The 115,343-nt window shown below is 69.7% G+C and carries 89 protein-coding genes and 1 pseudogene (1 of these 90 only partly in view); 58 read left to right on the top strand and 32 right to left on the bottom strand.

Going from position 1 to position 115,343, the window contains the following annotated elements; translation table 11 throughout:
* The 5 genes from AC07NS_RS13815 to AC07NS_RS13795 form a co-directional block, all read left to right on the top strand.
* Positions 1-940, top strand: the 3' portion of a protein-coding gene (locus tag AC07NS_RS13815) for a glycoside hydrolase family 27 protein (RefSeq protein ID WP_494604074.1). It extends 251 nt beyond the left edge of the window; only the last 940 of its 1,191 coding nucleotides appear in the window; its start codon lies off the left edge, out of view; its stop codon occupies positions 938-940.
* Positions 941-1,057: 117 nt separating this feature from the next.
* Positions 1,058-1,981, top strand: coding sequence for an ROK family protein (locus tag AC07NS_RS13810; RefSeq protein WP_494604073.1), 924 nt, complete (start codon positions 1,058-1,060; stop codon positions 1,979-1,981).
* Positions 1,982-2,006: 25 nt separating this feature from the next.
* Positions 2,007-3,488: a carboxylesterase/lipase family protein gene (locus tag AC07NS_RS13805; protein WP_494604071.1), complete on the top strand. Its 1,482-nt coding sequence runs from the start codon at positions 2,007-2,009 to the stop codon at positions 3,486-3,488.
* A gap of 51 nt (positions 3,489-3,539) precedes the next feature.
* Positions 3,540-6,962, top strand: coding sequence for a glycosyl hydrolase 2 galactose-binding domain-containing protein (locus AC07NS_RS13800; protein ID WP_494604069.1), 3,423 nt, complete (start codon positions 3,540-3,542; stop codon positions 6,960-6,962).
* A complete protein-coding gene (locus tag AC07NS_RS13795) occupies positions 6,959-7,669 on the top strand; it encodes an SGNH/GDSL hydrolase family protein (RefSeq protein ID WP_494604067.1) in 711 nt (236 codons plus the stop codon). Before AC07NS_RS13800 ends, AC07NS_RS13795 begins: the two co-directional genes overlap by 4 nt.
* 16 nt (positions 7,670-7,685) lie before the next feature.
* Here the strand turns inward: AC07NS_RS13795 and AC07NS_RS13790 are convergent.
* The 3 genes and pseudogenes from AC07NS_RS13790 to AC07NS_RS13780 all read right to left on the bottom strand — a co-directional run.
* A pseudogene (locus AC07NS_RS13790) lies at positions 7,686-7,802 on the bottom strand (hypothetical protein); the annotation flags it as partial.
* Positions 7,803-7,829: 27 nt separating this feature from the next.
* The gene (locus AC07NS_RS13785) at positions 7,830-8,138 is read right to left on the bottom strand and encodes a DUF1244 domain-containing protein (RefSeq protein WP_494604065.1); all 309 of its coding nucleotides are present in this window, start codon (positions 8,136-8,138) and stop codon (positions 7,830-7,832) included.
* 8 nt (positions 8,139-8,146) lie between these two features.
* Positions 8,147-9,358, bottom strand: coding sequence for an ROK family transcriptional regulator (locus tag AC07NS_RS13780; RefSeq protein ID WP_494604063.1), 1,212 nt, complete (start codon positions 9,356-9,358; stop codon positions 8,147-8,149).
* 248 nt (positions 9,359-9,606) lie between these two features.
* On the opposite strand from AC07NS_RS13780, the gene AC07NS_RS13775 reads away from it, so the two are divergent.
* Complete coding sequence (locus AC07NS_RS13775) at positions 9,607-10,524, top strand: cellulase family glycosylhydrolase (protein WP_494604061.1); 918 nt, start codon at positions 9,607-9,609, stop codon at positions 10,522-10,524.
* A 207-nt stretch (positions 10,525-10,731) separates the two neighbouring features.
* On the opposite strand, the gene AC07NS_RS13770 is transcribed toward AC07NS_RS13775, so the two are convergent.
* Positions 10,732-11,751, bottom strand: coding sequence for a cupin-like domain-containing protein (locus AC07NS_RS13770; RefSeq protein WP_494604059.1), 1,020 nt, complete (start codon positions 11,749-11,751; stop codon positions 10,732-10,734).
* Positions 11,752-12,091: 340 nt separating this feature from the next.
* Between AC07NS_RS13770 and AC07NS_RS13765 the strand changes: the two genes are divergently transcribed.
* The 4 genes from AC07NS_RS13765 (at position 12,092) to AC07NS_RS13750 (ending at position 17,932) form a co-directional block, all read left to right on the top strand.
* Positions 12,092-13,150, top strand: a complete 1,059-nt coding sequence (locus AC07NS_RS13765) for a tryptophan halogenase family protein (protein WP_494604057.1) — start codon at positions 12,092-12,094, stop codon at positions 13,148-13,150.
* On the top strand, positions 13,147-14,655 hold the full coding sequence (locus tag AC07NS_RS13760) for a tryptophan 7-halogenase (RefSeq protein ID WP_494604055.1): 1,509 nt from the start codon (positions 13,147-13,149) through the stop codon (positions 14,653-14,655). The genes AC07NS_RS13765 and AC07NS_RS13760 overlap by 4 nt, the downstream gene beginning before the upstream one ends.
* Positions 14,652-16,181 (top strand): tryptophan halogenase family protein, encoded by a 1,530-nt coding sequence (locus tag AC07NS_RS13755; protein WP_494604053.1) that lies wholly within the window; start codon positions 14,652-14,654, stop codon positions 16,179-16,181. The genes AC07NS_RS13760 and AC07NS_RS13755 overlap by 4 nt, the downstream gene beginning before the upstream one ends.
* 101 nt (positions 16,182-16,282) lie before the next feature.
* Positions 16,283-17,932: a GH35 family beta-galactosidase gene (locus AC07NS_RS13750; protein ID WP_494604051.1), complete on the top strand. Its 1,650-nt coding sequence runs from the start codon at positions 16,283-16,285 to the stop codon at positions 17,930-17,932.
* A 173-nt stretch (positions 17,933-18,105) separates the two neighbouring features.
* On the opposite strand, the gene AC07NS_RS13745 is transcribed toward AC07NS_RS13750, so the two are convergent.
* From AC07NS_RS13745 to AC07NS_RS13735, 3 genes are read right to left on the bottom strand one after another with little or no spacing between them, the layout of a single operon-like run.
* The gene (locus tag AC07NS_RS13745; RefSeq protein ID WP_494604050.1) at positions 18,106-21,159 is read right to left on the bottom strand and encodes a TonB-dependent receptor; all 3,054 of its coding nucleotides are present in this window, start codon (positions 21,157-21,159) and stop codon (positions 18,106-18,108) included.
* The gene (locus AC07NS_RS13740; RefSeq protein ID WP_494604048.1) at positions 21,156-22,103 is read right to left on the bottom strand and encodes a FecR family protein; all 948 of its coding nucleotides are present in this window, start codon (positions 22,101-22,103) and stop codon (positions 21,156-21,158) included. The genes AC07NS_RS13745 and AC07NS_RS13740 overlap by 4 nt, the downstream gene beginning before the upstream one ends.
* Entirely contained in the window at positions 22,081-22,689 is a 609-nt protein-coding gene (locus AC07NS_RS13735; protein WP_494604047.1) for an RNA polymerase sigma factor, read from the bottom strand. The genes AC07NS_RS13740 and AC07NS_RS13735 overlap by 23 nt, the downstream gene beginning before the upstream one ends.
* A 298-nt stretch (positions 22,690-22,987) precedes the next feature.
* Here AC07NS_RS13735 and AC07NS_RS13730 point away from each other — a divergent pair, with 298 nt between their 5' ends.
* The 8 genes from AC07NS_RS13730 (at position 22,988) to AC07NS_RS13695 (ending at position 37,982) form a co-directional block, all read left to right on the top strand.
* The gene (locus AC07NS_RS13730; protein WP_494604045.1) at positions 22,988-23,332 is read left to right on the top strand and encodes an HU family DNA-binding protein; all 345 of its coding nucleotides are present in this window, start codon (positions 22,988-22,990) and stop codon (positions 23,330-23,332) included.
* Entirely contained in the window at positions 23,332-25,980 is a 2,649-nt protein-coding gene (locus tag AC07NS_RS13725) for a glycoside hydrolase family 3 protein (RefSeq protein WP_494604043.1), read from the top strand. Before AC07NS_RS13730 ends, AC07NS_RS13725 begins: the two co-directional genes overlap by 1 nt.
* Positions 25,977-29,114 carry a sugar-binding domain-containing protein gene (locus AC07NS_RS13720; RefSeq protein ID WP_494604041.1) on the top strand — a complete coding sequence of 1,046 codons (3,138 nt, stop codon included), beginning with the start codon at positions 25,977-25,979 and terminating at the stop codon, positions 29,112-29,114. The genes AC07NS_RS13725 and AC07NS_RS13720 overlap by 4 nt, the downstream gene beginning before the upstream one ends.
* A 199-nt stretch (positions 29,115-29,313) precedes the next feature.
* Positions 29,314-32,757, top strand: coding sequence for a TonB-dependent receptor domain-containing protein (locus AC07NS_RS13715; RefSeq protein WP_494604039.1), 3,444 nt, complete (start codon positions 29,314-29,316; stop codon positions 32,755-32,757).
* A gap of 308 nt (positions 32,758-33,065) precedes the next feature.
* Positions 33,066-34,298: a pectate lyase family protein gene (locus AC07NS_RS13710; protein ID WP_494604037.1), complete on the top strand. Its 1,233-nt coding sequence runs from the start codon at positions 33,066-33,068 to the stop codon at positions 34,296-34,298.
* 223 nt (positions 34,299-34,521) lie between these two features.
* Complete coding sequence (locus AC07NS_RS13705) at positions 34,522-36,816, top strand: acyl-CoA dehydrogenase (protein WP_494604036.1); 2,295 nt, start codon at positions 34,522-34,524, stop codon at positions 36,814-36,816.
* Between the two features lie 99 nt (positions 36,817-36,915).
* Complete coding sequence (locus tag AC07NS_RS13700) at positions 36,916-37,278, top strand: response regulator transcription factor (RefSeq protein ID WP_494604034.1); 363 nt, start codon at positions 36,916-36,918, stop codon at positions 37,276-37,278.
* A 56-nt stretch (positions 37,279-37,334) separates the two neighbouring features.
* Positions 37,335-37,982, top strand: coding sequence for a response regulator transcription factor (locus AC07NS_RS13695; RefSeq protein WP_494604032.1), 648 nt, complete (start codon positions 37,335-37,337; stop codon positions 37,980-37,982).
* Positions 37,983-38,022: 40 nt separating this feature from the next.
* Here AC07NS_RS13695 and AC07NS_RS13690 read toward each other — a convergent pair whose 3' ends face one another.
* On the bottom strand, positions 38,023-38,175 hold the full coding sequence (locus AC07NS_RS13690) for a hypothetical protein (protein WP_494604030.1): 153 nt from the start codon (positions 38,173-38,175) through the stop codon (positions 38,023-38,025).
* A 399-nt stretch (positions 38,176-38,574) separates the two neighbouring features.
* Positions 38,575-40,119: a sensor histidine kinase gene (locus tag AC07NS_RS13685; protein ID WP_494604028.1), complete on the bottom strand. Its 1,545-nt coding sequence runs from the start codon at positions 40,117-40,119 to the stop codon at positions 38,575-38,577.
* A gap of 161 nt (positions 40,120-40,280) precedes the next feature.
* Here AC07NS_RS13685 and AC07NS_RS13680 point away from each other — a divergent pair, with 161 nt between their 5' ends.
* The 6 genes from AC07NS_RS13680 to AC07NS_RS13655 all read left to right on the top strand — a co-directional run bounded on the left by AC07NS_RS13680 (position 40,281) and on the right by AC07NS_RS13655 (position 46,407).
* Positions 40,281-40,862, top strand: coding sequence for a helix-turn-helix transcriptional regulator (locus AC07NS_RS13680; protein WP_494604027.1), 582 nt, complete (start codon positions 40,281-40,283; stop codon positions 40,860-40,862).
* 219 nt (positions 40,863-41,081) lie between these two features.
* The gene (locus AC07NS_RS13675; RefSeq protein WP_494604025.1) at positions 41,082-41,603 is read left to right on the top strand and encodes a Dps family protein; all 522 of its coding nucleotides are present in this window, start codon (positions 41,082-41,084) and stop codon (positions 41,601-41,603) included.
* Positions 41,604-41,893: 290 nt separating this feature from the next.
* Positions 41,894-42,715 carry an alpha/beta fold hydrolase gene (locus tag AC07NS_RS13670; protein ID WP_494604023.1) on the top strand — a complete coding sequence of 274 codons (822 nt, stop codon included), beginning with the start codon at positions 41,894-41,896 and terminating at the stop codon, positions 42,713-42,715.
* Positions 42,716-42,772: 57 nt separating this feature from the next.
* Positions 42,773-42,919: a hypothetical protein gene (locus AC07NS_RS13665; RefSeq protein WP_494604022.1), complete on the top strand. Its 147-nt coding sequence runs from the start codon at positions 42,773-42,775 to the stop codon at positions 42,917-42,919.
* A 23-nt stretch (positions 42,920-42,942) separates the two neighbouring features.
* Positions 42,943-44,598: an FAD-dependent oxidoreductase gene (locus tag AC07NS_RS13660; RefSeq protein ID WP_494604020.1), complete on the top strand. Its 1,656-nt coding sequence runs from the start codon at positions 42,943-42,945 to the stop codon at positions 44,596-44,598.
* A 321-nt stretch (positions 44,599-44,919) separates the two neighbouring features.
* Positions 44,920-46,407 (top strand): serine hydrolase domain-containing protein, encoded by a 1,488-nt coding sequence (locus tag AC07NS_RS13655; RefSeq protein ID WP_494604018.1) that lies wholly within the window; start codon positions 44,920-44,922, stop codon positions 46,405-46,407.
* 215 nt (positions 46,408-46,622) lie between these two features.
* Here AC07NS_RS13655 and AC07NS_RS13650 read toward each other — a convergent pair whose 3' ends face one another.
* From AC07NS_RS13650 to AC07NS_RS13635, 4 genes are all read right to left on the bottom strand, one after another.
* Complete coding sequence (locus tag AC07NS_RS13650) at positions 46,623-46,931, bottom strand: UBP-type zinc finger domain-containing protein (RefSeq protein ID WP_494604016.1); 309 nt, start codon at positions 46,929-46,931, stop codon at positions 46,623-46,625.
* A gap of 136 nt (positions 46,932-47,067) precedes the next feature.
* Positions 47,068-49,509, bottom strand: a complete 2,442-nt coding sequence (locus tag AC07NS_RS13645; protein WP_494604013.1) for a TonB-dependent receptor plug domain-containing protein — start codon at positions 49,507-49,509, stop codon at positions 47,068-47,070.
* Between the two features lie 100 nt (positions 49,510-49,609).
* The gene (locus AC07NS_RS13640; RefSeq protein ID WP_494604011.1) at positions 49,610-50,086 is read right to left on the bottom strand and encodes a RidA family protein; all 477 of its coding nucleotides are present in this window, start codon (positions 50,084-50,086) and stop codon (positions 49,610-49,612) included.
* A complete protein-coding gene (locus tag AC07NS_RS13635; protein ID WP_494604010.1) occupies positions 50,083-51,669 on the bottom strand; it encodes a flavin monoamine oxidase family protein in 1,587 nt (528 codons plus the stop codon). The genes AC07NS_RS13640 and AC07NS_RS13635 overlap by 4 nt, the downstream gene beginning before the upstream one ends.
* A 487-nt stretch (positions 51,670-52,156) precedes the next feature.
* Here AC07NS_RS13635 and AC07NS_RS13630 point away from each other — a divergent pair, with 487 nt between their 5' ends.
* Positions 52,157-53,473, top strand: coding sequence for an O-acetylhomoserine aminocarboxypropyltransferase/cysteine synthase family protein (locus tag AC07NS_RS13630; RefSeq protein ID WP_494604008.1), 1,317 nt, complete (start codon positions 52,157-52,159; stop codon positions 53,471-53,473).
* Between the two features lie 82 nt (positions 53,474-53,555).
* Here the strand turns inward: AC07NS_RS13630 and AC07NS_RS13625 are convergent, their stop codons facing one another.
* From AC07NS_RS13625 to AC07NS_RS13570, 12 genes are all read right to left on the bottom strand, one after another.
* The gene (locus AC07NS_RS13625) at positions 53,556-54,071 is read right to left on the bottom strand and encodes a flavin reductase family protein (RefSeq protein ID WP_494604006.1); all 516 of its coding nucleotides are present in this window, start codon (positions 54,069-54,071) and stop codon (positions 53,556-53,558) included.
* Complete coding sequence (locus AC07NS_RS13620; RefSeq protein WP_494604004.1) at positions 54,071-55,165, bottom strand: LLM class flavin-dependent oxidoreductase; 1,095 nt, start codon at positions 55,163-55,165, stop codon at positions 54,071-54,073. The genes AC07NS_RS13625 and AC07NS_RS13620 overlap by 1 nt, the downstream gene beginning before the upstream one ends.
* A gap of 33 nt (positions 55,166-55,198) precedes the next feature.
* Entirely contained in the window at positions 55,199-55,846 is a 648-nt protein-coding gene (locus AC07NS_RS13615; RefSeq protein WP_494604002.1) for a glutathione S-transferase family protein, read from the bottom strand.
* Positions 55,847-55,857: 11 nt separating this feature from the next.
* The gene (locus AC07NS_RS13610) at positions 55,858-57,438 is read right to left on the bottom strand and encodes a rhodanese-like domain-containing protein (protein ID WP_494604000.1); all 1,581 of its coding nucleotides are present in this window, start codon (positions 57,436-57,438) and stop codon (positions 55,858-55,860) included.
* Positions 57,435-58,049, bottom strand: coding sequence for a cysteine dioxygenase family protein (locus AC07NS_RS13605; protein ID WP_494603998.1), 615 nt, complete (start codon positions 58,047-58,049; stop codon positions 57,435-57,437). Before AC07NS_RS13605 ends, AC07NS_RS13610 begins: the two co-directional genes overlap by 4 nt.
* 4 nt (positions 58,050-58,053) lie before the next feature.
* Positions 58,054-60,240 (bottom strand): TonB-dependent receptor, encoded by a 2,187-nt coding sequence (locus AC07NS_RS13600; RefSeq protein ID WP_494603996.1) that lies wholly within the window; start codon positions 60,238-60,240, stop codon positions 58,054-58,056.
* A gap of 133 nt (positions 60,241-60,373) precedes the next feature.
* Positions 60,374-61,387 (bottom strand): ABC transporter substrate-binding protein, encoded by a 1,014-nt coding sequence (locus AC07NS_RS13595; RefSeq protein WP_494603994.1) that lies wholly within the window; start codon positions 61,385-61,387, stop codon positions 60,374-60,376.
* The gene (locus tag AC07NS_RS13590) at positions 61,387-62,229 is read right to left on the bottom strand and encodes a class II aldolase/adducin family protein (protein WP_494603992.1); all 843 of its coding nucleotides are present in this window, start codon (positions 62,227-62,229) and stop codon (positions 61,387-61,389) included. The genes AC07NS_RS13595 and AC07NS_RS13590 overlap by 1 nt, the downstream gene beginning before the upstream one ends.
* 18 nt (positions 62,230-62,247) lie before the next feature.
* Complete coding sequence (locus tag AC07NS_RS13585; protein ID WP_494603990.1) at positions 62,248-63,198, bottom strand: D-isomer specific 2-hydroxyacid dehydrogenase family protein; 951 nt, start codon at positions 63,196-63,198, stop codon at positions 62,248-62,250.
* Entirely contained in the window at positions 63,195-64,370 is a 1,176-nt protein-coding gene (locus tag AC07NS_RS13580; protein ID WP_494603988.1) for an acyl-CoA dehydrogenase family protein, read from the bottom strand. The genes AC07NS_RS13585 and AC07NS_RS13580 overlap by 4 nt, the downstream gene beginning before the upstream one ends.
* Positions 64,367-65,212, bottom strand: coding sequence for an ABC transporter ATP-binding protein (locus AC07NS_RS13575; protein ID WP_494603986.1), 846 nt, complete (start codon positions 65,210-65,212; stop codon positions 64,367-64,369). Before AC07NS_RS13575 ends, AC07NS_RS13580 begins: the two co-directional genes overlap by 4 nt.
* Positions 65,209-65,892, bottom strand: a complete 684-nt coding sequence (locus AC07NS_RS13570) for an ABC transporter permease (protein ID WP_494603984.1) — start codon at positions 65,890-65,892, stop codon at positions 65,209-65,211. The genes AC07NS_RS13575 and AC07NS_RS13570 overlap by 4 nt, the downstream gene beginning before the upstream one ends.
* A 278-nt stretch (positions 65,893-66,170) precedes the next feature.
* Here AC07NS_RS13570 and AC07NS_RS13565 point away from each other — a divergent pair, with 278 nt between their 5' ends.
* Entirely contained in the window at positions 66,171-67,007 is an 837-nt protein-coding gene (locus AC07NS_RS13565; RefSeq protein WP_494603982.1) for a LysR substrate-binding domain-containing protein, read from the top strand.
* A 120-nt stretch (positions 67,008-67,127) separates the two neighbouring features.
* On the top strand, positions 67,128-67,439 hold the full coding sequence (locus AC07NS_RS13560) for a hypothetical protein (RefSeq protein WP_487291392.1): 312 nt from the start codon (positions 67,128-67,130) through the stop codon (positions 67,437-67,439).
* A 271-nt stretch (positions 67,440-67,710) separates the two neighbouring features.
* On the opposite strand, the gene AC07NS_RS13555 is transcribed toward AC07NS_RS13560, so the two are convergent.
* On the bottom strand, positions 67,711-69,075 hold the full coding sequence (locus tag AC07NS_RS13555) for an FAD/NAD(P)-binding protein (RefSeq protein ID WP_494603980.1): 1,365 nt from the start codon (positions 69,073-69,075) through the stop codon (positions 67,711-67,713).
* Between the two features lie 408 nt (positions 69,076-69,483).
* Between AC07NS_RS13555 and AC07NS_RS13550 the strand changes: the two genes are divergently transcribed.
* From AC07NS_RS13550 to AC07NS_RS13520, 7 genes are all read left to right on the top strand, one after another.
* Positions 69,484-72,108: a TonB-dependent receptor plug domain-containing protein gene (locus AC07NS_RS13550; RefSeq protein ID WP_494603978.1), complete on the top strand. Its 2,625-nt coding sequence runs from the start codon at positions 69,484-69,486 to the stop codon at positions 72,106-72,108.
* Positions 72,109-72,120: 12 nt separating this feature from the next.
* Positions 72,121-73,074, top strand: coding sequence for an ABC transporter substrate-binding protein (locus AC07NS_RS13545; RefSeq protein ID WP_494603977.1), 954 nt, complete (start codon positions 72,121-72,123; stop codon positions 73,072-73,074).
* Positions 73,071-74,666, top strand: a complete 1,596-nt coding sequence (locus AC07NS_RS13540) for an FAD-binding protein (protein WP_494603975.1) — start codon at positions 73,071-73,073, stop codon at positions 74,664-74,666. The genes AC07NS_RS13545 and AC07NS_RS13540 overlap by 4 nt, the downstream gene beginning before the upstream one ends.
* Entirely contained in the window at positions 74,663-75,070 is a 408-nt protein-coding gene (locus AC07NS_RS13535; RefSeq protein ID WP_494603973.1) for a 4Fe-4S dicluster domain-containing protein, read from the top strand. The genes AC07NS_RS13540 and AC07NS_RS13535 overlap by 4 nt, the downstream gene beginning before the upstream one ends.
* Entirely contained in the window at positions 75,067-75,744 is a 678-nt protein-coding gene (locus AC07NS_RS13530) for a peroxiredoxin-like family protein (RefSeq protein ID WP_494603971.1), read from the top strand. Before AC07NS_RS13535 ends, AC07NS_RS13530 begins: the two co-directional genes overlap by 4 nt.
* Positions 75,745-76,811: 1,067 nt before the next feature.
* Complete coding sequence (locus AC07NS_RS13525; RefSeq protein WP_494603969.1) at positions 76,812-77,708, top strand: TauD/TfdA dioxygenase family protein; 897 nt, start codon at positions 76,812-76,814, stop codon at positions 77,706-77,708.
* A gap of 86 nt (positions 77,709-77,794) precedes the next feature.
* Entirely contained in the window at positions 77,795-79,129 is a 1,335-nt protein-coding gene (locus AC07NS_RS13520) for an LLM class flavin-dependent oxidoreductase (RefSeq protein ID WP_494603967.1), read from the top strand.
* A gap of 60 nt (positions 79,130-79,189) precedes the next feature.
* On the opposite strand, the gene AC07NS_RS13515 is transcribed toward AC07NS_RS13520, so the two are convergent.
* The 4 genes from AC07NS_RS13515 to AC07NS_RS13500 form a co-directional block, all read right to left on the bottom strand.
* Entirely contained in the window at positions 79,190-84,139 is a 4,950-nt protein-coding gene (locus tag AC07NS_RS13515; RefSeq protein WP_494603966.1) for a beta strand repeat-containing protein, read from the bottom strand.
* Between the two features lie 30 nt (positions 84,140-84,169).
* The gene (locus AC07NS_RS13510) at positions 84,170-85,885 is read right to left on the bottom strand and encodes a ShlB/FhaC/HecB family hemolysin secretion/activation protein (RefSeq protein ID WP_494603964.1); all 1,716 of its coding nucleotides are present in this window, start codon (positions 85,883-85,885) and stop codon (positions 84,170-84,172) included.
* 141 nt (positions 85,886-86,026) lie between these two features.
* Positions 86,027-88,246 (bottom strand): TonB-dependent receptor, encoded by a 2,220-nt coding sequence (locus AC07NS_RS13505; protein ID WP_494603962.1) that lies wholly within the window; start codon positions 88,244-88,246, stop codon positions 86,027-86,029.
* A gap of 217 nt (positions 88,247-88,463) precedes the next feature.
* Positions 88,464-89,999, bottom strand: a complete 1,536-nt coding sequence (locus tag AC07NS_RS13500; RefSeq protein ID WP_494603960.1) for a hypothetical protein — start codon at positions 89,997-89,999, stop codon at positions 88,464-88,466.
* A 239-nt stretch (positions 90,000-90,238) separates the two neighbouring features.
* Between AC07NS_RS13500 and AC07NS_RS13495 the strand changes: the two genes are divergently transcribed.
* The 15 genes from AC07NS_RS13495 to AC07NS_RS13425 all read left to right on the top strand — a co-directional run bounded on the left by AC07NS_RS13495 (position 90,239) and on the right by AC07NS_RS13425 (position 105,756).
* Complete coding sequence (locus tag AC07NS_RS13495; RefSeq protein WP_158285873.1) at positions 90,239-90,397, top strand: hypothetical protein; 159 nt, start codon at positions 90,239-90,241, stop codon at positions 90,395-90,397.
* On the top strand, positions 90,397-91,353 hold the full coding sequence (locus AC07NS_RS13490; RefSeq protein ID WP_110119399.1) for a LysR family transcriptional regulator: 957 nt from the start codon (positions 90,397-90,399) through the stop codon (positions 91,351-91,353). Before AC07NS_RS13495 ends, AC07NS_RS13490 begins: the two co-directional genes overlap by 1 nt.
* A gap of 107 nt (positions 91,354-91,460) precedes the next feature.
* Positions 91,461-92,477 carry an SMP-30/gluconolactonase/LRE family protein gene (locus AC07NS_RS13485; protein ID WP_494603958.1) on the top strand — a complete coding sequence of 339 codons (1,017 nt, stop codon included), beginning with the start codon at positions 91,461-91,463 and terminating at the stop codon, positions 92,475-92,477.
* A 7-nt stretch (positions 92,478-92,484) separates the two neighbouring features.
* Positions 92,485-93,423, top strand: a complete 939-nt coding sequence (locus AC07NS_RS13480) for an NAD-dependent epimerase/dehydratase family protein (protein ID WP_494603956.1) — start codon at positions 92,485-92,487, stop codon at positions 93,421-93,423.
* Positions 93,420-93,758: a putative quinol monooxygenase gene (locus AC07NS_RS13475; RefSeq protein ID WP_494603954.1), complete on the top strand. Its 339-nt coding sequence runs from the start codon at positions 93,420-93,422 to the stop codon at positions 93,756-93,758. Before AC07NS_RS13480 ends, AC07NS_RS13475 begins: the two co-directional genes overlap by 4 nt.
* Before the next feature lie 113 nt (positions 93,759-93,871).
* Positions 93,872-95,197 (top strand): histidinol dehydrogenase, encoded by a 1,326-nt coding sequence (hisD, locus tag AC07NS_RS13470; protein WP_494603952.1) that lies wholly within the window; start codon positions 93,872-93,874, stop codon positions 95,195-95,197.
* Positions 95,198-95,202: 5 nt separating this feature from the next.
* Positions 95,203-95,967 (top strand): SDR family NAD(P)-dependent oxidoreductase, encoded by a 765-nt coding sequence (locus AC07NS_RS13465; protein ID WP_494603950.1) that lies wholly within the window; start codon positions 95,203-95,205, stop codon positions 95,965-95,967.
* A gap of 16 nt (positions 95,968-95,983) precedes the next feature.
* A complete protein-coding gene (locus tag AC07NS_RS13460; RefSeq protein WP_494603948.1) occupies positions 95,984-96,967 on the top strand; it encodes a fumarylacetoacetate hydrolase family protein in 984 nt (327 codons plus the stop codon).
* Between the two features lie 41 nt (positions 96,968-97,008).
* On the top strand, positions 97,009-98,124 hold the full coding sequence (locus tag AC07NS_RS13455; protein WP_494603946.1) for an FAD-dependent oxidoreductase: 1,116 nt from the start codon (positions 97,009-97,011) through the stop codon (positions 98,122-98,124).
* 224 nt (positions 98,125-98,348) lie between these two features.
* On the top strand, positions 98,349-99,419 hold the full coding sequence (locus AC07NS_RS13450; RefSeq protein WP_494603944.1) for a VOC family protein: 1,071 nt from the start codon (positions 98,349-98,351) through the stop codon (positions 99,417-99,419).
* A gap of 97 nt (positions 99,420-99,516) precedes the next feature.
* Positions 99,517-100,761: an MFS transporter gene (locus AC07NS_RS13445; RefSeq protein WP_494603943.1), complete on the top strand. Its 1,245-nt coding sequence runs from the start codon at positions 99,517-99,519 to the stop codon at positions 100,759-100,761.
* The gene (locus tag AC07NS_RS13440) at positions 100,761-101,195 is read left to right on the top strand and encodes a VOC family protein (RefSeq protein WP_494594307.1); all 435 of its coding nucleotides are present in this window, start codon (positions 100,761-100,763) and stop codon (positions 101,193-101,195) included. Before AC07NS_RS13445 ends, AC07NS_RS13440 begins: the two co-directional genes overlap by 1 nt.
* A 5-nt stretch (positions 101,196-101,200) precedes the next feature.
* A complete protein-coding gene (locus tag AC07NS_RS13435; protein ID WP_494603941.1) occupies positions 101,201-101,977 on the top strand; it encodes an SDR family NAD(P)-dependent oxidoreductase in 777 nt (258 codons plus the stop codon).
* 173 nt (positions 101,978-102,150) lie between these two features.
* On the top strand, positions 102,151-104,436 hold the full coding sequence (locus AC07NS_RS13430; RefSeq protein WP_494603939.1) for a TonB-dependent receptor: 2,286 nt from the start codon (positions 102,151-102,153) through the stop codon (positions 104,434-104,436).
* 165 nt (positions 104,437-104,601) lie between these two features.
* Entirely contained in the window at positions 104,602-105,756 is a 1,155-nt protein-coding gene (locus AC07NS_RS13425; protein ID WP_494603937.1) for an alpha/beta hydrolase family protein, read from the top strand.
* A 176-nt stretch (positions 105,757-105,932) separates the two neighbouring features.
* Here AC07NS_RS13425 and AC07NS_RS13420 read toward each other — a convergent pair whose 3' ends face one another.
* The gene (locus AC07NS_RS13420; protein ID WP_494603936.1) at positions 105,933-106,439 is read right to left on the bottom strand and encodes a winged helix-turn-helix transcriptional regulator; all 507 of its coding nucleotides are present in this window, start codon (positions 106,437-106,439) and stop codon (positions 105,933-105,935) included.
* Between the two features lie 117 nt (positions 106,440-106,556).
* Here AC07NS_RS13420 and AC07NS_RS13415 point away from each other — a divergent pair, with 117 nt between their 5' ends.
* The 4 genes from AC07NS_RS13415 to AC07NS_RS13400 all read left to right on the top strand — a co-directional run bounded on the left by AC07NS_RS13415 (position 106,557) and on the right by AC07NS_RS13400 (position 111,506).
* Complete coding sequence (locus tag AC07NS_RS13415; RefSeq protein WP_494603934.1) at positions 106,557-107,363, top strand: SDR family NAD(P)-dependent oxidoreductase; 807 nt, start codon at positions 106,557-106,559, stop codon at positions 107,361-107,363.
* A gap of 11 nt (positions 107,364-107,374) precedes the next feature.
* Positions 107,375-108,961: a phytoene desaturase family protein gene (locus AC07NS_RS13410; RefSeq protein ID WP_494603932.1), complete on the top strand. Its 1,587-nt coding sequence runs from the start codon at positions 107,375-107,377 to the stop codon at positions 108,959-108,961.
* A 5-nt stretch (positions 108,962-108,966) separates the two neighbouring features.
* On the top strand, positions 108,967-109,182 hold the full coding sequence (locus tag AC07NS_RS13405) for a hypothetical protein (protein ID WP_494603930.1): 216 nt from the start codon (positions 108,967-108,969) through the stop codon (positions 109,180-109,182).
* A gap of 182 nt (positions 109,183-109,364) precedes the next feature.
* The gene (locus tag AC07NS_RS13400; RefSeq protein WP_494603929.1) at positions 109,365-111,506 is read left to right on the top strand and encodes a TonB-dependent receptor; all 2,142 of its coding nucleotides are present in this window, start codon (positions 109,365-109,367) and stop codon (positions 111,504-111,506) included.
* A gap of 42 nt (positions 111,507-111,548) precedes the next feature.
* Here AC07NS_RS13400 and AC07NS_RS13395 read toward each other — a convergent pair whose 3' ends face one another.
* Positions 111,549-112,157 carry an NAD(P)-dependent oxidoreductase gene (locus AC07NS_RS13395; protein WP_494603927.1) on the bottom strand — a complete coding sequence of 203 codons (609 nt, stop codon included), beginning with the start codon at positions 112,155-112,157 and terminating at the stop codon, positions 111,549-111,551.
* Between the two features lie 172 nt (positions 112,158-112,329).
* Between AC07NS_RS13395 and AC07NS_RS13390 the strand changes: the two genes are divergently transcribed.
* The 5 genes from AC07NS_RS13390 to AC07NS_RS13370 are packed head-to-tail and all read left to right on the top strand — an operon-like array spanning position 112,330 to position 115,184.
* Positions 112,330-112,653 (top strand): 2Fe-2S iron-sulfur cluster-binding protein, encoded by a 324-nt coding sequence (locus AC07NS_RS13390; protein WP_494603925.1) that lies wholly within the window; start codon positions 112,330-112,332, stop codon positions 112,651-112,653.
* Positions 112,650-113,204, top strand: a complete 555-nt coding sequence (locus AC07NS_RS13385) for a cupin domain-containing protein (RefSeq protein WP_494603923.1) — start codon at positions 112,650-112,652, stop codon at positions 113,202-113,204. Before AC07NS_RS13390 ends, AC07NS_RS13385 begins: the two co-directional genes overlap by 4 nt.
* Complete coding sequence (locus AC07NS_RS13380; protein ID WP_494603921.1) at positions 113,201-114,001, top strand: SDR family NAD(P)-dependent oxidoreductase; 801 nt, start codon at positions 113,201-113,203, stop codon at positions 113,999-114,001. The genes AC07NS_RS13385 and AC07NS_RS13380 overlap by 4 nt, the downstream gene beginning before the upstream one ends.
* A 38-nt stretch (positions 114,002-114,039) precedes the next feature.
* On the top strand, positions 114,040-114,591 hold the full coding sequence (locus tag AC07NS_RS13375) for a PepSY domain-containing protein (RefSeq protein WP_494603919.1): 552 nt from the start codon (positions 114,040-114,042) through the stop codon (positions 114,589-114,591).
* A 5-nt stretch (positions 114,592-114,596) separates the two neighbouring features.
* Entirely contained in the window at positions 114,597-115,184 is a 588-nt protein-coding gene (locus tag AC07NS_RS13370; RefSeq protein ID WP_494604232.1) for a PepSY domain-containing protein, read from the top strand.
* Positions 115,185-115,343 lie beyond the last annotated feature (159 nt).

Raw genomic sequence — 115,343 nt, 5'->3', positions numbered from 1 at the left:
CGGCGAGCGCGACGCGCGCGGCGACATCCAGCCCGACCCCAAGCGCTTCCCGAGCGGCATGAAGGCCCTGGGCGACTACATCCACTCAAAGGGCCTGAAGTTCGGCATCTATTCCGACGCCGGCCTGAAGACCTGCGCCGGCCGTCCCGGCAGCCGCGGCTACGAATACCAGGACGCCCGCCAGTACGCCGCCTGGGGCGTCGACTACCTGAAGTACGACTGGTGCATGGCCGGCACGCAGGACGCGCCGTCGTCCTACTACATCATGTCGGCCGCGCTGCAGGCCACGGGCCGCGACATCGTCTTCTCGATCTGCGAGTGGGGCGGCTCCAAGCCGTGGCTGTGGGGCGCCCAGGTTGGCAATCTCTGGCGCACCACCGGCGACATCTACGACGCCTGGGAGGGCGTGAAGGGCTACAGCCTGGGGATGCTCAACATTCTCGACAAGCAGGCCGAGCTTCACCCCTACGCCAAGCCGGGCCACTGGAACGACCCCGACATGCTCGAGGTCGGCAACGGCGGCATGAGCACCGAGGAATACCGCGCCCACTTCAGCCTGTGGGCCATGCTGGCCGCGCCGCTGATCGCCGGCAACGACATCGGCCACATGGACGCCGACACCAAGGCCATCCTGACCAACAAGGAGGTCATCGCCGTCGACCAGGATCCGCTCGGCGCCCAGGCGCGGCGGGTTTCCAAACAGGGCGACCTGGAGGTCTGGGCGCGGCCGCTGAAGGGCGGCGGCCGGGCGGTGGTGCTGCTCAATCGCGGCGCGGCGCCGGCGGAGGTTCGCGTGGACTGGCCGATGCTCGACTATCCTGCTACTCTGTCTGGCAGAGTTCGTGATCTTTGGACGGCCAAGGACCTTGGCCCACGCAAGGGCGGCTACGCGGCGCAGGTCGCGCCGCACGGCGTGGTCATGGTCACGGTCTCGCCGTGACCTTATGAATAAATAAAAAGTGTTTTTTAATTATGGCGCGCCCAGCGGACGCAGGGTAAGCCATCGGCGGAATATGTGACGGCGCACAGTCGCCGAGCGTGCGACAGGGAGTGTTGGGTGATCCAGATCGGGATCGATTTCGGCGGAACCAAGATCGAGGCGGCCGCCCTGTCGTCTGACGGTCGCGTGCTTTCGACCCTCCGCACCCCCACGCCCGGCGACTACGACAGCGCTCTGGCCGCCGTGCGCGACCTGGTGGCCCGCACCGAGCAGGCGGCCGGCGGTCGCGGCACGATCGGGGTCGGCGCTCCGGGCTCGGTGTCGCCGCGCACCGGCCTCGTGCGCAACGCCAACACCACCTACCTGAACGGCCGCCGGTTCCGCGAGGATCTGGAGGCCGCGCTCGATCGTCAGGTGCGCTTGGCCAACGACGCCAACTGCCTGGCCCTGTCCGAGGCGACCGACGGCGCGGCCGCCGGGGCGCGGGTGACCTTCGCGGTGATCATCGGTACCGGATGCGGCGGCGGCGTCGTGGTCGACGGCAAGCTGGTCGAGGGCGGCAACGGCGTCGGCGGCGAGTGGGGCCACGTTCCGCTCCCCTGGCCCAAGGCCGAGGAAAACCCCGGTCCGCAATGCTGGTGCGGCCGCAACGGCTGCCTGGAGACCTGGATCTCGGGCACCGGCTTCCGCCGCGACTTCCGAGAGCACGGCGGCGCCGATCTCAGCGGCGCGGCCATCGTCGAGGCCGCCGCCGGCGGCGACCCGGTCGCCCAGGCCGCCCTCGACCGCTATCTCGACCGCCTGGCCCGGGGCCTGGCGGTGATCGCGGACATCGTCGATCCGGACGTCTTCGTGCTGGGCGGCGGCATGTCCAATGTCGACGTGCTGTACGAGCGCCTGCCGGGCCTGGTGGGGCCGCATGTCTTCACCGACCGCTGGGAGAGCCGCATCGTCAAGGCGCGCTGGGGCGACTCCTCGGGCGTGCGCGGCGCGGCCCGGCTGTGGAACCAGGCCGACTGGTCCAGCGATGTCGCCGCCTGACGGCGCCAGGAGGAGGGATCGCCCGATGCGGACGCCCCGCCTCCTTCTCGCGGCGCTGCTGACAGCGCTGGCAACTCAAGCGGCCGCCGAACCGGCGCGGGTCTCGACCAAGGCCGGCGTCCTGGTCGGCGAGCAGCGGGCTGACGGAAGCACGGCCTTTCTCGGCGTGCCCTTCGCCCGCCCGCCGGTCGGCGATCTGCGCTGGAAGGCGCCGAGCCCGCTCCCGGCCTGGGCCGGCGAGCGCCCGGCCCTGAGGTCCGGCCCCGCCTGCCTCCAGACCTCGCGCGGCTGGAACGCCGCCGACGCCGCGCGGTCCAGCGAGGACTGCCTCTATCTCGACATTCGGGTTCCAAAGCACGCAGCCGGGGCGAAGCTGCCGGTCATGGTCTGGGTGCACGGCGGGGCCAACCACGCCGGCTCCGGCGCGGGCACGGTGGAGTCCAGCCTGGTGGACCAGGGCGTCATCCTGGTCAGCGTGCAGTACCGCCTGGGCGTGTTCGGCTTCCTGTCGCATCCGGGCCTGACCCGCGAGCAGGGCGGAACCTCGGGCAACTACGCCCTGATGGACCTGATCGCGGCCCTACGCTGGGTTCACGACAACGCCGCCGCCTTCGACGGCGACCCCGACAACGTCACCCTGTTCGGCCACTCGGCCGGCGGCCAGGACGTGGGTCTCGTTATGCTGTCGTCTCAGGCGCGGGGCCTGTTCGCGCGGGGAATCCTGCAGAGCGGCCTGCCGGGCTTCGGCTTTGCGCCGCGCAGCCTGAAGCAGAACGAGGCGATCGGCCTGCAGTTGGCCAAGGGCGTCGGCGCGCGGTCGCTGGCCGATCTGCGCAAGGTCGCGGGTCCAGAACTCCTCAAGGCCGCCGAAGGGCTGAAGGCGCCGATCGACGACCAGGGCTTCATCTGGACCCAGGCGGTTGTCGATGGCGTCGTGCTGCCCAAGGCGCCCGAGGCGTTGCTGGCCGACCCGGCCGTCAAGCCGATGATCATCGGCTCCAGCGCCCGCGAGATCGCCCTGTTCGGTGGCGACCCGAAACAGGCGCGGGCCTGGATCGGCGCGACCTTCGGCGCGCGGGCCCCGCAGGTGCTGGCGCTCTACGGCCTTGACCGAGATCCGCCGCCCGCCGCCGATCCGCTGCGTGGCGACGCCGTGCTGCAGCTGGCCACAGACCGCATGTTCCGCTGCCCCGCCGCCTCGGTCGCCGCCCTGCGCCTGAAGGCCGGCGGCGAGGTCTGGCGCTATGAGCTAGCCGTTCCGCCGCCTGGCCAGGCGGTCGTCGGCCATGGCTCGGAGCTGACCAACGTCTTCGACCGTCCCGCTGAGGGCCGCCCCCCGATGCAGGCCTATTGGGCCGCTTTCGCCCGGACGGGAGATCCCAACGCCGCCGGCCTGCCACCCTGGCCGGCCGAGGACGGCGCGGCCCGCCGCCTCGTCTTCGCCCCCGACGGGCCAAGGGCGGAGGAGGGCGACGAGCCGGCCTGCCGGTTCCTGACCCGGCCCTAGAACACCCAGCAACAAGCGGCGTCCAAGCCGCGCGCGGAGGAGGAAACGGAAATGACGACCCGCTCGAAGTCCGTCTTGAAGCATGGCCTGCTCACCGGCTGCGCCTTGGCTCTGCTGGCCTCCGCCGCACTGGCCCAATCCTGGGGACCCTACAACGCCGAGTTCCCGGCCGGTGGCGACGGCCTGTCTCGCCCGCTGGCGGGCGCCAGCGAAGGCCAGATCCTGCCAGCCGGCGCGCCGTGGTCGCTGTCGGCCTGGGTCAAGGTTGCCGAACCGTCGACGGCTCCGGCCCTGGCGGCGGGGATCGGCGATCCGGCCAGCGGCCGCTTCCTCGCGGTCGGACCCGACGGCTTCGCCGCTGTCGCCGCTGGAACCCAGACCCGGGGCGGCGAGGCGCCCAGGCCCGGAGACTGGCGCTTCGTCGCCGCCGTCTCGGACGGCGCCAAGGTCACCCTCTATGTCGACGGCAAGCCGGCTGGGCAAGGGGCCGCGCCCGCCGCCGCGACGCCCGCGCTCGTCGCCCTCGGTCCGCGCAAGGCCGCCGGCTTCGCGCCCTTCGCCGGCCAGGTGGCGGGTTTCCGCGCCGAGGCTCGCGCCCTGTCGGCCGATGAGGTGAAGGCGCTGGCCGCCGCCAAGCCCGATCCGCTCATCGTGTTCGAGACCGGCAGCCCGACCTGGCCCGTCCAGGTGCGCCAGATGTACGGCCAGATCAGCCCGCAGGAGGCCTGGACCCGTCCCCAGGGCAAGGGCGCGATCTCGGCCCCCGTCGCCAAGCCCGCCTATGCCGGCCCGGCCCTGGTCGATGCCGGCCCCGGCGCCTGGACCCTCAAGCGCTGGAGCCTGGTCGAGGCTCCGAAGGTAGAGGCGGACGGCGAGGCGATCACCTCGCCAGGTTTCGACGCCAAGGCCTGGTACGCCGCCACCGTGCCCGGCACCGTCCTGACTACCCTGGTGGATCGCGGCGTCTATCCCGACCCCGACTACGGCCTCAACAACACCGCCATCCCGGAAAGCCTGAACAAGCAGGCCTACTGGTACCGCACCACCTTCGACGCCCCCGCCGCCGTGGCCGGCAAGCGCCCGCGCCTGACCTTCAAGGGGGTGAACTACGCCGCCGAGGTGTGGTTGAACGGCGAAAAGCTGGGCGACATGAATGGCGCCTTCGCGCGCGGCCGCTTCGACATTGCCGGCAAGCTGAAGCCGACCGGAAACGTGCTGGCCGTGAAGGTCTCGCCGCCGACCCATCCAGGCCTGGCGCACGAGGAGTCGCTCACCGCCGGCGTCGGCGAGAACGGCGGCATGATGGCCCTGGACGGCCCGACCTTCGTCGCCAGCGAGGGCTGGGACTGGATCCCCAGCGTCCGCGACCGCAACACCGGCCTGTGGCAGGACGTGGTGCTGGAAGCCTCCGGTGACGCGCGCCTGGGCGACCCGCAGGTGGTGACCACGCTGCCGAAGGCGGACAACAGCCTGGCCGAGATCGAGATCGTCGCCCCGGTCGAGAACCTGTCCGACCATCCTGTACAGGCCACGGTGACGGCTGCCTTCGACGGCGTTCGGGTCAGCAAGACGGTGACCGTCGCGCACGGCGCTGGCCAGGTTCGACTGACGCCCGCCGAATTCCCGCAACTCGCCGTCCCGAACCCCAGGCTCTGGTGGCCCAACGGCTACGGCGACCAGACCCTGCATGAGCTGGTCCTGACCGCAGCCGTCGACGGCCAGCCCTCGGACGAGAAGCGTCTGCGCTTCGGCATTCGCCAGATCACCTACGAACTGTCGCTGATGAACCCGTCCGGCCACCTGCGCCGCGTCGAGGTGGACTTCAGCAAGGCCCGGCAACTCGGTCAGGACGTCACCGACGGCTCCCACGAGGGCATCCGCAAGGTGGTCGACGGCTGGGCGACCTCGTTGACCGCCCAGGGCGACGCCTCGGAAGCCGTCAAGGACGTGCCCGAGACGGGCCTCGCCCCGTACCTGGTGCTGAAGGTCAATGGCGTGAAGATCGCCGCGCGCGGCGGAAACTGGGGCACGGACGACTGGCGCAAGCGCATCGAGCGCGAGCGCCTCGAACCCTATTTCCGCCTGCACAAGGAGGCCGGCCTCAACACCATCCGCAATTGGGTGGGCCAGAACACCGAGGAGCCGTTCTACGACCTGGCCGACGAGTACGGCCTGCTGGTGCTGAACGACTTCTGGGCCTCGACCCAGGACTACCAGCTGGAGCCGCAGGACGTGCCGCTGTTCCTGAAGAACGCCGCCGACGTCATCGCGCGCTATCGCAATCACCCCTCGATCGCCTTGTGGTTCGGCCGCAACGAGGGCGTGCCGCAGCCGATCCTCAACGAGGGGCTGGAGGCCCTGGTCCACGACCTGGACGGCACCCGCTGGTACACCGGCAGCTCCAACCGCGTGAACCTGCAGAACAGCGGGCCCTATAACTACCGCGAGCCCGAGACCTATTTCAGCGACCACGCCAAGGGCTTCTCGGTCGAGGTCGGCACGCCGTCGTTCCCGACCCTGGAAGCCTTCCAGGCCGCCGTGCCCGCGCCCGACCGCTGGCCGATCAGCGATACCTGGGCCTATCACGACTGGCATCCCACCGGTAACGGCGCGACCAAGACCTTCACCGACGCCATCGCCAGAAAGCTCGGCGCGCCGACCAGCCTCGAGGACTTCGAGCGCAAGGCCCAGCTGATGAACTACGAGACCCACCGGGCGATGTTCGAGGGCATGAACCAGGAGCTCTGGACCAAGTCCTCGGGCCGTCTCCTCTGGATGACCCAGCCGGCCTGGCCCTCGACCATGTGGCAGATCCTCAGCCACGACTACGACACCCACGGCGCCTTCTACGGGACCAAGACGGCCTCGGAGCGCGTCCACGCCCAGATGAGCCTGGCCGATCACGCGCTGGCGGTGGTCAACAACACGACCGCGCCGGTGGTGGGGGCGAGCTTGCGGACCCGGGTGCTCGACCTGTCGGGCAAGGTGTTGTCCGACCGGACCGACGCTGTCGACGCCGCCGCCAACGCCGTGACGCCCGGCCGGACGCTCGACCTTGGCCTCAAGGCGGGGGAGGCGGCCGTGGTGCGCCTCGACCTGACCGCCGCCGACGGCGCCGTGCTGTCGCGCAACCTCTATTGGATCGGCCAGGACGACGCCGGCGAGCGGCGACTGTCAGAGATGCCGGCCCAACCGGTGAGTTTGGCGGCCAAGGCCGGCAAGGCCGCGAACGGGGAGGGCGTCGTGACCGTCGCCCTGGCCAACACCGGCGCGACCCCGGCCCTGAACGCCAAGCTGACCCTGGTCGACGCCAAGGGCGAGCGCATCCTGCCGGCCTATTATTCCGACAACTACGTCTCGCTGCTGCCGGGCGAGAGCCGCACCGTCGAGATCCGCTTCCCGGCGGGCGCCAAGGGGATGAAGGTCGCCCTGCGCGGCTGGAACGTGAAGCCCCGCGTGGAGACCGTCCGATGAACCGCCGCCTGCTGCTCGCCGCCGGTCTCGCCTTGCCGGGGATGGCCCTGGCCCAGACCCCGCCGAGCGAGGAGGAGGTCCGCCTCCACACCGACTGGCCGTGGCTGGCTCGCTATCGCGACGCCAATGCGACCGACGCGGCCCTGCCGGCGGAACGCCGTCGCTGCGTGTTCATCGGCGACTCCATCACCCAGGGCTGGAAGGACGCGCGGCCCAGCTTCTTCGAGACCAACGGCTTCATCGGGCGGGGCATCGGCGGGCAGACGACGCCGCAGATGTTGCTGCGCTTCACGCCTGACGTCGTCGCCCTCAAGCCGGCTGCTGTGCACATCCTGGCGGGCACCAACGACATCGCCGGCAACACCGGTCCGTTCGACCCGGTCGCGACCCGCAACAACCTGTCGGCCATGGTCGCCCTGGCCAAGGCGGCGGGGATCCGGGTGATCCTCGGCTCGATCACCCCGGCGGCGACCTATCCCTGGAAGCCGGCCCTGCATCCCGACGTCGAGATCCCGCGCCTCAACGCCTGGATCCGGGGCTTCGCCGCCGAGCAGGGGGGCGTGTTCGCCGACTACACGGCGGTGATGGACGACGGCCGGGCGGGCATGAAGCCGGGCCTGGCCTACGACCAGGTGCATCCGACCCAGGACGGCTACGCGGTGATGGAGCCCGTCGCCCTGGCGGCGGTGAAGGCGGCGCTGGGTTAGCATCCAATTTAGCTCGTCATCCCGGGCGGAGGTCCGCGAAGCGGGCCGCAGACCCGGGCCCCAGGGGCGACCGCAGTGCGCCGGCCCCTGGGTCCCGGCTTTCCGCTACGCTGCGGCCGGGATGACGATAAAAGGTGTGCGGGAGGGTAGGGGGGCGCCCCTAGTCCTCGCCCCGCAGCTTCTTGTTCAGCGCCACGCTGGCCTCCATGCGGGCCAGCTGCTCGGGGCTGGCTGGCGCCTGGTGCTTCGCTTTCCACTCGGCCTGCGGCATGCCGTAGATCGCCTCGCGGGCCTGGTCCTTGTCGAGCGCGCCTTCCGAGGCCTCGTGCACCCAGTCGGCAAGGCAGTTGCGGCAGAAGCCGGCCAAGCCCATCAGGTCGACGTTCTGGGCGTCGGTGCGCAGGCGCAGGTGCTCGACCAGCCGGCGGAAGGCGGCGGCGGCCAGGCGGTCGTCGATCTCTACGGACATCGGTGCTCTCAGGTCTTCTGCAGCGCCGCGCGCGAGGGCAGCAGGCGCTCGATGATCGGCAGGATGGCCGCGCCCATGGCCGGGGCGTCGGCCGCCAGGGCGGCGCGCTGCACCGGGGCCAGCGACGGCACGCCGGGCACGGCGGCCAGCTTGGCGTTCAGGGCCTGCGCCAGGCGGTCGACCAGGGTCTCGGGCAGGCGGCCGCCCATGTAGACGGCCTGCGGGTTGATCAGGCAGCTGACGGCGACCATTGGACCAGTCAGCAGGTCGGCGGCGAGATCGATCCAGGCCTCGACCAGCGCCTGGCCCTCGGCCGGCAGGGTCTCCAGCTCGCCCGGCGCGGTGATGACGACGCCGTTGTTCTCCAGGAACTGGGCCAGGGCCGACAGCGACACCGCCTCCTGCAAGGTGGCCACGTCGATGCGCGGCGAGGTCACCGGCAGGAAGCCCAGCTCGCCGCTGCGCCCTTGCGCGCCCCGGAAATACTCGCCCTCGACCACCAGGCCGCCGCCCAGGCCCGAGGTGACCAGCACGTAGAAGAAGCTGGGCGCGTTCATGCCGTGGCCGAAATGCAGCTCGCCCAGGGCCGCGGCGGCCGCGTCGTTCTCGACGGTCACCGGCAGGTCGTGGCGGCGCGACAGCAGTTCGCGCACGTCGGTGCTGTTCCAGGCCCCGTACTCGGCGGGGCGGTGGGGCAGGTCCACGCGGGCCATGTCGTCGGGCATGGCCACGCCCACGCCGATGATCCGTTCGGCCTGCACGCCCTCGGTCTTGAGGAAGGCGTTCCAGTTGGTCTCGAAGAACTCGACCACGGCGTCCGGCCCGGCGAAGGCCACTTCCCAGGTCGAGCGCGCCCGCACCTGGCCGGCGAAGTCCAGCAGCAGGATGGTGACGTGGTCACGGTCGATGTTGAGGCCGATCGAGAAGCAGCCGTCCGGATTGACCGCCAGGGTCATGGCCGGCTGGCCCCGGCCGCCGTGCAGCTTGCCGGCCTCCAGGATCAGCCCGTCGTCGAGCAGGCGCTTGGTGATGTTGGTGATGGCCGGCACCGTCAGTCCGGTCAGGGCGGCGATCTCGGGCTTGGTCTTGGCGCCGCCGATGCGGATCGACTGCAGGGTGACGCGCTGATTGTAGTCGCCCGCGCGCTCCAGATTCGTGCCCGACAGGCTGGGGCCTGCTTGCGAGGTCTTGCGGGCGGGGCTTTTGGGCGACTGGCTCATCTGCGGTCTGGCTTAGCACCTGCGGGACGAATAACGAAACCGACTTGGTCGAGAAGGCGACACCCAGGGCGACGACATCGGTCGGCGGCAATAAGCAAAGTCTCTTTCTTTTATCCCTTGCGCCGACGATGCGCCATCGTCACGGTCCGGCCCGATCAAACGGGGGAGACGATCGGGTGAGGGCGAGGATCGCGCGATGGGCGGGCGCCGGGGCGGCGCTGGCCGTGATCTCAGCGGCGGGCCCAGCCTTGGCCGGCTTTTCCGTGCGCGACGGCAAGCTGGTCGACGCCTGCGGCGACGTCTTCACAGCGCGCGGCGTCAATCTTCCCCACGCCTGGCGGCCCAAGGCCACGGGCAAGGCCATCGGCGAGTCGGCGGCCCTGGGCTCCAACACGGTGCGGGTGGTTCTGAGCGACGGGACGCGCTGGCGGCGCACCTCGCCGGGGGCCGTCCGCCGGATCATCGCCAAGGCCCGCCGCGCCGGCCAGGTCGTCATTCTCGAAGTCCACGACACCACCGGCTACGGCCTGGAGCCCAAGGCTGCCCACATCGGCTCGGCCGTGGCCTATTGGATCAGCCTGCTCCCCGTGCTGCGCGGCCAGGAGGACTACGTCCTGGTCAATATCGGCAACGAGCCTACGGCCGGAACCACCACGGGGGGCCAGTGGCTTGAGGCCCACCGTACGGCGGTGATCGCCCTGCGCGCGGCGGGCCTGCGCCATATCCTGGTGATCGACGCCCACGACTATGGCCAGGACCGCTCGGGGACCATGCGCGACAAGGCCGCCGAGCTCTTCGCCGCCGATCCGCTGAAGGCCCTCGTCTTCGACGTCCACATGTACGAGGCCTACGGGACGGGCGAGGCCGTGCAGCGCTACCTCCAGGCCTTCGCCGACGCCCGCCTGCCGCTGATCGTCGGCGAGTTCGGCCCCGACCACCGGGGCGAGCCGGTCGACGAGGAGGCCATCTTCCGCCTGTCGAACGCCATGGGCGTCGGCTATCTGGCCTGGTCGTGGTCGGGCAACGCCCCCGAGGTCGCCGACCTCGACCTCGTCGAGCGCTTCGACGGCCGCCGGCTGACCCCCTGGGGCCAGCGCTTCTTCCACGGCCCGGGCGGGGTGGGCGAGACGGCGCGGAAGTCGCGGGTGTTCGCGGGCTGCCGCTAGGGGCAGGGTTTCAAATCTGAAAATCATCGTCATCCCGGCCGAAGGACCGCGTAGCGGGCCGCAGAGCCGGGACCCAGGGGACTGGGTCCCGCGCCTGGGGTCGCCCTCCGGCGGTGGCCGTCGCACTGCGGCCGCCCCTGGGTCCCGGCTCTCCGCTTCGCTGCGGCCGGGATGACGACCTGAGGAATTGCAGGGGGAGCTTGGACCCTAACTCTTCTTGGCCGCCGCTGACTCCGCCAGCACGCGCGACAGGATGGTCAGCAGTTCGCGGCCGGCGATCTCGTCCAGGTCGCCCAGTATGCCGCGGGCTTCGACCGGCAGGTGGTCGGCCGCGTCGCCGTCGGTGCGGAAGACGTAGTGGTCGAACATCGCCTTCCAGGCCTGGCGGTGGGCCGGCGGCAGGCCACGCAGGGTCAGCATGGCGTGCATGAAGGCGTCGCGCGGCGCGCCCCGGCCCTGGTTGTGGGCGGGCCACCAGTAGTTCACCAGCATGTTGACCGGATCGAGCGAGCGCACGTGGTGCCACCACAGGTACGGCACGTAGATCGCGTCGCCGGCTTCCAGCTCGACGGTCTGGGCCGCCTCCAGGGCCTTGGCGAAGCGCGGGAAGCGCTCCAGGTCCGGGTTCTCGAACTCCACCAGGCTGATGGTCGCCCCGGCGGGGGTGCGTTCGAACGGGCCGATATAGAGGTTTTCGACCTGATCGGGCGGGAACAGGGTGAAGCGGCGGCGACCGGCGACGACGCAGGCGATGTTCTCGTACGGGTCGTTGTGGGCCGCGACGATGACGCGGTTGCCGATCCACACCCGCGGCTCGACCTCGGGGCCGAGCAAGGGCAGGGGATTGGCCTGCGCGAAGCCGGGCAGGGCGTTCCAGGTGGGCACCGACTGGGCTGCGAGGGCGTCCTGCTCGCCGCTGGCGGCGTACTGGGCCAGGAACGAGAAGGTCTTGCCCAGCCGCGCCCGGCCGCTGCGGAAGTTCATGTCGAACAGGGTGTCGCCGTAGAACAGCCGGCCGCCCGCCTCGGCGGGGGCGAAGACCGTGCCGACCGTCTGGCCGGCGTCGAAGCCCGAGAGATAGTCGAACAGGGCGACATGGCCCTGGCGTCCGGCCTCGACCACCGGCCAGTGCGCCGCCAGGCCCCGGATGACCACCGGCTCGGCGGCGGCCGTCAGGGCCGCGAGCGCCTCCGGAGAGGCCGCGTTCGATTCGCGGATCTGTTTCACTGGCGAAGCCTCCCCCTCGAAGGTCGTCACCCTTCGGCGGGGCGTACGGAAGGCGGAATGTGTCTGTCAGGCAACAGCGGTTGGCAAGGCTCGCCGATTAAACAAAATAATTTTATAAAATGCTGGCGCGGGGACAATTGCTGCGGTTATGAAACGATAAGCGCCCGCGTCGAGACGGGCGCGACGGGAGGAAGCGCGACGCCGAGCTCGCTTGGCCAAGGCTTCCCACACATCGGCGGCGAACGCCGTCATTGCCAGGACGCAAGCCCTGGAAACTTGAGGGGACGCGCCCACGGCGCGACCTGGGAGGGGACGAGCTATGAGAACTACGCGAATCCGCATGGCCGGATGGATGGGCGGCGCTTCGGTCGCGGTGCTGCTGAGCGCGGCCCCGGCCCTGGCGCAGGAGACGGTGTCGACCGCTCCGGCCGCATCCCAGGCCTCGTCTTCCGACACCGTCGAAGACAACGCTGTCGAAACCGTGATCGTCACCGGCCAGCGCGCGGCGCTGAAGTCGGCCCAGCAGATCAAGCGCGACGCCGACACCATCGTCGAGAACAGTCCGTTCGAGGACTGGACCCACTGGCTGCCCTGCGACCGCGCTTGGGCCGTGCCCTGCGCCCGCGCCGGCCGCTTCACGCCCTTCACCCGCTCGACCGCCCGCGAGGCCGGCTGGCAGTGGCGCATTCCGCTGCAGCACCGCACCGGCAACGGCTACGTCTATTCCAGCGCCCATATCAGCGACGACGAGGCCGCCGCCGTGCTGCTGGCCAATCTCGACGGCGAGGCGCTGGACGATCCGCGCCAGGTGAAGTTCAAGGCCGGCCGCCGCACCGCCTCCTGGACCCGCAACGTCATGGCCGCCGGCCTGTCGAGCGGTTTCCTCGAACCCCTGGAATCCACCAGCATCTACCTGATCCAGATCGCGGTCATGAACCTGCTCAAGCTCTTCCCCGGCAAGCGGGTCGAGCCGGCCCTGGTCGAGGACTTCAACCGCCGGGTCGACATGGAATACGACCGCGTGCGCGATTTCCTGATCCTGCACTACCACGCCAACACCCGCACCGACGGGACGCTGTGGAAGCAGTGCCGCGAGATGCCGATCCCCGACAGCCTGCACGAGAAGCTGGAGCTGTTCCGTCATCGCGGCCACGCGCCCAACTATCGCGACGGTCTGTTCGCCATGCCCAGCTGGATCTCGGTGCTGCTGGGGCAGGGGGTGACGCCGCAGGGCTATGATCCCATGGCCGACAACGCGCCCCTGGCCCAGACCCTGGCCGAGATGGAGCGCCAGCGCGCGGCCATCGCCCGCCGGGTTCCGGCCATGCCCAGCCACGCCGAGTTCATCGACCGCCATTGCGCCATCCCGGCCCGCGCCGCCGCGGAGGCCATGGCGTGAGCGGGCCGGTGAAGACCGCCGTCGTCGTCGGCCGGGGCACGACCCCGTGGCTGACCGCCCTGGCCCTGCGCCGCGCCTTCGGGGCCGGCGGGCTTTCCGTCCGCGTCGTCGAGACCGGGCCGCCGACGCCCGGCCTGTCGCACGCCGGCGTGCCGGCCCTGGGCAATCTGCACCAGTTGCTGGGCCTGCCGGAGGGCGAGGTCGCGCGGCGCTGCGGCGCGGTTCCGTCGCTCGGCCAGAGGTTCTCGGGCTTTTCCGGCGACGGGACGAGCTTCCTGCATCCCTACGACACCCACGGCCAGTCGATCGACTATGTCGACTTCACCCATCACTGGGTGCTGGCCCGCCGGCGCGGCCTGAAGACGGCGCTGGAGGACTTTTCGCTCGGCGCGGCCGCCGCCAAGCAGGGGCGCATCGTCGAGGGCGACGATCCCGGCCGGCTGTCCGTCCCGGGCGTCGGCCTGCACGTCGACGCCACGGGCTATGCGGCGCTGCTGCGCCAGCACGCCCTGGCGGCCGGCGTCGCCGTCGACCAAGGCGCGGTGACGAAGATCGACCGCACGGACGACCTGATCGCCGCCGTGGTTCTGGAGGACGGGACGCGGGTCGCCGGGGACCTGTTCATCGACGCCGGCGATGGCGCCCTGATCGGCCAGATGCCGGGCGCGGGGTTCGAGTCCTGGAGGGACTGGCTGCCCTTCGACCGTGTCCTGCCGCTGGCCGGTCGCCGTCTCAGCCCGGCGCCGGCCTTCGCCCATATCGAGGCCGTCGACGGCGGCTGGATCGGGTTCTATCCGCTGCTGGACCGCACGGCGGGCCTGGCGGTCTACGACTCCCGCACCACCGACGCGGCGGCCATGCTGCGGCAAGCCGAGGCCGTTTCGGCCCTGGGCTGGCGGGCCGGCGAGTCTCTGGTCTTGTCGCCCGGCGTCCAGACCCGTCCGTGGATCGGCAACTGCGTGGCCGTGGGCGAGGCGGCGGTCGCCCTCGATCCGTCCGACGCCGGACCGCTCTACAGCCTGCAGGCGGCGATCTCGCATCTGGTGACGCTGTTTCCGGTCGACGCCGCCGGCGGGCCGGAGGCGGGCGCCTACAACGCCGCCGTGCGCGCCCACGCCGCCAGCCTGCGCGACTTCCAGGCCATGCACTACCGCCTGGCCAAGCGCCCCGGCGCGCCGTGGGAGGCTGCCCGCGCGGTCGAACCGCCCGCCGACCTGGCCGCCAAGCTGCGCCTGTTCTCCGCCCGCGGCGTCGTGCCGACCCGCGAGGACGAGGCCTACCAGGCCGCCAACTGGGCCGCCTGCATGATCGGCCACGGCCTGATCCCGCAGGCTCACGACCCGCTGGCCGAAGGCGTCGCCGAGGCCGAGCAGATCCAGGTCTTCCAGACCATCCTGCGCCGCATCGCGCTCGAGGTGGGCCAGATGCGCCCGCTGGAGGCCAGGCTCGCCGCGCTCGCGCCGCGTCCGGCTCCGGCCGCCCCCGCGCCCCTGAGGTTCACGTGACTCAAGCTGTCCGCAACATCGTGGTCGTCGGCGGCGGCACCGCCGGCTGGATGACGGCCGCCGCCCTGTCCCAAGTCGTCGGCACGCAGCGCTATTCGATCACCCTGGTGGAGTCCGAGCAGATCGGCACCGTCGGGGTGGGCGAGGCGACCATCCCGATGATCCTGCTGTTCAACAAGGTGTTGGGTCTCGACGAGGACGTCTTCATCCGCGAGACCAACGCCACCTTCAAGCTGGGCATCGAGTTCGTCGACTGGCGCAAGCGCGGCCACAGCTACTTCCACCCGTTCGGCCTCTACGGCGCCGACATGGACGGCGTCGGCTTCCAGCACTTCTGGCTGCGCTGGATGCGCGAGAGCGGCCAGACCGACCACAGCCTGTTCAACGCCGAGTCCCTGGCCGCCAAGGCCGGCCGCTTCCTGCGCGCCCCGCCCCAAAGTCTCGCGACCCTGCCCAAGATCAACTACGCCTTCCAGTTCGACGCGGCGCTCTACGCGGCTTTCCTGCGCCGCTACGCCGAGGCCCGGGGCGTGGTCCGCGTCGAGGGCAAGATCTCCGGCGTCGAGCGTGATGGGCAGAGCGGCCACGTCTCGCGCCTGGTGCTCGACGACGGCCGTACGATTGAGGGCGACTTCTTCGTCGACTGCTCGGGCTTCCGGGGCCTGCTGATCGAGGAGACCCTCGGCGCCGGCTACGACGACTGGAGCCAGTGGCTGCCCTGCAACCGCGCCGCCGCCATGCCCTGCGTCCGGGCCGGCGAACTGACGCCCTACACCCGCGCCACCGCCCGCGAGGCCGGCTGGCAGTGGCGGATCCCGTTGCAGCACCGCACCGGCAACGGCTATGTGTTCAGCGACGCCTTCATCGCCGAGGACGAGGCCGTGCGCCTGCTGGGCGAGCGCCTGGACGGCGCGGCGCTTGCGGATGCGAAGGTCCTGAAGTTCACCGCCGGCCGCCGCCGCAAGAGCTGGATCGGCAACGTCCTGGCCATCGGCCTGTCGAGCGGCTTCCTGGAGCCGCTGGAGTCGACCAGCATCCACCTGGTCCAGGCCGCGATCGCCAAGCTGCTGGCCCTGTTCCCCAAGACCGGCTTCGACCCTTGGGTGGTCGACAAGTTCAATCGCGAGATGTCGCTGGAATACGAGCAGGTCCGCGACTTCATCATCGCCCACTACAAGGTCACCGAGCGCGACGACACCGAGTTCTGGCGCTGGTGCCAGGCCATGGTGCCGCCCGACAGCCTGACCCAGCGGCTGGAGGTGTTCCGCAGCCGCGGCGAGGTGCTGGTCGGCCAGCAGGAGCTGTTCAAGGAGACCAACTGGTTCGCCATCCTGGCGGGGCAGGGGCTGATCCCGCAGGACTACCACGCCGTCGCCGACACCATCTCGTCGGACGAGCTGCGCCGGCGCGTGGGCATGATCCGCTCGGCAATCAATGAGCGCGTGGCCGGCATGCCGCCGCACGACCTTTATCTCGACAAGGCCGGCCTGCTGGGCGCGGCGGCGCGCGCCATGGTTCCTGCCTAACTGGTCGGACCATTCTTGCGATTGGTATGACTTCTCGTTGACAAGCCGGCCTCCATCGTCCGAATGCTAGCGGTAACAAAGAACGTTGGCGGGAGGCGTGGGTGAGGGGCTTGAAGACGTGGTTCGGGGCGGGCGCGGCCGTGGTTTCGCTGCTGACGGCGCAAATCGCCTCCGCCGAGATCCCCCGCCTGGAAAAGCACGGAACCAGCGCCCGCCTGGTCGTCGATGGCCAGCCGATGCTCGTGCTGGGCGGCGAGCTCGGCAACTCCAGCGCCTCCAGCCGCGCCTATATGGCCCGCCACTGGCCGCGGCTGAAGGCCATGAACCTCAACACCGTGCTCGCCCCCGTCTCGTGGGAGCTGATCGAGCCGAAGGAGGGCGCCTACGACTTCTCCAGCGTCGACGACCTGATCGCCGACGCTCGGGCCCAGGACATGAAACTGGTCTTCCTGTGGTTCGGGGCCTGGAAGAACAGCATGTCGACCTACGTCCCGGCCTGGGTGAAGCGCGACCAGGCCCGCTTCCCGCGCGTGCTGGCCCAGGACGGTTCGAGCGTCGAGATCCTGTCGGCTTTTTCGGATGAGACCCGCAAGGCCGACGCCCGGGCCTATGGGGCGTTGCTGGCCCACATCAAGGCGGTCGACGCCGATCGCGACACCGTGCTGATGGTCCAGGTCGAGAACGAGATCGGCATGCTGCCCTCGGCTCGCGAGCACGGCCCGGCCGCCGACAAGGCGTATGCGGCCGAGGTCCCGGCCGCCCTGATCCAGCGCCTGAAGACCGGCGGCGAGGCCGTGGAGCCGGAACTGCGCGACCTCTGGAAACGCAACGGGAGCAAGGACAAGGGCTCCTGGGCCGCTGTCTTCGGCGCCGACGAGGCCGGGCAGGAGGTGTTCACCGCCTGGTCCTACGCCCGCTACACCGAGGCCGTCACCGCCGCCGGCAAGGCCGCGTATCCGCTGCCGATGTACGTCAACGCCGCCCTGAACCGCACCGGCAAGAAGCCCGGCGAATATCCCAGCGGCGGGCCGCTGCCGCACCTGCTCGACATCTGGAAGGCCGGCGCGCCGAGCCTGGATCTGCTGTCGCCCGACATCTACTTCCCGAACTTCAGCGACCTGGCCGCCCGCTTCGTGCGGCCCGACAACGCGCTGTTCATCCCCGAGGCCAACAACGCCAGCGCCCCGGAAACCCCGGCCAACGCCTTCTACGCCTTCGGAAACCTCGACGCCCTGGGCTTCTCGCCCTTCGCTATCGAGAGCGTCAGCCCCGACGAGCAGAAGGCCATCGCCGACGCCTACGCCGTCCTGCGCCAGCTGACGCCGACCCTGCTGGCCGCCCAGGGCAAGGGAACGATGGCCGGCTTCAAGCCGCGCGTGCTGGAGGACGGGACGGTGCAGGACGCCCCCGTCAGCAAGGTGATGGGCGACTACCGCTTCGAGGTCGGCTTCATCGACCCTTGGACGTCCAAGGCCGCTCAGCAGCCCGCGACCCACGGCGGCCTGATCATCCAGGTCGGCCCCGAGGACTACTTGATCGCCGGCCGGGGGATCGTCGTCACTTTCGCCGGGGCGGGAAAGGGGCCGCCGCTGGCAGGGATCGACCGCGCCGAGGAGGGGGTGTTCGACGACCAGGGCCGCTGGATCCCCGGCCGCCTGCTCAACGGCGACCAGACCCACCAGGGCCGCCACATCCGCCTGTCGCCCGATCAGTTCCAGATTCAGCGGGTGCGGTTCTACCGGTATCGGTAGTTCTCAGCTCGTCATCCCGGGCGGAGGCGCGCAGCGCCGCAGACCCGGGACCCAGGGGACCGGGCGCGGCGACTGGGTTCGCCGCCCTTCGCTGAGGCAGGCGTCCTGCGGCGACCCCTGGGTCCCGGCTCTACGCTTCGCTTCGGCCGGGATGACGAGCTAAAGAGGAGCTCTCACATCCGCCAGCGCAACCCCACCCGCAGCTCTCGCCCCGTGTCGTGGCGGTAGGTCGGGATCAGCGTGCGGTCGCTGAACTGCCGCTGCGGCGCGCCGGCCAGGTTCGAGGCTTCGGCCGTCAGGGTCAGGCTCGGCGACAGCTCCAGCCGCGCTGCGGCGTCCAGCGTGGTCAGCGGATCCACCCCGTCCACGTCGCCGCCGTTGGGGGCGGGGATGGTGGCGATGTAGCGGCCGCGATGGCTGACGGCGACCCGCGCCTCAAGGCCCTGCCGCTGGTAGGCCAGCGCCAGGTTGGCCGCCAGTCGTGGCGCGCCCAGGGCGTCCTGCATGTCCACCCACGCCCCCGTCTGGTCGAGCAGCCGCACCACCGTGCGGGTGTATGCGCCCGCGCCCTGCACCGTCCAATGCTCGCCCAAGGCGGCGCGGAACGAGGCCTCGGCCCCGGTCAGGTGGCCTGGCCCGGTGTTGATCGGCCGTGAGAACTGCCAGATCGGCAAGGTCGGCGAGCAGTCCAGCGCCGCGCCGCAGGCCGCCGCCGCCACGCTGTCGGGCAAGCCGAACGGATTGGCGGCGAATGGCGCGGGGCGGGTCGTCGTCGACTGCACCGTCGTGGCGATGTTCTTCCGATAAACCGCCGCCGTGACTTGCAGGCCGGGCCTGGGCCGCCAGTTCACCGACAGGTCGAAGGCGTCGGCCCGCGTCGGACGCAGGTGCGGATTGCCCGACGAGGCCGACTTGGCCCCGGTGGTCGACAGCCCCACGCCCGGCCGCAGGCTGATCAGGTCGGGCCGCACCATGACCCGCGCCGCGCCGAACCGGACCACGACATCGGGAACGGCGCTCCAGGCCAGGTTCATCGACGGCAGGGCCGACCAGTAGGCGTTCGACGCCGTCGTCCAGCGCAGGCCGGCGTCGGGGGCGACATCCAGTCCGCCGGCTTCGATACCCGTGCGCACCGCCCGCACCCCGGCCTCGCCCCAGACCCGGCGGTTCGTGTCGCGCGGCACGGCCAGTTGCAGGTAGAGCGCGTCGGCTCGCTCGGTCACCGCGTAGTTCAGCGCCGCCACCGGGCCGGGGCCGGTCTCGTAGCAGGCCGCGTCGGGGCAGGCCGCCGCCAGAGCCCGCGCCACGTCGAAGGCCAGCCACTGGCCCGGCGCGCCGGCCACGCCGAAGTCGACGCCCTGGCCGACCAGCCGCGCGTAGTCGGCCACCGACAAGCCCGAAAGACCGCCGGGCAGCACGCTGTTGACGTTGCCGATCCCGCCGTCCGAGCGCATCCGCGCCGCCCCGACACTGCGATAGGTCTTGGCCAGCACGCCCACGCGCCAGTCGATCGGGCCGGTGCGGTCCTCCAGGTCCATCGCCAGCGACCGGTAGCTGTTGTCCACCCAGTTGGGATCCGACCGGAATTCGCTGGCGGTCCAGGCGCCGGGATTGGTCAGGGCCGCGTCGCCGAAGCTCAGGGCCGGCCGGTCGCCGTCGGAGAAGTCGTAGGAAAAGCCGTCGACGTCGAACTGCTCCAGATAGAGCGTCTGCTGCACCGGATTGCTGAAGTCCGAGCGGCTGAAGCCCAGCAGCACCCGACCCTCGACGCCCTCCCGAAACCGATGGCTGGCCGCCAGGGTGGTCTGGCGGAAGACGGTGCTCAACTCGTCGCGCCGGGCCTCGGAGCGCACGTCCACTCCGTCGAAGCGGCCGGCGATCAGCACCGGCTTGCGGCCGCCATACATGACGATGTCGCCGCTCGTCACCGTCACGGCGTTGAGCCCGCAGCGCGGATCGGCCGGGACGCCGCAGACGCCCGGCGTGCGGAAGGTGAAGCTCTCCAACAGGTTCTCGCGCCGGTTCGAGCGCAGTTCGGCGTAGATCACGTCCAGCGCCACGCGCGTCGCCTCGCTGGGCCGCCACTCCAGCGAGCCTGTCAGGCCCAGGCGCTGCTGGTCGATCTCGACCAGTTCCAGGCGCGGGATGCGGGCGTGCAGGGCGGCGTTGACGCTGGCCAGGTCCAGCGGGGCCAGGGCGGAGCCGAAGCCAGGCGCGACGGCGTTTCCGGTCTCCCACTGGCCGGCGCTGGCCCCGGCCTCCAGCGTCGAGCGGCCCGAATAGGCGGCCGAGACCAGCACGCCCAGCCTGCCGGCCGCGTCGTGTCCCGACAGCACCGCCGACACCCGGGGGCGGACGCGGTCCGATAGGGTCTGGTAGCCGGCCTCGGCCGCCAGCATCGCATGCCGGCGGGGCAGCTCCAGAGGCGAGCGGGTGCGCATGTCGACCGTCGCCCCCAGAGAGCCCTCGTCGAGGTCGGCCGAGGCGGTCTTCTGCAGGCGGACCTGCTTGAAGAGGTCGGCGGCGAACACGTTGTAGTCGAAGGCCCGGCCGCGATTGGTGCCGCCGATGGCGTTGCTGGCTCCGAAAGTCGCCAGGGTCTCCATGCCGTTGACGCGCACGCGGGTGAAGCGGCCGCCGACTCCGCGCACGGCGATCTGGCGAGCCTCGCCGGCCTCCGGCCCGGCCGCCACGCCGGGGATCTGCCGCAGGGCGTCGGCCAGGCCCAGGGCGCCTGCGCCCCGAAGTTGCTCCTCCAGCAGTACGTCCACCTGGCCCGGCGCGTCGCGGGCCGCGTCCTGCGTCGGCTCGGCCAGGGGCCGGGCCACCACGCTGATCGCCGAGACGGTGATCAGCTCTTCCATCTCGGCCACGGGAGCCGGCGGGCGGCTGAACGACGGCGCCGTGACCACCACCTCGCTGCGCCGCCTCAGCGACACGACCCCGCCCGTCGAGATCGTGAAGTCGAGGTCCGAACCCGCCAGCAGGGTCCGCATCGCCTGGTCCAGCGACATCGAGCCGGAAAGGCTGGGCGCGCGCCGTCCGGCCGTGAGGGCGGCAGGGGCGGCGATCGGTGCGCCGGTCTTGGCCGACACCGCCAGCAGCGCCGTCGCCAGCGGCTGGGCCGGCTGGTCGAAGGGGAACCGCCGGTCGGCTGGCGCTGAATGGGCCGACGAGGCTGTCAGCCAAGCCACCGCCAGCGCGCCGATCGCGGGCGCGATCCTCATTTTGCCGCGTCGATCGTACGGCTTCCGTCGGCCGCGACCCGCACGCCGACCGGCAGGATCTCCGGCAGGCTGGCGATGAAGCGGTCGGCCTGGTCGAACTGGAAGCTGGCGGTGATCCGCAAGCGCGCGGCGCGCGGCGTCGCCCGCACCTTTTGGCCTCGGGCGGCGAGGTCGGCGACCACGTCGCCCAACGGCGCGTCGGCATAGGCCAGGCGTCCGGTCCGCCAGGCCGCCGCCTCGGCGGGCGCGGCCAGCTTGCCGGTCTGGGCGCGGCCGCCGTCGATCTGCACGTAGTCGCCGGCGCTTAGCCGCGCGACCTGACGGCGCTCGCGGCCCTGGTAGACGGCCACTCGGCCTTCCTCGACCGCCACCCGCACCTGGCCGCCGGCCCCGGCCCGGGTGTCGAACCGGGTGCCCAGCACCTCGACCTCGGCGCCGCCGACCGCCACCTGGAAGCGCCGCCCGTCTGCCTTGCGCACCGCGAAGAAGGCCTCGCCGCGCTCCAGCACATAGCCGCGATCGTTCCAGCGTGAGGCCTGGGCCAGGCGCGCGCCCGGCGCCAGCACCGCGGTGCTGCCGTCCTTCAACGCCACCTGCCGAGCGGTGGTCCCGGCCTCGAACGGCGCGGGCGGCGGCGCCAGCACGACGGCGGCGGCCAGGCAGGCGGCCAGGCAGGCGGCCAGGAGCGCGCCGGCGGCCATCCAGCCGACCGGAGCGCGACGAGGGGAAGAGCGCCCAGTCGGTCGTTTCAGGGCCTCCACCTGGCCCAGCGCCAGCAGCAGCGCCTCGGCCTCCTCGTAGGCGCGGACATGCGAGGGATCGACGTCCAGCCAGGCGCGCAGCTGCGCCGACCGCTCCGGTGGGAACGGCTCGCCCAGCATCGCCAGGGCCCAGGCCCGGGCCTCCCGCCCGATCGGCGAGTCAGGATCGACGGCTGCGTTCACGGGACAGGCCTCTATAGTCGATGACGCCGCGCGCCAGGGCGCGCTGGCAGACGGCGGCGGCTTCGTCGATGGTCTTGCGCACCAGGGCTTCAGACACCCCCTCGCGCCGGCCGATCTCGGCGAAGCTCAGCCCCTCGATGCGATTGGCGGCCAGGTAGCGGCGATGGCGCTCGGGCAGGCCGGCCACCACCTTTTCCAGCAGTTTCAGGTCGTCGCGCGCGATCAGGGTCCGTTCGACGTCGGGCGCGGCGTCCGGCTCCAAGGCCGGGCCGGAGACGTCCAGCAGCCGCGCCGTCCGCTGGCGGCTGCGCCGGCCGTCCAGCGCAAGGTTGATGGCGACGCGGAACACGAAGGCGCGGGGGCTTTCCAGGGTCTTGTCCGACGGCCGCTCGCCCAGTTTCAGGAAGGCCTGCTGGGCCACGTCCTCGGGATCGGGCGGGCCGCCGCCGAAGCGCGCGCGCAGGAAGGCGCACAGGTCGCTCCAGTCCTGGGCGTAGGCGCGGCGATAGGCCGACCGGTCTTTCCACAGCTCGGCCCCCCACAGCTCGGATTTGTCGCGAGCCTCTGGCCGCTCCGCCCTCGACACGGGGCCTCCCCACTTCTCCGGTTCTGGCCGGTGGGCGGACGATGCTGGCGAATGTCCGCAGGATCAATGCGCGGCAAAAAATATGCACCCGGCGCGATTTTCTTGTGCGGATCGGCAAGGCGGAAACGTCGTTCGTGGTCAGGTGAAAACTTGCTGAAATTTCCCGCAATTATTTAAGTTACCGGTACCTTTTTCGCTTTTCGTCGTGATTGCGACATGCTTATTTCAATCATGACACCGGTGGCTATCCGGGCGAGACGGCCGACAAAGGCCGCGATTGGGAAGGGGAGGCGGCGCCATGAACAGCTCTGCACGCGACTCGCAAGCGTCGCCGGACGGCCGCGCCGAAGCTGAAGCCCGACCCGCCGAGGAGCCCGTCTTCGACATCGGGCGCGCGTTCCAGACAGATGTCGGCGACATGCTGACGCGCTCGCTGTGCCGCCAGATCCACCAGGCCCTGCTCGAGGGCAAGGCCGTGGAGCTGCCGGGCCTGGGCCGTTTCGAAATCCGCGACAAGCGCCGCTACGGTCTGGTCAATCCCTCCAGCGGCGCCCGCGCCGATCTCGGCGGTGAACGCGCCGTCGTCTGGCGTCCTGACCGTAAGCTGCTGCGCGACCTGAACTCTTCCCGAGGCGATGTTTGATGCGTGTTTCCGTTCCCGGCCGTCGCTTAGGCCTCGTCTCCATGCTCGCCCTGGCGCTGGCCACGGCGCCCGCCGCCGCGTTCGCCGCCGACGCCTTCCATGACGTGAGCCTTTCGCCCGAAGCCCGCGCCGCCGATGTCGTCTCGCGCATGACGCTGGAGGAGAAGGCCGGCCAGCTGAAGCACGCCGCGCCCGCCATCCCGCGCCTGGGCGTTCCCGCCTACAATTGGTGGAGCGAGGGGCTGCACGGCGTCGCCCGGGCCGGCGAGGCGACGGTCTTCCCGCAGGCCATCGGCATGGCCGCCACCTGGGACGTCCCCCTGATCCACGACGTGGCCGACACCATCGCCACCGAGTTCCGCGCCAAGTACCTGGAAAAGCGCGACCCCGACGGCGCGGTCGCCCAGTATCGCGGCCTGACCGTCTGGTCGCCCAACATCAACATCTTCCGCGATCCGCGTTGGGGTCGTGGCCAGGAGACCTGGGGCGAGGATCCGCACCTGACCGCCGCCTTCGGCACAGCCTTCGTCCAGGGCCTGCAAGGGCCAGACCTGGCCCACTACAAGACCGCCGCCACCGCCAAGCACTTCGCCGTGCACAGCGGTCCCGAGGCCGACCGCCACCACGACGACATCCATCCGTCCAAGCACGATCTGGCCGACACCTACCTGCCGGCCTTCGAGGCCCTGGTGAAGCAGGGCAAGGTCGAAGCCGTCATGTGCGCCTACAACGCCGTCGACGGCGTACCCGCCTGCGCCAGCGACTTCCTGTTGAAGGACACCCTGCGCGGCAAGTGGGGCTTCAAGGGCCACGTCGTCTCCGACTGCGCCGCCATCGCCGACGTCTTCCTGCCGACCTCGCACAGCTACGTGAAGACGCCGGCCCAGGCCGTGGCCGTCAGCGTCAAGGCCGGCACCGACCTGATCTGCGCCGAGTTCGGCGCCGACAAGAGCGCCGAGATCGGTCCGATCGTCGAGGCGGTGAAGACCGGGCTGATGAGCGAGGCCGACCTCGACCAGGCCGTCCGCCGCTTGTTCGTCGCCCGTATCAAGCTGGGGCTGTTCGACCCGCCCGGAACCGGTCCCTACGCCGCCATCACCCCGGCCGACAATGACACGCCGGCCAACCGCGCCCTGTCGCTGAAGACGGCCCAGGCCTCGATGGTGCTGCTGAAGAACGACGGCCTGCTGCCGCTGAAGGCGGCGCCCAAGCGCATCGCCATCATCGGCCCCAACGCCGACAGCCTCGACGCCCTGGTCGGCAACTACAATGGCACGCCCTCCAAGCCGGTGACCGTGCTGGCTGGCGTCCGCGCCCGCTATCCGGACGCCCAGGTCACCTATGTCGAAGGCACGGGCCTAGTCGGCGCGCCGATGGCGACGCTGCCGAGCGACGCCCTCTGCGCCGACGCCGCCTGTACGGCCAAGGGCGTCAAGGTCGAGACCTTCCTGGGCCTGGAGCTGGCCGGCCAGGCCAAGGCCGACACCGCCGCCAACGTCCAGGTCGCCTGGGGGCGTCCGCAGCGGGAAAAGCGCCAGACGTCAACGCGTTGGACCGGCTACCTCAAGCCGACCGAGACCGGCGTTCACCGTTTCACCCTGCGCGGCGAGGGCGGTTATCGGGTGATCGTCGATGGCAAGGTGGTGGTCGACGCCTGGAAGCGTCCGGCCGACGCCACGCCGGAAGGGGCCGTCGCCCTGACCGCCGGCCAGGTCCACGCCATCACCGTCGAGGCCTGGCAGGACGGCGACCGCGGCGACCAGCGCCTGACCTGGAGCCGCCCCAGCCAGGGCGCCGAAGCGGCGATCGCCGCCGCCAAGGACGCCGACCTCGTCCTCTTCGTCGGCGGCCTGACCGCCAAGCTGGAGGGGGAGGAGATGTCGGTCCGCGCCCCGGGCTTCGCCGGCGGCGACCGCACCCGCATCGACCTGCCGGCCCCGCAGGAGGCGCTGCTGGAAGGCCTGCACGCCACCGGCAAGCCGGTGGTGCTGGTGCTGATGAACGGCTCGGCCATGGCCGTGAATTGGGCTGACCAGAAGCTGCCGGCCATCGTCGAGGCCTGGTATCCGGGCGGCGAGGGCGGTCACGCCGTGGCCGGGCTGATCGCTGGCGATTTCAATCCGTCGGGCCGTCTGCCGCTGACCTTCTACCGCTCGGCCGACCAGTTGCCGCCGTTCAAGGACTACGGCATGGCCGGGCGCACCTACCGCTATTTCGGCGGCGAGGCGCTCTATCCGTTCGGCCATGGCCTGAGCTTCACGACCTTCAAGTACGGCCAGCCGAAACTGGCCAGGACCGTGAAGGCCGGCGAGGGCCTGAAGGTCTCGGTCGATGTGACCAACGCCGGCCGGCGAGACGGCGACGAGGTGGCCCAACTCTATGTCTCGCGCGGCAGCGCCGGCGCGCCGGTCCGGTCGCTGAAGGGCTTCCAGCGCGTGGCGCTGAAGGCCGGCGAGACGAAAACCCTGACCTTCGATCTCGATCCCTCGGCCCTCAGCGTCGTCGATGCCGCCGGCGTGCGCGCGGTCGAGGCCGGGGCGGTCGATCTCTGGATCGGCGGCGGCCAGCCCGTCTCGCGTCCGGGCCTCGCCAAGCCCGCCGGCGTCGCCGCCCGTCTCGACGTCGCCGGCCGCAAGGTGCTGCCGTGAAGCTCGATCGCCGATCCTTCCTCGCCGCCGGCGGCGCCGGCCTCGCCGCGACCGGCATGGCCGCGCCCGCGTCGGCCGCCGACCTTCTCGCCGTGCCCGACGAAGGTTGGAGCCTGTGGATCGACCAGGCCGCGCCGTGGAAGGACGACGCGCTGCACCTGCCCAGCGCCGTCGATCTGGCGGCCCTGCCGATCAATCCGCCGACCGGCGGCTGGAGCGCGCTGAAGGCGACCGACGCCATCACCGTTAGCCTGCCGACCACGGTGGAGGAGCACTTCTGGGGCAAGTTCGCCTCGCGGCCCTATGGCGCTGACGAATACCGCTACGCCGAGGACGACGACGTGCCCCGCTACGGCGCCTACAAGGGCGTGTCCTGGTGGTCGCGGGCGATCGACATTCCCGCTTCGGCCAAGGGCAAGCGCGTCTTGCTGAACCTGCGCGGCGCGCGGTTGCGGGCCGAGGTGTTCCTGAACGAGCGGCTGGTCGGCTATTCGATCATGTCGGAGCTGCCCTTCGCCTGCGACCTGACGGCGGCGATGCAGCCGGGCCAGGCCAACCGCCTCTCCATCCGCATCACCAATCCCGGCGGCCGGTTCGACTGGCGCGACAGCACCACCATGGCCTGGGGCAAGGTGAAGCTGTTCGCCTCGCACGGCTTCGGCGGTCTCGATCGCGGCCTGACGCTGAGCGTCCATCCCCTGACGGCCCGCATCGACGACGCCTGGGTGCTGAACACCCCGGAAGCGCGCACGGTCACGGCCTTCATGGACGTGGCGCTGGAAAAGCCCGTCGCCGATCCTGCGAAGCTGCGCGCCAAGGCCTCAGCGGCTCTGGTCGACGACCAGGGCGCGCCGGTCGCCGCCGACATCAAGCTCGAAACCCTGGAAGCGCTCGAAGGCGGCCGCCGGCTGCGCGCCCGCTTCACGGTGACCGCGTCCAAGGCCGATCTCTGGGATCTCGATACGCCGCGCCTGCACCGCCTGCGGCTGTCGTGGGCGGAGACCAAGCGGGACGTCGATACCCACGAGGTCCGCTTCGGCTTCCGCTGGTTCGGCGTCGAGGGCGTGGGGACCAACGCCCTGCTGCGGCTGAACGGCCGTCGCATCCGGCTCTATTCGGCGATCTCCTGGGGCTATTGGGGCTTCAACGGCCTGTGGCCGACCAAGGCGCTGGCCCGCCGCGAGGTGACCTCGGCCCGGACGCTCGGCCTCAACGCGCTGCACTTCCATCGCAACGTCGGCAAGCCCGAGGTCTTCCAGGCCATGGACGAGATGGGCCTGTTGCGGGTGATGGAGCCCGGCGGCGGCCGCCACGCCATCGGCCGCGACCTGAAGCCCGGCGAGAGCCTGAACCCCGCCGACGCCTTCAGCCGCCAGTTCATGGTCGAGAAGTGTCAGGCCATGGTGCGGGCCTTCCGCTCGCACCCGTCGTTGGCCCACTACACCCTGCAGAACGAGATCGGCGCGAACCTGGCCAATCCCGACGTGCAGTTCGTGCTCAAGGCCATGCACGACCTCGATCCCAGCCGGGCGGTCATCCTCAACGACGGCTTCGTCAAGCGCGGCGCGGCCCAGGCGATGTATCTGCCGTACAGCGACCGCTACTACCGCTCGGACGTGGAAGAGTGGGGCGGCTGGTGGGTCGAGCACCAGGGCGCCGGCGACCAGTGGTACGACCGCTTCTACGCGGGCAAGGACGACTACATCCACCGCCAGACCGGCAAGCCGTTCATCGTCGAGTTCGGCGAGATGCAGGGCTGCGCCGTCGCCGACAACCACGTGGCCATGGTCGCCGAGATCCTGGCCAGGGGCGGCAAGAGCTACGACCTCGAAGACCACAAGGCGATCGTCGGGGCGACCAGCGCCTTCCTCGACCGCTGGGGCTTCCGCAAGGCCTTTCCCACGACCGAGGCCCTGTTCCTGTCGGTCGGGACCAAGGCCTACGACGCCTGGCGCAACTACCTGGAGAACATCCGGTTGGGCGAAACGGTGGACGTCGCCGCCATCTCCGGCTGGGAAAGCACCGCGATCGAGAACCACTCGGGCATCGTCGACGCGCTGCGCGGCTTCAAGGCCGATCCAGCCCTGATGAGCCAAAGCCTGCGGCCGGTCCTGGCCGTCGCCAAGCCCCGCAAGTTGGCCTACGCCCCGGGCGAGGCGGCCGAGCTGGATCTCTGGCTGTTCAACGACACCGGCAAGCCCGTGACCGGCGACCTCGTGCTCAGCGTGATCGGTCCTAACGGCGTCGAACGGGCGGCGAGACGCTGGCCTGTCCCAGCCCACGAACCCGACCGCTTGTCCTGGCTTGTCGCCGAAAGCGTCCGAACCCCGGCCTTCGAGCGGGAAGGGCGACACGTTATCCGCCTGGTGCTGGCCGGTTCGGGCGAGGTGGTCTCTGATCGCGAGGTTTGGATCGCCGCACCGCACGGCGCGCCGCGCCGCAAGCTGAAGCTCGCCGTCTCCGGCGTCGCCAAGAGCCTGCGCGGCCAGCTGGAGAAGCAGCCCGGCGTCGTGGTCGAGGACTTCAAACCGGGCGTCCGCTACGACGGGATCGTCGCCCAGGGGCTGAAGGCCGACGAGATCGTCCGCCGCCAGGTCGGTGAGCAGACCGGCCTCGAGGCCCAGCCTAAGAAGGGCGAGAAGGTCGAGCTGGTGCTGGGCGAGCTGCCCGCCGACGTGCTGGCCGCCGTCGCCGCCGGAACGCCGCTGCTGGCCATGGTGCAGGAAGACGGCCTGGCCGAAGGCGTCGCCCGGCAGCTCTCCGGCCTTGGCCTCTTCACCTACGCCGGCCAGGTCGGCGGCTTGCGTGCGCCGTGGATGGGCAACTGGAACTACGTGCGGTCTCACCCGACCTTCGCCGGGATCCCCGCCGACCGCGCCATGAGCGTGCTGCACCAGGTCGAGGGCCAGCCTTCCAACGGCCTCTTGGTGGACGGGGAGGGTGTCGAGGTGATCGCCGCCTACAGCCGCGACCACGACCGCCGCAACGGCGCCGCCAGCCTGATCGCCCGCAAGGGGGCGATGCGCGCGCTGGTCCACCGGCTTCCCGACATGGCCCCGCCGCTCCAGGCCCGCTGGCTCAGCAACGCTCTGGACTGGCTGGCCGCCGATCCGATCACGAGCCCAGGAGGGTGAGCGACGATGTCTAGCGCCTAGAGCCTGACCTGACGGCCGGTCCGCCGGCCGTCCGAGACCACACCAAGAGATCAGCAACGGCCTTCCCGCCGCCGCGCCCCTGGCGCGGCGCACGGGAGCGCTTGCGCCAAATCCGACGCGTCCGAGGGCGCGATCCATAATGGGAGGGAAAAGGGAAATGACTAATCGGAACAAGCCCATGCCGCGTTCGCGGCTGCTGGCCGGAGCCTCGCTGGCGGTGCTGCTGAGCCCCGCGCTCGCCATGGCCCAGGCGGCCACGCCAGCTCCGGCCGGCGACCAGCCGATCACCGACAACGCCGTTAGCGAGGTCGTGGTCACCGGCTATCGCGCCGCCCTGCGCAGCGCCATCGACACCAAGAAGAACTCCGACGTCATGCTCGACGCCATCAACGCCGAGGACATCGCCGACTTCCCTGACGCCAACCTCGCCGAGTCCCTCCAGCGCCTGCCGGGCATCTCGATCGACCGCGACAACGGCGAGGGCCGCACGATCAGCGTGCGCGGCCTGTCGGGCGACTTCAGCCGTGTACGGATCAACAACATGGAGGCCCTGTCGACCGGGGCCGCCAACGACTCCGGCGCCAGTCCCAACCGCTCGCGCGCCTTCGACTTCAACGCCTTCGCCTCGGAGCTGTTCAGCTCGGTGCGGGTGCGCAAGTCCTCGTCCGCCGAGGCCGACGAAGGCTCGCTGGGCGCCACGGTCGACCTGATCACCGGCCGGCCCTTCGACTACAAGAAGAGCGCCTTCGCCCTGTCGGCCGAGGACAGCTATTACGAGAACGGCAAGAAGCACAGCCCGCGCATCACGGGCCTGGTGTCCAACCGCTGGTTCGACGGCCGCATGGGCCTGCTGCTCTCGGCCGCGTACGCCAAGCGCACCTCGGAAGACGACACCTACGCCCGGGGCGGCGGCTCGGCCGACTACACCTATCGCGGCTCGACCTGGACCGGCGACGAACTGCCCGGCCGCGCCGGTTTCGCAGCCCCCACCGGCACGGTGTTCACCGCCCTGATCCCGACCACTCTGACCGGGGCCGCGCTCGACGCCTACAAGGCCAATCCGGCCAACTACTACAACCCGATCGCCAATCCGGCCGCCTATGCGGAACTGACCGGCTCTGACCCCGCCGCCTACGCCAAGCTCTATCCCAACTGCGCCGCCGCGGCGGCCCAGTCGGTGGCGACCCTGACCCCGGTCTCGCCGGGCTGCAACGACAGCCTGATCCGCTTTCCCGCCTTGCCCTCGATCGCCCAGCGCGATGTCGAGACCGAGCGCCTGGGCCTGACCGGCTCGTTCCAGTTCGAGATCGGCCCGCGCACCAAGCTGTCGGTCGACGGCCTCTATTCGCGGTTCGAGAGCGTCAGCACCAACTACCAGCTCTCGCCGGTCGGGCTGAACCGCAACAACACCAACGCCAGCTACCAGTACGGGGCCAATACCCCCACCGCCACGGCCCGCGCCGGCAGCGCCATGACCGACGCCCAGCGCCGCGCCCTCTATCCCGGCGGCTGCACCTTCACGGCCGAGACCGACCTCAACCCCGGCCAGGACTGCGGCCAGCAGCTCTACGGTTCGACCCCGGTCAGCGGCTACGCCTACAGCTACAATCCGTACAACCTGGATCCCTACGAGTACTACACCAACCCGTCCTCGCCCGGTTACGCTGGCCCGGCCGCGTCCCTGCCGTTCCGCGGCGACCTGATCGGCCGCCCGTCGGTCAAGCTGCTCGACGCCGAGGTGGTGGGCCAGAACGCCGAATATCTGAAGCTCGGCAACGTCGACTGGCGCTCGGGCGCCGACCGCGGCGCCTACACCACCGACTTCCGCCAGGTCTCGGCCGAGCTGACCCACGAGTTCAGCGATAAACTCAAGGCCGTGGTCGCCTACGGCGCCTCGCGCTCGGAGAACAAGAACCAGGGCACCCTGGTCGAGTTCAACTACATGGACGCCCAGGAGGCCTTCATCTTCGACGAGCGGGGCGCCAAGGGCATGCCGCGCTTCGACGCCGGATTCGACGCCGCCGACCCGACCAAGTGGGGCATCGTCAAGGGCTTCTCAGGGATGCGCAACTACACGCGCAACACCCTGAACACCTACAACGGGATCAAGGGCGACGTGACCTACGAGGTCGACGAGCACTGGACCCTGAAGTTCGGCGTCACCGGCCGCAAGTACGAGTTCTCGACCGACCAGTACGAGCGCAACAACGACCTCTTGAACCCCACCGAAAAGGAAGCCGGCGTCAGCGTCGCCTCGCTCGGCCAGGTCATCGAGTTCGGCCAGGGCCTGGACGTGCCGACCGGCTCGACGACCCGTTTCTTCGCCCCCAGCCTGGAAGCCTTCGACAAGGTCTTCGGCTTCACCTGCAACTGCATCAACAAGTACGGCGACTTCCGCATCACCCGGAAGCGCAACCGCTCGGCCTCGTTCGAGGTGGCCGAGAAGAACCTCGCCTACTACGCCCAGTTCGGCTTCAACTACGAGGTCTGGGGCGGCCGCCGCCTGTTCGGCAATATCGGCGTGCGCCAGGCCGAGACCGAGGTGGAGTCGGCCGGCGAGACCACGGCCGGCCGCCGCATCACCGGCGAGAACAAGTACAGCGACACCCTGCCGTCCGGGAACCTGACCTGGGAGGCCTGGGACAACCTCTACATCCGCTTCGCCGCCGCCAAGGTCATGGCCCGCCCGCTGCTGGGCAACCTGTCGCCGGCCATCACCGGGGTCAGCATCCCGGGCGACGGCTCGGTCACGGGCGGCACGCTCACCGTCGGCAATCCCAAGCTCTCGCCGTTCCGCGGCAAGGCCTTCGACGTGGCCGCCGAGTGGTACTTCGCCAAGGGCGGCCTGATCAGCCTGGGCTACTTCCGCAAGGACATCGACTCCTACCCGCAGACCGTCTTCTACGAGGCCCCGCTGTCGGCCTTCCTCGACGCCGACGCCATCGCCCAGCTGCGGGCCCAGTTCCCTGGCGAGACCGGCGGCGACGTCTTCCGCCGCGCCTATATCGACGCCGACAACGTCATGCTGGCCCGCCAGGTCCGCGACGCGCCGGGCGGGGTGCTGCAGGGCTTCGAGTTCAGCTACCAGCAGGATTTCACCTTCCTGCCCTGGTACTTCAAGAACCTCGGCGTGCAGTTCAACGTCACCAAGCTCGACACCGAGCTGAAGTACATCCTCGACCCGGGCGCGGTGAACGCCACCACCGGCGCGGTGACCAAGGCCCCGGTCTACGGCACGGGCCCGTGGCTCGGCGCTTCGCCCAAGGGGGTCAACTTCACGGTCTATTACGAGACCAAGAAGTTCAACGCCCGCGTCTCGATGGCCCAGCGCGACGAGTACTACACCAAGTACCCGGTCGGGGCCGGCAACTGCGACCCGGGCCTGCAGGCCAACGGCTCGGCCTGCGACGGCCCGCTGATCAACGAGTTCGACGGGGCGAAATCGACGATGAACGTCGACTTCTCGATGCGCTACCAGCCGCTCAAGCAGGTCGCCATCACCTTCGAGGCGCTGAACATCACCGACGAGAAGTCCGAACGCTTCACCTTCACCGACCCGGTGATCCTCTCCTACGGCGGCAGCGGCCCCAACTACCGGATCGGCGTTCGCTACAAGTACTAGGGACCTTCATCACAGATCCCGCTCTTAAATTTCGTCATCCCGGGCGAAGGCGCGTAGCGCCGCAGACCCGGGACCCAGGGGCCGGCGCACTGCGGTCGCCCCTGGGTCCGGGCTCTCCGCTTCGCTGCGGCTGGGATGACGATGAGAGGAGCGGTTGGGTTGGAGATTTCCCATCCAAAGACTGGCCCGCCGCGCCCCTCCGCGCGGCGGCCGTCCCCTTCGGCTGTCCCCCCAGGGCTCGAAGGCGGCTTGGGCGGAGGACCCTTGCGGTCCTCCGCCGCTTCTTTTTAGTGCGAGCCAGAGGGCCGATGATGAAAGACCTCATGCCGATCGACCGGCGCGCCGTCCTGGCCGGAGCCGGACTGCTGCTGCCCGCCGCCGCCCAAGCCAAAGCTCCCGACCTTGCGTCCGCCGGCTGGGCCAGCGCGAAGGGCGGGGAGGGCGGCCGCGTCATCCGCGTCACCACCCTGGCCCCCGACGGTCCCGGCTCGTTCCGCGCCGCCGTCGAGGCGGCCGGACCGCGCAAGGTGGTGTTCGACGTCGCCGGGGTCATCGACCTTGGCCGCAAGAGCATCCGCATCCGCGAGCCCTTCCTCACCGTCGCCGGCGAGACCGCGCCGTCGCCGGGGATCACCTTCATCCGCGGCGGAATCCAGGTGGAGAGCCACGACGTCGTCCTGCGCCACCTGCGGGTCCGCGCCGGCCGTGACGGCGCGCCCGACCGCAGCGGCTGGGAGGTCGACGGAATCACTTGCTGGAAGGCCCATGACGTGGTCGTCGATCACTGCTCGATCGCCTGGGCCACCGACGAGAACCTCTCGGCTTCCGGCCCGCGCTTCGATGGCGGCGACACGGTGCAGGCCTGGCGGAACGGAACCTCCCGCCGCATCACCTTCAGCAACAACATCGTCGCCGAGGGCCTGTCCCACGCCAGCCACGTGAAGGGCGAGCACTCGAAGGGCACGCTGATCCACGACAATGCGACCGAGGTGCTGATCGTCGGCAACCTCTACGCCCACAATCTGGAGCGCAATCAGCTGTTCAAGGGCGCGGTCCACGCGGTGTCGGCCAACAACCTGGTCTACGACCCCGGCACGCGGGCCATGCACTATGCGCTGAACGCCCCCGAATGGGAGGGCCGCGCCTGGCAGGTCGGTCAGCTGGCCCTGGTCGGCAACATCGTGAAGGGCGGCGCGTCCACCCGGCCGGACCTGCCGTTCCTGATCGTCGAAGGCCAGGGCGACCTCGACCTCTACGCCCACGACAACCACGCGACCTACGCCGACGGCCGTCCGATGCCGGACCTGCGCGTGCTGCCGACGACGCCGCTGCCGAAGGTGCGACGTCTGGAGCGTGCGCCGCTGTGGCCCAAGGGCTTCAAGCCGCTGCCGGTCGCGAAGGTCGAGGCGGTAGTGCTGGCTACGGCCGGGGCTCGTCCGTGGGATCGCGACGCCGTCGACCAGCGAGTGCTGCGGCAGGTGAAGACCGGAACCGGCCGCGTCATCGACGACGAGAAGGAAGTCGGCGGCTACCCCCACTGATCCCTCTCCCCTTGCGGGAGAGGGTGGCCTCCCGGAGGGAGGTCGGGTGAGGGGTCTCTCAAAACTGAAAGCCGCGTGCAGCGGTCAGACCGAGTGAGGCGTCCGACGTCAGCGCGACCCCTCATCCGACGGCCTTCGGCCGCCACCTTCTCCCGCAAGGGGAGAAGGATCGCTCGGGCTTAGAAACGCGTTTGACCCCCGACCAGTAACCAAGGCGGGCGTCATGACCAGCTTCTCCTCCCTGCGCCGGGATCTCCTCACCCGGCCGATCTTCCAATGGGGGCAAGGCGTGATGCCGGCCCTGTCGCAGACCGAGCGCGACGCCATCGACGCCGGCGACACCTGGTGGGACGCGGCGCTGTTCACCGGCGATCCGGACTGGAACGAGCTGCTGGCCTTCCCCAGGCCCCAGCTGCGCCCCGACGAGCAGGCCTTCATGGACGGGCCGGTCGAGCAGCTGTGCGCCATGCTCGACGACTGGACCATGACCTGGAAGACCCGGGACCTGCCGCCGCAGGTCTGGACCTTCCTGAAGGAAAACAAGTTCTTCGGGATGATCATCCCAAAGGAATACGGCGGCCTCGGCTTCTCGGCCTACGGCCACGCCGAGATAGTCCGCCGCATCGCCACCCGCTCGGTGTCGGCGGCGGTGACGACCATGGTGCCCAACTCCCTGGGGCCGGGCGAACTGATCCTGCGCTTCGGCACCAAGGCCCAGCAGGACCACTGGCTGCCCCGCCTGGCCGACGGCCGCGAGGTGCCCGCCTTCGGCCTGACCAGCCCCGAGGCCGGTTCCGACGCCGGAGCAATGATTGACGAGGGCGTGGTTTGCCGCGGAACCTGGGAAGGCCGCGAGGTGCTGGGCGTCCGCCTGAACTGGCACAAGCGCTACATCACGCTCGGTCCCGTCTGCACGGTGCTGGGCCTGGCCTTCAAGCTGCGCGACCCTGACGGCTATCTGGGCGGCGAGGAAGATGTCGGCATCACCTGCGCCCTGGTGCCGACCACCACGCCCGGCGTCGAGATCGGCCGTCGCCACCTGCCGGCCTTCCAGACCTTCCAGAACGGTCCCAACTGGGGCAAGGACGTCTTCATCCCCATGGACCTGGTCATCGGCGGCGCCGAGCGGGCGGGGCAGGGGTGGAAGATGCTGATGACGGCCCTGGCGGCCGGGCGCGGCATCTCGCTGCCGGCCCTGTCGGGCGCGGCGGCCGCCTTCAGCGCCCTGACCACGGGCGCCTACGCCCGGGTGCGCAGCCAGTTCAACGTGCCGATCGGCAAGTTCGAGGGCGTGCAGGAGCGCCTGGCCCGCATCGCGGGGAACGCCTACCTCGTCGATGGCGCCCGCCGCCTGACCTGCGTCGGCCTGGATCTCGGCCACCATCCGTCGGTGATCTCGGCCCTGCTGAAATCGGGGGCGACCGAGCGCATGCGGGTCGTCGTCAACGACGCCATGGACGTCCACGGCGGCAAGGCGATCATCGAGGGGCCGCGCAACTACATGGGCGCCCAGTACCGCGCCGTGCCGGTCGGCATCACCGTCGAGGGCGCCAACATCCTGACCCGCAGCCTGATGGTCTTCGGCCAGGGCGCGATCCGCGCGCACCCGTTCATGCTGGAAGAGATCCTGGCGATCGGCGAGCAGGATCTGGACCGCTTCGACGAAGCCTTCTGGAAGCACGTCGCCCACAGCCTCCGCAACGGCCTGCGCACGGTGGCTCGTAGCTGGACGAACGGCGCGGTTTCGCCTGTTCCGAACGCCGGCCGGGCCACCCGCTTCTACCGCCAGATGGGCCGCTATTCGGCCAGCTTCGCCCTAGCCTCCGACATCGCCCTGCTGACCCTCGGCGGCGACCTCAAGCGCAAGGAGATGCTGTCGGCGCGGCTGGGCGATATCCTGTCGGAGCTCTATTTCCTGTCCGGCGCCCTGAAGCGCTGGGAGGACGAGGGTCGCCAGGACGCCGACTTCCCGCTGCTGCACTGGTGCGCCGACACCGCCTTCGCCACTATCGAGCAGCGCTTCGACGAGCTGTTCGCCAACCTGCCCAACCGCCTGGCCGGCTGGCTGCTGCGCGCCGCCATCTTGCCGTTCGGCGCCCGCCGTCGCGGTCCGTCGGACAACGTCACGCGGGCCTGCGCCGAACTGCTGATCCAGCCGTCCGAAACCCGCGACCGCCTGGTCGAGAACGTCTATGTCGGCGGCAAGGAAGAGGCGGTGGGCCAGCTGATCGACGCCTTCGAGCGGGTAGTGGCCACACAGCCGATCCACGATCGCCTGAAGGCCGCAAAGGTCCGCGACCGTCGTTTCGCCTGGGAGCAGGGCCTGATCACCGCCGATGAGGCCGCCGCCCTCGACGCCGCTGACAAGGCCGTGGCCGAGGTGATCGCCGTCGACGACTTCGCTCACGACGGGCTGGCCGCGCCGGCGCCTGTCCGCAGCGACGCCGCGCCGCGTCCGCCGTCCCCGATCGACCGCGGCGAGCCGCGCAGCTTCGAGGCGCCCCAACCCAACATCTGAGCCCAGCGCCTAAACCACTGTATGGGTGTCGCGGTCGAGGGCGGGGGGCTAAGGCTTCCCCGTCAGCGTCCAAGTTCCGGGCGTGCTTAGAGAAACGCCATGTCCCGCCGGCGCGCCATCGCCGTCATCGACGACGACGCCCTCGTCCGTTCCGGCCTGGCGCGGCTGATCCGCTCGTTCGGGCTGGAGGTCGGCGTGTTCGGCTCGGCGGCGAGCTTCCTGGCCTCCGGGCCGGAGACCTGGGCCGTGGTCGTCACCGACATCCACATGCCCGAGATCTCGGGTCTCGATTTGCTGCGCCGCCTGCGGGGCAGCCATCCTGACCTGCCGGTGGTGGTGGTCACGGCCTTTCCGGACATGCGCGACCAGGCCCTGGCGGCCGGCGCCCGGGACTTTCTCGAAAAACCCTGCGCGCCCGACCGGATCGAGGCCAGCTTGAAGGCATTGCTCGGCGAGGCCTGAGGCGGCGCTTGTCGGAAGAGGGGCGGGGGCCCCAGGATCACTTGGTGGAGGCGGGGATGGCCAAGGCGGAACGACAGGCGGACGAGGCGGCGCAGACCGTGCTGATCGTCGACGATAACGAGCTGTTCCGCGGCTCGATGGACAAGCTGTTCCGGTCGGTCGGCCTGCAGACGGCGCTCTACGCCTCGGCCCAGGCCCTGCTAGACGCCCCGATGCCCGACAGCGCCTGCTGCATCCTCGTCGACGTGCGTATGCCCAAGATGAGCGGCCTCGACCTCCAGGAGGCCCTGGCCGCCCGACGGGTGCGTGCGCCCGTCATCGTCATGACCGGCCATGCCGACGTGCCGATGACGGTGCGGGCCATGAAGGCCGGGGCGGTCGATTTTCTCGCCAAGCCCTTCCGCGACCAGGACGTCATCGACGCGGTCACCGCCGCTCTGGCCAAGGATGGAAAGCGCCGTGAACTGGCCCGCGACGTCGCCGAGGTGAAGGCTCGCTTCGATGGCCTGACCCCGCGCGAGCAGCAGGTCATGACCCTGGTCACCGCCGGCCTGCTCAACAAGCAGGTCGCCGGCGAACTGGGCCTCCAGGAGATCACCGTCAAGCTCCACCGCGGCAGCCTGATGAAGAAGATGCAGGCCGGCTCCTTCGCGGAGCTGGTGCGCATGGCCGAGGCGCTGGAGCGGGATCGGGCGGCGGGGTAGGGACCTCTAGCCCCTCGGTCTCCAGACCTTCCGCGGTCGGTTAGATCCCGTCCGTGAAACCCGTGATGACCCCGTCCACGAAGCCGATCCCCAACTCGCCCGCCAGGCGTGCGGCCACGATCGCGACAATCACCAGGGCCGTCATCTTGAGCGGCTTGGCTTCGAAGCGGGAAAGCAGGGCTCTCAGGAACACGACCGATCTCCTTCGTTTCAGGAACGAACGATAGAGAACCTCACGCCCGTTTTCCATCCTGAGTTGATAAGGGGCTCCGCTTGCGACCCGGAGCGGAAGTCATGTGCGGCGCGCCTTCTCTCTTAGAGAGAGGGAGGGGCCCATGCGAAGCATGGGAGGGTGAGTGGTTACACCTTCAGCCGGCGTGCCGGCACGTCGCCCGTAACAGCGCCAAGATCGTCGCCAAGATCGTCCACGGGCTTCGCCTACCCACTCACCCTCCCACGCCTACGGCGCGGGCCCCTCCCTCTCTCCATGAGAGAGGGAGGGGCCCGCTTCCCACCCTTTGTGGGCCCGGATAGCGTCCGCTCACCGGGACAATGTCGGTGGCGGAGGAGGGCCCTGGCTCCATAGGGGGCGTTACGGCAGAAGGCGCTGAGCGGCCGGCAGCCGGATCTCGATCCGCGCCCCGGCGTCGCTCGGCAGGATCGCGATCCGTCCATCATGGGCCGCGACGGCCGAGTGGCAGATGGCCAGGCCCAGCCCCATGCCGCCGGACTTGGTCGTGTAGAAGGCCTCGAAGGCCCGCTCCGCCGCTTCGGGCGAAAAGCCCGGACCGGTGTCGGCGATCTCGATCACCGCCTCGTCGCCGTCGCGGGCCGAGCGCACCGAGAGGCGTCGCTCCGCGCCGCCGGCCATGGCCTGCAAGGCGTTCAGCATCAGGTTGACCAGGGCCTGCTGCAGCACGACCCGGTCGCCGTGGACCACCGTCTCGCCGGCCTGAGCCTCAAGCACCAGTTCGACCCCGTGCTCGGCGACTTCGCGGGCCACGAACCGGGCGGACGCGGCCAGCAGGCCGTCCACGACCAGGGCCTCCCGTTCGGCCGGGGCGTGGGCGATCAGGCCGCGGATGCCACGCACCACCTCGGCGGCGTGGGCGGCGGCGGTGACCACGTCGGCGACGGCCTCCTTGGCCTCGTCGAGGTCGGGCTTGTCGCGGTCGAGCCAGCGTTGGGCGGCGCCGGCGGCGTTGGAGATCGCCGCCAGCGGCTGGTTGACCTCGTGGGCGATCGAGGCCGACAGCACGCCCAGGGTCGCCGCCCGCAGGGCGTGCTCCAGCTCGGCGCGGGCGCGGTCCAGCCGTTCCTGCATCCGCCGGCGTTCGGTCAGGTTGACGATTGAGGCCTGCACCCGGTCCAGCCCCCGGGCGTCGGCCGGGAAGTTCAGGGCCACGATCACCGGGATCAGCTCGCCGGTGCGGCTGCGCACCACGGTCTCGGTCTCGAAGCTGCGCCGGCCTTCGCCGAAGGCGACCAGGAACTGGGCGAAGGTCTGGTCTGTCTCGGGCAGCAGCTCGTCCAGCCGGTCGAAGAAGTCGGCCTTGTCGGTCACGCCCATCATGGTCAGGGCCGTGGCGTTGACGTCGGTGATGCGCACATTGGCCTTGATCTGGCGCACGAGCTCGGGATGGCGCGCCAGGTGGTCGGCCAGGTCGGTGACGCCCTGGGCGCGGATGACGTCGAGCGCGGCCTGCACTGGTCGGAAGTCATGCTCCCAGATCGACACCGCCAGGGTGTTGAAGATCGTCCGGTAGCGGGCCTCGCTGAGGCTCAGGGTCTGGCGGGCCTGTTGGTTGCGTCCGGTGAGGAAGGCCGCCACGCCCAGGGCCGCCAGGCTGACCAGCAGCCGCAGGGTGGGCGCGAGGTGCGGCGCACGGCCGTGGGCGACGGCGAAGCTGGTCGTGGCCAGGGCGGCGCAAGCCAGGGTCACTGCCCACAATCGCTGGCCTGGCAGGTCCTCGCCGACCAGCAGCAGGACCAGCACGTAGAGCACCGCCACCGCGCTCGACAGCGGCGTGAAGGTGTCGACCACGAAGACGGCGGCGGCGATCGCGGCGGCGCCGCCCAGCCGCAGGCGGCGTCCTAGCGGCGAACTGGTCGGCGTGGGGAAGGGCTGGGCGAGCATGGGAAACTTCATAGCCCGGCTTCCGCCTTCGCCGGGACCCCATACCAAGGTCTGGGGCGCGCCAACCAAGTCGGTACGCCCGGCCTACGTCCGTTCGGTGTCCTGGCGGCCCGTTGCGTCTCTAAGGTTGCGGTCATCAGAGGCGGCAGGAGGCCGGACCCATGTTGCGCACCATCGAGACCCAAACCGCCCCGTCCGCCTCCAGCCCGCCCCAGGCGATCTGGCTGCTGGAGCAGGCGCGGGCCGCCCTGGAGGACGACCTCGGCTCGGCGCGGGCGATGCTCGATCGCCTGGCCGCCGTTCTGATCAATTCCCGTGAGGAGCGCAGCTTCCGGCCCAACGCGCCGGCCCGGGCCAGCGGTCCCGCCCGCGGCGGACTCGCCGGCTGGCAGATCCGCGCGGTCGCCGCCCATGTCGAGGCCAATCTCGACGGCAGCCTGCATGTCGAGAGCCTGGCGACCCTGGTCGGGCTTAGCGCCAGCTACTTCTGCCGGGCCTTCAAGGTCAGCACCGGCGAGACCCCGCACGCCTGGATCATGCGCTGCCGGCTGGAGCACGCCCAGGGTCTGATGCTGGAGACCGCCGAGAGCCTGGCCCACATCGCCGCCGTCTGCGGCCTGGCTGACCAGGCCCATCTGACGCGGCTTTTCCGCCGCCACACCGGCCAGACGCCCCATGCCTGGCGGCGTGAGAACCGCCCGTGGAGCCGCGCCCTGGTCACGGGCTCGCTGAAGCGGGCCTGAGCCGAGGGGCGGAGCGTTCGGCGAGGATGGTTCGTGGCGCATGCGCCCTGCGTGGACACGCCGCCGCCGGACGTCTTGTCGAAACCCAGCATCGCGACGCCGCCCGCTCAAACCGTCCGAAAGAGCGCGGCCGTACAAGCCGGCGCCGCGCATCGCCAAGAGATCCTTCCCATCCGGCGTCAGGATGTCGCCGACGATCCTTCCAGGAGACTGAAGACCATGGACATCGAAACCGCCCGCTCGCGCCGCCTGGCCCCGCTGACCACGCCCACGGGCCTGGGCGAGGCCGCCGCCAAGGATATCTCGGCCGCCCTGACCGCGCTGCTGGCCGACGTCTTCGCCCTCTACCTCAAGACCAAGAACTTCCACTGGCACGTCTCGGGCCCGCACTTCCGCGACTACCACCTGATGTTCGACGAGCAGGGCGACGAGCTCTACGCCATGACCGACCCGATCGCCGAGCGGGTGCGCAAGCTGGGCGGCACGACCCTGCGCTCGATCGGCCACATCGCCCGCAGCCAGCGCGTGCTCGACAACGACGCCGACTATGTGGAGCCGCACGACATGCTGGCCGAGCTGCGCGACGACAACGGCGCCCTGGCCGCCGCCATGCGGGCCGCCCACTCGGCTTGCGACGAGCATGGCGACATCGCCACCGCCAGCCTGCTGGAGAACTGGATCGACGAGACCGAAAAGCGAGTCTGGTTCCTGTTCGAGTCCGGCCGTCGCGACCGCGCCTGAACCCTTTCTGACCGACATCATCGAGCGCTCTCCCGGTAGCCGGGGGAGCGCTTTTTCGTGTCTGGAATTCCCCGTGGGCCGGGCGTTTGAACGTTTCGATCGGGGCTTTGCCGTGTATTGCGGCGCGGGTCCTTCGTCGCCGGCTTCACGGCGCCTGGAGCCTAAACACCGGCATGGGGTGCAAGCGGCGAGGGGGCTCGGCCCCTAGCGTCCACCCGTCGTCGGCGAGCGCCGGCGACCGGGCGGCCCGCCGGGCGCGCCTCGAGTTCCCCAAAGCCCGCGGAGTACCCATGCCGACCATCACCACGCCCGACGGCGCCGAGATCTACTACAAGGACTGGGGCGCCGGCCCGGTCGTGTTCTTCAGCCACGGCTGGCCGCTCAGCGCCGACATGTGGGAATACCAGATGATGTTCCTGGCCTCGCGCGGCTTCCGCGTGATCGCCCACGATCGCCGGGGCTTCGGCCGCTCCAGCCAGCCGTGGGAAGGCTACGACTACGACACCTTCGCCGACGACATCGCCGCCGTGCTCGACCATCTCGACGTCAGGGACGTCACCCTGGTCGGCTTCTCGATGGGCGGCGGCGACGTGGCCCGCTACATCGGCAAGCACGGAACCGCCCGTGTGGCCAAGGCGGCCCTGATCAGCGCCGTCACCCCGATCTTCGGCAAGACCGACGACCACCCCGAGGGCGTCGACAAGTCGGTGTTCGACTGGATCCGCAACGGCGTCCTGACCGACCGGGCCGATTTCATCGACAAGTTCGGGGCGCTGTTCTACGGCACGAACCACCACCCGGAAGCCGCGTCGCCGGCCCTGTTGGCCCAGACCCTGCAGATCGCCATGCAGGGCTCGATCAAGGCCACCCACGACTGCGTCACGGCCTTCTCCGAGACCGATTTCCGTCCCGACGTCGCGAAGTTCACGGTGCCCACCCTGGTCGTGCACGGCGACGACGACCAGGTCGTGCCGCTGGCCGCCACCGGCCAGCTGGCCCACGCCCTGATCCCCGGCTCGACCCTGAAGGTCTATCCGGGCGCGCCCCACGCGCTGGTCGTCACCCACAAGGACCAGTTCAACCAGGACCTGCTGGCCTTCCTGCAGGCCTGAGGCCCCGGCGCCGTCCGCCCGCGCGGGCGGCGCCGTCACTCACCACGAGGCTTTGTCGTGACCGACATCCAGAAACTGGCCGTCAGCACGGCCGCCGCGGCCATGTTCGCCCTTGCGGCCTTCGTCGCGGTGATCCCCCATGGCCGTCCGGCCGGTTCCGCCGTTTCCGTTCAAGACTCCGTCCAGGGACGTCCCCCGAACTAGAGCCTCGCCGCCAGGAAGCCCCCATGACCAAGCCGCTCGCCGCCGACGATCCCTACGCCCGCACCGCCCAGATCTTTCCGGTGCTGACGCCGGAGCAGACCGAGCGGCTGGCGGCCTATGGCGTCGAGGAAGTCATCGTCCCCGGCCAGGTGCTGTTCCGTCGCGGCGACCGTCGGGCCGACTTCTTCCTGGTGCTGGAAGGCAAGGTCGGGATCACCCGCACCGGCGAGGTCGGCGACGACGAGATCATCACCGTCCATGGTCCGGGCCAGTTCAGCGGCGAGCTCGACCAGGTCAGCGCCCGGGCCCTGCTGGTCGGGGCGGTGGTGGTGGCGCCCGGCCGGGTGGTGCGCGTCGCCCACAAGGACGTCGCGCACATGATGGCCGCCGAGCCCGACATCGGCGAGATCATCATGCGGGCCTTCATCCTGCGGCGGATGGGCTTCCTGCATCACGGCCAGGTCGGCATCGTGCTGATCGGCCGCCCCGACGATCCCGACACTCTGCGCATCGAGCGTTTCGCCGTGCGCAACGGCTATCCCCTGCGGCTGGTCGACGCCGACAACGATCCGGACGCTTCCAGCTGCCTTGGCCAGCACGGCCTGACCCTGGGCGACCTGCCGGCGGTGGTCACGCCCGACCGGGTGGTGATGCTCAATCCCGAGACCACCGTCCTGGCCGACCGCCTGGGCATGACCGAGCGCTTCGACCCCGACCAGGTGTTCGACGTCGCCGTGGTCGGGGCCGGGCCGGCGGGCCTTTCGGCGGCGACCTACGCCGCCTCGGAAGGCCTCTCCACCGTGATCATCGAGGGCCTGGCGCCTGGCGGCCAGGCCGGGGCCAGTTCCAAGATCGAGAACTATCTGGGCTTTCCCACAGGGATCTCCGGTCAGGCCCTGGCCGGCCGCGCCCAGGTCCAGGCCCAGAAGTTCGGCGCCCGGCTGGCGGTGTCGCGCGCCGTGATCGGCGTCGACTGCGAGCGCCATCCCTACCGGCTGAAGCTCGAGGACGGCCAGACCTTGCAGGCCCTGTCGGTGGTGATCGCCTCGGGCGCCCGCTACCGCAAGCTCGACGTGCCGGACTATGACCGCTTCGACGGCCAGGCGATCCACTATGCGGCCACGGCCATGGAGTCCGACCTCTGTCGCGGACAGTCGGTCGTCGTGGTCGGCGGCGGCAATTCGGCCGGCCAGGCGGCGATGTTCCTCTCTCGCACCGTTGGGCACGTGCACATGCTGGTGCGCGGCGAGGGGCTGGCGGCGACCATGTCGGACTATCTGGTCCAGCGCATCGAAAGCTCGGCCCGCATCACCCTGCATCCGTTCAGCGAGGTCACCCGTCTGGAGGGCGACCGCACCCTGCGCCGCATCGGCTGGACCGACCGCAAGACGGGCGAAGAGACGGTCGTCGACGCCGGCGCGCTGTTCGTGATGATCGGCGCCCAGCCCAACACCGACTGGCTGGCCGGCTGCTTCGATCTCGACCAGCAGGGCTTCGTGCTGACCGGCGAAAGCGGCGTCGCCGGCGCCCGCTCGGCCTACGAGACCGAGAAGCCGGGCATCTACGCCGTCGGCGACGTGCGCTCGGGCTCGATCAAGCGCGTGGCGGCCGGGGTGGGCGAGGGCTCGGTCGTGGTCTCGGCCATCCACCGGCACCTGGAGGCGGTGCGGGCGCGGTAGGGGTCTTCCCCCTTATCTCCCGTCATTCCCGCCCTTGTGGCGGGAACCCCTCTGTCCGCCGCAAGGGCGGAGGAGGCGACGTGCTCAGCACGTCGCTTGCTTCTCACGTGTCAGTTGAACCAGGGGTTCCCGCCACAGGGGCGGGTGTTGACCGAAACAGGCACTCGCTCGCGACGCTGATTTGACCGTCCGAAACAGGCGGCGGGACCAAATTCGGTTCACACCCGCCACGGACCGTCGGGACGTTCCATCGTGGACCGGCGGTCTAAAGCCGCGCTTCCCGGGCAAGGCGCAAGGCGGCGCGTTCAATTAAGGTTCAGCTTGACTGACGCCTACCTGTGGTGGAACGGCCAAGCCGTTCGGGACAGCGACGAAACGGGGGGTTTTGTGGACAGTACGAGGCGCGCGCACCTGCAAGGTCTGGCAGGCGCTATGGGGCTGGCCGCCGCCGGCCAAGCATTTGCCGCCGACTCCCGCTTTTATGGAACGTGGACGGCGGTCGTCGATCCAGGGAAGGTGCCGCAGACCATGCGGCTGCTTATCGACGCAAAAGGTGCGGTCTTTCAGATCAGCAGCTTCAACCAGGGAGACGCGAGTTTTCCCGGCGGACAGGTCACCGTCGAGGGCGAGAAGATCAGGATCGGCATAGCGCGTCTCACGCTGACCATCGAAGGCGTGCTGAAAGACGATCGCCATATGGAAGCGGTGCTCAATCAAGGCGCGCCGGTCGAACTGCGCTTTACCAGAGGCCAGGTCGCCGACAGCATTTCGGAGCGGAAGTGGCCGCTGCTGACCAAGGATCTTCTTGAAGCGCAGCGGGGGCTCGCGGGGGCGCCCGGCATCGGCGCGGCCTGGGCGCGCGGGGCCAGGTCTGCGATTTTGGTGGCTGGCTCTCGCTCCAGTGAAGCACAGATTCCCATTCGGACTCAGGACCAGTGGCACTGGGGTTCGATTGGCAAGTCGATGACCGCGACGCTCTGCGCCCGCCTGGTGGATGCCGGCGTACTATCGTGGGACATGACGGTCGGTCAGATACTCACCACGGAGGGTTATTCGGTTCCTCAGGCCTACAGCGACGCGACCTTGGTGCATCTGCTCAGTCACCGCGCGGGGTTGCAGCGCGACATCGGCGACACTGGCGGGGTGGTCTTCAGTCAGGACCTGGCCGACGCCCGCGCCGAGCGGTTGCAGTATGCCCGCTTCGCCCTTGCTCAAAAGCCGGTGGGGCCGTTGGGCGCCCAGCACTTTTACAGCAATACAAGCTTCGTCGTCGCTGGCGCGATGCTGGAGAAGGTCACAGGAAAGTCCTGGGAGACCCTGATTCAGAGGGAGGTCTTCCATCCCCTCGGCATTAAACGTGCGGGACAGGGCGCGCCGGGCGTGCGCGGGCGGATCGTCCAGCCCATCGGCCATCTGGTGACCGACGGCAAGCGCTCGCCCCATCCACCGGGAGGTCTCGACGCCGACAATGTCGCCGCCATGGGCCCGGTCGGCCGCGTGCATATGCCTATGGCGGATATGCTGGTTTATCTGAGCGCGCACCGAGATCGCCCGACGACGTTCCTAAAGGCCGCCACCTGGGACAAGCTCCACACACCTCCGTTCGGCGCCAACGACGCCTTGGGGTGGTTCACCAGCGAGGACGGTCGGCTTTTTCATACGGGCTCGAACACGCTGTGGCGGGCCGAGGTCCTGGTCGACCCGAGAGCCGGCTTCGTCTGCGCGACCTGCGCCAACGATGCGACGCCCGAGACCGCGCGGGTGGTGGAAGAGGTTCTCTTGTCGGCTCGGGCGGCCGCTCTTGCCTAAGAGAAATAGGGGCGGGCCGCCCGGCCGTCGATCCGACTCTGCCCAAGGGGCCCGGCTGAACGCGTTGCTTGGCGCACTTAAAGGATTAGGTCCGCTTGCCACCCTTAGCGGACGCTGACCGTGTCCGCTCTCGGGGGCTGTGTCGGTAGCGGTGGAGGTCCACGGTTCCAGGGCGGGAATGACGGGAGTTTAGGTTGGAGCAGCTTTTGAAACCGCTACCCCTCCACCCACCGCTTGATCGGGCGGGGATGCGGCGTCTTGTACTCGCTCAGATCGAACGAAACCTCGTCGACATAGCACCAGCCCCAGCCCTCGGGCGGGTCGTAGCCTTCGATGATCGGGTGACCGGTCGCCTTGAAGTGGCCGGTGGCGTGCTTGCCGGGCGACTGGTCGCAGCAGCCAACATGGCCGCAGGCCCGGCACAGGCGCAGATGCACCCACCAGCCGCCGGTCTTCAGGCAGTCCTCGCAGCCGTCGGCGCTGGGCGTGACGACGACGATGGTCGAAAGGTGCGAGCAGCTCATCGGACCGGCCTTCCTGGTGCGGGCGTCGAGCCCACCATGCACCCAAGTCCGCCGCCGTGCTTGCGCGATCTCGCCCCGGCTTGCTCCAGGGGATCCCCGCCCTGGACGCTGAGCGGCGTCCAGGGCGGGGCCGGCGTCAGAAGTCGTAGGTGACGCGGGCGTAGTAGTAGCCGCCGTTGATCCCGAACGGTGAGAAGCTGGGATACTTCGCTACCCCCGGATTGCCGGCCGCGACCGAGGCGGCCGTGCCGGCGGCGTTCAGCTCTTCGGGATAGACGTCGAACAGGTTGTTGGCCCCCAGCGCCACCTTCAGCCCGTCGGTGACGCGATAGGACAGCTCCAGGTCGGTGATCAGGTGCGACTTGATCTCGTCCTTGAAGTAGGTCCCGTTGACGTTGGTGTAGGCCCAGGCCTTGCCGTAGACCGTGTTGACCAGGTTCACCGTCCAGCGGTCGTTGGTATAGACCGCCGACAGATTGGCCTTGTAGCGCGGCGAGGCGTGCTCGAGGAACGCGATGGCGGCCTTGTCGTAGAGCACCGAACCGCCCAGGCCCGAGGGCGGCGCGGCGATGCGGGTGACCTTGGTCTGGTTGACGTTGACGCCCAGGGTCCAGTCGATCTTTCCGAACGCGCCCAGGTCGGTCCAGGTCGTGGCCAGGGCCTCGACCCCGCGAGTGCGGGTGTCCAGGCCGTTGGAGAACAGGTTGATGCCGGTGGTGCCGACCGACGGATCCAGCACGTTGCCGTTGGCGGCGATGGCGTTGGTGATGGCCGCATTGACCACCGTCCCACTGATCTTGCCGTAGAGCGAGCCGCTGCCGACGATGCGGTCCTCGATCTTAATCTGGTAGGCGTCGATGGTCAGCGACACGCGGGGCAGGGGCTCGGCCACGATGCCGACGCTGAGGTTGGTCGACTTCTCGGGATCCAGGCCATCGACGCCCAGCAGCTTGGCCCCCGCCGAGCCCGGCGCCAGCTGCACGAAGGCGGTGGTCGGCGAGACGTTGGTGGCCGAATAGTAGAGCTCGGCCAGGGTCGGCGCCCGGAAGCCCGTGCTGACCGTGCCGCGAACCGCGAAGGCCGGGGTGAAGTCGTAGCGGCCGGTCAGCTTGGCGATGTCGGCCGAGCCGAAGTCGCTGAACTTTTCGTGGCGCGCGGCGAAGTCGAGCTTCAGGTTCTCGACCGGCGAGACGGCGACGTCGGCATAGGCCGCCCAGCTGTCGCGATCGTGCTCGCCGGCGTCAGTCAGGGCGAAGCCCGGATAGGACTGCGAGCCGGACTTGTAGCGTGAGGCGTAGTCGCCGGCCTTGATCTCGTAGGTCTCGTTGCGCTGCTCCAGCCCCAGGGCCAGCGTCAGCGGCGAGGCCCAGCCGACCTCGAACTCGCGGCTGAAGTCGAGGTTGTTGGTCCACTGGCTGAAGATGAAGTCGCCGGCGTGGAAGTCGGTCGGGGTCGCGCCGGTGTCGGTATAGAGCTGGATATTGGCCGAGTTGCGCACCCGCACCTCGTGATCGTCGCGGCCGTAGGTGCTGGACAGGTCATAGCGCCAGCCGCCGAAGACCTCGCCCTTGATCCCGCCGGTCAGGGCGGCGTCCTTTTCCAGCGTCTCCAGCCGCGGGCTGAAGCCCTTGGGGTAGACGGCCGGCAGGCGGTTGGGCAGGCGGTAGTTCTCGTAGGCCGTGGCCTTCTTCACGCCGTAGGTGCCGAAGGCATAGACCTCGACCGCCTCGCTGGCCTTCCAGCCGGCCGAGGCCGTGCCGACGTTCAGCTGGTAGCGGGCGTCGCCGGCGATCTGGTTCACATAGGGATAGTCGGACAGGGCCGAAGGCCAGGTCGGATTGGCGGTCACCGCCGAGGTCGAGGTCACGCGGGCGTCAGGATTGCCGCTGAAGCTGAAGTCGTGGAAGCGGTTCTCCAGCGTCACGTTCACATAGGCGCCCGGCGCGGGAGCAAAGCCGGCGTTGGCCGACAGGCTGTAGGTCTCGCCGTCGTTCTTGTAGTAGGCGCCGCCGGTGGCCGACGCCGAACCGCCGTGGTCGGCGTCCTTGAGGATGATGTTGATCACCCCGGCGATGGCGTCGGTCCCGTACTGGGCGGCCGCGCCGTCGGTCAGCACTTCGATCCGCGCGATCGAGGCGGTCGGGATGAAGTTGAGGTCCGCGCCGGCCGAGCCCTGATAGGCGCCCGACAGCACGGCGAGGTTGGCGGTGCCGTGGCGGCGCTTGCCGTTGATCAGCACCAGGGTGTGGTTGGCGCTCAGCCCCCGCAGGCGCGCCGACAGGGTCAGGTTGGCCGCGTCGCCGCCGAAGGCCTGGGCGGTGAACGACGGCACCAGGTTGCTCAGCGCCAGGCGCAGGTCGGGCTGGCCGGTGCGGGCCAGGGCGTCCTCGGCGATCACCTGCACGGGCGCGGGGCTGTCGACGGCGCGGACGCCGGTCTGCCGCGTGCCGGTGACGATCACGCCCTCGACCGAAGCGGCGTCGGGCGCGGGTTCCGGCGCGACGGGATCGGCGAAAGCCGTCCCCCAGACGGCAAGCGAAAGGGCGAGCGCCGACGCGCCCAGAATTTGGTTTTTCATCTTATCCCCCGATGAAAGTTCAGATTGTTGGGAAGGTCGCGCGATCGGCCGGGAAAGCGGCCCCCGTCGCGCGGCGGGTACTGTTGCGTCGCTGGTTTGGTCAGCGGACCTTGGCGGCGACGAATTCGATCTCGACCAGCGCGCCCGGCAGAACCAGGCCGGCGACCTTCACCGTGCTGCGCGCGGGCTTGTTGGGTTGGGCGGTGGTTCCGAAGACCTCGCTCCAGGCCTTGTTGAGGCCGGCGAAGTCGATCTCGCCGCCCTTGGCCGGGTCGCCGACCAGGAAGACGGTGGCCTTCACCACGTCGCCGTGCCCCAGACCCTCGGCCTTCAGCGCCGCTTCCAGCTTCGAGAGCACCGAGCGGGTCTGGGCCTCGGTGTCGCCGGGCTTGGCCTTGTCGGCGATGGTCGGCAGGGCGCCGCTCAGGAAGACGAGTTCGGTTCCAGCCGGCACGGCCACCGACGGGGTGATGGCGATCGCGCCGGACGACGGCGCGCGGCGGATCTCGGCGGCCCCGGCGGCGCCCGCCGCGAAGGCGGCGGTCAGAACTAGGGCGAAGGCGAGCTTGCGGATCATGGATGGGTCTCCGTTCGGGAAAGGGCGGGCCCGTCGGCGCGGACGCGCTGGGCGATCAGGCCGACCGTGCGGCGAGCGGCGGCGACGCCGCCCTCCTGCCAGCTGGGCAACTGCGAAAGATGGGCGCCGGACAGGAAGATCCGGCCCTGCGGCTGGTTGAGCAGGCGGTAGGCGGCCGGGTCGTTGCCGTCGCCCTCCCAGTGGATCCACGGGCCGAGGTTGAAGGCCTGGCGGTTCCAGTCGATGACCAGCGGCGCGGTCGGCTCGCGACCCTTGCCGGGATGCAGCTTGTCGATGGCCGCCCGGGTCAGGGCTACCTGCTCGTCGAAGCTGCGGGCCTGGAAGGCGCGGGCCGGCGCGCCGACCGTGTAGGCCCCGACCAGCAGGCCGCGGGGCTGGTGGAAGCCGGCGCTGGGATACCAGACCAAGGTCGTCTCGCCGCCGACGAACGACAGCCCGCCATAGATCTGCTCGGCCTCCCAGAAACGCGGGGCGTCGAAGGCCACCTTGGTGGCGTTGTCGTACTTGGCGCCGGCGATGGCGGCGGTGACCTCGGCCGGAAGATCGGTGGCGATCTTGGCCAGGATCGGCAGCGGCACGGTGACGACCAGATAGTCGGCGGTCAGCTTGCGGGCCGCGCCGCTCTTGCGGTCGCGGATCGCCACCTCGGCGGTCTTCGGCGTCTGGCGGAAGGCTGTGACCTCCGCGCCCAGCAGCACCGGGCCCTTCAGCGCCTTGTGCAAAGCCTTGGGAATGGCGTCCATGCCGCCCGTGGGCTCCAGCATGGTCGCCTGCATCAGGATGTTGTCCTCGAACAGGGCGTAGGGCAGGGCGTCGTCGGCCAGCAGGTCGCGCAAGGGCAGGGGCGGGCGGGCCACGCCCCGCTGGTCGGCCGCGCCGGGTGTCGTCACATAACCCGAGCGTTCCGAGCCCTTGTAGGCGCCGCCGGCGTCGAGGTCGCCATAGGTCTTCAGGAAGGCCAGCAGCCGTTCCTTGTCGGCGCCCGTCAGCTCGGCGTCGAGGCCGCCGCCGCGCGTCGCCTTGGCCAGCAGTTCCGAGAGGCCGCCGCGCAGGTCGTTGATCGCCTGGCGCTGCTGCACCGGCTTGCCGCCGAACGCGCCGTCCGATTGCAGCAGGCTGCTGCGGCTGGAATTGACCTCCACCTCCAGCGGCACGCCCAGGGCCTTGGCGTAGGACAGCACGCCCTGGTGATGGCTGGGCAGGCGGGCGGGGCCGGCGTTGAAATAGAGGCCTTGCGAGAAGCCGGCGGTCTGGTCGGGTCGGTCGATGGTCTCGACGCGGTCGCCGCCGCGGATCGTCCAGTTGCGGCCGCCGACCCGCTCGCGGGCCTCGACGACGGTGACGAAGAAGCCGGCCCGCTCCAGTTCATAGGCCGCGACCAGGCCGGCGACCCCGGCGCCCAGCACGACGACCGAGCGGCCCTTGCCGAAGTCGCGGGGCAGGTCCGGCGCCTCCTGCGCGAAGGCGACCGAGGTCAGGCCCAGGCCCTGCAGGGCCGCATAGCCGGCGGCGAAACCGCCCAGGGAGAACGCGCGGGTGATGAACGAACGACGACTGACCAAGACCGGATACGCCCCCGAATGAACCTCCCCTAAAAGCGGCCGCCGCCGAAGCGGCGGCCATGAGTGAACGCGGGGAAGTCGCCAAAGAAGGAGGCGTCGGCATGCGTCGCCTCCAAGGTCATTGCTGGGCGCCGGATACCGCTGACGGTATTCAGAAAAACTACGATGGCTTTTCGCTGCTCTCGGTATCCGTCGCAGCAAGTTACGTTGAAGATTGATTTTTATGAACTATCGCTTCTGGCGCTGATTGAAATTTTGCCGTGTTTTGGCTTATGAGTAATTGCGTTCGATCTATTGCGATCGATGCAGTTTCGCGGGGCTCATTCAGCGTATTGAGCCTGGCTTGAGCTTCGGCGCGTGTTTGCCGCGCCCGCAACCTTCGGTGAGAGTTTTTCTGCCCGCGCGGCGAGATTATCGGCCGTGCGGACGGCGCAGCGGCGGGCTTAGGATTTTCGCCATCGACGTGAAAAAGCTTCAGGAGAAGCCGATGTCCGACCGCAAGCCGCACCCCGAAACCCTGGCCCTGCACGCGGGCTGGCGGGCCGATCCGACCACCGGCGCGGTGGCCCCGCCGATCTACCAGACCACGTCCTACCAGTTCCAGAGCGCCGACCATGCGGCCGACCTCTTCGCCCTGCGCCAGCTGGGCAACATCTACACGCGCATCGGCAACCCGACGATCGACATCCTCGAGCAGCGCCTGGCCGCGCTGGAGGGCGGGGCGGCGGCTCTTGCGGTGTCGTCGGGCCAGGCGGCCTCGGCCTTCGCCATCCAGAACCTGGCCCGGGCCGGCGACAACATCGTCAGCTCCACCGACCTCTATGGCGGCACCTGGAACCTGTTCGCCAACACCCTGCGCGACCAGGGGATCGAGGTCCGCTTCGTCGATCCGGAGGATCCCGAGGCCTTCGCCCGCGCCACCGACGAGCGCACGCGCGCCTACTACGCCGAGACCCTGCCCAATCCGAAGCTGACCGTCTTCCCGATCGCCGAGGTGGCCGCCATCGGCCGCAAGCTGGGCGTGCCGCTGATCGTCGACAACACCGCGGCGCCCCTGCTGGCCCGGCCGCTGGAGCACGGCGCGGCCATCGTCGTCTATTCGACCACCAAATATATCGGCGGCCACGGAACCTCGATCGGCGGCGTGATCATCGATGGCGGCAATTTCGACTGGGAGGCCCATCCCGAGCGCCAGCCGGCGCTCAACACCCCCGATCCCAGCTATCACGGCGCGGTCTGGAGCGAGGCGGCCAAGCCGCTGGGCCCCATCGCCTACATCCTGCGGGCCCGCACCGTGCTGCTGCGCGACCTCGGTTCGGCCCTGTCGCCGTTCAACGCCTTCCAGATTTTGCAAGGTCTGGAGACCCTGCCGCTGCGCATCGAGCGCCATTCGCGGAACGCCCAGGCCGTGGCCGACCATCTGGCCAACCATCCCGACGTCATCCGGGTGATCCACCCCTCGGCCCAGGACGGCCTGCGCCGTCAGCGCGCCGACCGCTACCTGTCGGGCGGCTACGGAGGACTGGTCGGCTTCGAGCTGGCCGGCGGGCGCGAGGCCGGACGGCGGTTCATCGACGGTCTGAAGCTGTTCTATCACGTGGCCAATATCGGCGATGCGCGCAGCCTGGCCATCCACCCGGCCTCGACCACCCACTCCCAGCTCAGCGCCGAGGACCAAGCCGCCACCGGCGTCTCCGACGGCTATGTGCGGCTGTCGGTGGGGCTGGAGCACATCGACGACGTCCTGGCCGACCTCGACCAGGCCCTGGCGTCGGCCCGGGAACTGCCCGCCGCGGCGGAGTGATCCACCACACATGAAGAAGCCCCGCCAGGCAGGTCGCCTGGCGGGGCTTTTCGTATTCGGAACAGTGGGTTGGGTGCGGCTTCTAACCGACCTGCGCCTCCACCGACGTCAGCCCCCGGTTCCACGCCACCAGGGGCGCGGCGGGCGAGAAGGCGAACCTCTCTGCCTCGACGATGAAGACCGAGTGGCTGCCGGTGTCGATCACCGCGTCGACGAAGCACTCGGCCCGCGCGATCCCGCCCCGGAAGGCCGGCGGCGCGCCGGGATGCAGCCGCCAGCGCTCGGGCGCGAACCGCTCAGCCGCCCGCGAGCCACTGGCGAAGCGCAGGGCCTCCTCGCGGTCGTCCGCCGCCAGCAGCGACACGGAAAGGGCCGGGCGGCGGAGGAGGGCGTCGTGACACCCGGCCTCCTTGCGCACGCAGAACAGGAAACGCGGCGGCTCCACCGACAGCCCGGTGATCGAGCTGACCAGCAGGCCACGCGGCGCCTGTCCGTCCCAGCAGGAGACGATGGCGACGCCGCTCGCGAGGTGCGAGAGCACGTCGGTGAAGGTGACGACCGGGGCTTCCCCCGCCGCCGCGGCGTCGTAGCGGGCCATCAGCTGGCCGCCGCCGCCGGATTGGCTTCACGCTCGGCCACCAGCTTGCGCACCAGCGGCAGCAGGTCGCGACCGTAGGCGATGGCGTCTTCCACCGGATCGAAGCCGCGGATCAGGAAGGTGGTGACGCCCAGGTCGTAATAGTCGAGCAGGGCCTCGGCCACCTGCTGCGGCGTGCCCACCAGGCCCGTGGAGTTGCCGGCCGCGCCGGTGACGGCGGCGACGCCCGTCCACAGCCGCTTGTCGAGTCGCGAGCCTTGGGCGGCCGCGTCGAGCAGGCGCTGCGAGCCGGCGTTGGGCGGACGGTGGCCGCTGGTCGGCAGGCCGGCGGCTTCGCGCAGGGCCTTGGCCTTGGCGACGATCTCGTCGGCGCGGGCCCAGGCGGCTTCCTCGGTGTCGGCGATGATCGGGCGCAGCGACAGCGAGAACTTCACCTGGCGGCCGTGCTTTGCGGCGGCGTGGCGCACGCGGGCGATGGTTTCGGCGACCTGGGCCTGGGTTTCACCCCAAAGCGCGAAGATGTCGGCGTGCTTGCCGGCCACCGGGATCGCGGCGTCCGACGAGCCGCCGAAATAGACCGGGATCTGGGGCGTGCGCAGCGGCTTCACCGCCCCGAAGCCCTGGTCGACCTGATAGTACTCGCCCTTGTAGTCGAACGGCTTTTCGCTGGTCCACTCGGCGCGGACGATGTCGAGATACTCGCTGGTGCGGGCGTAGCGCTCGTCCTTGGTCAGGTGGTCGCCGTCCTTGGCCAGTTCCTCGTCCGAGCCGCCGGTGATGATGTGCACCGCCACCCGGCCGCCGGTGAAGTGGTCCAGCGTCGCCAACTGCCGCGCCGCCAGGGTCGGCTGGGTGAAGCCCGGGCGATGGGCGATCATGAACTTCAGGTTCTTGGTCACGGAAGCCGCGTGGGCCACCACCAGCTGGCTTTCCGGGCCGGTCGAGTGGAAGGCGACGAGGGCGCGGTCGAAGCCGCCTTCGTCATGGGCCCGGGCGATTTTCTCGACATAGTCGACGTCGATCACCGGGCCGGCCGGCGGGTGGATCTCGGAGACGTTCTGGGTGTGGATGATACCGATGAATTCGACGCTCATGGGGGATGCTCCTGAGGGTGCGAGAAAGGGGAGTCAGAGGGCGTGGGTGGTGGCCTGGGCCGTCTCTTTGCGCAGGGCGCGGACGACGGACGGGCGGGCGAAGGCGCGGGCGGCCTTGGCGCTCCAGGCGGGATAGGCGGAAAGGTCGATCTGCCGGCGCTCGCCCCAGCGCCAGATCACCAGGGCGTAGGCGTCGACGGCGCTGAAGTGCTCGCCCAGCAGCCACGGACCCGGGCCTTGCGCCAAGCGCTCGATGTCGGCCAGGGTGCGGGCGAAGCGGGCCTCGCCGGGCGTGGCCAGGGCGGCCTTCACCGCCTCGTCGTCGGCGTAGCGCTCGGGGCGGGCGATCTGGGCGAAGGCCACGTGCACCGTGCTGGCGAACCAGCTCATCACCTCGTAGGCGTGGGCCAGCTTCAGCGGCTCCAGCAGCGGCAGCAGTTCGCTGTGCGGGTAGCGGTGGGCCAGATAGGTCAGGATGGCCAGCACCTCGGTGACCGGCTCGCCGTCCACCGCCAGGGTCGGCACCCGGCCCTTGGGATTGACCTTCAGATAGTCGGGCTTGCGCTGGTCGCCGGCGGCGAGATCCAGGCGCTGGACGTCGTAGGCGACGCCAATCTCCTCCAGGGCCACGAGCGGGGCCAGGGAGGAGCTGCCGGGAGCGATGTAGAGGGTCAGGGGCATGGGGCTGGACCTCAGATCACGAAGAAGCCGTGCGACCCGTCGCGGGCCAGCTGGTCGACCAGGCCGAACTCCCAGTCGAGATAGGCCTGCATGGCCTCGGCGGCGTTGTCGGTGCCCTCGTAGGGGCGTTTGTAGACGTCGGTCGGGTGGCTGGCGGCGCGGGCCAGGCCCGTCTCCAGCGCGCGGCCGGCGGCGACCCAGGCGGCGGTGCCGCCGTCGAGCACCCGCACCGGCTGGTCGGCGATGTCCTCCAGCTCCGGTGCGGCCAGGCGCGCCAGCACCCCGTCGGGCGAGGTCAGGACGATCGGCTTGCCTTCCGGGATCCGCTCCAGGGCCTCGGCCAGCTGGGCGCGGATGGCGAACCAGGCGCCGGGCACATGGCCCTTGCGGTGGGCGGGGCTGGGGGCGAGGTCGAGCACCACGACGCTGTCGTCCGCGAGAGCTTCGGACAGGGCGCGCGGCAGGATGGTTTCGACCACCGGCAGGTGCGGGGGCTCCGACGGCTTCCAGGCGCCGGTGGCCAGTTCGCCCTCGAAACCGTCCTCCAGCACGTAGGTCTCCCAGCCCAGCTGGGCCAGCCACGACGCGGTCATGTCGGCGCGGGGGCCGAGGTCGTCGGCCAGCACGATGCGGCCGCCGCGCACGGGGGCGAAGACGTCGGTTTCCTGCACCAGCTGGCCGCCGGGCGCGCTGCGGAAGCCGGGCAGGTGGCCCTTGGCGTATTCGTCGGGCGTGCGCACGTCGAAGCGGTAGAGGGTGCGCTTGCGGTCGGTGGCGAGGTCAGCTAGGCCCTCGGCGTCGATCCGGCGAACGCCGGCGCGATAGGCCACGTCGCGCGCCTTGGCGCGGGCCTCTTCCAGGGTCTGGGTCGAGACGTCGGGGAACTTGCGGCTCTGGCCGTGCTCCAGGTTCTGCTGGGCCAGGGTCCAGCCGATCGTGCCGTTGCGCAGGGCGAAGACGGGGTTGGGCACGCCGGCGTTGACCAGCGACTGGGCGCCGATCAGGCTGCGGGTGCGGCCCGCGCAGTTGACGATGATCGTGGTGGCGGGATCCGGCGCCAGTTCCTTGGCCCGCAGCACCAGTTCGGCCCCCGGCGTGCTCACCCCGCCCGGGATGCTCATCACCGCGTATTCCTCGAACCGGCGGGCGTCGAGGATCACCTGGTCGGCCTTGGCGTCGATGCGGGCCTGCACTTCCTGGGCGGGCAGGGACGGCGTGTGCCGCCGCGCCTCGACCAGTTCGCCGAACGCCTTGCTGTAGGAATTGACGTCCTGGAACAGCTCATAGTCGGCCTCGGTCCAGCCCCGCAGCCCGCCCTTCAGCGCCTGGACATTGGTGTAGCCAAGCGCCGCCAGCCGCTTGCCGGCCGGCGAAACCAGCCCCTCGCCATTGTCGTACAGCACGATCCGCGTCTCCTTGCGGGGCACGCGATCGAGGATCTCGACCTCCAGCCGGCTGAGCGGCAGCTGCGAGGCGAACAACGGGTGGGCCTTGGCGAAGGGGTCTTCCTCGCGCAGGTCGAGCAGGGCGATCTCGCGGCGGGCGATCAGGTCCTGGCGGACTTCGCGGGGCGTGACGACGGGCAGGGTCATGGCGCGGCCTCGGCGGGGACCGGCTTGGAGCGGTCCCACAGGTTGGGGAGGGTGTCGTTGGAGTAGCCGGAGACGAAGGGCTTGCTCCGTCCGTCGGCGTCGTAGGTCGAGCGGCGCACCGCCCCGATATTGGCCCCGTAGACGTGGATGCTGATCGAGGGCCTGTCGTCGAAGGCGTTGGTGACCCGGTGCACGTCGCCGACCGTCGGCGAGACCGCCTCGACCTCGCCCCGCTCCAGCCGATGGACCGGCCCGTGCGGAACCAGGGCGGCGCCGTCTCGGCGGTAGCCCTGCGACAGCTCGGCCCCGCGCAGCACGCCCACCAGGCCCCAGACCGTGTGGTCGTGGACCGGCGTCGCCTGGCCCGGCCCCCAGACGAAGCTGACCACGCTGAACCGCTCGCGGCTGTCGCAATGCAGCAGGTACTGCTGGTAGCGGGCCGGGTTCGGCACGGCGTAGGCGTCCGGCAGCCAGTCGTCGGTGGCGATCAGGGCGGCCAGCAGGCCGCCCCCCTCTCGCAGGATCTCCGCCTCGTCGCCCGTGCGGTCGAGCAGGGCGCCGAGGTCTCCGACGAAGCTGGCCAGGCGGGTGAGGTTGGGCGCGCCGGTCATCGGATCACAGCGCGTACTTCAGCGTGACCAGCCAGGTCCGCGGATCGGGATAGTTCTTGTAATAGACCCCGGTGGCCGGGGTGTAGGTCGAGGTCACCGGCTTGTCGCTGTCGAGCAGGTTGCGGCCCGACAGCTGCACGGCCCACTGCGGGTCGGGCGCGGTCCAGGTGATCGTGCCGTTGAGGAAGCCCTGGGCGGGCGCCTCGTCCTGCGGCCGTTGCAGGGCGCTGAAGTAGGTCTTGGTCTGCCACTGGGCGTTCAGGTTGGCGCGGATCGAGCCGGGCACTTCGACCGGGACGTCCCACGTCACCCCGCCCGAAACGCTCCAGCGCGGCGAGTTCAGCAGGCGGTGGCCGTCGGCGTTCACGCCCACGCCGCCGGCGTTCTTGTAGGTGTCGTAGACGGCGTACAGCCAGCCGACCGAGCCTTGCAGGCTCAGGCGCTCGGTGGCCCGCACGTCGGTCTCCAGTTCGACGCCGTAGGTGTGCGCCTCGCCGGCGTTGCCGCGGATCGAGTTGCCCGGATAGGCCGGGTCGCTGTAGCTGACCTGCAGGTTTTCGTAGTCGTTGTAGAAGGCCGCCAGGTTCACCCGCGCCCGGCGGTCGAACAGTTCGGTCTTCAGGCCGGTCTCGTAGGTGTTGACGTCTTCCGGCGCGAACGGGCGGGTGGCCAGGTCCAGGCGCGTGGCCCGGTTGTCGAAGCCGCCCGACTTGAAGCCCTTGGAATAGGTCGCGTACTGCAGGACGGCCGGCGTCCACTGGTACTGCACCGAAAGCTTCGGCGTGATCGCCGAGAAGGTCTTGTCGGCGGCGCCGGCGATCGACTGGCCGGTGACCTCGCCCGCCAGGTTCAGCACCTTGTTGTCGAAGGTGAATTCCTTCTCCTCGTTGGTCCAGCGCAGGCCGCCGGTGACGCTGAGGCGGTCGGTCACCGCATAGGTCGCCTCGCCGAACAGGGCGTAGGCGTCGGTGTTGGTGATGTTGTGGGCGCGGGCGAAGCCGTAGTTGCTGGGCGTCGTCACCGGATCGGTGACCGTCGCGCTCCGGCGGCTGTAGCCGTCGCGCTGCACGAAGAACCGCTCATGCAGGTAGAAGAGGCCGCTGGTGAAGGTCAGCTTGCCGAAGTCGCCGTTCAGCTGGATTTCCTGGGTGGCGTACTGGTCGTTGTAGTGGATCAGGTTCTTCTGGATCAGCGCCGCCTGGCCGTCGTTGTCGTAATAGACAGGGTTCAGGTTGAAGCCGCCGTAGGCCGTGATCGACTTCAGCTTCAGATGGTCGGTCAGGGCGTACTGGACGCGGATCGAGCCGCTGATCTGGTCGAGGTCCTGCTTGGGCTCGACCTCCGAGTAGGAATAGCGGTTGTTGAACGCGCCGTTCGGCTGGGTGACCGGCACGTAGCTGCGGCTGTCGCTGCGGTCGCGCAGGGCGTTCAGCGTGAACAGCACGTCCAGCTTCTCGGTCGGCGTCCAGCGCAGCTTGGCGCGGTAGGCGTCCAGGTCGATGCGGTTGACGTCGTGGTTCAGCGTCGGGTCGAAGGTCACCCCGTCACGCTTGTGGTGGATGTACGAGAAGCTGCCCGACAGCTTGTCGTCGACGATCGGCCCCTCGACCAGGGCGCGCACGTCGACGGCGCCGTAGCTGCCCAGGCCGACCTCGGCCTTGGCGCGGAATTCCTGGCCGGGATCGCGGGTGATGATGCGCAGGGCGCCGGCGCTGGAGTTGCGGCCGTACAGCGTGCCCTGCGGGCCGCGCAGCACCTCGATGCGCTCCAGGTCGTTGAACTCGACCATCGAGCCGATCTGGCGCGGGATGTAGACGTCGTCGACATAGACCGCCAGCACCGGCTCCTGGATCGGATCGGCCTCGCCGACGCCGCGCAGCGCATAGGTCTGGGTGGTGTGGCTGATGGTGACGCGGCTGATGCTGAAGTTCGGGATCTGGCCCGACAGGTCGCGGATGCTGTCCACCTTGCGGTCGGCCAGCACCTGCGAGCCGAAGGCCGAGATGGCGATCGCGGTCTTCTGCAGGTCGGTGGCGCGGCGTTCTGCGGTGACGATCACCTGCTCGACGGCGGGCGAGGCGGCATCGTCGGCCGAAGCATTGGCGGCCGGCGCCGGTTCGGCGGCCAAGGCCCCGCTGGCGACAGCGAGGCCCGATGTGAAGGCGAGAAGTTGAAGCTTGAAGGTCTGCACGAGATTTATCCCCGACTTGTTCGGTGGGGATTTGCCGTCGTGCCGCCTCTCATCTCAACGAATATAAAATGATCGAGCGAATAGCTCTGCTCATATCGTCCGAAGTCATCGGATATATTTGCGGAGCTCGACATTATTTGAGGAACGATGAGAGCCGGTCATCCCAAAGCGGCCGCACGTCGACGGCTCCAGGAATGATCTTGGCGGCGGCGAAGGTGTCGGCCACGGCCTGTTCGGAGGCGATGGCCGCCTCGCTGATCGGTTCGAGGATGTAGGGCGAGGAGCGCTCCTTGAACTCCTGGGCGTAGTAGGCCGCCTTGACCCCCGTCGCCTGTTCCCGCACCCGCGCCCAGCGTTCGCCGTCGGCGTTGATCCAGTCGAAAACCTTCTTGTAGCGGCTGACATAGTCGCCCACGGCCTGGAGCCGGATGGGATCGTCCAGCGCCTCCTTGGCCGCCGTGATCAGGTAGTTGCCCGACAGGATCCCCAGCGCCGTGCGCAGCACCCGCGCCCCGGCCTCCCGCGCCTGGTAGACGATGACGCCGTAGATTACCCAGGCGTCCAGCGCCCCGCTCTGGAAGGCGGCCAGGCCGTCCTGCGGGCTCAGCGCCACGGGCTCGATGTCGCCCCAGGCAAGCCCCGCCTCCTGCAGCAGGCGCAGCAGGATGTAGTGCGAGGTCGTGGCCTTCACATAGCCGATGCGCTTGCCCTTCAGGTCCCTGAAGTCCTTGGCCGGCGAGCCCTTGGGAACCAGCAGCACCTGGTTGTTCACGTCGCCTTTCAGCACGCCGACGATGCGCACCTGGTTGCCCGGCTGGGCGGCGACGAAGATCGGCGGGATCTCGCTCATGCCGCCGAAGTCCAGGGCCCGGGCGTTGATCGCCTCGGCGATCAGGTTGCCGCCGGCGAACTGGGTGCGGGCCAGCTTGTACGGCGGGTCGGCGATGCCGGCCTCGCCGAAGAAGCTCTCGGGATTGCCGCGATAGGTGGCGACCCGCAGCGTCAGGTCGGCCAGCGAACCGGCCTTGTCGCCGCCTTTGGGCGAGCAGGCCGCCAGGTTCACGGTGGTCAGGCCGGCCAGCGACAGGCCCGCGATCGAAAGGCCGCCCGACATCAGGTCGCGGCGGGACAGGGAGATGCCGGTCATCAGTCGAACAGGTCCGGCTCTTCTTCGGTGACGATGTCCCAGTAGGGCTGGAACGACCACAGGCCGCCCAGTTCGGTGCCGACCTGGCCGGCGGTGTGCTTGGCGACCTCCGGCGACATCGGCTTGGTCGGGCCGGCGGCCTCGGCCAGCAACTGCGCTTGGCAGGCGTTTTCGAGCGCGAGGTAGCGCCAGACCGCGGCCTCCACCGACTGGCCGACGGTGAGGATGCCGTGGTTCTGCAGGATCACCGCCTTCTTGGGACCCAGCGCCTTGGCGATCTTCTGCCCTTCGCTGGTGTCCAGCACCACGCCCGAGAACTCCTCGAACAGGGCGTGGTCGTCATAGAAGGCCGCGGAGTCCTGGGTCAGCGGGTCCAGCAGCCGTCCCAGCGCCGACCAGGCCTTGCCGTACAGCGAGTGCGAGTGGGCCGCGGCGATCACGTCGGGCCGGGCTTCGTGCAGCTGCGAGTGGATGGCGAAGGCGGCGCGGTTCAGGCGGGCCGGGGCCTTGGCCGGCGGCTGCACGATCTCGCCGGCGTGGCTGACCAGCATCAGGTCCGAAACCTTGATGCGCGAGAAGTGTACGCCCAGCGGATTGACCCAGAAGTGGTCGGTCAGCTCGGGGTCGCGGGCGGTGATGTGGCCGGCGCCACCCATGTCGAAGCCGTAGCGGCCGAACAGCCGATAGCCGGCGGCCAGGCGCTGCTTGCGATAGAGCCGCTCCAGCTCGATCGTCGGCTGCTGCGGGATCTCGCGCGAGCCGAACGGCGGCAGCACGCTCTCGATCTTGGCGGGGTGCGGGCCGGAAGCGGTGAAGCTGCGGGCGGCGGGGATCGCGGTCATCGCGAAGGGTCCTTGTTGTCAGTAGCCGCGCGACAGGTCGACGACGTCGGCCAGGGGCGCGCCGGCGCGGAAGCGGGCGAGGTTCTGGGCGAAGCTGGTCGCCAGGTTGATGCGGGTGTCGGGCGTGTGCACCGAGGTGTGGGGCGACAGCCGAACCTTGGGATGGCCGTAGAACGGGTGCCCGTCGGTCAGGGGCTCGGGGAAGGTCACGTCCAGGCTGGCGCGGGAAACCCGACCGTCCTCCAGCGCCGCCAGCAGGGCGTCGTCGTCGATCAGCGCCCCGCGGGCGATGTTGATCAGGTGCAGGCCGGGCTTGGCGGCGGCCAGCACCTCGCGGCCGATCAGGCGCTCGGTCTCCGGCGTCGCCGGGGCGGCCAGCACCACGTGGTCGCTGCGGGCGAACAGGGTCGCAAGATCGGCTACGCGCTCGACGCCGGCCACGGGGATCGGCTTGTCCGAGCGGCGGGTGGCGATGACGTTCAGGCCGAGGGCCTGGGCGCGCGGGGCCAGGGCCTCGCCGATGGCGCCGAAGCCCACCAGGCCCAGGGTCGTGCCCGAGATCAGCTTCAGCGGCTGCGGCGTCCAGCGCTCGGCCTTGTCGATCCAGATTTCGGGCAGGCGCTTGGCCTCGGCCAGGATCGCCGCCAGGGCGAACTCGGCCAGGGCGACGGCCGACGAGCCGCGCGCCGAGGTCACCACCGGACCGTCGAACAGCCAGTCCGGATAGAAGTCGATGCCCACCGACACCAGCTGCACCCAGCGCACGTCGAACGGCCAGCCGGGCGGCGCCTTGGCCGGCAGCACGCCGCCGGCCTTGCGGAACGGCGCGGCCACCAGGACCTTGGCCGAAGGGGGCAGCGGCGCGGTCAGGCCCGGCGGCACCGCGATGATCTCCGCGTCCGCCGCATGCTGGGCGAAGACGGTGTTGAACACCTCGGGCAGTTGGCTGGCGACGACGAGACGGCTCATCGGACGACCTCGCGTTCAGCAAACGCCGCGCGGCCCGCGCCGGTCAGCACCACGTCGGCCTGGGGGGTATGCACCCGGCCGCACAGCACGTCGCGGTGATGGCGCTCCAGCGGGTTGGCGCGGGTCAGGCCGGGGTTGCCGGTCAGCTTCAGGGCCTTCTCGACCACGGTGATGGCGTTCTCGGTGACCAGATGCTTGACCAGACCGCTCTCGCTGGCGGCCGTGTCGCCTCGCGCGGCGCTGTCCAGCAGCACGCGGTTGGCGAAGAGCAGGGCGTCGATCTCGCCCAGCGCTTCCTGGAAGCGGGGCAGGGTTGAGAGGCTGGCGCCCAGGTTTGCCGGCTTGCGGGCGATCAGGAAGTCGGCCAGCCAGTCGCGGGCGGCACGCGCCACGGAATCGTAGATCGCCGCCGTCAGCACGGCCGACCAGGTTCCGAACACCGGCGAATAGGGCGGCGGGGCGCCGGGCGGCTGCGGATCCAGGGCGTGGTCCAGCGGAACCAGCACGTCCTCGAAGATGACGTCATGGCTGGCGCTGGCGCGCAGGCCCAGGTGATCCCAGGTCTCCTCGATGACCACGCCGGGGCTGTCGGCGCGCACCAGCCAGCCGCCGACCAGAGGTTCGGCGTCGTCGCTGCGAGCCCAGACCACGAACCAGGTCAGCGCCGTGGAACCCGTGGAGTAGATCTTGCGGCCGCTGATCCGCCAGCCTTCCGGCGTGCGGCGGGCGATGGTGGCCGGCAGGCCGCCGCGAGCGGGGGTGCCGAGGTCCGGCTCCACCCGCAGGGCGTTGATCAGGGCGCCGTGCGCGATCGCATCGCCGATCACCCGCTGCTTCAGGTGCTCGGGCCAACCCGAACGGCCCTCGACCGAGGCGTGGAACAGGTACTGCATCACCAGCACCAGAGCGGTGGCCGGCTCGCCCCGGGCGACGGCGGAAACCACCTTCAACGCGGTGGGCAGGTCGCTCTCCAGCCCGCCCAGGCGCGCTGGGGCGGTCAGGGCCAGCAGTCCTGCTTCGTGCAGGGCCTGGAAGTTGGCGAACGGAAAGCTGGCCTCGCGGTCGTGACGGCCGGCGGTGGCGGCGAAGGCCTCCGTCAGGCGCGGCAGCACCGCGTCGAGATCGGGCAGGCTCGGCGTGGGCGCCAGCTTGCGGGCGGCGGCGGTGCTCACTGCACGGCCTCGCCGGTCGGGAAGGCGATCAGGGCGCCTTCGTGCGGGGCGGGGGCTTCGACGCCCAGGTGGGCGAGCAGGCGGCGACGGATGGCCTGGAAGCGGACGTCCGGCGCGCGCGGACGCTCCAGCGTGATTTTCTCCTCGGCGGCGATCCGGCCCTTGTTCAGCACCAGCACCCGGTCGGCCAGCGAGATGGCCTCGTCGACGTCGTGGGTGACCAGCAGGACGGCGGGCTTGTGCTCGTTCCAGAGGTTCAGGACGAGGTCGTGCATCTTCAGCCGGGTCAGGGCGTCGAGGGCCGCGAACGGCTCGTCGAGCAGCAGCAGACCCGGCTCGCGTACGAGGGCGCGGGCCAGGGCCGTGCGCTGGGCCTCGCCGCCGGAGAGCGTGGAGGGCCACGCGTCGAGGCGATGGCCGAGACCGACCTCCTTCAGCGCCGCCTCGGCGCGGACCCGGACGTCCCCCTTCTTGAAGCTTGGGTCCTTCAAGCCCAGCGCCACGTTGCGCCAGACCTTCTTCCACGGCAGCAGGCGGGCGTCCTGGAACACCACGGCGCGGGTGCTGGGCGTCGTGACGTCCTGGTCGCCGACGGGGTCGAGAGCGGCCAGGGTGCGCAGCAGGGTGGTCTTGCCCGAGCCGCTGGCGCCCAGCAGGGCGACGAACTCGCCCGGAGCGATCGAGAGGTCCAGGCCGTCGATGACCCGGTTCTCGCCGAACTGACGGACGAAGCCGTTCAATTTCACGGCGGGGGCGACGGAGGGCGCGGTCGAGGGGGCTGCGGCCGGGGCGGCGGCGGTGTCGAAGGCGCGGCGGCGGATGCGCGGCTGGACCATGGTCATTGCTCCACGAGGCTGGGGCGCCAGGCCAGAGCGCGGCGCTCCAGCGTGCGAACGAGGGCGTCGGCGGACAGGCCGAGCAGGGCGTAGACGAGCATGCAGACGACGATGATGTCGGTGCGCATGAAGTCCCGGGCGTTGTTGATCAGGTGGCCAAGGCCGGCCTGGGCGTTGATCTGTTCGGCGATCACCAGGATCACCACCGAGATGCTGAGCGCGTAGCGCAGGCCCACGAAGAACGAGGGCAGGGCGCCGGGCAGGATCACCTCGCGCACCAGGCTCCAGCCCGACAGGCCGAAGCTGCGGGCGGCCTCGACCAGCCGCACGTCGACCCCGCGCACGCCGGCGAACAGGTTGAGGTACAGCGGAAACACCGCCGCCGTGGCGATCAGGGCGATCTTAGGCGTCTCGCCGATACCGAACCAGACGATGAACAGCGGCGACAGGGCCACCACGGGAATCGTCCGTTTGATCTGCATCAGCGGGTCGACGACCGTCTCGCCCCAGCGCGAGAGGCCGGCCACGAGGCCCAGGGTCACCGCCACGGTCAGGGCGATGGCGAGGCCCGTTCCGGCGCGCGCCAGCGACACCACCAGGTTGGTCGCCAACTCTCCCGAGATCGTCAGCGACCAGAAGGTTTCGGCCACCGCCGAGGGCGCGGCCAGCACCCGTTCGGGGATCACGCCGAGCCGAGAACCCAGTTCCCACAAGGCCAGAAGCGCTACCGGAGATAGCCAGCGCGCACGGGACAGGCGAGGCCATCGCCACCCCTTGGGGAATGGTCTCGCTAGAGAAATTCTATCGGCGGGCGCCAAAGACATCGGGTCGCTTCCATCGCTGTGACCGTTGCGGCGGGGGCGCCGTTGCTTCACAGAGATGGACGCTGAATTCCTACTCGATCAATAGACTTATCCTCAGGGGTCTTATTAGAGTTCCTCAATGGGGTCAGACGGGACGCCAGATGCCGACCAACCTTCCGACCGAACTTCTCCGCAGCTTCGTGGCCATCGTCGACAGCGGCTCGATGCTGCGCGCCACCGAACGCGTCTTCGTCACCCAGTCGGCGCTCAGCCTGCAGATGAAGCGGCTGGAGGAGACCGTGCTGACGCCGCTGTTCCACCGCGAAGGACGGCGCTTGTCGCTGACCCCGGCCGGCCAGACCCTGCTGGGCCACGCCCGCGACATCCTCGCCCTCAACGACCGCGCCGTCGTGGCCCTGACCGGCGACGCCCTGGCCGGGCCGGCGCGGGTGGGGCTGGTGCAGGACTTCGCCGAAACCCTGCTGTCGGGCGTGCTCGCCCGCTTCGCCCAGCTCAATCCCGACACCCAGCTGCAGGTGCGGGTGGCCGGCTCGCCCGAGCTGCTGGAACTGCTGCGCAGCGATCGCCTGGACGTCATCCTGTGCATGGGCGCCTATGACGATCCGGCCGCCGCCCGCACCGTGCCGATGGTCTGGCACGGCGAGCCCGACCTCGCCCAGCAGGAGGTGCTGCCGCTGGCGATCCTGGAGGCGCCGTGCCGGTTCCGCGACGCGGCCCTGGCGGCGCTGGAGCGGGAAGGGCGCTCCTATCGTGTGGCCTTGGAGACGCCCAGCCTGTCGGCCCTGCGCGCGGCCGTTCAGTCCGGCCTGGCGGTGACCTGCCGCACCAGCCTGTTCCGCCCCGACGCCCAGCCCATCGCCGAGGGGGCTTTACCGATCCTGCCGAAAGTGGCCTATGTTCGTCGGACCGGTCCCGCGCCGCACCCGTCGATCGCCAAGCTCTCGGAGCTGATCCACACGGCGGCCCTGGAGCTCTGAATTGGGCTCCCGACCACATTAATCATTTTCAGAAAAGATTAACCGCGAACCTTGGTTCTTCGTTAGCGGCCTCCTGCGAAAACCCTCCCATCAAGTTTTCGCCAGGAGGGATGGGCGGCTATGAAATTCTCGATCGCTTTCGCAGCGGCTATGGCCGGCAGCTTCTTCGTCGCTTCGGCCGCTTCGGCCGCCGGTGGCTTCGAAGATCAGATGGGCCGCTGCCTGCAGCAGTTCGCCAACACCAAGGACGCCGCTCAGGTGATGCTCGAGTGCACCGCCGACGCCGGCAAGCTCTCGGGCTGCAAGGTCGTCGACAACAGCGCGGCCGGCAAGGGCTTCGACAAGGCGGCCATGTGCATCGCCGAGAAGCTGCCGATGGGCGCCAAGACCGGCACCGTGAAGGTTCCGTTCCGCTTCCCGGGCGGCGCGTAAGCGTCTTTCGCCTGAAGCGTGAAAACACCCCCGTCGGTTCGCCGGCGGGGGGTTTTCGTGTTTGGGGTCCCAGTCCGCTGGCTCGCACCAGGACGCGATTAGATCCAAAAAGCTTGTCATCCCGGCCGAAGGAGCGCGTCAGCGGTCCGTAGAGCCGGGATCTCCCACGCTGGCAGTATCGGAACGGTGGGAGATCCCGGCGCTCCGCTTCGCTGCGGCCGGGATGACAATGTAATGGGTCGTGATGCGGCAGTTGATGAGCGGCTGAACGCTAGTCGTGTAGCTCCCGACCCACCGCCCGCAACACCGCCCCGGCCACCCGCGCCGCCTGGCCGCGGATATCGGGCACGGCGTTGATCTCCCACCAGGCGCCGCGCGTCACCGGGCCGACCGCGAACAGGCTGGCCGCGGCCGCGCCCGAAACGTCGAGCAGGCGGTTGTCGGGATCGACGTCGAGGCCCAGCCGCATCGGGTCGGGCCGCGCGAGCCCGCGACGGATCAGGTCGAGCACCAGCGGATCGCGCGACCGCGTCACATCGCCGGTGGGGCCGGTGGCGTTGATCACCGCGCTGACGACGAACGGCTGGGCGTCCATCTCGCCGCGTGGCCGCCAGGCGCCTTCGACGCGGCCGTCGGCTCTCTCGGCCAGGCGCACGATCTTGCCGGCGGCGACCTTCAGGCGGCGGGATTGGCGCAGATTGGCCACGCGGGACGCCACCTCGGGCGACAGGCGGTGGCGGTGCACGTCCCAGAACGGCCGCGCGTGGCGCAGGAAGGCCTGCTTGCGCGCCACGCTCCAGCCGTGCCACAGGTCCTGGGTCGCCGGCCGCAGGGCGTCGACCGCCGTCCGCCAGCCGTGCACGGCCGCCGTCCGCTTCAGCCATTCCAAGGCGGCATGGGGGCTGAGGTCGGGGGAGGGCGGGCTGGGCGGGTGTTCGGGCGGCTCGCCTTCGTGCTCGCGCGGCGTCAGGCCTCGGCGTGACAGGGCGATGATCGAACGGCCGGGCAGGGCGTCTTCCAGGCTCAGCGCCACGTCGATCATGGTCAGGCTCGTGCCGAGCAGCAGCACCGGCCCTTGCGGCATGGCCTTCGGGTCCCAGCGCCAGGGATCGGCGACATAGGCGCTCGAGGCGGCCAGGGCCTCGTCGACGCCGGCCGGCCGGCAGGGCGGCGGATTGCCCAGGGCCAGGACCACGGCGTCCGCCAGGATCGGCCGGCCCATGGCCGTCGTCAGCCGCCAGCCGTCGCCGCCCGGCTCCAGGCCCACCACCTCGTCGGGCGCGACGATCAGCCGTCCAGCCGCTTCCGGCCCCGAGGCCGCGTCGGCCAGCAGGCTCTGCAGATAGCGGCCGTAGTCGCCGCGCGTGGCGAAATCGCCGGCTCCGACCTCCAGCCCCTGGCCGCGCAGCCAGGCGGTGAAGTCGCCCGGCCGGTCCGGCCAGGCGCTCATGTTGCCGGCCCGCACGTTCAGTCGGTGGCTGGGATTATGCGTGGCGTAGGCCGCGCCCAGACCCACGGGGCTGCGTCGCTCCAGCAGGACGACCCGCGCGCCCGCGCCGTCCCGCAGCAGATGCAGGGCGGTCATGACGCCGCTGAAGCCGGCGCCGACCACGGCGATCACGGGACGCGATGTCATCGGGAGAAAACTCTACAGGATTGATGGGATTTGTTTCGGCGATCCTCAAGCGTCGCGCAAGGGCGCTGTCGAGCCCCGCTGATGGTTTCGTCCGGCGTCGCTGAAACATCGCGACAACCCCGGCGACTATGTGTTCCGCAAATGCCGATTATTGCGTATCGCGATATATAAATCTCTGAATTCTTTCGGAGAAATACTCGTTCGCCCGGTTTGGGCGCGCTCGCCATGTTCGCCTCCGCCGACCGCCTCGTGTCGGCGAGATGGAGGTTCCCCATGAGCGTCGCCGTCCTCGACCAGCGCCGCCCGTCCGTCGGCCCGATCCTCGCCTGACGTCCGACGGATCGCCCACGACCTTCCTCTCTTCCAAGACCATGCAACGACGCGGATCACCGCGCGGGGGATAGACTTTTGACTCGTGTTTCCCAGACCCTGGTTTCCCAGACGCTCAAACGCTCGGCCTTCGCCGGCCTGCTGCTGGCCTGCGCCTCGGGCGCGGCCCTGGCCGCCGAACCGATCCCGACTGTCGAGGCGCCCGACGCGGCGCTCGACTCCGTGGACGGCGTCGTCGTCACCGGCGTGCGCGGCGTGCGCCGCACGGTCGCCGACAGCCCCGCGCCCATCGACGTCATTTCGTCCGAGCAGCTCACCGCCACTGGCAAGGTCGGCCTGAAGGAGGTGCTCAACACCCTGATCCCGTCGTTCAACCTGCCGGGCGTCAACGGCGGCGGCACCTCGTGGACGGTGCGGGCCATCACCCTGCGCGGCCTCAACGGCGACCAAGCCCTGTTCCTCGTCAACGGCAAGCGCCGCCACACCACCTCGCTGATCAACAACCTCGCCCGTGTCGGCCGCGGCGGCGTGCCGGTCGATCTGGACCTCATTCCCGCCAGCGCCATCGAGCGCATCGAGGTGCTGCGCGACGGCGCCTCGGCCCAGTACGGCTCGGACGCCATCGCCGGCGTCGTCAACATCATCCTCAAGAAGGGGACCGAAGGCGGCGAGTTCTCCTACACCGGCGGCCAGAACTATCTGGGCGACGGCGACACCCGCGCCGCCAGCCTGACCTGGGCCCGCCCCCTCGGCGAAGACGGCGGCTTCCTGCAGCTGGCGATCAACTGGAAGAACAACGAGGCCGCCTCGCGCGCCGTGCCCTCGCGCGCCCAGTACCTCTACCAGCCCACCGTCACCACGACCGGCGGCGTGACCACGGTCACCCCCGACGCCCGCGACGCCACCGCCGACCGCTACTACTGGGGCGCCAGCTACGGCCCGGGCGAGGAAGACATCATCGCCACGGCCTACAACGCCGAACTGCCCTGGCGCGACCTGACGCTCTATTCCAGCGGCACGGTCAGCCACCGCGCGTCGAAGAAGGTCACCGGCAGCTTCCTGCCCAACCTCGAGGCCGTCTCGGGCGTCACCGCCGGCCGGCCGCTGAACCGCAACTCGCTGCCCGAGGTCTATCCAAACGGCTTCAACGCCCTGCGGCGGATCTTCGAGCTCGACTGGCAGACCAGCTTCGGCGCGCGCGGCGAAAAGGCCGGCTGGTCGTGGGACGCCTCGACCACCTTCGCCCAGGACCACGCCCAGCTCGACGGCGAGAACACGCTGAACGCCACCCTCGGCCCCGACAGCCCGACCTATTTCCACCTGTCGACCCACCAGTTCCAGCAGTGGACCAACAACCTCGACGTCACGCGGGAGTTCGCCGGGATCCTGCCGCATCCGCTGCAGGTGTCGTGGGGCCTTGAGCACCGCTACGAGCACTTCCTGATCGAGGCCGGCGACGAGGCTTCGTACGTCGTCGGCGACTACGTCATCCCGGCCGGCCAGCCGTTCGCCGGCCTGCGTCCCAACCCGGGCCTGTCGTCCTACGCCGGCACCGCGCCCGAAGACGCCGGCTCGACCTCGCGCCACTCCTACGCCGTCTACGCCGACCTCGGGACCGACCTGACGGAAAACTGGTACGTCGGCGCCGCGCTCCGCCACGAGCGCTACACCGGCGACGTCGGCGAGACGACCAGCGGCAAGCTGACCACCCGCTGGGAGTTCCTGCCCGGCTACGCCCTGCGCGCCACGGTCAGCAACGGCTTCCGCGCCCCGTCGCTGGGCCAGAGCATCTTCGCCACCTCGACCATCTCCGGCAGCCTCTGCCCGGCCGCGCCCAACAACACCTTCCGCGGCGCCGCCTGCACGCCCGGCGAATACCTGACCTTCCCGACCAAGGTCCTGCGCACCGACAGCGCCGAGGCCAAGGCCCTGGGCGCGACGCCGCTGAAGCCCGAGACCTCGACCAACTACAGCTTCGGCATCACCGCCGAGCCCCTGGCCCGCCTGCGCCTGACGCTGGACGCCTACCAGATCGACATCGACGACCGCATTGTCGACACCAGCAACCTCGACCTGTCCGTGACCCAGCTGCAGTCGCAGGCCGCCCTGGTCGGCCTGCTGGCCCGCTTCCCGCAGGGCCTGACGGCGACCTACTACACCAACGCCGTCTCGACCCGGACGACGGGCGTCGACTTCGTGGCCGAGTACGGTCTCGACCTCGGCTCGGTCGGCAAGCTGAACCTCAACGCCGCCTACGCCTTCAACAAGACCAAGGTCCGCGACGTCATCGAGACGCCGGCCATTCTCAAGGCGGTCAATCCGAACCTCGTGCTGTTCGACCGCCAGAAGATCTCGGACCTGACCCGGGGCACGCCGCGCGAGAAGATCGTGCTGGGCGCGGTCTGGAGCCGCCAGACCGTCAGCGCCAGCCTGCGCGCCACCCGCTACGGCGAGTACACCGAGGCCGGCACCTCGGCGAGCCTCGACCGCACCTTCAGTCCCAAGTGGGTGGCCGATCTCGACATCGCCTGGGACGTGCGGCCGACCACCAACATCGCCATCGGCGCCAACAACCTGTTCGACCAGCACCCCGACAAGATCGGCATCGTCAATTCCGATCAGGGCACGCTGCAGTACGGCCTGTTCTCGCCCTTCGGCATCACCGGCGGCTACTACTACGCCCGCCTGACCCAACGCTTCTAAGGGGAGGGCGGCATGCAAAGACGCCAGCTCATCATCGGTCTCGGCGCGCTCGCCGGTCTCTCGTCGGGTCTCGCCGCCTGCGGCAAGGGCGACGCGGCCGCGCCGCTGAAGGTCGGCAGCCAACGCGGCAGCACCAAGGCGGTGCTGATCGCCTCGGGCGCGCTCGAAGGCGTGCCCTACAAGATCGAATGGAGCGAGTTTCCCGCCGCCCAGCCTCTGCTCGAGGCCCTGGGCGCGGGGGCGGTGGACCTGGGCGAGGCCGGCGACGCGCCGTTCCTGTTCGCCTACGCCAGCGGCGCCAAGATCAAGGCCGTCCAGGCGGGCCAGAGCGGCGGCGGCTCGACCGCGATCCTGGTGCCGAAGGACGCGGCCATCCGCACGCCCGCCGACCTCAAGGGCAAGAAGATCGCCACGGGGCGCGGCTCGATCGGCCACTACCTGCTGCTGCGGGTGATCGAGAAGGCGGGGCTGAAGCCGTCCGACATCTCGGTGGTGTTCCTCAGCCCGGGCGACGCCAAGGCCGCCTTCACGGCGGGCTCGATCGACGCCTGGGTGACCTGGGGCTCCTATGTCGCCCTGGCTCGGTTGCACGACAGCGCCCGCATCCTGGCCGACGGCGAGGGCGTGCTCAGCGGCAACGGCTACGAGGCGGCCAGCCTCAAGGCCATCGAGACCAAACGTCCCCAGATCGAGGACTTCCTGCGTCGCCTGGCCAAGGCCCGGCGCTGGGCGATCGCCAACCCCGACGCCTTCGCCGCCGTCCTGTCCAAGGAGACGGGCCTGTCGCTGGACGTGGCGCAGTACACCGTCCGCTACTACCGCTTCGCCCCCGTGCCGATCGACGACGGTTCGGTGGCCGAGGCCCGCGCCGTGCTCGACCATTTCCGCAGCGCCGGGGCGATCACCTCGACCCTCGATCCGGGCGGCGCCTTCGACCGCTCGTTCAACGGAACGGTCGCCGGATGAGCGCGGATTTCGAGACGCCGCATTGGGAGACCGACGTCCTGGTCATCGGCGGCGGCCTGGCCGGAACCTGGGCTGCGATCGCCGCCGCCCGCGAGGGCGCGCGGGTGATCCTGGCCGACAAGGGCTGGTGCGGAACGAGCGGCGTCACCGCCACCGCCGGCCCCGGCCACTGGTGGGTTCCGCCGGAGCAGCGGGAGGCGGCCGTCGCCGACCGCTTCAAGCGCTCGCTGGGCCTGGGCGATCCCGACTGGATGGCCCGGATCATCGACCTCACCTGGACCAGCCTGCCGCAGCTGGCCAAGCACTACGCCTTCACCCAGGACGACAAGGGTCAGACCTATTACCGAGGCCTGCGCGGTCCCGAATACATGCGGGCCATGCGCGCCTTCGCCCTGGAGGCCGGGGCGACCATCCTCGACCACCATCCGGCCCTGGAACTGCTGACCGACGGCGACGGCGTCGTCACCGGCGCGGCCGGGATCGCCCTGCGCGGCGAGCGGCCGTGGACCATCCGGGCCGGGGCGGTGGTGCTGGCCACGGGCGGCTGCGCCTTCGCCTCGCGTCTGCTAGGCGCGGCCAACAATACGGGCGATGGCCTGCTGATGGGCGTCGAGGCCGGGGCCGACGTCTCGGGCATGGAGTTCGCCAACTACTACACGGCCATGCCGGCCGGCACGAACATGGCCCGCTCGATGAGCTTCGCCTTCGCCCGCTGGTTCGACGAAGCCGACAACGAACTCGACATCCCGCCGGGACCCGATCCATCGCCGCACCTTGCCCGCGCCCTGCTGAAGGGCCGGCTCTATTGCCGGCTAGACCGCATCCCGCAGGATATCCGCGAGGTGATGCCTCAGGTGCAGCCTAACTTCGTGCGGCCCTTCGCCCGCTTCGGGATCGACGCCTATGCCGAGCGCTTTGAGGCGACCCTGGTCTCCGAGGGCACGGTGCGCGGCATCGGCGGCCTGCGGGTCACGGACGCGCTTTGCCAGACCGCCGCGCCCGGCCTGTTCGCCGCCGGCGACGCCGCCAGCCGCGAACTGGTCACCGGCGCGATTTCGGGCGGCGGGGCGGTCAATTCCTCCTGGGCTCTGTCGTCGGGCCAGTGGGCCGGGCAGGGGGCGGCGCTGTTTGCTCGCACCCGCGCCGCCAAGGCCGGCGAGCGCCTGCGCCACATCGGCCAGGCTGGGCTGCGGCCCACCAGCCGCTCGGCCGATGTCGATCTGGCGGCCGCGCGTCAGGTCGTCCGCGACGAGATGGGCGCCTACGACCGCAACATCTTCCGCACCGGCGTCGGACTCGAAGCCTCGGGCGAAAAGCTCGACGACGTCTGGCGCGAGATCGCCGCCCATGCCGGTGGCTGGGGCAGGGAACTGCTTCGCGCCCGCGAGACCGCGGCCCTGACCGCCGCCGCCCGCTGGAGCAAGGCCAGCGCCCTGCTGCGCCGCGAGAGCCGGGGCATGCACCGCCGCGAGGACGCCCCAGGCCTGGACCCGCGCCTGGCCTCGCGCCAGCGCGCCCATGGCTTCGATCGCGTGGTCACCCGCTTCGAGGGCGCCCGCCCTGAAGCAACAAGGCTGGAGGAGGTCGCATGATCGAGGTCGTGATCGACGACCGCTGCGGCGGTTGCGGCGACTGCGTGGACGTCTGCCCCAGCGACGTCCTGGCGCGCGGGCCGGGCGGCAAGGCGGTGATCGCCCGCCAGGCCGACTGCCAGACCTGCTACCTGTGCGAGCTCTACTGCCCGGAAGACGCCCTGTTCGTCTGGCCCGAAGTCGACCGTGTCGCCGGGCTCACCGCGCAGCAGGCCCTGGCCACCGGCGACGTCGGCGGCTTCCGGCGCGACAGCGGCTGGGACGAGCACGCTGGCGCCCACACCAACCAGCACTGGCGCATGGGGGCGATCTTCGAGCGCGCCCGCCTGATGGCGATCGCGGACGCGGACGCCGCCCAAGGGGGCGCCAAAACCGCTCGAGACGAAAACGGGAGGACTTCATGAGCCATCAGACCCTGCGCGAGCGCCTGGCCGCTCTGCATGCCGAACGCGTCCGCACCTGGGAGCCGGCCGCGCTGAAGATCAACATCGACCAGCGCGCCCGCCTGGTCGAGGCGGCCGACCCCGACGCCTGGGTCAAGGTCGGCGACAAGGTCGCCCCCTTTGTCCTGAAGGACGTCGAGGGCGGCGACCTGACCCTGGAAGGCCTGACCGCCAAGGGCCCGGCGGTGCTGATCTTCTTCCGCTTCGCCGGCTGCCCGGCCTGCAACATCGCCTTGCCCTACTACGAAGAGACCCTGGCCCCGGCCCTGAAGGCGATCGGCGCGACCCTGGTCGCCGTCAGCCCGCAGGTTCCCGAGCGCCTGGGCGAGATCCGCACGCGCCACGGCCTCAGCTACAAGGTCGCCGCCGACCTGGGCAATGAGCTCGCCCGCCGGTTCGGGGTCACCTACGTCGCCGACCAGGCCAGCCAGGACGCCCAGCGCGCCAAGGGCAGCTTCATCGGCGACGTCACCGGCACAGGCACCTGGGAACTGCCGCAGCCGGCCGTGGTGGTCATCGACCGCGCCGGCGTCGTCCGCTTCGCCGACGTCAGCCCCGACTGGCTGGCCCGCACCGAAGCCGACCCCATCATCGCCGCCGTGCGAGCGCTGACCCCCGCTCCGGCGGCGGTGTGAGGCTAATGATCCTCCCCCTTTGGGGGAGGTGGCCCGAAGGGCCGGAGGGGGGCCGTTTTCAGCTTCCGAACCGGCGGCCATCCCTCCACCCGTAAAATCCCCGCGAAAGCGGGGACCCAGGCTTTCTACCGCCCCCAAATCCTGCCTCCCTCGCCCTTGTAGCGAGGGCCCATGCCAACGACCGCTCAGACCTCGGCCGTCCCTGATCGGTCTGAGCGGCTGAACGATGGATCCTGGGCACAAGGCCCAGGAAGGCGGTGTTTGGGTGTGGCGAAGGCCGTGAACGCACGCTGCTCACACGGCGTAGTCGAGAAAGAGTCCCACAAACTCAACGCTCTACAACTTTATAAGCCCAACTTACCCCCACCCGCTCAAACCACCCCCATAATCATCCCCATCCCAGCCATGGGGAGGGCTCTTGGTACCGGCCCGAGTTAGCGGCTGTGGATCGCATCGAGCGGGGCCGCTTGGGGCGTCATGGGAAGGGCGGGTTTGCAGGATCGCTCAGAAGGCGTGATTGGGCCGCCAAGCCGTTCCGTGACGAGACAAGCGGGTCGACAGGGTCGGGATCGCTAAACCGGCCTAACAGGATCAGCCGAGGCCGCCGCCGGATCACCGCGGGGCTGTTGGTCCTGCCCGTCCGGGGGAAAGGCTGGGCCTTGGGTTGAAACAACACCCGCGCCTCTGGCCCCTCCGAGACAAATGATGCGGCGGAGCGGTCTGACGAAGCCGAAACGCTAAACCACATCACGGTCTCCGGGCTCCGCCCGGCCGCTCCGCGCCTCCCCATCCACTGCCGCCGAAAAGCGGGAGATCGAAAAGCCGTGTCTACGGATCAAGGAACCTCCCCCTGTGGGGGAGGCGATCGCGGAGCGATCGGTGGGGGGAGTTCTTGGGAAATCGGCCGCCGCCCCGGAAGCTGAAACCGGCCCCCCACCGGCCTTCGGCCGCCTCCCCCACAGGGGGAGGTTCCTTGGGGCGCCGCCCCGCACTTGAGCCCTTCCAATTCCCATGCCTACAGTATGGTAACGTCGTTCTCGAAGCGGCGAAGTCCGTGGGAGGACGCCATGAACGCCTTGACCCCGATCTCCGCGGGCGACGCGCCAGACTATGCCGGCCTGACCGTCACCCCCGCCGGGCCGGTGCTGGGCGCCGAGATCTCCGGCCTCGACCTGACCAGGCCCCTGGTGCCCGAGATCGTCGCGGCCATCCGCGCGGCCCTGCTGCGTCACAAGGTGGTGTTCTTCCGCGACCAGGACATCAGCCACGAGGACCACGTCCGCTTCGGCCGCTATTTCGGCGACCTGGAGGGCCATCCGGTCACCGCCCACGTGCCGGGCTTTCCGGAGATCCTGCATATCGAGGCGGCCGATGGCATGAAGCTGCGCGAGGCCATCGTCCCGATCGTGCGGGCGGCCAACAAGTGGCACACCGACGTCACCTTCCGTCCCGCGCCGTCCATGGGCGGGGTCCTGCGCGCCCGCACCCTGCCGCCGTCGGGCGGCGACACCCTGTTCGCCGACACCGCCGCCATCTACGCCGACCTGCCCCAGCCCCTGAAGGACAGGCTGGCCGGGCTCCAGGCCGAGCACGACATCCTGCAGAGCTACGGCTACCGCATCGACGAGGCCAAGCGGCAGGAACTGCGCGCGGCCTATCCGCCCCAGGCCCACCCCGTGGTGCGCACCCATCCCGAGACCGGGCAGCCGCACCTCTTCGTCAACAAGGTCTTCACGACGCGGATCCTCGGCCTGCCCGAGGACGAGGCCGCCGGCCTGCTGGCCGAACTGCTCGACCGGGTGAAGTCGCCCGAATACCAGGTGCGCTTCCGCTGGAGCCCGAACGCCATCGTCTTCTGGGACAACCGCGCCACCCAGCACTACGCCGTGCTCGACTACTGGCCGGTGGAGCGCGTCGTCGAACGGGTGACGATCAAGGGCGATGTTCCATATTTCCAAGCCTGATCAGGGGCTTGAGAGCATCTCGTTGGATCGGGGGCAGGGCGCTTCGTAAGCAGGCTTACGTCACCTTCAGCCAACGGAACGGCCCGATGTCCCAGCCCCGTCAACTCAAGCTCGGCTTCATCCTGCACGGGGTCGGCCCCGGCTGGGGCGACTGGCGCCATCCCGACGCCCATCCCGGCGCCAGCACCGACTTTTCGTTCTACAAGCGCCAGGCCCAGGTGGCCGAGGCCGGCAAGTTCGACTTCCTGTTCGTCGCCGACAGCGTCTACATCACCGAGAAGTCGAGCCCGCACTATCTCAACCGCTTCGAGCCGCTGACCATCCTGTCGGCCCTGGCCGGCGCCACCAACAACATCGGCCTCGTGGGCACCCTGACGGTCAGCTACAGCGAGCCGTTCAACGTCGCCCGCCAGTTCTCCTCGCTCGACCACATCAGCGGCGGCCGGGCCGGCTGGAACGTCGTCACCTCCTGGCTGGAAGGCAGCGCCGCCAACTACAGCCGCGAAAAGCACTACGCCCACGACGTCCGCTACCGCCTGGCCGGCGAGTATCTCGACGTCGTCCAGGGCCTCTGGGATAGCTGGGAGGACGATGCCCTGACCTTCGACAAGGCTGGCGGCCAGTTCTTCGACCCTGCGAAGCTCCATACCCTCGACCACAAGGGCGAGTTCTTTTCGGTGAAGGGGCCGCTGAACATCAGCCGCTCGCCCCAGGGCCAGCCGGTGATCTTCCAGGCCGGCGCCTCGGAGGACGGCAAGGCCTTCGCCGCCAAGCGAGCCGACGCCATCTTCGTCTCGCACGAGGACCTCGACGCCGCCCAGGCCTACTACAAGGACATCAAGGCCCGCGCCGCCGGCTACGGCCGCGATCCGGACCAACTGCACGTCCTGCCCGCCGCCCGCCCGGTGGTCGGCAAGACGGCGGAGGAGGCCGAGGCGCTCTACAAGGAGCTGACGCAGCTCGTTTCGCTCGACAACGCCCTGTCGATGCTGGCCCGGCCGTTCAACGAATACGACTTCAGCCAGCACGATCCCGACGGTCCGTTCCCGCTGGAGGCCGCCGCGTTCGGCGCCAATTCCAACCAGAGCGCCGTCAATCGCATCGTCGACGCCGTAAAGGCCGAGAACCTGACCCTGCGCGAGACGGCCCTGCGCTTCGCCACCCCGCGCGGCCACTTCGTCGGCGCGCCCGAACAGGTCGCCGACAGCCTGCAGGCCTGGTTCGAAAGCCGCGCCTCCGACGGCTTCGTGCTGTTCGAAAGCCTGCCGGGCCAACTGGAGGTCTTCGTCGAACTGGTCGTGCCGATCCTCCAGGCGCGGGGCCTGTTCCGCACGGACTACGAGGGAACCACGTTCCGCGAGAGCCTGGGGATCGACGTCCCCGCCAACCGCTACGCCGCGACCCTCGCCGCCGCCGAATAGGCGACGCCGAGACCGGGACTTGGGCCGCCGCGCGGCGATGCGCGGCGGCCTTTCGCGTCATCAGGGCGTGACCGTCAGCACGCCGTCCACATAGGTGATGGCGTAGTTCGACAGGCCCGCGCCCGCCGCGTCGCTGGCGACGACGGCGTAGTCGCCGGCCGCCGCTTCGGCCGGCGCGCCGTCCGAGGCCAGGGCCACGGTCGAGACGCTGTCGCCATTGACCAGACCCGAGACGCTGTAGCCGTCGAGCACGGCTGTCTCGCCATAGACCTTGGAGGCGTCCGAGGCGGTGATGGTCAGGCTGGCTGGAACCACGGTCAGCTTTCCGTCGACATAGGTCACCACATAGTTCGACAGGCCGGACCCGGTGGCCCCGCTGGCGGTGACGGCGTAATCGCCCACCGAGGCGGTGGCGACCGAACCGTCCGAAGCCAGGGTCACGGCCTCGACCGTGTCGCCGTTGACCAGGCCCGAGACGTCGTAGCCGTCGAGCACGGCGGTTTCGCCATAGGTCTTGGAGGCGTCCGAGGCGGTGATCGTCAGGCTGGCCGGAACCACGGTCAGCTTGCCGTCGACATAGGTGACGACATAGTTCGACAGGCCCGAGCCCGCCGCGCCGCTGGCCGTGACGGCGTAGTCGCCGACGGAGGCCGTGACCGCCGCGCCGTCGGACGCGAGGTCCACCGACGAGACGGTGTCGCCGTTGACCAGGCCGTTGGCGGTGTAGCTCAGGGTCGCGGTCGCGCCATAGGTCTTGGTGGCGCCGCCCGCCGTGATCGTCAGGGTCGCCGGAACCACGGTCAGGGTCCCGCCGACATAGGTCACCACGTAGTTCGACAGGCCCGAGCCGGTCGCGCCGCTGGCGGCGACCGCGTAGTCGCCGACCGTGGCGGTGGCGGCCGAGCCGTCGGAGGCCAGGGCCACCGATGAGACGCTGTCGCTGTTGAGCAGGCCAGAGACGCTATAGGTCAGGCTGGCCGTCTCGCCATAGGTCTTGGAGGCGTCGCTCGCCGTGATGGTCAGCGAAGCCGGAACCACGGTCAGGGCGCCGTTCACATAGGTGACGACGTAGTTCGACAGGCCCGAGCCGGCCGCGCCACTGGCGGTGACGGCGTAGTCGCCGACCGAGGCGGTGGCGGCCGAGCCGTCCGAGGCGAGTGTCACGGTCGAGACGCTGTCGCTGTTGAGCAGACCAGAGACGCTGTAGCCGTCCAGAGTGGCGGTATCACCGTAGGTCTTGGAGGCGTCGCTCGCCGTGATCGTCAGGCTGGCCGGAACCACGGTCAGCTTTCCGTCCACGTAGGTCACGACATAGTTCGACAGGCCCGAGCCGGTCGCCGCGCTCGCGGTGATGGCGTAGTCGCCGACCGAGGCCGTGGCGACCGAGCCGTCCGAGGTCACGCTCACCGTCGAGACGGTGTCGCCATTGACTAGGCCCGAAACGCTGTAGCCGTCGACCACGGCCGTCTGGCCATAGGTCTTGGAGGCGCTGGACGCCGTGATCGTCAGGGCGGCCGGATCGACGCTCAGGGTTCCGTCGGCATAGGTGATCACGTAGTTCGACAGGCCGGTCCCGGTCGCCGCGCTGGCCGTGATCGCATAGTCGCCGACGCTCGCCGTGGACGCTGTCCCGTCCGAGGCCAGGGCCAGGGCCGTGATGGAGTCGCGGGCGGCGAGGCCCGTGGCCGTGTAGGTCAGGCCGGCGGTCTGGCCGTAGGTCTTGCTGAGGCTGTTGGCCGCGATCGTCAGCGAGGCCGGCGTGATCGTCAGGGTGGTGTCGGCCCCATAGACGATGTCGTAGCCCTGCTGGTTCGAATAGAGGCCGGTGATGCCGGTCGCATAGGTCCCGACGTCCAGCGCCGAGGCGCCGGCGCCCGACGCCTTGGCCGTACCCAGCACGACCGCCCCGTCGATCGAGGTGGTGTAATCGATCGTGGTGTCGAGCAGGCCGTTATAGACCTTGGTGGTGGCCACGGGCGTGACGGTCAGGGTGGTGAGGAACCGGCGCAGCAGCGGCGTGGTGTAGCCCTCGTAGATCCGCCAGGTGCTGCTCGTGCCGCCGCTGGCGTCGAGGCTCCAGCCGACGGCGGTGTAGGTCGACGCCTTCATCAGGTCGGCCAGGCTCTTGCCGTAGACGTTGGCATAGCGGGCGGCGGCGGTGTTGGTCCCGCCGACGGCGATCAGGGTCGGGTTCGCGGTCGTGTTCCAGAAGCTGTAGTAGGCGTAGCTGCTGAGGCTGCCCACGAGGCCGCCGGCGCCCGTGCTGCTGGCGCTCGTCACCTTGCCCAGGGCGTAGGAGTAGTAGATCCGGGCGCTGGACGAGCCGGCAAGGCCGCCTGCGCTGCCGCCCGAGGTCACGTCGCCTGTCGCGTAGGTGTTGGTCAGGGTGCTGTCGGTGTAGCCGACGAGGCCGCCGGCCGCGCCGCCGGTGGCGACGACGTCGCCCGTGGCGTAGGAGGCCGTGATGGTCCCGCTGTTGTTGGCGATCAGGCCGCCAGCGTAGTTGCCATAGACGGTGACGTCGCCGGTTGCGTAGAGTCCGGTGATGTTGGCGGCGTTCCAGCCCATAAGGCCGCCGCCATAGGCGGTCGCCACCACGTCGCCCGTGGCGTAGGAGCTGCTCACCCCGGAGGAATTGTAGCCGACCAGACCGCCGACATACTGCTCGCCGGATGTGTAGCTCGACGAATGGGAACTGGTGATCGCGCCAGTGTTGGAGCCCACGAGGCCGCCGATATAGTTGCCGCCCGAGACATCGCCGCTCGATGAGGATTCGGTGATCACGCCGGCCGAGCCGTTGAACCCGACCAGACCGCCGGTGCGGGCCAGGCCGTAGATCGCGGCCGAGGCGGAGGAATACTGGATCGTGCCGGTGTTCGAGCCCGCGAAGCCGCCGTTGTAGTTGCCGGCGCCATAGACCGTGCCGCTCGCGCTGGAGGTCGTGATCGTACCGCTGTTGGAGCCGACGAAGCCGCCCGCATATGAGTTGGCGGCGGAGGCCGAGGTGTTGCTGTCGGCGTAGCTCGTTTCGATCCAGCCTGCGTTGGTTCCCACCAAGCCGCCCACTGTCGAGGAACCGCTGACGGTCGATGTCGCCCAGGTGTTGATGATCGTCCCACCGTTGCGGCCGGCCAGGCCGCCGATGCCGCTGCCCGTGCCCGTGACCACGCCGTCGGCCCAGCTGTCGCTGATCGCGCCGCCGTTGTTGCCGACCAGGCCGCCGATGTAGGCGCCGCCGCTGACCGTCGCCCAGGAGCCGCTGCCGGTCAGGACGCCGCCTGTCCCGACGAAGCCAGCGACGCCGCCGGCCCATTGAACGGACGACACATTGCCTGTCACCGTGACGTTGCTGATCTTGCCCAGGCTGTAGCCGACCAGACCGCCCACATAGTAGTTGCCGGTCATCGAGACGTTGATCAGGTCGATGTCGCGCAGCACGCTGGTCGCGGAGCCGTAGGCGACCAGGCCGACATAGTCGACGGTCGTGTCGGTGGTAGTCAGGTTGCTGACCGAATGGCCGAAGCCCGCGAGCGTGCCGGTGAACTTCGCCGAGCCGCCGGTTCCGATCGGATCCCAGGTGATGCCCGCCGTGTCGATGTCTTCGGCGAGGGCGTAGTAGCCCGACGAACCGACGGCCATCAGCGCGGCCGCCGTATGGATCAGCGTATAGCTGGTGCCGTTGATCTTCAGACTGGCCGAGGTGCCGGCCAGGGTGACGCTGGCGCCGTCGGCCACCGAGTAGTCGCCGCCGTAGGTCAGGACCAGGCCGGAGGTGGTCCCGGTGGCGGTGACGTCGGCGTTGAAGGCGATGTTGCGCACCGCGGTCAGGGTCAGGATCGTGCTGGCGGTCCAGCTCACCGCGTCGTTGACGAACAGATCGCCCGAACCCTCGGTCGCGCCGGCCGTGCTGGCGATGGTGACGTTGGTCGTCGCCAACTGGGCCGACAGGGCCGCGCCGGTGATGTCGCCGCCGCTGGCGGCGATGGTGAAGTCGGTCGGGTCGATCAGCCAGGAGCCCGTCGTTCCGTCGGCCGCCAGGGTGGTGATCGTCGCGTCGTCGGCCACGCTCACGGTCGCCGCCGAGGTCTCGATGAAGCCGCCGTCGCCGCCGTTCGGCGCCGAGGCGTCGAGCACGCCGCCGACCTGCACAGTCCCGGTGTCGGCGTCGGCCAGCAGCAGGATGCGGCCTTCGTGCTCGCCGATGGTGCGGGCGCGCACGGTCCCGGTGTTGGACACCACCGACGAGACGGCTTCGCCGGCCGCCTGGGCGGTCATCACCACCTGGCCGCCGTCGGCGATGATCATGCCGCCGTTGCTGACCAGGGTGGAGACGGTGGCCGGGTCGACCTCGACCGACAGCAGGCCGTCGGCGCCGGCGTTCAGGCGCACCGACTGGCCGGCCGCCAGCACGGCGTTTCCGCCCGTCGTCGTGATCGCGCCGGTGTTGACCACGCTCGCGCCGATCAGGGCCACGCCGCCCGCGCCGGCGTTGATGGTCCCCGCGTTGGTCACCGCGCCCGTGGCGCCGTCCAGCGTGAAGACGTCCGAACTGGCGTTGAAGTCGTCATCGTCGATGTCGGCGGTGGTGGCGATCAGGCCGCCGACGTTCACCTGGGCGTTGGAGCCGAATAGGATGCCATTGGGATTGACTAGATAGACCGAGCCGTTGGCGCTCAGCGCGCCGTCGATGGTGCTGGCGCCGGCGCCGACCACGCGGTTCAGCGTCACCGAGCTGGTCGAGGGCTGCAGGAAGGTCACCGAGGCCTGCGCGCCGATATCGAAGCTGTTCCAGTTGATGATCGCCCGGTCGGTGCTCTGGCTGACCGTCAGCGCGCTGGCGGACGTGTCGATCGTCGCCGAGCCGGAGGTCACCACCCCGCCCGTCGGCAGGCTGGCGGCGTCGAGCGCCAGCGCCGAGGTTCCGGCGAACAGGGCCATCAGGCCCAGCGTCATGCCGACCCGGTTTCTCGTACGGACGAAACCCGTCGATCGGGTTTGCTTCGTGCCCATGTGATCAGCCCCCTTAGCTGAAGTTGGTCGTTAGAAAGTTCTGGAGAGCGACAGCCACGCGCGCGCGGCGCGGCGGCTGCCGTCCTGGTTCACGCCCGGCGCGGTCTGGCCGGGGTTGGGACCCAGCGGCGCGGCGGCCACGAGGCTCAGATTGAGGCCGCCCGGCGCGCTCCAGGTCGCGCCAAGGCCCGCGCCGGCCAGCGTGTAGGCGTTCGACTGGCCCGAGGCGTTCCAGCCGTCCCAGGGCTTGCGGTGCTGGCGCACCCAGCCGCCGTCCACGAAGCCGTAGAGATCGATGCGCGAGGTCCAGGGCCCGCCGATGGGGCGGTGCAGTTCCAGGTTGGCGACCGCCGCCTCGTCGCCCGCGCCCTCGATCACCGGATAGGCGCGCACGTTGGTCGGTCCGCCCAGCGAGGCCTGCTCGGAGGTGTCGAGATTGCGGGTGGCGGCCTGACCGAACAGGCGGCCTCGCAGATAGAGCGAGCGCGCCAGACGCTGGGCGCGATTGATCTCGAAGACGAGCTTGCCGTAGTCGCCCGCCGCCTGGGCTGTCAGGGCGTCCTGCTGGGCGTCGTCCGGCTGGTCCGACAGGTCCAGTCGTCCGCCCGTCAGGCGAAGCTGGAAGCTGGTGTGGCCGCCGCCGGCCAGTCGGTCGGTCCGTTCGCCCCAGACCTCCAGCGCGCCGCCGACCAGGCGCTTGCGCCGCAGCGGGGTGTCGAGCACGTCGTCGGCGTAGCGCTGGCGCGAAGCGCTCAGGCGGACCGAGAGATCGCCGCGCGACGCGCGCACCAGCGGATAGGTCAGGCCCGCCTCGACGACGCCCGCCTGGCCCTCGGATTCGAGCGCGGCGAAGTCGTGACCCAGCCTGTAGCGCAGGGTGCTGAGGCCAAGGTCGGCCGATAGGCCGTCCACGCCGATCGGGGCTCGATAGAGCGCCTTGCCGTAGACGAGCCGCGCGGAGCTCTGGCCCGTCAACTGCAGGCGATCGCCACGTCCGCTGAAATTGGCGAGCGAGGCTGTGGCGAAGGCCTGGCCGACTCCGGTGGCGATCGAGCCCTGGTTGTTGACGCCGACCGCGCCGCTGAAGAACGGCTCGTCGGTGATCGTCAGGTCGAGGTCGCTGCGTCCGCGACCCTCGCCGGACTTCAGCACGCCCTTGATCGAAACCCCGGCCAGGTCGTCGGCCAGCAGCAGGCCGCGCTCGAGGTCGGCGGCGGAGTAGGGCGCGCCTTCCTTCAGGCGGGCGGTCGCGACCTTGCGGACATAGTCGGCGTCGATGTTGGCCGGCGCGCCTGGCAAGACCGTGGTTTGCCCCATGACGCTCTCGATCACCTCGATGCGCACCACGCCGTCGGTGACGTCCTGGGGCGGGACCATGGCGCGGGCGAAGAAGCCGCGGCGGGCGTATTCCCGGCTGACGACCTGGGCCGCGAACTCAAGGTCGGAGAAATGCAGGGCGCCCGCCCGCTTGGCCAGCAGGGCTTCCAGCCGCGCCGTCGGCACGAGCGTCGCCCCCTCGACCACGAAGCGACGAACCTGGACGACAGGGCCGGTCTTGGCCCGAGGCGCGGCTGGAGCCGCGGCCGGCGGGGCCTCTTCCGGAGGGCGGACGGCGCTTTCCGCGTTGCGGCTTAGCGCGCCGGCGTCGACCGATTGCGCCAGGCAGGTTTCTGTTGCTGAGTTGAATGCAATTGAAAGAAAGAAAACGGAAAAATAACTACAGGAAAAGTATCGATTTGTTGCCATTTAATTCAATAACGCACAAATGAAAACGGTGTGCACTATTGGTATTTGCGTGTTCAGATTCTCGCAATAGTGGAAAACAACTTAATGTGGAAATTGACCGCCAGGTGACGGGAGGGACCTCGCGTCCCTCCCGTCGGCCGGTCAGAAGCGCCAGCCGATCTCGACGCCGAAGGTGCGCGGCGGCTCGAAGGTGCCCAGCACCGGCGTGGTCAGCAGCGGATTGCTGGTCACGGCCGTGGCGATCAGGGTCTCGTCGGTGAGGTTTCGGCCATAGGCCGTCACCGTCCAGTCGCCGGCCGGGTGGGTCCAGGTGACGAAGGCGTTCAGCTTGTTGTGGGCGTCCTGGGAGAGGACGTCGCGGTTGAACTGGTTGAAATAGACCTTGCCGACCCAGATCGACTCCGCCCGGAAGGTCCAGTCGCCGTGGCCCGTGGGCAGGCCGTACTGCACGGCCAGGGTGGCCGAGTAGGGCGGGGCCTGGGCGATGCGGTTGCCCGACAGGTCCAGCACGCCGAGATAGCTGCGCGACGGATCCGAGGTCTGGAACTCGGTATATTCCGAATGCAGCAGCGCGCCGTTCAGGTCGATGCGCAGGTTCTGGGTCGCCAGCAGGCTCGACTCCAGCTCGATTCCGCGGATCTCGGCCTTGGCGGCGTTCTCGAAGAAGGTGCCGGTGGCCAGCACCTTTTGAACCTGCAGGTTGCTGTAGTCGTAGAAGAAGGCCGACAGGTTGGTGCGCAGGCGGCGGTCGAACCACTCGGCCTTCAGCCCGGCCTCGTAGTCCTTGAGCTTCTCGGGCTGGTAGGGGCTGGCGACGCTGCCCACCGAATAGCCGCCGCCCTTGAAGCCCTCGGCATAGGTCGCATAGGCCTTCACGTCCGGGGTGAAGGCGTACTCAAGCGTCACCCGCGGAGTCAGCGACGACCATGAATTGCGCTGCAGCTTGGTCGGCGTGGGGAACTGGTTGGGCGGCAGGCCAGGATAGTCCGTGGCCAGATTGACCACCGAATATTCGTCCAGCGCCTTGCGGTCCTTGCTCCAGCGCAGGCCGACGATCAGGGCCAGCTTGTCGGTCGCCCGCCAGGTCGCCTGGCCGAAGGCGGCGTAGGAGGTGGTCTTCTGGATCCCGCCGAAGGCCGCGCCGATCGCCGGCGTCATCGCCCCGCCGACCAGGGCCCGCGACATCGGCGAGAAGCCGTTCACGCCGTTGATGTCCTCGTGGAAGTAGTAGGCCCCGACCAGCCAGTCGAACCGCTCGTTCTTGCCCGACAGCCGCAGTTCCTGGCTGAGCTGGCTGGAGATCTCGCGATTGTAGAGGTTGGCCAGCAGCAGGGTGGTGTTGTCGGCGTCGCTAAGGAACTGGGTCTTGCTCTTGCGATAGCCGGTCACCGACGACAGGGTCGCCGGCCCCAGGGTCCAGTCCAGCTGGTTGCCGAAGCCCCAGACCTTGCGGCGGTTGCGGGTGTCGGTGTCGTTGTTGGTGTCGCGGGCGTTGGGCGCGGTGGTCCCGCCCAGCCGGAAGGCCAGCGGCGCCAGGGTCGGATTGCCCTGGGCCAGGTAGTGGTAGTGATAGTTGGCGTCGTCGGCCGTGTAGTAGTCGAGCGAGGCCACGTTCCTGAAGTCGTCGTTGGGCTCGATCAGCAGCTTCACCCGGGCAGCGGCGGTGTGCTCGTCATCGACGTCGTTTCCGGTGTGGATGTTGCGGCCGTAGCCGTCGCGGTCGACCTTCTGGGCGGCCAGCCGCAGGCTGACGGCGTCGCTCAGCGGCGCGCTGACCGCGCCCTCGGCCCGCACCAGGTTGTAGTTGCCCAGCGCCACGCGGGCGTAGCCGCCGAAGTCCTTCTCCGGATCCTGGGTGATGACGTTCACCGCCCCGCCGGTGGCGTTGCGGCCGTAGAGCGTGCCCTGCGGCCCGCGCACCACCTCCACCCGCGCCACGTCGAAGAAGGTGCCCAGCGCGATGGTCGGTCGGCTGAGATAGACCCCGTCCAGGTGATAGGCGACGCGGCCTTCGCTGCCGGGCGTCGTGGTGTCCAGGCCTACGCCCCGGATGGCGATGCGGGCGATGCCGACGGCGCGGCCGAAGCTGACGTTGGGGATCGACGAGGCCAGGGCCTCGATGCTGTTGATCTGGCGCTTTTGCAGGTCCGCCGCGCCGATGGCCGACACCGCCAGCGGCGCATCCTGGATGGCCACCTCCGAGCGTTCGGCCGTGACGATGATGTCGTCCAGCTGGACGGGCTGTTCGTCGGCGGCGGATGGCTTGGCGGTCTGGGCCATCAGCGGACTGGCCGACATGAGGGCGAGGGCGGTCGTCGAGGCGAGCAGCAGCGCTCGCCCCTGGCCGGTGCAGGGTCGCATTTCGATTGTCCTCCCGATGGCGCCGTCGATCCGGCGCTCCTTGGGCTTCGTTCCAGTTCGCCCGGGGGCGGCATGGCGAGCCTGCGGCGACGCTAACTCGACGCACGGCGTTCTGTGAAAGCCGTAGGGAGGATACCTGCTATCGGCGGGGCCAAACGAAGACGGCGGCGGCCCCGTCAGGGACCGCCGCCGCCAGTCGTCATGCCTGAAAGAGCGATCAGGGCTTCAGGGTCAGCCGGTAGGTCGCCATGCCTTCCTCGAAGATGTAGCCGTCGATGGTCTCGATCCACCAGACGAGGTCGACCATCGGCTTGCCGTCCTTGACGTACTTGCCGACCACTTCGGACTTCACGATCGCCACGTCCTGGGTCAGGCCGTGGGTGTTGACGTAACGGCCCTTCATCGACGGCACGCGGTCGAGGAAGTGCTCGGCCAGCGGGTCGGAGGGGACGGGATCGCCGACGTCGGCCATGCCGCGCGGGTCCATGATGGTCCAGCGGATGTTCTCCAGCCACGCCCCGTCGCCGGCCCAGTTGGTCAGCGCCCGGATCGCCAGGTCGCGGCCCAGATAGTTGACCAGCGGCGCGCGCTTGGCGCCTTCCTTGTGGATGTTGGTGGTGTCGATCGCCCCGTCCAGCGTCGGCGCGCCGGGGATCACCGGGCTCGGCGGCGGAACGGGCACGTAGTCGGCGCGGTTGGGCAGCCGCCAGATGCCGTCCTTCTCGCCCCGGATCAGGCCCTTGGCCAGCTTGGGGTCCATGATCTCCCGCTTGAGGGTGCGGCTGCCGCCGGCGCCCATGCCCCACGGCGGGATCGGCGCGACCGACGCTTCGATCGGCCCGTCCAGCGTCCAGGCCGGCTTGTCGCCCACCTTGACGTCCTCCCAGTACAGCGGCTCGGCGCCGCGGCGGGTCTCCTTGGACCACACGTCCTTGATGAAGGCCCAGTCCTGGTCGGTGTAGACGTGGGCCGGGCGCCTGAACCAGTCCGGCGCCTGCCAGATCACGGGGAACGAGCGGTCCTTGGGCTCCTTGCCAGGCTTGGCCACCTTCACGTTCTCGGTGACGCGGAAGATCACGTCGCTGACCTTGACGCCCTTCTGGTTGAAGATCTCGCCCTTGGTCTGGATGACGATGTTGCGGGTGATCGAGCCCTGCGGCGGCGTCAGGTCCAGCACCGTCCGCTCGTTCATCACCAGGTACAGCGTGTCGCCCGGATAGATCGGGGCCAGGTTGGTGACGCTGTGGTTCAGCTCGCTGACCAGCAGCTTGTCGCGCGCGCCGGGCGGCCACGGCGCCATGTAGCTGTCGTCGTGCGCGCCGAAGGTCGGATAGGCCAGGATGTCCTCGTAGCCCAGCGAGCGCGCATAGGCCGCGTCGTTGCGCAGCGGGCTGTCGGGGTCGTACTTCTTGGCGTTGTAGCGGACCCAGTCCTCGGTGACCTTGATCACGGGGCCCAGGCCCGGCGTGTCCTTGGGCAGGGTCCCTGCGACCAACGCCTTGACGTCGATCGGGCCGCGATCCTTCAGGGCCTGGTTGTCGGCGAAATACTTGGCGACCAGCGGGGCCTCGCGGTCGGTATAGACCCCTGGATGCAGCAGCCGGTAGTCGTCGGCGGTGAGCTGCGCGGCCGGCGGCGCGTCGATCCTCGCCAGCGCCGCGACGGGGGCCGTCGAGATCGCCAGCAGGGCCGCCCCGGCCAGCAGAACATGGGTCAAGGCGCGCGGAACGCGGCGCAGCGAAGCGGAAGCCATCCTGTTGTTTCCCCTCTTGTCGTTGTCAGGCTGGAGCGAACCTGCGCGAAGGGCGTGGGCGTGGGCAAAGCCATTTGGCCGATAGCTCGCCGCCGCGCGGCTGATCGATGTTACGGCGCGGCAAAGGGTATCGGTCGCGCCGATAGCTGCAATCCGTTCTTTCGATTTGGGCGATGGAGGGGGTATCGATAGCGTCGATACCAAAGCTGGCGGCAGACCGGCTTAGGGAGGAACATCATATGGCGCAGTTCATCTGGCGCGCCCTGGCTATGCTGGCCGCGCCCGTTCCCGCGACGGACACAGCGTCCGTTTCCGCGATGATCTATCCGATCGCCTACGACCACTGGTTCGTGCCGGTGCGATTCAGCCCCGAAGCCAGCGAAGACGAGGCGGCCTGATGCGTTTCGAGCGGCTCGACCTCAACCTCCTCGTGGCCCTGGACGCCCTGCTGGACGAGCGCAACGTCTCGGCCGCCGCCGAGCGCCTGTGCCTGTCCCAGTCGGCGATGAGCGGCGCGCTTGGACGCCTTCGCGACTTCTTCGGCGACGAACTGCTGGTCAACACCGGTCGCAAGATGGTGCTGACCCCGCGCGGCGAGGCCCTGGCCGAGCCGGTGCGCGGCGTGCTGCTGCAGATCAAGTCGACCATCACCACCAAGCCGAGCTTCGATCCGGCCACCTCCGACCGCAAGTTCACGGTCACGGCCTCGGACTACGCCCTGGCGGTGATGCTGTCGGGCGCCCTGCAGGCGATCTCGCAGCAGGCCCCGGACATCACCGTCGAGCTCGTCCAGCTCGACGACCGGCCCGGCGAGCACCTGGAGCGTCGCGAGATCGATCTCCTGATCACCCTCGACCACGCCCTCAGCGAGAACCATCCCAAGAGCCGGTTCTTCGAGGACGACTACGTGGTCGTCGCCTGGAGCGGCAACACCGAGATCAAGGAAAAGCTCGACCGCACGCTCTATTTCGGCCTCGGCCACGTCTCGGTGCAGTTCGGCAAGGCCCGCCTGCCGGCCTTCGAGGAATATTTCCTCCAGACCCAGCAGGTGCGTCGCCGGATCGAGATCGTCGCGCCGTCGTTCACGGCGGTGCCGGGCCTGGTGGTCGGCACCAATCGCATCGCCACTGTGCAGCGGCGGCTGGCCGAGCAGGCCGCCAAGCACCTGCCGCTGGTGATCCACGAGTCGCCGGTCGACATCCCGCCCATCCGCCAGTCGATCCAGTGGCACCGCTCCAGCAGCCAGGACCTGGCCCTGCGCTGGCTGATCGAGCAGCTCAAGCGTCACGCCGGCCATCCGTCGCTGGAGCGTCCCGCCCTGGCGCTCGCCGAGGACGAGATCGCCGGCGCCTGAGCGCGCCGCGCCGATAGGACCTATCCACACAAACGCCGAGCCGTCTCCAACGGCGCGCCTATGCTCGCGCCGTCCGCGGCCTTGCGCCCAAGCCTCAGGAGTTCGCCTTGCGTCCCGACAATCCCCTTCGCGACTGGCGCGTCGATCGCGCCGCCATCGGCTTCGTCGGCAAGGACCTGCAACGGCCCGAATGCATTCTGGCCGAGCGCGACGGCACCCTGTGGTCGGCCGACGCCCGGGGCGGGGTGGTGCGCATCGATCCCGACGGCGCCCAGACCATCGTCTCCCAGGCGCAGCCCGAGGAGCTGGGCGGCGGCTCGTTCGAGGACCGCTTCGTCAACACCCAGGGCTCGCTGCCCAACGGCCTGACCTTCGACTCCAACGGCGACTTCCTGATCGCCAATTTCGGGACCGACCGCCTGGAGCGCATGACCCGCGACGGCAAGAGCAGCGTCATCCTCGACAACATCGAGGGCCGGCCGCTGGGCAAGGCCAACTTCGTCACCCGCGACAGCAAGGGCCGCCTCTGGCTGACGGTGACGACCCAGATGGTGCCCTGGACCCGGCACGTCGAGACCATGAGCACCGACGGCTACATCGCCCTGATCGACGAGCGCGGCGTGCGCATCGTCGCCGACGGCCTGTGCGGGACCAACGAACTGCGCTTCGATCCGAAGGAAGAGTGGCTCTATGTCGCTGAGACCACGGCCCGGAAGATCACCCGCTTCAAGGTCGAGGCCGACGGCGAACTGAGCCATCGCGAGACCTTCGGCCCCAGCAATGTCGGCGGCTTCTGCGACGGCATCGCCTTCGACGCCTACGGCAATCTCTGGAGCACCCTGATCATGGCCGACCGCCTGATCGCCATCACCCCGGAAGGCGACCTCGTCACCCTGCTCGACGACGGCGATCCGGCCGGCACGGCGGCGCTCGACAAGGCCTGGCAGGAGGGGCGGGTGACGCCCGAACTGATGGCTGGCGCGACCGGAACCCTGGCGCCGTGGATGGCCAGCCTGACCTTCGGCGGACCCGACCTGAAGACGGTCTATCTGGGATCCCTGCGCGGCTCGACCATCCCGTTCTTCCAGAGCCCCGTCGCGGGCCAGCCGCTGATCTACTGGTGAGGGCGGCATGAGAGCGATCATCACCGGGGCAGGCGGTTTCGTCGGCCAGGAACTCGTCAGGCAGCTGCGGGCGCAGGGCCGCTTCGACCGCCTCGTCCTGCTCGATACGCGCCTGCCGGCCGGCCTCGCCGGCCCGGACGCCGAGCTGGTCGAGGGCGATCTCGCCGATGCCGCCATCCGCGCCCGGGCGACGGGGCAGGGGGCGGACGTCCTCTTTCATCTGGCCGGGGTCATGGGCGGCACGGCCGAGCAGGACCCGGCCCTGTCGCGGCGGATCAATCTCGACGCCACGCTCGACCTGATCGAGGCCGTGGCGGCGCACGGCAACGTCCCCCGTGTGGTCTTTACCAGCACCATCGCCGTGTTCGGCGCGCCCTTGCCCGACCAGGTCGATGACGACACCCCGCTGTCGCCTGCCATGACCTACGGCGCCCACAAGCTGATGGTCGAGATCGCCCTGGCCGACCTGACCCGGCGCGGAACGCTCGATGCGGTCAGCGTGCGCCTGCCTGGGATCCTCGCTCGACCCCTCGGCCCGAGCGGCATGAAGTCGGCCTTCATGAGCGAGGTGTTCCACGCCCTGGCCGCAGGCAAGCCGTTCACGGTTCCGGTGTCGCGCGAGGCGACGATCTGGGCGATGTCGGTCGAGCGCTGCGCGGCCAATCTCGTCCACGCCGCTGGCCTGGACGGCGCGGCCATGCCGACCACCCGAGCCGTGACCTTGCCGGCCCTGCATCTCGTCTTCGGCGAGATGGTCGACGCCATCGTCTCCCGCACCGGGGCCGATCCGGCGCTGGTGAGCTATGTTCCCGACGCGCCGCTGGAGGCCCAGTTCGGCCGCCTGCCGCCGCTGACCGCCGCCGCCGCGCAGGCGGCCGGCTTCGCTCATGACGGCTCCACCGAGGCCTTCGTCGCCGCGGCCCTGCGCGGGATCGGCGCGTCATGAGCCCGATGGAGACCCGCATCGCGATCCAGGCCGCCTTCGCGCCGCTGCCCGGCCAAGCCCCGCAGGTCGAGGCGGTGCTGCGGCGGATGGTCGGCTTCACCCGCGCCGAACCCGGCTGCCGCCGCTACGACCTCTTCCGCACCGAGACCGGCTTCCTGCTGCACGAGGTCTATGACGATCAGGCCGCGCTCGAGGCCCATCGCGTGGCCGGCTATTTCGCCGACTATCGTCGCGACATCGTCCCGCTGCTGGCCTGGCCGATCACCGTCACCGCGCTCGCGCCGCTGGATGTCGGGGCGGGAAACGTCGGCGTCGATGGGGTCTTCGGCGGCTGACGGCGGGGGCGATACCTGCCCACGATAAAGACGTTTTGCCGCCGGCTCCGGCGGGTCCTACCAGCATCGTCAACGGCTTGGCCGACCAAGACATTCAGGACGAGGAATACGCCATGGCGAAGTGGTTGAAGAGCGGTGCGGACGCGGGCGTTGTGGCGGCGGCGGACCGTGCGGTGCGCGAGACGGTGGAGGGGATCCTCGCCGACGTTGCGGCGCGGGGCGATGCGGCGGTGCGCGAACTGTCGACGAAGTTCGACGGCTGGGACCGCGAGAGCTACCGCCTGTCGCCGGCCGAGATCCAGGCCTGCATGGACCAGCTGTCGGATCGCGACCTGAAGGACATCGAGTTCGCCCAGACCCAGGTCAGGAACTTCGCCCAGATCCAGCGCGATAGCCTCAAGGACGTCGAGGTCGAGACCCTGCCCGGCGTGATCCTGGGCCACAAGAACCTGCCGGTGAACGCCGCCGGCTGCTACGTGCCGGGCGGCAAGTATCCGCTGCTGGCCTCGGCCCACATGTCGGTGCTGACGGCCAAGGTGGCGGGGGTGGCGCGGGTGGTGACCTGCGCCCCGCCGTTCGGCGGCAAGCCGGCCCCGGCCATCGTCGCGGCGCAAGCCATGGCCGGCGCCGACGAGATCTACACCCTGGGCGGGGTGCAGGCCGTGGCGGCCATGGCCCTGGGCACCCAGACGATCGCGCCGGTCGACATGCTGGTTGGTCCTGGCAACGCCTATGTCGCCGAGGCCAAGCGCCAGCTGTTCGGCCGGGTCGGCATCGACCTCTTCGCCGGCCCCACCGAGACCCTCGTGATCGCCGACGACACGGTGGACGGCGAGCTCTGCGCCACCGACCTTTTGGGCCAGGCCGAGCACGGCCCCGACAGCCCGGCCATCCTGCTGACCACGTCGCAAAAGCTCGCCGAAGACACCCTCTTCTGGGTCGAGAAGCTGCTTGAGATCCTGCCGACCGCCGCCATCGCCCGCCGGGCCTGGGAGAGCTTCGGCCAGGTGATCCTGGCCGACAGCGACGAGGAGATGGTCGAGATCGCCGACCGCATCGCCTCCGAGCACGTGCAGGTGATGACGGCCGATCCGGACTATTTCCTCAAGCACATGACCAACTACGGGGCGCTGTTCCTGGGGCCGCGCACCAATGTGTCGTTCGGCGACAAGGTGATCGGCACCAACCACACCCTGCCGACCAAGCTGGCGGCCCGCTACACGGGCGGCCTGTGGGTGGGCAAGTTCATCAAGACCTGCACCTATCAGAAGGTGCTGACCGACGAGGCCTCGGCCCTGGTCGGCGAGTACTGCTCGCGGCTGTGCGCTCTGGAAGGCTTCGCCGGCCATGGCGAGCAGGCCAACATCCGCGTGCGCCGCTACGGCCATCGCGAGGTGCCCTATGCGGGCGCGGCCTCGCCCGTGCTGGCGGCGGAATAGGGGCGATGGAGTTGCCGCGCACGCCGTCGTTCCGGCTGGACGGCCGCTGGGCCCTGGTGACCGGGGCGGGGCGAGGCATCGGTCTCGCCGCCGCCGCGGCCCTGGCCGACGCCGGGGCGCACGTCACGCTGGTGGCTCGCAGCGCCGGCGAGATCGAGGCGGCCGCCGAAGCGATCCGCGAGCAGGGTGGGGTGGCCGAGGCTCTGGTGCTGGACGTCGGCGACGTCGCGGCGGTGAAGGCCGCCATCGCTAGCCGTCCAGCCTTCGACATCCTGGTCAACAACGCCGGGACCAACCGCCCCAAGCCGTTCGGCGAGGTCAGCGTTGACGACTACGACGCCGTGCTCGACCTCAATCTCAAGGCCGCCTTCTTCGTCGCCCAGGCCGTCGCCGGGCGGATGGTGGAGCAGGGCGCCAAGGGCTCGATCATCCACATGACCTCGCAGATGGGCCATGTCGGCGGTCCCAACCGCACGCTCTACTGCGCATCGAAATGGGCGCTGGAGGGCCTGTCCAAGGCCATGGCGCTGGACCTGGCCCCGCACGGGATCCGGGTCAACACCATCGCCCCGACCTTCATCGAGACGCCGCTGACCCGCCCGTTCTTCGAGGACCCGGCGTTCCTCCAGAGCGTGCTGGCCAAGATCAAGCTCGGCCGCCTGGGCCAGGTCGAGGACCTGATGGGCGCCGTCGTCTTCCTCGCCTCCGACGCCTCGGCCCTGATGACCGGCTCCTCGCTGGTGGTGGATGGCGGCTGGACGGCCGATTGAATTCAAGGATCCTAGCATGAAGCTCGCCACCCTGAAGTCCGACACGTTCGACGGCCGCCTGGTCGTCGTCTCCCGCGACCTGAGGACGGCTGTCTTCGCGCAGCCCGCCCTGACCCTCCAAGGCGCGCTCGACCGCTGGGACGAGGTCGCGTCCGGGCTCCAGGCCCAGTCCGACGCCCTCAACGCCGGGACCACGCAGGGCGCCTTCGCCTTCGATCCGCACGAGGCCCTGTCGCCGCTGCCGCGCGCCTATCAGTGGCTGGACGGCTCGTCGTTCCTGGCCCACGGCCGCTTGCTGGACAAGGCGTTCGGCATCCCGCCGATCCCCCAGGCCGACGTCGTGCCGATCATGTACCAGGGCGGCTCCGACGCCTTCCTGGCGCCCACGCAGGACGCGCCGTTCGTCGACGAGGCCGACGGCATCGACTTCGAGGCTGAATATGCGGTCGTCACCGGCGACGTGCCGATTGGCGCTACCGACGATGAAGCGCAGGTCGCGGTGCGGCTCGTGCTGCTGGCCAACGACTGGAGCCTGCGCGCCTTGCAGCGCTTCGAGATGATGCGCGGCTTCGGCCCCATCCACGCCAAGCCCGCCACCGCCTTCGCGCCGGTCGCAGTGACGCCTGACGAACTCGGCCCCGCCTGGGCCAACGGCCGCGTGGAGCTGCCGGTGCAGGTGGCTTGGAACGGCCAGCCGTTCGGCCGGCCTAGCGGCGCGGCCATGGACTTCACCTACGCCAAGCTCATCGTCCACGCCGCCCGCACCCGCGCTCTCAAGGCCGGGACAATCGTCGGCTTCGGCACCGTCTCGGAGGGCGCGCCCGACAAGGTCGGCTCGGCCTGCATCGCCGAGCGGCGCGGCTGGGAGGTGATCCAGCACGGCGAGCCCAAGACGGGCTTCATGCGCTTTGGCGACACCGTCCGCATCGAGGTGCTGGACGAGGCGGGCGCTTCGGTGTTCGGAGCCATTGAACAGAAGGCGGTCCGGGCGAGAGCCTGAAGACTTCCCGCAACAACAAGAAGCGTAAAAGGGTCGAGGAAATGGTCGGCAAGGTTCTGGTGATCGGCGGCGGCATCGCCGGCATGTCGGCGGCGATCCTGCTGCGGCGGGGCGGGGCGGCGGTCGATCTGGTCGAGATGGATCCGGCCTGGCGGGTCTACGGCGCCGGCATCACGATCACCGGCCCGACCTTGCGGGCCCTGCGCGCCGTCGGCGTGCTAGACGCGGTGCTGGCCCAGGGCGCGTCGTGGAGCGGCGGCACGGTCTTTTCCAAGACCGGCGAGTTCATCGCCGACCTTTCGACCACCCCGGTCGAGGAAGGCATCCCCGCCACCGGCGGCGTCATGCGCCCGGTGCTGCACGCGGTGCTGTCGGAGACGACCCGCCAGGCCGGCGTCGATGTCCGCCTGGGCGTCACGGTCGAGGCGCTGCATCAGGCTGATGACGCCGTCGAGGTCGCCACCAGCGACGGCGAGAACCGGACCTACGATCTCGTCATCGGCGCCGACGGCATCTTCTCGACCACCCGCAAGGCGATCTTCCCCGACGCGCCCGAGCCGCGCTTCACCGGCCAGGCCTGCTGGCGGCTGTTGGCCGAACGTCCGCCGGGCTTCGACCGTTCGCACTTCTACATGGGCGGGGACAGGAAGATCGGCTTCAACCCCGTCTCGCCCACGCACATGTACATGTTCCTGCTGGAGCATACGCCCGACGATCCGTGGATCGACCTGGCCGACCAGCCGGCGCGGCTGCACGCTCTGATGGACGGTTTCGGCGGCATCGTGCCGGGAATCCGGGAAGGGGTGCTGGCCAATCCGACCATCAACTACCGGCCCTTGAAGATTCTGCTGCAGCCGCCGCCCTGGAATGTCGGCAGGGTGGTGCTGATCGGCGACGCCGTGCACGCCACCACTCCGCACCTGGCCTCCGGCGCCGGCATGGCGGTGGAGGACGCCGTGGTGCTGGCGGAGGAACTGGCGCGCGGCGGCGAGGTCGAGGCCGCGCTCGAACGCTTCACCGGCCGCCGCTTCGACCGCTGCCGCATGGTGGTCGAGAACTCCGTGCGCCTTGGCGAGCTGGAGATGACCGGCGGCTCGCCGCAGGAGCACAACACCCTGATGGCCGCCTCGATCACGGCGTTGCGTCAGGCCATCTGACCCTTTTGACGCGTCGTCTCCGACCTGGCCCGCCCGGCGATCCCGCCGGGCGGGCGCTTCTTTTGGAACGTCCCGCGAGGCCCGGCCGCCGCGATACCTCCAATCCGAACAATGGATTTCTCGCCGCCGCGCCCGGGTGGTCTGTTCGCAGGGAGAACAAGAAGCCAGCGGGGAGGACGGCAAGGCGCAGGGCGCCGCGTCCGGACCCGTTCACGGAGTAGGGCATGGCGATTCTGGGTGTCGAGAGCGCGATTTTCGGCGTGGACGATCTTGAGCTCTGTACGCGGTTCTGGACGGACTTCGGCCTGACGCCGCTGTCGCGGACCGATGACGAGAGCGTGTTCGAGGTGGCCAGCGGGTCGAAGATCGTGGTCCGCCGCCGCGGCGACCCGCGCTCGCCCGCGACCTATGCCGGCAAGGTCGGCATGCAGGAGACCATCTGGGGCGTGGACACCCAGGAGTCCTTCGACGCCCTGGTCGCCGACCTGTCGCGCGACCGCGAGATCAGCTTCGACGCCGACGGGGCGGCCCACTTCTTTTGCGACGACGGCATGCCGATCGGCCTGAAGGTCTGGAACAAACGCCAGGTCGTCTCGCAGCCGGACGCGGTCAACGCGCCGGGGAACATCCAGCGCCTGAACCTGCATCGCAAATGGCGCCGGCGCTGCCTGCCCAAGACCATCAACCACGTGGTCTTCTTCGTGCACGACTACGTGGCCAGCCTGGAGTTCTTCATCGAGCGCCTGGGCTTCCGCTACACCGACCATTCGCGCGGCGCCGGGGCTTTCGCCCGCGCCGATGGGACCCACGAGCACCACAGCATCTTCTTCGTCTCGACGGCCCTGCCGGTGGCCCCCGACGATCCGGGCTTCATGCACATCGCCTTCGGCCTGGAGGACATCGACGAGCTGATGCTGGGCGTGAACCAGATGCAGCAGAAGGGCTGGACCAACACCAGCCAGAACAGTTCCGGCGGCCTGTCGCGCCACCGCATCTCGTCGGCCATCTACTACTACTTCGACAACCCGAACGGCGGCGAGGCCGAGTACCACGTCGACACCGACTATCTCGACGACAACTGGGTTCCGCGCGTCTGGGACTGGAAGTTCGGCTCGCTGCTGTGGGCGACCAAGACCCCCAGCTTCTGGGAGGGCGAGGTCGCCTGGGACATGCAGTTCGACGCCGACCGTCGCTCGCTCGAACCTTTCCGACGCCCCGGGGGCGGCGGTGACAAAAACGGAAATCTTCCGGACAAGCTCGACACGCTAACTGAGGAAGACGAGCACGCGATTTAGAGCGCGACAGCCTGGGCCGACAACGGTTCCGGCGAGTGTCGCGCTCCAGAGACAATGACGGGCTCGCGAAAAGAAAAAGATTAGAGAGGGACAGTCAGTGACCACGTCTTCCGCCCCAGCCGCCCGGCGGGCCGGGCCCGTACAGGGCCTCAGCCTGCTTCTGCCCGTGACGCTTTCGGTGATGGGGGCGCTGCTGGTGGCCCCGATCATCCCGCAGCTGATGCAGGCTTTCGCCCATGTGCCGGGCATCGAGTTCCTGGCGCCGATGGTGGTCACCATGCCCTCGCTGTGCATCGCCCTGTTCTCGCCGCTGGCGGGGATGCTGGGCGACTCGGTGGGCCGCCGGCGGCTGCTGATCTGGTCGATGGCGATCTACGCCGCCTTTGGCGTCGCCCCGTTCTTCCTGCGCGACCTGTGGGCGATCCTGGCCACTCGCGTGGTGGTGGGGATCATGGAGGCCGTGGTCATGACCTTGTCGACCACCCTGATCGCCGACCTTTTCCGGGGCGAGACCCGCGACCGCTGGCTGGCCGCCCAGGCGGGCACCGCCTCGGTGTCGGCCGTGCTGTTCCTCATGATCGGCGGCGCGGCCGGCCGTTTTGGCTGGCACGGACCGTTCCTGGTCTATCTGTTCCCGCTGGTGCTGATGGTCGGCGTGATCGCCTTCACCTGGGAGCCCTCGCGCGACGAGGCGGCCGGCGAAGGGGAGGGCGAGGAGGCACAACGCCCGTCGCTCAGCTGGGCCGGCTTCCCGTGGAAGTTCATGCTCGGCGTCTGCGCCGTCACCCTGTTCGCCGCCACCATGTTCTACACGGTGCAGATCCAGCTCAGCACGGCGCTGTTCGCGCTGGGCGTGAAGGATCCGGCCCGCATCGGCCTGCTGACCGCCATCGCCAGCCTGGCCGTGCCGCTGGGCACCCTGTCGTTCTGGATCCTGTCGCCGCGCCTGCCGCTTCGGGGCCTGATGCTGCTGGAGTTCGCCCTGCTGGGCGTCGGCTTCATCCTGATGTCCCATGCGCCCAACGAGACGACCTTCGTGGCCGCCTCGGCCCTCAACCAGATCGGCGGCGGCATGATCCTGCCGACCATGCTGACCTGGGCTACCCGCGGCCTGCCGTTCGCTGTACGAGCGCGCGGCATGGGCGTGTGGCAATCGACCTTCGCCCTGGGGCAGTTTGTGTGCGGCCTCTTGGTGCCGCTGATCGGCAAGTCGGTGGGCGGCATTCTGCCGACCTTCCAGGTGATCGGAGCGGCCAGCCTCGTCGCCGCCGTCCTGACCCTGATCGCCATGCTGGCGGCCAAGGGCGGCAAGCCGCAATCCATCGCCCAGGTGAGCCTCTGATGAGCCAGTTCAAGTACGGCTTCCACCACGGGGGCGTCAGCGTCCCCGACCTCGACGCCGCCGTCGAATGGTATGATCGCGTGCTCGGCTTCAAGGTCGAGCGCCGGTTCCCGATCCCGACCATCCCCGCCCAGGTGGCGATGATCGCCAACGGGGCCTTGCGGATCGAGTTGTTCGAGGTGCCGAACGCCGCGCCGTTGCCCGAGGATCGCCGCATCCCCGATCGCGACGTCCACACCCACGGCAACAAGCACGTGGCTTTCGTCGCCAACGACGTCGTCGCCCTGTCGGAGGAGCTGAAGCAGCGCGGGGCCGACATCGTCTGGGTCAAGACCATGCCGCACGGCTCGGCCTGCTTCATCCGCGATCTCGCCGGCAACCTGATCGAGTTCGTGGAGGGGCCGATCCCCGCCGGGGAAGCCGGGAGCCTCTGAGCCACATGAGCACGCTTCTCTCCAACCGCCTGGCCGGCAAGGTCGCGGTCGTCACCGGCACGGGCGCTGGCATCGGCAAGGGCGTGGGCCTGATGTTCGCCCGCCACGGCGCGCGCGTCGTCGGCTGCGACATCGACGCCGTCGCCGCCCAAGCCACGGCCGAGGAGGCCAAGGCCGAGGGTCTCGTCTTCGACAGCCTCCACCCCTGCGATCTGACCACCGAGGCCGGCGCCCAGGCGCTGATCGACAAGGCCGTCGCCCTGCACGGCGGGATCGACATCCTGGTCAACGCCGCCGCCATGGGCGTCTTCGCCTTCATCGACGACATGACCTATGCCGACTGGCGCAGGACCATGACCGGCGAGCTCGACATCGTCTTCCTGGCCTGCAAGGCGGCCTGGCCGCACCTGGTGGCGCGGGGCGGCGGATCGATCGTCAACTTCGCTTCGGCCAACGCCCGCCAGGCCCTGCAGGGTTCGGGCGCCCTGGCTCACTGCGCTGGCAAAGGCGGGGTGCTGGCCATGACCCGGCAGCTGGCGATGGAGGGCGGACCGCACCGGATCCGCGCCAACACCATCTCGCCGGGCCTGATCGTCACGGCGGCCACCGCGCCGGTCGTCGCCGACCCGGAATTCGAGGCGCAGGTCCTGCGCAAGAAGATGATCAAGCGCCTGGGCCAGCCCGAGGACGTGGCCTGGCTGGCGACCTTCCTGGCGTCCGACGAGTCCAGCTGGATCACCGGCGCCGACCACGCCATCGACGGCGGCGCGACGGCCTGGTGAGGGCCTGAGAGCGCCCGGCGCGGCGGCCATCCGCCGCGCCGATGGCGCCTATCCAGAGCAACGCTTTGTCGCCGAACAACGGTCGTCATAGCCTTGATCTGCAAAGGGATCGGCCGCTTCGCACCGCGCGTCAGACGCGGGCGGCGGCCTCGAGGAAACGAGGGGAATTGCAGATGCGAGTCAGCCTGCTGACGTCGGTCGCCATGCTCGCCGCGCTGAGCGCGGGCGCGGCCATGGCCCAGGACCAGAAGTCCGCCGACACCGTCGAGCTGGGCGAGGTGGTCGTCACCGCCCAGCACAAGAACGAGACCATCCAGAAGGCGGCGGTGAACGTCACCGCGCTCGGGGCCGAGCAACTGGAGCGCGCCTCCGTCGTCCAGGCCCAGGACCTCAACCGCGTGGCGCCCGGCATCCAGATCAGCCAGGGCGGTCCCTCGACCCAGATCTACATCCGCGGGGCCGGCACCTACGGCACCAACATGTACGCCGACCCGGCCGTGGCCTTCAACGTGGACGGCGTCTACATCGGCCGCCTGCCGGCCACCGAGGGCGTGTTCTACGACCTCGAGCGGGTCGAGGTGCTGAAGGGCCCGCAAGGCACCCTCTATGGCCGCAACGCCACTGGCGGCGCCGTCAACATCATCACCGCCAAGCCGAAGTTCGACTTCGGTGCGGGGGGCTCGCTGGAGGTCGGCGACTACAATCTGCGGCGCGCCGACGCCTATCTGAACGTGCCGGTCAGCGACACCTTCGCCCTGCGGATCGCCGGCCAGAGCGTGCGCCGCGACGGCTACCTGTCGGACGGCTACGACGACGCCAATGTCGACGCGGTCCGCGTGAAGGCCCTCTGGGCGCCGACCGACGACGTCTCGCTGCTGCTGGGCGCCAGCTACGCCCAGATCGGCGGCAAGGGGCCGGGCGCGGTGCCCGTGCCGCTGGTCGATCCCGACAATCCGTGGACGGGTCCCAGCACGGCGGCGGCCAACGCCTACCTGCTGTCCAACACCGGTCCGCCCTCGGCCCTGATCGCGTCGATCGGCTCGGACGGCTATGTGAACAACAAGTTCTACGCCTTCGGCGGCGAGTTGAACTGGCGCCTGGGTTTCGCCGACCTGACGGTGATCGCCAACCAGACCCGCCAGGACGCCGACTACGTCACCTATCGCCCCGGCTTCTACTTCTCGCCCAACGACCACCAGATCCAGCGTTCGCTGGAAGCCCGGCTGTCGGGCGAGGCGGGCCAGCTGAAGTGGGTGACGGGCCTCTACGCCTACAAGGAAGACCAGCGCACCGACTTCACGGTCAACCAGGGCGCCTTCAACAAGAACCGCGTCGTGCTCGACAGCCTGACCGACGCCTCCTACGCCGCTTTCGGCCAAGGCACCTACAGCGTCAGCGAAACGTTCCGCCTGACCGCCGGCCTGCGCTACACGCAAGAAACCAAGACCCAGCACGGCACGCTGGCCGTCGGCGGGGTGTCCAGCTCCAGCGTCGCCAACTCCACCTACTGCTCGGCGACCAACCAGGGCACGTTCTCGACGACCTATGTCTACGAGGGCGACACGACGGCGACCGACACCTGCATCTTCCCGGTGGCCGGGGACAAGACCTGGCGCTCGACCGACTGGAAGCTGGGCTTCGAGTACGACGTGGCCAAGGACTCGCTGCTCTACGGCTCGGTCAGCACCGCCACCAAGGCCGGCGGCTTCTGGGCCGCGCTGGCGCCCAACACCTACGAGCCCGAAAAGCTGACGGCCTATGCGGTGGGGTCCAAGAACCGGTTCCTCGATCGCCGCCTGCAGGTCAACGCCGAGGTCTTCTACTGGGACTACAAGGACCACCAGGAAAGCCACCTGGGGCCGATCGTCAATCCGCCCGCCGGCTTCACCAACATCACCGAGAACTCCGGCAAGGCCGAGATCTACGGCGTGGATCTGGACACCCAGTTCAAGCTGACCGCCCGCGACCTGCTGACGGCCAACGTCCAGTACCTGCACGCGACCTACAAGGAGTTCAGCTACACCCGCTCGGCCTCGCTGCCGGCGGCGATCACCAGCTGCGCCACGACCACCCAGACCTCGGGCGACTACACGCTGGACTGCTCGGGCAAGCGCATGCCGCGCACGCCCGAATGGCTGGTCAACCTGGGCTACGAGCACCGCTTCGACCTGCCCAACGGCGGCTCGATCACGCCCTCGGCCCACACCACTTGGTCGTCGTCCTACTGGCTGGCTATCGACTACGTGCCCAACGAGCGCCAGCCGTCCTACTGGATGCACGATCTCGACGTCACCTATGCCGCGCCTGGCGGGAAGTGGTCGCTGGCGGGCTACGTCCACAACGTCGGCAACGAGGCCGTCTTCACCGACGCCTATCTCCAGCCCTTCACGACGGGGATCTCCTACAGCGTCCTGCGCGCCCCGCGCACCTGGGGCGTGCGGTTGTCGGCCAAGTACTGATCGCTCTCGATCGAACTTGCGGGGGCGCGTCGCGTGGGGGCGGCGCGTCCCTTTTCTTTGGCCCCGCAGCTATCGGCGCCGCCGATGGCGGCCATGGGCACAAGCGCTTTTTCCGTTTCCATCGGCCCGCTTAAGACCGCTGGAACCCACCAGGAGACCCTCAGGATGTTCGAGTACTTCCCCGGCAACTACGTCTGGAACCTGTCGGTCTGCATCGCCCTGGAATCCGGCGGCCAGGTCGGCGAGGTCGACGCCATGTGCCGCCCGATCCGCGAGGCGGCCACGCGCGGCGAGGACGCCGGCACCGTCGAATTCATGGAAAGCTGGGCGGCCATGGCCGACACCCTGTGGGATCTCGCCCATGAGGATCTGGCCGCCGGTCGCCGGCTGTCGGCGGGACCCAAGCTGCTGCGCGCGGCCCTCTACTACTTCACCGCCGAGCGCATGCAGAGCCGGGGCTCGGTGCGTCGCGTCGCCACCTACGCCCGGGCGCTGGAAGCCTTTTCGCTGGGCTGTGAATACGGCCGCCAGAACTGCCGCCGGGTCGAGATTCCCTACGAGGGCGGGATCATCGCCGGTCTGTTCGTCCAGGCGCAAGGCGTCGACGGCCCCGCGCCGTGCCTGGTGCAGGTCAACGGCCTCGACAGCGTCAAGGAACTGCTCTTCCTCAACCGCGAGCCCGACGCCCTGGCCGCGCGCGGGGTCTCCTCGCTGATCATCGACCAGCCGGGCACGGGCGAGGCCCTGCGCCTGCACGACCTCAAGGCCGTGTTCGACACCGAGCGTTGGGCCTCCAAGGTGGTCGACTGGCTGGAGACCGTTCCCGAGGTCGATCCCAAGCGCATCGGCATGCACGGCGTGTCGCTGGGCGGCTACTACGCTCCCCGCGCGGTGGCCTTCGAACCGCGCTTCGCCCTCGGCGTCGTCTGGGGCGCCAACCACAATTGGGGCGAGATGCAGAAGCGCCGCCTGGCCCGCGAAGGCGACATGCCGGTGCCGCACTACTGGGAGCACGTGCGCTGGGTCTGGGGCGGCGAGAGCGTCGACGATTTCATGGCCATCGCCGAGCAGGTCACGCTAAACGGGGTGATGGAAAAGATCGCCGTGCCGTTCCTCGTCACCCACGGCGAGAACGACCGCCAGATCCCGCTGGAATACGCCCACCAGAGCTACGACCAACTGACGGCCAGCCCCAAGCGCGAGCTGAAGATCTTCGGCGCCCGCGAGCAGGGCGTCGAGCACTCCAGCCTCGACAACGTCGCCAACGCCCGCGACTGGATCGCCGATTGGGTGGCCGAGACGTTTGAGGCGATGAAGTAGCACTCATGCCCTCTCCCCTTGCGGGAGAGGGTGGCCCCGCGGAGCGGGGTCGGGTGAGGGTTCTCTCAGACCTCAAAGCCGCGATAGCGGTCGGGCCGGGCGAGGCGTCTCATGTTTGAGAGACCCCTCATCCGTCATCCTTCGGATGCCACCTTCTCCCGCAAGGGGAGAAGGAGCTACTCCTCGGCGGCGTCGAACGCCGCCCGCGCCGCGCGGATCGCCGCGTTGTGGGCGCGCACCCAGTCCATCAGCCGCTCGACCTCGGCCAGCAGGCCTTCGCCTAGCGGCGTGATCGCATAGTCCACCCGCGGCGGCACCGTGGGTGTGATCGTGCGGCCGATCAGGCCGTCGCGCTCCAGGCTCCGCAGGCGCAGGGTCAGCATGCGCTGCGAGATCGCACCCTCCCACGACAGCGCGCCGACCAGCCGCCGCAGCGTCGCGTGGCGGAAGGTCCCGCCGCGCAGGATCAACAGCAGCAGCAGGCTCCAGCGGTCGCCGACCCGGGCGAACACTTCGCGCATGGGATCGCTGCGGTCGCCGCCGTTGCGCGCCTGGTCGGCCGCCAGATCCGCCAGCGGTCGGATCGCCTGGGCCAGCGCCTCGCCCTTGAAATCGACCTTCAGGATACGGCCGATCTCGGCCTGGACGGCGTCCAGGGCGCGCGGCGGCTGTGGGTCGGTCATGCGGCGAATCCTCCCGAGTATGGGAACAATAATGTGCCGTCTTACGGCGCAAAACGCCTCGCCCTATCCCTCCTTCGACGCCCGCGCAGACGGGCCCGACCAGAGGAGGAGACAGCCTTGGGCTCCCTTGCGGACAAGACCGCCATCATCACCGGCGCGGGCGGCGGCATTGGCCTCGCCACCGCGCTGCTGCTGGCCGACCGCGGCGCGCGCGTCGCCGTCGCCGATCTGCGGCTCGCGGCCGCCGAGGCCACCGCCCAGGCCGTGCGCGACGCCGGCGGCGAGGCGATCGCCTTCCAGGCCGACCTGGGCGTCGAGGCCGACGGGATCGCCCTCGTCGAGGACGCGCTGGCCGCCTTCGGCCGTATCGACATCCTGCACAACAACGCCGCCGATCTGGCTCCCGAGATGAGCCCCGGCCCCGACGGCGACGTCGAGACCACCTCGACGCAGGTCTGGACCCGCGCCCTGCTGGTCAACGTCCGCGGCACGGCCCTGATGTGCAAGGCCGTGATCCCGCACATGGTCGCGGCCGGCGGCGGCTCGATCGTCAACACCGCCTCGAACCTTGGCCTGCAGGGCAACATCGTCCAGGTGGCCTATGGGGCCTCCAAGGCCGCCGTGCTGCAGCTGACCCGCTCGATCGCCGCTTCGCACGGCCGCAAGGGGATCCGCTGCAACGCCGTCTCGCCGGGCCTGACCCTGACGCCGGCCGTGGCCGCCCACATCCCCGACAGCCACCGCCAGGCAGTCGAGGCCGAGACCCTGACCCCATACCTCGGCGAAGCGCGCGACATCGCCGCCGCCGTCGCCTTCCTGGCCTCCGACGAGGCCCGCTACGTCACCGGCCACAACCTCGTCGTCGACGGCGGCACCGCCATCCACGTGCCCGGCTTCGAACGCCTCCAGAGCCTCTGGGCCTAAGGAACCATCACATGAGCAAGACTTACGACGTCGTCGTCATGGGCGCGGGCCACAATGGCCTGACGACCGCCGCCTACCTGGCCAAGGCCGGCAAGAAGGTGCTGATCCTCGAACGCCAGCCTTTCCCCGGCGGCGGGGTGGTGACGCGCGAGATCAACTCGCCCGGCTACCGCCACGACCTGCACTCGTCCTGCCACATCATGATCCAGGGCAACCCGCTGCTGACCAATGACGAGCTGGGCCTCTTCAGCAAGTTCGGCCTGAAGTACAACTACTCGGACGTGCCCTACGCCAGCATCTTCGAGGACCAGCAGGTTCTGATCACCTACAAGGATCTCGACCGGTCCTGCGAGCAGATCGCCAAATATTCCGAGAAGGACGCCGAGACCTATCGCGCCTTCGCCCTGCGCAGCATGCAGATGCTGCCCATGTTCGTGTCGGGACTGTACGCCCCGCCGTTCCCGATGGGCGCCTTCATCGCCATGCTCGACCAGAGCGAGGAAGGGCGCGAGATGCTCGACGCCATGAGCCGCAGCTCGCTCGACATCATCGACAACGCCTTCGAGAATGACCGGGTCAAGATCCACCTGCTGAAGCTGGTGACCGAGAACCTGCAGTTGCCCGACGAGTTGGGCACCGGCATGGGCATCTACCTGATGCCCGGCATCATCCATACCTACGGCGTCTCCCAGCCGGTCGGCGGCAGCGGCGGCCTGACCGACGCGCTGGTCCGCTGCCTGGAGCACTACGGCGCCGAGATCCGCTGCGAGGCCGAGGTCTCGCGCGTCATCGTCTCGGGCGGCAAGGCCACGGGCCTGGAGCTCTCCGACGGCGAGCAGGTCTTCGCCAAGGACGGCGTCATCGGCGCCATCCATCCCCACCGCCTGCGCCAGTTCGTCGAGGGCGTGGCCGAACCGGTGCTCAAGCGCGCCGAGCGGGTCAACACCTCGACCTTCAGCCTGTTCGTCAGCCACTACGACCTGAAGAAGCAGTCGACCCTCTATGCCGGCCCCGAGGTGCAGACGGCGACCATGCTGGAGTACTTCACCTTCGATCGACTGGACGACCTGCTCGACGATTTCGACGCCCTGCGCCGCCGTCGCCTGCCGGCCCGGCCGCTGACCGGCGGCGGCGACGAGACCCACGCCGACCCAAGCCGCGCCCCGCCCGGGGCGGGGATCTGGCACGCCATCACCATGTCGCCCTACGACCTGGCCGACGGCGGTGCCGCGCGCTGGGACGAGATCAAGGACGAGGTGGCGGCCAAGAACCTCAGCTTCTACCAGAAGTTCACGCCCAGCCTGACGGCCGACAACATCATCGCCGCCACCCACTGGTCGCCGCTCGACATGGAGCGCAGCTCGCCCAACAGCTTCGTCAACGGCGACATGCACGGCGCAGCGCCGTTCATGTACCAGACCGTCGCCCACCGTCCGACGCCGGATCTGGGGAACTACACCGTCCCGGGCGTCGACCGCCTCTATCTGGTCGGGCCGTTCCAGCATCCGGGCGGCGGCGTCTACGGCGCGGGCCGGGCCACGGCGATCAAGATGTTCGACGACCTCGCCATCGACTTCGACAAGACCGTGAGCCGGTGAGCGCCATGAAGATCTATGACGCGACCAACAAGGAGCTGATGGCCGTCTCCTCGATCGCCCGCGACGGCGACGACCTGGTCATCAAGGGGAAGATCTTCGGCGCCATGCCGATGACCGCCAAGCTGCGGCCGGAGGAGGCGAGGGCGGCCCTGAAGCTGCTCGACGCCAAGACCGTGCTCTTCCTGCTGACCCTGCTGTTCCGCAGGCCCAGCAAGGCCTGAAGGCCGGCGACGGGGAGGGCTCCGGCCCTCCCTGAAACCATTGTTACTCGGCTGAAACATGCCCCGCCTGCGCCGATGGCTGGTACCCCTCCAATCGCTTTGACCTTAAGGGCCTCCAGCCCCCAGCCTCCCTGCCAACGCCGCGCTCGAAGACGGCGTCATGCATAGAGGGAGGGACTTCGATGAAAGTCGCTTTGCGGGCCGGTGTGGCCCTTGGCGTTCTGCTCGCGGCCGCCGGCGCGGCCCATGCCCAGGGGGGCGGCAAGGCCCCTGGGGCTGATGACGGGACCCAGCTGACCGAGGTCGTGGTCACCGCCGAAAAGCGTGAAACGACCCTGCAGAAGACCCCGCTGGCCGTCAGCGCCATCAGCGGCGAGGCCCTCCAGAAGCAGGGCGTGACCGGCATCAAGGACGCCATCGCCCTGATCCCCAGCGTCCAGATCCAGCAGGCCAACACCGGCGCCAGCTTCTACATCCGCGGCATCGGGGCCCGCGGCGCGTTGGACCTGCCGACCTCGCCCGTGACGGTCAGCTACGACGGCGTCGTCCAGCAGCGCAACGAGCTGACCGGCGTGGCCATGGCCGACGTCGAGCGGGTGGAGGTGCTGCGCGGGCCGCAGGGCACCCTCTACGGCCGCAACGCCAACGCCGGCGCGGTCAACGTGCTCTACCGCAACCCGGTGCTGGGCGAGTTCTCCGGCGGCGCTAGCCTGCAGGTCGGCAACTACGACGCCCTGCGCACCGAAGGCGTGATCAACCTGCCGCTCGGCGACAAGGTCGCCCTGCGGGTGGTCGGGGGCAGCAATTCCCACGACGGCTATCTGTCGAACGGCCTCAACGACGCCGACGAGAAGTTCGCCCGCGCCAAGCTCCTGATCGCAGCCAGCGATGACCTGCGCTTCATCCTGTCGGCCGAGCGCCAGCAGGCCGGCGGCCAGGGCTCGGGCAACGTGCTGCTGCCGACCAGCAGCCGCAGCGATCCGTGGAGCGCCCCGTCCTACGGCAGCCTCTACACCATCCCGGCCGGCGCCGCCGTCTACTGCAATCCCAATTGCGACGCCGACTACAGCATGAAGAACACCACCCTGCGGGCCCAGGCTGACTGGGACCTGTCGTGGGCGCGGTTGACGGCGATGCTGGGTCACCAGGACTTCGAGCGCACCTATCTGCAGCCGTTCTCGGGCACCTGGGAGAAGGACACCCTGCCGGCCAAGCAGGACAGCGCCGAGATCCGGCTGGCCTCGCCGGCCGCCTCGCCGATCCAGTGGGTGCTGGGCGCCTTCTACTTGAAGTACGACGGCTCGGGGCAGTTCCGGATCAACTACACCTTCGACGAGGTCCGCTCGTTCGACCGCAACGTCAGCAAGACCTCGGCCGCCTTCGGCCAGGTGATCGTGCCGCTGAACGACCGGCTGCGCCTGACGGGCGGCCTGCGCTACACCAAGGACGAGGTTGACGCCCTCAACAGCAGCGGGACCCAGGCGTCCTACGCCGCGGGCAGCCTGACCTCGGCGGGCGCGGTGACCAATAGCTACAGCAAGCTGACCTGGAAGGCCGGCGCCGAGTTCGACCTGGCCGAACGCTCGCTGGTCTACGGATCGGTCTCGACGGGCCTGAAGGGCGGCGGCGTCAACGCCAGCGGGATCACCTATGGTCCGGAAGAGATCACCGCCTACGAGCTGGGCAGCAAGAACCGCTTCCTCGACAACCGCCTGCAGGTGAACGCGGCCGCCTACTACTACGACTACACCGGCTACCAGCTGTCCTATTACTATTATGTCGGCCTCGTCCCGACCTTCCTGACCGCCAACGTGCCGGGCAAGACCAAGGTCTATGGCGTCGAGCTGGAAGGCAGCTACCTGCTGACCGGCGCCGACCGCTTCGACGGCAGCGTCTCGTGGCAGGAAAGCAGTTTCGGCAACGCTTCGGTCGCGACGTCGTGCTCGGGCACGACCTGCACCATGACCGACCTGACCGGCCGGCCCCTGCCGCGCACCCCGCGCTGGACGGTGACAGGCGCCTACGAGCACCGCTTCGACCTGGCCAGCGGGGCGTCGGTCACCGCCCACCTCGATGCGCAGTGGAAGTCGAGCTACTTCGTCGATCTGCTGCGGTTCAACAACTCGCTGGCCAAGTCCTACACCCTGGCCAACGCCCGGATCACCTATGACGAACCGGACGGCAAGTGGTCGATCGGGGCCTATGTCAACAACATCGGCAACAAGGCCGTGCTGGAGCAGGCCAACACCGCCGGCCCGGTCAACGTCTACGGCGTGATCGGCAACCCGCGGACCTACGGCCTGGTCCTGACCGCCAAGTTCTAAAGGGGAAGGGCGGCCCGGATCCCGGGCCGCCCGACTTCTCGATCAGTAGCCCGCCGTGAACCGCGCCCGCACGTGGCGCGGCGTTTCCAGTTCATCGACCAGGGCCAGGGCGTAGTCCTCGAAAGAGATCGCGCTGCGACCGTCGGCGTCGAAGATCAGGTCGTCCGTTCCCAGCCGGAACGTGCCGGTGCGCTCGCCCGGCGTGAACATTCGCGACGGGCTGAAGAAGGACCAGTCCAGGTTGCTGGCCTGTAGCTGTTCCAGGAAGGCCCAGCCGGCCCTGGCCTCGGGCTTGACGTGCTCGGGAAAGCCCGGCCCGTCGACCTCGCGCACCCCGGGCGACACCCACAGGCTGCCCGCGCCGCCGACCACGACATAGCGCTTCACGCCCGCTCGCCGCACGGCCTCGATCAGGCCGGCCGTATCCACCGACGTGAACTTCACGGCGCTGACCACGGCGTCGGCGCCGCGCAGGGCCTGCGCGGTCGCGTCGATGTCGGCGGCGTCCAGCGCCCGGGCGGTCACGCCGGGCAGCGTCGGCGTCTTTTCCGGATGGCGCGACAGCGCCGCGACCGTGTGCCCTCGGTCGGACAGCTCCTTGAGGATCCTCGATCCCGCCGCGCCCGTGGCGCCCAGCAAGGCGACCTTCATGGTTTCATCTCCCGCGTTTCGTTGAGCCGCCAGCCTAGCCTTGGCCCCTCACGCACCGCGCATCGCTTTCCTGGCCGCCAGCTATCGGATCAGGCGATTTGACCCTTCGCTGCTCGCAGCCTTTCAAAAGGGAACGAGGAGAACCGGCCGGCAGCGCCGGAGGGGAGGGACGATGCCAAGGATCACCTTCATCGACGCGCGTGGTGCGCGCCGCGAAGTCGAGGCCCGTTCGGGCGCTTCGCTGATGGAGGCGGCCGTGCGCGCCAACGTCCCCGACATCCTGGCCGAATGCGGCGGGGCGCTGTCGTGCGGCACCTGCCACATCTATCTCGACGAGGCCGGCTTCGCCCTGGTCGGCGCGCCGGACGGCGGCGAGGCCGACCTGCTCGACTTCTCGGATCATCGCCGCGAGACCTCGCGCCTGGCCTGCCAGATCATCGTCACCGACGCCCTCGACGGCCTGGTCGCCACCACGCCCGAGAGCCAGTACGGATGACGGCGCGGTCGCCGCCCCGCCGGGTCGTCACCGGCCATGACGCGGACGGACGTTCGGTGGTCCAGCAGGACGCCGGTCCCGCTCTGACCCGCCGCATCGGCGCGGACGGGCCGGTGTTCCACGAGATCTGGCGCACCGAGGATCCCGCCTGGGGCGCGGCCTTCCGCGAGCCGACGCCGGAGGATCGCCTGATGCTGGCGCCGCCGACCCGCGGCACGCGCATCCGGATCATGGACATCCTGCCCGAGACCGAGCCGATGACCATCGAGGCGGCCCAGGCCCAGTTCGCGCAGATCGGCGGCGCTCACGCCCTGACCGCCCTCGATCCCGCCGCGCCGCATCCGCTGATGCACCGTACGCGCTCGATCGACTACGCCCTGATCCTGGAGGGCGAACTGGTGCTGATCCTGGACCGCGAGGAAACGGTGCTGAAGGCGGGCGACGTCGTCGTCCAGCGCGGCACGAACCACGCCTGGTCGAACCGGGGGAGCGTCCCGTGCCGCGTGGCCTTCGTGCTGGTCGACCAGGCCGACAGCGAGGAGCCGCAATGACCGCCGACGCTTCCACCCGAGTCCTTCAGGGTCTTTTCGGCCTGTCTGGCAAGACAGCCCTGATCACTGGCTCGACCCGGGGCATCGGCTTGGCCATGGCGCGGCTGTTCGCCCAGGCCGGCGCATGGGTCGTGATCTCCAGCGAGAGCGCCGACGACTGCATGGCCGCCAAGGCGGAACTGGCGGGCGAGGGGCTGGCGGTCGAGGCGGCGGTCTGCGACGTCGCCGATCCCGAGCAACTGACGGCGCTCGTCGCGGAAGCCGAAGCCCGCTGCGGCCCGATCGACGTGCTGGTTTGCAACGCCGGGGTCTCGCTACACCATGGTTCGCTGACGGAGGCGCCCGACGCCGTCTACGAGACGATGTTCGACATCAACCTGCGCCACGCCGTGCGGCTTTGCTCGCTGGTGGCTCCTGCCATGGCGGCGCGGGGCGGCGGCTCGATCGTGCTGACCTCGTCGATCGCCGGCCTGCGCGGAAACCGCGCCCTGGGCGTCTACGGCCTGACCAAGGCCGCCCTGATGCAACTGGCGCGCAACCTGGCCGTCGAGTTCGGCCCGGTCGGCGTGCGCTGCAACGCCCTGGCCCCGGGCCTGACCGCCACCAGCTGGGCCGCGGCCATCCTGTCGAGCCCCGAGGCGGCCGCCAAGCGCCTGGGCGCCACGCCGTTGCGCCGGGCGGCCGAGCCGGCCGAGATCGCCGCCGCAGCGCTGTTCCTGGCCAGCCCGGCGTCCAGCTTCGTCACCGGCCAGGTGCTGGTGGCCGACGGCGGCACGGTGATCTCCGACGGCGGATAGGGCGTGTCCGGGCAAGAACGAGAAACGAGGGAGGCCGTGTGAAGAAGCCGTTGGTCGCGCGTCTGCGCACCTATCATCGCTGGATCGCCACGGGCGCGATGCTGGTCCTGACCTGGATCGCGGTCACGGGTCTGGCCTTGATGCTCGATCTGCTGACCGAGCCGCATTTCCCCGCGCCGCCGCCGCAGGCTGAACTGGCCTTGGAAGCCATGGTCGCGGTGGCCGCCGACGGTGCGCGCCAAGTGAGCGCGGCGACCACTTCGCCCACCGAGGTCGTCATCAAGGTCGGCCAGGCCCAGGGCGCGCCGCGCCTGCTGGCGGCCACGGCTTCAAAGGGAGCAGAGACGACGCGTGTCGTCGCCGAGCCGCCCCGTCGCCCGCCAAGCGCCTATCTGCAGTTCCGCATCAAGCTGCACGTGCTGCTCGAGCGTCTGCACCGGGGCAACATCCTGGGACTGCCAGGCCAGTTCCTCAGCGTGCTGGGGGGCTTGAGCTTCCTGTTCCTGACCATCAGCGGCGTCTGGATGTACGTCGACCTGCTGCTCAAGCGCCGGCGCCTGGGGCGGCCCGGCCTGTTCTGGAAGGCGTGACCGCCATGCTCGTCAAGACGATCCACCGCTGGGTCGGCACGGGGGCGATGGCCTTCGTGGCCTATCTCGTCGCCACCGGCTCGATCATCGCCGTCAACGAGTTCGCCAATCCGGCCGTGTTCGGCAGCGGAGGCGGGCAGGGCGGGGCTGTCCGCGCCGCCGCCCAGAGAGCGGCTGATCGTCCGATCCCGTCGCCGGAACGGCTCGACGGCATGACCGCCACGGCCCTGCGCGCGGCGGCCGACCTGCTGCCCGACGCCCAACTGACCGGCGCCGAGATCCGTCTCTACGAACGCGACGGAAGAGCGCTCGCCGACGTCACCCTGGGATCGGGCCAGCACGCCGAGCGGATCACGGTCGATGCGCTCAGCGGCGTCCGGGTGAAAGGCGCGGCCGAGGCCCAGGCCGCCGTACGCCTCAACACCTTGCTGCAACGCTTCCATTCCGGCACGATCGGCGGCCTGGCGGGCAAGCTGCTGATCCTGGCGACCGGCCTTTCCCTGCTGACCCTCTGCGTCAGCGGCGTCTGGCTCTATCTCGACATGGCCCGACGCCGCTGGGCCATGGGGCGCAAGGACGTGTTCTGGGGCTAGACCACATCGACATTAGGACCCAGGCCGGGAAGCCTGGCGTCTCGCGTCACCCCGGGGCGCATGGTCTGCTCATAGTCGCCTCCCTCGCCCTTGTGGCGAGGGTCCATGCCGGCGACCTCTCAGACCTGGGTTGTTTGAGCAGGTTGAACCATGGATCCT

The sequence above is a fragment of the Caulobacter sp. GW821-FHT10A10 genome, from assembly GCF_059415745.1.
The sequence above is the reverse complement of the archived record's forward strand: the minus strand, read 5'-3'. Positions and strand labels throughout refer to the sequence as shown.

What these genes read in the sequence shown, in the direction of transcription:
- AC07NS_RS13805 (WP_494604071.1), top strand. Translation starts at nt 2,007, where the DNA reads ATGCGGACGCCCCGCCTCCTTCTCGCGGCGCTGCTGACAGCGCTGGCA.
- AC07NS_RS13800 (WP_494604069.1), top strand. Translation starts at nt 3,540, where the DNA reads ATGACGACCCGCTCGAAGTCCGTCTTGAAGCATGGCCTGCTCACCGGC.
- AC07NS_RS13795 (WP_494604067.1), top strand. Translation starts at nt 6,959, where the DNA reads ATGAACCGCCGCCTGCTGCTCGCCGCCGGTCTCGCCTTGCCGGGGATG.
- AC07NS_RS13785 (WP_494604065.1), bottom strand. Translation starts at nt 8,138, where the DNA reads ATGTCCGTAGAGATCGACGACCGCCTGGCCGCCGCCGCCTTCCGCCGG.
- AC07NS_RS13780 (WP_494604063.1), bottom strand. Translation starts at nt 9,358, where the DNA reads ATGAGCCAGTCGCCCAAAAGCCCCGCCCGCAAGACCTCGCAAGCAGGC.
- AC07NS_RS13765 (WP_494604057.1), top strand. Translation starts at nt 12,092, where the DNA reads ATGGCCGGATGGATGGGCGGCGCTTCGGTCGCGGTGCTGCTGAGCGCG.
- AC07NS_RS13745 (WP_494604050.1), bottom strand. Translation starts at nt 21,159, where the DNA reads ATGAGGATCGCGCCCGCGATCGGCGCGCTGGCGGTGGCTTGGCTGACA.
- AC07NS_RS13730 (WP_494604045.1), top strand. Translation starts at nt 22,988, where the DNA reads ATGAACAGCTCTGCACGCGACTCGCAAGCGTCGCCGGACGGCCGCGCC.
- AC07NS_RS13725 (WP_494604043.1), top strand. Translation starts at nt 23,332, where the DNA reads ATGCGTGTTTCCGTTCCCGGCCGTCGCTTAGGCCTCGTCTCCATGCTC.
- AC07NS_RS13715 (WP_494604039.1), top strand. Translation starts at nt 29,314, where the DNA reads ATGCCGCGTTCGCGGCTGCTGGCCGGAGCCTCGCTGGCGGTGCTGCTG.
- AC07NS_RS13710 (WP_494604037.1), top strand. Translation starts at nt 33,066, where the DNA reads ATGATGAAAGACCTCATGCCGATCGACCGGCGCGCCGTCCTGGCCGGA.
- AC07NS_RS13705 (WP_494604036.1), top strand. Translation starts at nt 34,522, where the DNA reads ATGACCAGCTTCTCCTCCCTGCGCCGGGATCTCCTCACCCGGCCGATC.
- AC07NS_RS13700 (WP_494604034.1), top strand. Translation starts at nt 36,916, where the DNA reads ATGTCCCGCCGGCGCGCCATCGCCGTCATCGACGACGACGCCCTCGTC.
- AC07NS_RS13695 (WP_494604032.1), top strand. Translation starts at nt 37,335, where the DNA reads ATGGCCAAGGCGGAACGACAGGCGGACGAGGCGGCGCAGACCGTGCTG.
- AC07NS_RS13685 (WP_494604028.1), bottom strand. Translation starts at nt 40,119, where the DNA reads ATGCTCGCCCAGCCCTTCCCCACGCCGACCAGTTCGCCGCTAGGACGC.
- AC07NS_RS13680 (WP_494604027.1), top strand. Translation starts at nt 40,281, where the DNA reads ATGTTGCGCACCATCGAGACCCAAACCGCCCCGTCCGCCTCCAGCCCG.
- AC07NS_RS13675 (WP_494604025.1), top strand. Translation starts at nt 41,082, where the DNA reads ATGGACATCGAAACCGCCCGCTCGCGCCGCCTGGCCCCGCTGACCACG.
- AC07NS_RS13670 (WP_494604023.1), top strand. Translation starts at nt 41,894, where the DNA reads ATGCCGACCATCACCACGCCCGACGGCGCCGAGATCTACTACAAGGAC.
- AC07NS_RS13660 (WP_494604020.1), top strand. Translation starts at nt 42,943, where the DNA reads ATGACCAAGCCGCTCGCCGCCGACGATCCCTACGCCCGCACCGCCCAG.
- AC07NS_RS13650 (WP_494604016.1), bottom strand. Translation starts at nt 46,931, where the DNA reads ATGAGCTGCTCGCACCTTTCGACCATCGTCGTCGTCACGCCCAGCGCC.
- AC07NS_RS13645 (WP_494604013.1), bottom strand. Translation starts at nt 49,509, where the DNA reads ATGAAAAACCAAATTCTGGGCGCGTCGGCGCTCGCCCTTTCGCTTGCC.
- AC07NS_RS13640 (WP_494604011.1), bottom strand. Translation starts at nt 50,086, where the DNA reads ATGATCCGCAAGCTCGCCTTCGCCCTAGTTCTGACCGCCGCCTTCGCG.
- AC07NS_RS13630 (WP_494604008.1), top strand. Translation starts at nt 52,157, where the DNA reads ATGTCCGACCGCAAGCCGCACCCCGAAACCCTGGCCCTGCACGCGGGC.
- AC07NS_RS13625 (WP_494604006.1), bottom strand. Translation starts at nt 54,071, where the DNA reads ATGGCCCGCTACGACGCCGCGGCGGCGGGGGAAGCCCCGGTCGTCACC.
- AC07NS_RS13620 (WP_494604004.1), bottom strand. Translation starts at nt 55,165, where the DNA reads ATGAGCGTCGAATTCATCGGTATCATCCACACCCAGAACGTCTCCGAG.
- AC07NS_RS13615 (WP_494604002.1), bottom strand. Translation starts at nt 55,846, where the DNA reads ATGCCCCTGACCCTCTACATCGCTCCCGGCAGCTCCTCCCTGGCCCCG.
- AC07NS_RS13610 (WP_494604000.1), bottom strand. Translation starts at nt 57,438, where the DNA reads ATGACCCTGCCCGTCGTCACGCCCCGCGAAGTCCGCCAGGACCTGATC.
- AC07NS_RS13605 (WP_494603998.1), bottom strand. Translation starts at nt 58,049, where the DNA reads ATGACCGGCGCGCCCAACCTCACCCGCCTGGCCAGCTTCGTCGGAGAC.
- AC07NS_RS13595 (WP_494603994.1), bottom strand. Translation starts at nt 61,387, where the DNA reads ATGACCGGCATCTCCCTGTCCCGCCGCGACCTGATGTCGGGCGGCCTT.
- AC07NS_RS13590 (WP_494603992.1), bottom strand. Translation starts at nt 62,229, where the DNA reads ATGACCGCGATCCCCGCCGCCCGCAGCTTCACCGCTTCCGGCCCGCAC.
- AC07NS_RS13585 (WP_494603990.1), bottom strand. Translation starts at nt 63,198, where the DNA reads ATGAGCCGTCTCGTCGTCGCCAGCCAACTGCCCGAGGTGTTCAACACC.
- AC07NS_RS13575 (WP_494603986.1), bottom strand. Translation starts at nt 65,212, where the DNA reads ATGACCATGGTCCAGCCGCGCATCCGCCGCCGCGCCTTCGACACCGCC.
- AC07NS_RS13565 (WP_494603982.1), top strand. Translation starts at nt 66,171, where the DNA reads ATGCCGACCAACCTTCCGACCGAACTTCTCCGCAGCTTCGTGGCCATC.
- AC07NS_RS13560 (WP_487291392.1), top strand. Translation starts at nt 67,128, where the DNA reads ATGAAATTCTCGATCGCTTTCGCAGCGGCTATGGCCGGCAGCTTCTTC.
- AC07NS_RS13555 (WP_494603980.1), bottom strand. Translation starts at nt 69,075, where the DNA reads ATGACATCGCGTCCCGTGATCGCCGTGGTCGGCGCCGGCTTCAGCGGC.
- AC07NS_RS13545 (WP_494603977.1), top strand. Translation starts at nt 72,121, where the DNA reads ATGCAAAGACGCCAGCTCATCATCGGTCTCGGCGCGCTCGCCGGTCTC.
- AC07NS_RS13540 (WP_494603975.1), top strand. Translation starts at nt 73,071, where the DNA reads ATGAGCGCGGATTTCGAGACGCCGCATTGGGAGACCGACGTCCTGGTC.
- AC07NS_RS13535 (WP_494603973.1), top strand. Translation starts at nt 74,663, where the DNA reads ATGATCGAGGTCGTGATCGACGACCGCTGCGGCGGTTGCGGCGACTGC.
- AC07NS_RS13530 (WP_494603971.1), top strand. Translation starts at nt 75,067, where the DNA reads ATGAGCCATCAGACCCTGCGCGAGCGCCTGGCCGCTCTGCATGCCGAA.
- AC07NS_RS13525 (WP_494603969.1), top strand. Translation starts at nt 76,812, where the DNA reads ATGAACGCCTTGACCCCGATCTCCGCGGGCGACGCGCCAGACTATGCC.
- AC07NS_RS13520 (WP_494603967.1), top strand. Translation starts at nt 77,795, where the DNA reads ATGTCCCAGCCCCGTCAACTCAAGCTCGGCTTCATCCTGCACGGGGTC.
- AC07NS_RS13515 (WP_494603966.1), bottom strand. Translation starts at nt 84,139, where the DNA reads ATGGGCACGAAGCAAACCCGATCGACGGGTTTCGTCCGTACGAGAAAC.
- AC07NS_RS13510 (WP_494603964.1), bottom strand. Translation starts at nt 85,885, where the DNA reads ATGGCAACAAATCGATACTTTTCCTGTAGTTATTTTTCCGTTTTCTTT.
- AC07NS_RS13505 (WP_494603962.1), bottom strand. Translation starts at nt 88,246, where the DNA reads ATGCGACCCTGCACCGGCCAGGGGCGAGCGCTGCTGCTCGCCTCGACG.
- AC07NS_RS13500 (WP_494603960.1), bottom strand. Translation starts at nt 89,999, where the DNA reads ATGGCTTCCGCTTCGCTGCGCCGCGTTCCGCGCGCCTTGACCCATGTT.
- AC07NS_RS13495 (WP_158285873.1), top strand. Translation starts at nt 90,239, where the DNA reads ATGGCGCAGTTCATCTGGCGCGCCCTGGCTATGCTGGCCGCGCCCGTT.
- AC07NS_RS13490 (WP_110119399.1), top strand. Translation starts at nt 90,397, where the DNA reads ATGCGTTTCGAGCGGCTCGACCTCAACCTCCTCGTGGCCCTGGACGCC.
- AC07NS_RS13480 (WP_494603956.1), top strand. Translation starts at nt 92,485, where the DNA reads ATGAGAGCGATCATCACCGGGGCAGGCGGTTTCGTCGGCCAGGAACTC.
- AC07NS_RS13475 (WP_494603954.1), top strand. Translation starts at nt 93,420, where the DNA reads ATGAGCCCGATGGAGACCCGCATCGCGATCCAGGCCGCCTTCGCGCCG.
- hisD (WP_494603952.1), top strand. Translation starts at nt 93,872, where the DNA reads ATGGCGAAGTGGTTGAAGAGCGGTGCGGACGCGGGCGTTGTGGCGGCG.
- AC07NS_RS13465 (WP_494603950.1), top strand. Translation starts at nt 95,203, where the DNA reads ATGGAGTTGCCGCGCACGCCGTCGTTCCGGCTGGACGGCCGCTGGGCC.
- AC07NS_RS13460 (WP_494603948.1), top strand. Translation starts at nt 95,984, where the DNA reads ATGAAGCTCGCCACCCTGAAGTCCGACACGTTCGACGGCCGCCTGGTC.
- AC07NS_RS13455 (WP_494603946.1), top strand. Translation starts at nt 97,009, where the DNA reads ATGGTCGGCAAGGTTCTGGTGATCGGCGGCGGCATCGCCGGCATGTCG.
- AC07NS_RS13450 (WP_494603944.1), top strand. Translation starts at nt 98,349, where the DNA reads ATGGCGATTCTGGGTGTCGAGAGCGCGATTTTCGGCGTGGACGATCTT.
- AC07NS_RS13440 (WP_494594307.1), top strand. Translation starts at nt 100,761, where the DNA reads ATGAGCCAGTTCAAGTACGGCTTCCACCACGGGGGCGTCAGCGTCCCC.
- AC07NS_RS13435 (WP_494603941.1), top strand. Translation starts at nt 101,201, where the DNA reads ATGAGCACGCTTCTCTCCAACCGCCTGGCCGGCAAGGTCGCGGTCGTC.
- AC07NS_RS13430 (WP_494603939.1), top strand. Translation starts at nt 102,151, where the DNA reads ATGCGAGTCAGCCTGCTGACGTCGGTCGCCATGCTCGCCGCGCTGAGC.
- AC07NS_RS13425 (WP_494603937.1), top strand. Translation starts at nt 104,602, where the DNA reads ATGTTCGAGTACTTCCCCGGCAACTACGTCTGGAACCTGTCGGTCTGC.
- AC07NS_RS13420 (WP_494603936.1), bottom strand. Translation starts at nt 106,439, where the DNA reads ATGACCGACCCACAGCCGCCGCGCGCCCTGGACGCCGTCCAGGCCGAG.
- AC07NS_RS13410 (WP_494603932.1), top strand. Translation starts at nt 107,375, where the DNA reads ATGAGCAAGACTTACGACGTCGTCGTCATGGGCGCGGGCCACAATGGC.
- AC07NS_RS13405 (WP_494603930.1), top strand. Translation starts at nt 108,967, where the DNA reads ATGAAGATCTATGACGCGACCAACAAGGAGCTGATGGCCGTCTCCTCG.
- AC07NS_RS13400 (WP_494603929.1), top strand. Translation starts at nt 109,365, where the DNA reads ATGAAAGTCGCTTTGCGGGCCGGTGTGGCCCTTGGCGTTCTGCTCGCG.
- AC07NS_RS13395 (WP_494603927.1), bottom strand. Translation starts at nt 112,157, where the DNA reads ATGAAGGTCGCCTTGCTGGGCGCCACGGGCGCGGCGGGATCGAGGATC.
- AC07NS_RS13390 (WP_494603925.1), top strand. Translation starts at nt 112,330, where the DNA reads ATGCCAAGGATCACCTTCATCGACGCGCGTGGTGCGCGCCGCGAAGTC.
- AC07NS_RS13385 (WP_494603923.1), top strand. Translation starts at nt 112,650, where the DNA reads ATGACGGCGCGGTCGCCGCCCCGCCGGGTCGTCACCGGCCATGACGCG.
- AC07NS_RS13380 (WP_494603921.1), top strand. Translation starts at nt 113,201, where the DNA reads ATGACCGCCGACGCTTCCACCCGAGTCCTTCAGGGTCTTTTCGGCCTG.
- AC07NS_RS13370 (WP_494604232.1), top strand. Translation starts at nt 114,597, where the DNA reads ATGCTCGTCAAGACGATCCACCGCTGGGTCGGCACGGGGGCGATGGCC.